The sequence below is a fragment of the Alterluteimonas muca genome, from assembly GCF_021191595.1.
GTDB lineage: Bacteria > Pseudomonadota > Gammaproteobacteria > Xanthomonadales > Xanthomonadaceae > Luteimonas > Luteimonas muca.
Genome location: NZ_JAIWPS010000012.1, coordinates 1 through 114,201, shown reverse-complemented (window position 1 = coordinate 114,201; position 114,201 = coordinate 1). Strand labels below are relative to the sequence as shown.

The 114,201-nt window shown below is 70.0% G+C and carries 96 protein-coding genes, 1 tRNA gene and 3 pseudogenes (1 of these 100 only partly in view); 52 read left to right on the top strand and 48 right to left on the bottom strand.

Going from position 1 to position 114,201, the window contains the following annotated elements; translation table 11 throughout:
- The 5 genes from recG to LDO11_RS13520 all read left to right on the top strand — a co-directional run.
- Positions 1-1,603 carry the 3' portion of an ATP-dependent DNA helicase RecG gene (gene recG / locus LDO11_RS13540; protein ID WP_232142002.1) on the top strand. Its footprint begins 488 nt before the window's first position, so only the last 1,603 of its 2,091 coding nucleotides appear in the window; its start codon lies off the left edge, out of view; the stop codon is at positions 1,601-1,603.
- A gap of 35 nt (positions 1,604-1,638) precedes the next feature.
- Complete coding sequence (locus LDO11_RS13535) at positions 1,639-2,574, top strand: nucleoside hydrolase (RefSeq protein WP_232142001.1); 936 nt, start codon at positions 1,639-1,641, stop codon at positions 2,572-2,574.
- 74 nt (positions 2,575-2,648) lie between these two features.
- Positions 2,649-2,897 carry a type B 50S ribosomal protein L31 gene (locus tag LDO11_RS13530; RefSeq protein WP_129135204.1) on the top strand — a complete coding sequence of 83 codons (249 nt, stop codon included), beginning with the start codon at positions 2,649-2,651 and terminating at the stop codon, positions 2,895-2,897.
- A 258-nt stretch (positions 2,898-3,155) separates the two neighbouring features.
- Complete coding sequence (locus LDO11_RS13525) at positions 3,156-4,445, top strand: citrate synthase (RefSeq protein ID WP_129135205.1); 1,290 nt, start codon at positions 3,156-3,158, stop codon at positions 4,443-4,445.
- Between the two features lie 7 nt (positions 4,446-4,452).
- Positions 4,453-5,064: a hypothetical protein gene (locus LDO11_RS13520; protein ID WP_232142000.1), complete on the top strand. Its 612-nt coding sequence runs from the start codon at positions 4,453-4,455 to the stop codon at positions 5,062-5,064.
- Here LDO11_RS13520 and LDO11_RS13515 read toward each other — a convergent pair.
- Together LDO11_RS13515 and LDO11_RS13510 are read right to left on the bottom strand one after the other, a co-directional pair.
- On the bottom strand, positions 5,037-5,693 hold the full coding sequence (locus LDO11_RS13515; RefSeq protein WP_232141999.1) for a hypothetical protein: 657 nt from the start codon (positions 5,691-5,693) through the stop codon (positions 5,037-5,039). The two genes, LDO11_RS13520 and LDO11_RS13515, sit on opposite strands and share 28 nt — an antisense overlap.
- 69 nt (positions 5,694-5,762) lie before the next feature.
- Complete coding sequence (locus LDO11_RS13510) at positions 5,763-8,267, bottom strand: penicillin-binding protein 1A (protein ID WP_343226132.1); 2,505 nt, start codon at positions 8,265-8,267, stop codon at positions 5,763-5,765.
- 252 nt (positions 8,268-8,519) lie between these two features.
- Here LDO11_RS13510 and LDO11_RS13505 point away from each other — a divergent pair, with 252 nt between their 5' ends.
- The 13 genes from LDO11_RS13505 (at position 8,520) to tkt (ending at position 24,126) form a co-directional block, all read left to right on the top strand.
- The gene (locus tag LDO11_RS13505) at positions 8,520-9,578 is read left to right on the top strand and encodes a type IV pilus assembly protein PilM (protein WP_232141998.1); all 1,059 of its coding nucleotides are present in this window, start codon (positions 8,520-8,522) and stop codon (positions 9,576-9,578) included.
- Positions 9,578-10,219, top strand: coding sequence for a PilN domain-containing protein (locus tag LDO11_RS13500; RefSeq protein WP_129135210.1), 642 nt, complete (start codon positions 9,578-9,580; stop codon positions 10,217-10,219). The genes LDO11_RS13505 and LDO11_RS13500 overlap by 1 nt, the downstream gene beginning before the upstream one ends.
- 14 nt (positions 10,220-10,233) lie before the next feature.
- Positions 10,234-10,884 (top strand): type IV pilus inner membrane component PilO, encoded by a 651-nt coding sequence (locus LDO11_RS13495; protein WP_232142023.1) that lies wholly within the window; start codon positions 10,234-10,236, stop codon positions 10,882-10,884.
- Positions 10,885-10,937: 53 nt separating this feature from the next.
- The gene (locus LDO11_RS13490) at positions 10,938-11,426 is read left to right on the top strand and encodes a pilus assembly protein PilP (protein WP_129137187.1); all 489 of its coding nucleotides are present in this window, start codon (positions 10,938-10,940) and stop codon (positions 11,424-11,426) included.
- A gap of 13 nt (positions 11,427-11,439) precedes the next feature.
- Positions 11,440-13,371: a type IV pilus secretin PilQ gene (locus LDO11_RS13485; protein ID WP_435574653.1), complete on the top strand. Its 1,932-nt coding sequence runs from the start codon at positions 11,440-11,442 to the stop codon at positions 13,369-13,371.
- A gap of 123 nt (positions 13,372-13,494) precedes the next feature.
- Complete coding sequence (locus LDO11_RS13480) at positions 13,495-14,490, top strand: AAA family ATPase (protein WP_232141996.1); 996 nt, start codon at positions 13,495-13,497, stop codon at positions 14,488-14,490.
- A 95-nt stretch (positions 14,491-14,585) separates the two neighbouring features.
- A complete protein-coding gene (locus LDO11_RS13475) occupies positions 14,586-15,497 on the top strand; it encodes a DUF58 domain-containing protein (protein ID WP_232142021.1) in 912 nt (303 codons plus the stop codon).
- The gene (locus tag LDO11_RS13470; protein WP_232141995.1) at positions 15,497-15,943 is read left to right on the top strand and encodes a DUF4381 family protein; all 447 of its coding nucleotides are present in this window, start codon (positions 15,497-15,499) and stop codon (positions 15,941-15,943) included. Before LDO11_RS13475 ends, LDO11_RS13470 begins: the two co-directional genes overlap by 1 nt.
- A complete protein-coding gene (locus LDO11_RS13465) occupies positions 15,940-16,956 on the top strand; it encodes a vWA domain-containing protein (RefSeq protein ID WP_232141994.1) in 1,017 nt (338 codons plus the stop codon). The genes LDO11_RS13470 and LDO11_RS13465 overlap by 4 nt, the downstream gene beginning before the upstream one ends.
- Positions 16,953-18,677 carry a VWA domain-containing protein gene (locus LDO11_RS13460; protein ID WP_232141993.1) on the top strand — a complete coding sequence of 575 codons (1,725 nt, stop codon included), beginning with the start codon at positions 16,953-16,955 and terminating at the stop codon, positions 18,675-18,677. Before LDO11_RS13465 ends, LDO11_RS13460 begins: the two co-directional genes overlap by 4 nt.
- Positions 18,677-20,350: a BatD family protein gene (locus tag LDO11_RS13455; protein ID WP_232141992.1), complete on the top strand. Its 1,674-nt coding sequence runs from the start codon at positions 18,677-18,679 to the stop codon at positions 20,348-20,350. The genes LDO11_RS13460 and LDO11_RS13455 overlap by 1 nt, the downstream gene beginning before the upstream one ends.
- Positions 20,351-20,458: 108 nt before the next feature.
- Entirely contained in the window at positions 20,459-21,760 is a 1,302-nt protein-coding gene (locus LDO11_RS13450) for a dicarboxylate/amino acid:cation symporter (protein ID WP_232141991.1), read from the top strand.
- Positions 21,761-22,122: 362 nt separating this feature from the next.
- The gene (gene tkt, locus LDO11_RS13445; protein ID WP_232141990.1) at positions 22,123-24,126 is read left to right on the top strand and encodes a transketolase; all 2,004 of its coding nucleotides are present in this window, start codon (positions 22,123-22,125) and stop codon (positions 24,124-24,126) included.
- Between the two features lie 151 nt (positions 24,127-24,277).
- On the opposite strand, the gene LDO11_RS13440 is transcribed toward tkt, so the two are convergent.
- The 11 genes from LDO11_RS13440 to LDO11_RS13390 form a co-directional block, all read right to left on the bottom strand.
- Positions 24,278-24,949, bottom strand: coding sequence for a M23 family metallopeptidase (locus LDO11_RS13440; protein WP_232141989.1), 672 nt, complete (start codon positions 24,947-24,949; stop codon positions 24,278-24,280).
- A 6-nt stretch (positions 24,950-24,955) separates the two neighbouring features.
- Positions 24,956-25,948, bottom strand: a complete 993-nt coding sequence (locus LDO11_RS13435; RefSeq protein WP_435574652.1) for a L,D-transpeptidase family protein — start codon at positions 25,946-25,948, stop codon at positions 24,956-24,958.
- A 53-nt stretch (positions 25,949-26,001) separates the two neighbouring features.
- Positions 26,002-26,277: a PQ-loop domain-containing transporter gene (locus LDO11_RS13430; protein ID WP_232141987.1), complete on the bottom strand. Its 276-nt coding sequence runs from the start codon at positions 26,275-26,277 to the stop codon at positions 26,002-26,004.
- Positions 26,274-27,266: a cation efflux transmembrane domain-containing protein gene (locus tag LDO11_RS13425; protein WP_232141986.1), complete on the bottom strand. Its 993-nt coding sequence runs from the start codon at positions 27,264-27,266 to the stop codon at positions 26,274-26,276. The genes LDO11_RS13430 and LDO11_RS13425 overlap by 4 nt, the downstream gene beginning before the upstream one ends.
- The gene (locus tag LDO11_RS13420) at positions 27,263-27,739 is read right to left on the bottom strand and encodes a transglycosylase SLT domain-containing protein (RefSeq protein WP_129135224.1); all 477 of its coding nucleotides are present in this window, start codon (positions 27,737-27,739) and stop codon (positions 27,263-27,265) included. The genes LDO11_RS13425 and LDO11_RS13420 overlap by 4 nt, the downstream gene beginning before the upstream one ends.
- A 55-nt stretch (positions 27,740-27,794) precedes the next feature.
- Complete coding sequence (locus tag LDO11_RS13415; RefSeq protein ID WP_232141985.1) at positions 27,795-28,403, bottom strand: ATP-binding cassette domain-containing protein; 609 nt, start codon at positions 28,401-28,403, stop codon at positions 27,795-27,797.
- A gap of 4 nt (positions 28,404-28,407) precedes the next feature.
- The gene (modB, locus tag LDO11_RS13410; RefSeq protein ID WP_232141984.1) at positions 28,408-29,091 is read right to left on the bottom strand and encodes a molybdate ABC transporter permease subunit; all 684 of its coding nucleotides are present in this window, start codon (positions 29,089-29,091) and stop codon (positions 28,408-28,410) included.
- A gap of 7 nt (positions 29,092-29,098) precedes the next feature.
- The gene (gene modA, locus LDO11_RS13405) at positions 29,099-29,887 is read right to left on the bottom strand and encodes a molybdate ABC transporter substrate-binding protein (protein ID WP_232141983.1); all 789 of its coding nucleotides are present in this window, start codon (positions 29,885-29,887) and stop codon (positions 29,099-29,101) included.
- On the bottom strand, positions 29,884-30,438 hold the full coding sequence (locus tag LDO11_RS13400; RefSeq protein WP_232141982.1) for a hypothetical protein: 555 nt from the start codon (positions 30,436-30,438) through the stop codon (positions 29,884-29,886). Before LDO11_RS13400 ends, modA begins: the two co-directional genes overlap by 4 nt.
- An 83-nt stretch (positions 30,439-30,521) precedes the next feature.
- A complete protein-coding gene (locus LDO11_RS13395; protein ID WP_232141981.1) occupies positions 30,522-31,343 on the bottom strand; it encodes a S1/P1 nuclease in 822 nt (273 codons plus the stop codon).
- Between the two features lie 49 nt (positions 31,344-31,392).
- Entirely contained in the window at positions 31,393-32,013 is a 621-nt protein-coding gene (locus LDO11_RS13390) for an OmpW/AlkL family protein (protein ID WP_129135230.1), read from the bottom strand.
- 178 nt (positions 32,014-32,191) lie between these two features.
- Between LDO11_RS13390 and gap the strand changes: the two genes are divergently transcribed.
- The 7 genes from gap to LDO11_RS13355 all read left to right on the top strand — a co-directional run bounded on the left by gap (position 32,192) and on the right by LDO11_RS13355 (position 42,060).
- Complete coding sequence (gene gap / locus LDO11_RS13385; RefSeq protein WP_232141980.1) at positions 32,192-33,196, top strand: type I glyceraldehyde-3-phosphate dehydrogenase; 1,005 nt, start codon at positions 32,192-32,194, stop codon at positions 33,194-33,196.
- Positions 33,197-33,307: 111 nt separating this feature from the next.
- On the top strand, positions 33,308-35,998 hold the full coding sequence (locus LDO11_RS13380; RefSeq protein ID WP_232141979.1) for a DUF2339 domain-containing protein: 2,691 nt from the start codon (positions 33,308-33,310) through the stop codon (positions 35,996-35,998).
- Positions 35,995-37,347 (top strand): DUF3999 family protein, encoded by a 1,353-nt coding sequence (locus LDO11_RS13375; protein WP_232141978.1) that lies wholly within the window; start codon positions 35,995-35,997, stop codon positions 37,345-37,347. The genes LDO11_RS13380 and LDO11_RS13375 overlap by 4 nt, the downstream gene beginning before the upstream one ends.
- Positions 37,348-37,553: 206 nt before the next feature.
- Positions 37,554-38,726, top strand: coding sequence for a phosphoglycerate kinase (locus LDO11_RS13370; protein WP_232141977.1), 1,173 nt, complete (start codon positions 37,554-37,556; stop codon positions 38,724-38,726).
- A gap of 148 nt (positions 38,727-38,874) precedes the next feature.
- Positions 38,875-40,338 carry a pyruvate kinase gene (pyk, locus tag LDO11_RS13365; RefSeq protein ID WP_232141976.1) on the top strand — a complete coding sequence of 488 codons (1,464 nt, stop codon included), beginning with the start codon at positions 38,875-38,877 and terminating at the stop codon, positions 40,336-40,338.
- A 101-nt stretch (positions 40,339-40,439) separates the two neighbouring features.
- A complete protein-coding gene (locus LDO11_RS13360; protein ID WP_232141975.1) occupies positions 40,440-41,447 on the top strand; it encodes a class I fructose-bisphosphate aldolase in 1,008 nt (335 codons plus the stop codon).
- A gap of 142 nt (positions 41,448-41,589) precedes the next feature.
- Positions 41,590-42,060: a hypothetical protein gene (locus LDO11_RS13355; RefSeq protein WP_129135237.1), complete on the top strand. Its 471-nt coding sequence runs from the start codon at positions 41,590-41,592 to the stop codon at positions 42,058-42,060.
- Positions 42,061-42,070: 10 nt separating this feature from the next.
- On the opposite strand, the gene cysK is transcribed toward LDO11_RS13355, so the two are convergent.
- Positions 42,071-43,027, bottom strand: a complete 957-nt coding sequence (cysK, locus tag LDO11_RS13350) for a cysteine synthase A (RefSeq protein WP_232141974.1) — start codon at positions 43,025-43,027, stop codon at positions 42,071-42,073.
- Between the two features lie 194 nt (positions 43,028-43,221).
- Here cysK and LDO11_RS13345 point away from each other — a divergent pair, with 194 nt between their 5' ends.
- The 5 genes from LDO11_RS13345 (at position 43,222) to LDO11_RS13325 (ending at position 50,571) form a co-directional block, all read left to right on the top strand.
- Positions 43,222-44,367, top strand: coding sequence for an efflux RND transporter periplasmic adaptor subunit (locus LDO11_RS13345; RefSeq protein ID WP_255683485.1), 1,146 nt, complete (start codon positions 43,222-43,224; stop codon positions 44,365-44,367).
- A gap of 32 nt (positions 44,368-44,399) precedes the next feature.
- Positions 44,400-47,537, top strand: coding sequence for an efflux RND transporter permease subunit (locus LDO11_RS13340; RefSeq protein WP_232141972.1), 3,138 nt, complete (start codon positions 44,400-44,402; stop codon positions 47,535-47,537).
- Positions 47,530-48,066: a GNAT family N-acetyltransferase gene (locus LDO11_RS13335; protein ID WP_232141971.1), complete on the top strand. Its 537-nt coding sequence runs from the start codon at positions 47,530-47,532 to the stop codon at positions 48,064-48,066. Before LDO11_RS13340 ends, LDO11_RS13335 begins: the two co-directional genes overlap by 8 nt.
- Before the next feature lie 94 nt (positions 48,067-48,160).
- Complete coding sequence (locus LDO11_RS13330) at positions 48,161-49,597, top strand: alanine/glycine:cation symporter family protein (protein WP_232141970.1); 1,437 nt, start codon at positions 48,161-48,163, stop codon at positions 49,595-49,597.
- 2 nt (positions 49,598-49,599) lie between these two features.
- A complete protein-coding gene (locus LDO11_RS13325) occupies positions 49,600-50,571 on the top strand; it encodes a TrmH family RNA methyltransferase (RefSeq protein ID WP_435574651.1) in 972 nt (323 codons plus the stop codon).
- 51 nt (positions 50,572-50,622) lie between these two features.
- On the opposite strand, the gene LDO11_RS13320 is transcribed toward LDO11_RS13325, so the two are convergent.
- The 4 genes from LDO11_RS13320 to LDO11_RS13305 all read right to left on the bottom strand — a co-directional run bounded on the left by LDO11_RS13320 (position 50,623) and on the right by LDO11_RS13305 (position 53,667).
- Positions 50,623-52,020 (bottom strand): M20/M25/M40 family metallo-hydrolase, encoded by a 1,398-nt coding sequence (locus LDO11_RS13320; protein WP_232141968.1) that lies wholly within the window; start codon positions 52,018-52,020, stop codon positions 50,623-50,625.
- Between the two features lie 170 nt (positions 52,021-52,190).
- Positions 52,191-52,622, bottom strand: a complete 432-nt coding sequence (gene mscL, locus LDO11_RS13315) for a large-conductance mechanosensitive channel protein MscL (protein ID WP_129135245.1) — start codon at positions 52,620-52,622, stop codon at positions 52,191-52,193.
- A gap of 30 nt (positions 52,623-52,652) precedes the next feature.
- Positions 52,653-53,372 (bottom strand): fumarylacetoacetate hydrolase family protein, encoded by a 720-nt coding sequence (locus LDO11_RS13310; RefSeq protein ID WP_232141967.1) that lies wholly within the window; start codon positions 53,370-53,372, stop codon positions 52,653-52,655.
- Positions 53,373-53,382: 10 nt separating this feature from the next.
- The gene (locus LDO11_RS13305; protein ID WP_232141966.1) at positions 53,383-53,667 is read right to left on the bottom strand and encodes a hypothetical protein; all 285 of its coding nucleotides are present in this window, start codon (positions 53,665-53,667) and stop codon (positions 53,383-53,385) included.
- Between the two features lie 92 nt (positions 53,668-53,759).
- On the opposite strand from LDO11_RS13305, the gene LDO11_RS13300 reads away from it, so the two are divergent.
- Positions 53,760-54,083 (top strand): Rieske (2Fe-2S) protein, encoded by a 324-nt coding sequence (locus LDO11_RS13300; RefSeq protein ID WP_232141965.1) that lies wholly within the window; start codon positions 53,760-53,762, stop codon positions 54,081-54,083.
- 15 nt (positions 54,084-54,098) lie between these two features.
- Here the strand turns inward: LDO11_RS13300 and LDO11_RS13295 are convergent, their stop codons facing one another.
- The 4 genes from LDO11_RS13295 to thiS form a co-directional block, all read right to left on the bottom strand.
- Positions 54,099-55,937, bottom strand: coding sequence for an SLC13 family permease (locus LDO11_RS13295; RefSeq protein WP_232141964.1), 1,839 nt, complete (start codon positions 55,935-55,937; stop codon positions 54,099-54,101).
- Between the two features lie 20 nt (positions 55,938-55,957).
- Complete coding sequence (gene trmB, locus LDO11_RS13290) at positions 55,958-56,722, bottom strand: tRNA (guanosine(46)-N7)-methyltransferase TrmB (RefSeq protein ID WP_232141963.1); 765 nt, start codon at positions 56,720-56,722, stop codon at positions 55,958-55,960.
- Entirely contained in the window at positions 56,722-57,519 is a 798-nt protein-coding gene (locus LDO11_RS13285; protein ID WP_232141962.1) for a thiazole synthase, read from the bottom strand. Before LDO11_RS13285 ends, trmB begins: the two co-directional genes overlap by 1 nt.
- Positions 57,520-57,607: 88 nt before the next feature.
- On the bottom strand, positions 57,608-57,808 hold the full coding sequence (gene thiS, locus LDO11_RS13280) for a sulfur carrier protein ThiS (protein ID WP_232141961.1): 201 nt from the start codon (positions 57,806-57,808) through the stop codon (positions 57,608-57,610).
- Positions 57,809-57,946: 138 nt separating this feature from the next.
- On the opposite strand from thiS, the gene LDO11_RS13275 reads away from it, so the two are divergent.
- Entirely contained in the window at positions 57,947-59,764 is a 1,818-nt protein-coding gene (locus tag LDO11_RS13275) for an autotransporter domain-containing protein (RefSeq protein WP_232141960.1), read from the top strand.
- Between the two features lie 254 nt (positions 59,765-60,018).
- Here LDO11_RS13275 and LDO11_RS13270 read toward each other — a convergent pair.
- Positions 60,019-60,092 (bottom strand) — tRNA-Gly (locus LDO11_RS13270).
- Positions 60,093-60,263: 171 nt separating this feature from the next.
- Here LDO11_RS13270 and LDO11_RS13265 point away from each other — a divergent pair.
- Entirely contained in the window at positions 60,264-61,628 is a 1,365-nt protein-coding gene (locus LDO11_RS13265; protein WP_232141959.1) for an NTP/NDP exchange transporter, read from the top strand.
- A gap of 11 nt (positions 61,629-61,639) precedes the next feature.
- On the opposite strand, the gene LDO11_RS13260 is transcribed toward LDO11_RS13265, so the two are convergent.
- Positions 61,640-62,035, bottom strand: coding sequence for a hypothetical protein (locus tag LDO11_RS13260; protein WP_232141958.1), 396 nt, complete (start codon positions 62,033-62,035; stop codon positions 61,640-61,642).
- A 121-nt stretch (positions 62,036-62,156) separates the two neighbouring features.
- Entirely contained in the window at positions 62,157-64,637 is a 2,481-nt protein-coding gene (locus tag LDO11_RS13255) for an acyl-CoA dehydrogenase (protein ID WP_232141957.1), read from the bottom strand.
- A gap of 154 nt (positions 64,638-64,791) precedes the next feature.
- Between LDO11_RS13255 and LDO11_RS13250 the strand changes: the two genes are divergently transcribed.
- The gene (locus tag LDO11_RS13250; protein WP_129135256.1) at positions 64,792-65,403 is read left to right on the top strand and encodes a TetR/AcrR family transcriptional regulator; all 612 of its coding nucleotides are present in this window, start codon (positions 64,792-64,794) and stop codon (positions 65,401-65,403) included.
- A 130-nt stretch (positions 65,404-65,533) separates the two neighbouring features.
- Positions 65,534-67,333, top strand: a complete 1,800-nt coding sequence (locus LDO11_RS13245; RefSeq protein ID WP_232141956.1) for a phosphoenolpyruvate carboxykinase (GTP) — start codon at positions 65,534-65,536, stop codon at positions 67,331-67,333.
- Between the two features lie 43 nt (positions 67,334-67,376).
- Here LDO11_RS13245 and LDO11_RS13240 read toward each other — a convergent pair whose 3' ends face one another.
- The 4 genes from LDO11_RS13240 to hslO form a co-directional block, all read right to left on the bottom strand.
- Positions 67,377-68,963, bottom strand: coding sequence for a tetratricopeptide repeat-containing sulfotransferase family protein (locus tag LDO11_RS13240; RefSeq protein ID WP_232141955.1), 1,587 nt, complete (start codon positions 68,961-68,963; stop codon positions 67,377-67,379).
- 179 nt (positions 68,964-69,142) lie between these two features.
- Positions 69,143-72,187 carry a TonB-dependent receptor plug domain-containing protein gene (locus LDO11_RS13235; RefSeq protein WP_232141954.1) on the bottom strand — a complete coding sequence of 1,015 codons (3,045 nt, stop codon included), beginning with the start codon at positions 72,185-72,187 and terminating at the stop codon, positions 69,143-69,145.
- Between the two features lie 448 nt (positions 72,188-72,635).
- Complete coding sequence (locus LDO11_RS13230; RefSeq protein WP_232142020.1) at positions 72,636-73,523, bottom strand: XOO1806 family protein; 888 nt, start codon at positions 73,521-73,523, stop codon at positions 72,636-72,638.
- Between the two features lie 95 nt (positions 73,524-73,618).
- Complete coding sequence (gene hslO, locus LDO11_RS13225) at positions 73,619-74,524, bottom strand: Hsp33 family molecular chaperone HslO (protein ID WP_232141953.1); 906 nt, start codon at positions 74,522-74,524, stop codon at positions 73,619-73,621.
- A gap of 90 nt (positions 74,525-74,614) precedes the next feature.
- On the opposite strand from hslO, the gene mtgA reads away from it, so the two are divergent.
- The 3 genes from mtgA (at position 74,615) to LDO11_RS13210 (ending at position 76,895) form a co-directional block, all read left to right on the top strand.
- Positions 74,615-75,358 carry a monofunctional biosynthetic peptidoglycan transglycosylase gene (gene mtgA / locus LDO11_RS13220; protein ID WP_232141952.1) on the top strand — a complete coding sequence of 248 codons (744 nt, stop codon included), beginning with the start codon at positions 74,615-74,617 and terminating at the stop codon, positions 75,356-75,358.
- A gap of 120 nt (positions 75,359-75,478) precedes the next feature.
- A complete protein-coding gene (locus tag LDO11_RS13215; protein ID WP_232141951.1) occupies positions 75,479-76,504 on the top strand; it encodes a glycosyltransferase family 2 protein in 1,026 nt (341 codons plus the stop codon).
- Positions 76,464-76,895, top strand: a complete 432-nt coding sequence (locus LDO11_RS13210) for a CBS domain-containing protein (RefSeq protein ID WP_232141950.1) — start codon at positions 76,464-76,466, stop codon at positions 76,893-76,895. The genes LDO11_RS13215 and LDO11_RS13210 overlap by 41 nt, the downstream gene beginning before the upstream one ends.
- A gap of 108 nt (positions 76,896-77,003) precedes the next feature.
- Here LDO11_RS13210 and LDO11_RS13205 read toward each other — a convergent pair whose 3' ends face one another.
- The 4 genes from LDO11_RS13205 to LDO11_RS13190 all read right to left on the bottom strand — a co-directional run bounded on the left by LDO11_RS13205 (position 77,004) and on the right by LDO11_RS13190 (position 81,843).
- A complete protein-coding gene (locus LDO11_RS13205; RefSeq protein WP_232141949.1) occupies positions 77,004-78,956 on the bottom strand; it encodes an AsmA family protein in 1,953 nt (650 codons plus the stop codon).
- A gap of 83 nt (positions 78,957-79,039) precedes the next feature.
- Entirely contained in the window at positions 79,040-79,432 is a 393-nt protein-coding gene (locus LDO11_RS13200) for a hypothetical protein (protein WP_232141948.1), read from the bottom strand.
- Between the two features lie 45 nt (positions 79,433-79,477).
- Positions 79,478-80,116 (bottom strand): PAQR family membrane homeostasis protein TrhA, encoded by a 639-nt coding sequence (trhA, locus tag LDO11_RS13195; RefSeq protein WP_232142019.1) that lies wholly within the window; start codon positions 80,114-80,116, stop codon positions 79,478-79,480.
- Positions 80,117-80,238: 122 nt separating this feature from the next.
- A complete protein-coding gene (locus tag LDO11_RS13190; RefSeq protein ID WP_232141947.1) occupies positions 80,239-81,843 on the bottom strand; it encodes a peptide chain release factor 3 in 1,605 nt (534 codons plus the stop codon).
- A 143-nt stretch (positions 81,844-81,986) separates the two neighbouring features.
- On the opposite strand from LDO11_RS13190, the gene LDO11_RS13185 reads away from it, so the two are divergent.
- Positions 81,987-83,453, top strand: a complete 1,467-nt coding sequence (locus tag LDO11_RS13185; protein ID WP_232141946.1) for a glycosyltransferase family protein — start codon at positions 81,987-81,989, stop codon at positions 83,451-83,453.
- Here the strand turns inward: LDO11_RS13185 and LDO11_RS13180 are convergent.
- From LDO11_RS13180 to LDO11_RS13170, 3 genes are all read right to left on the bottom strand, one after another.
- Entirely contained in the window at positions 83,389-84,276 is an 888-nt protein-coding gene (locus tag LDO11_RS13180) for a peptidoglycan DD-metalloendopeptidase family protein (RefSeq protein WP_232141945.1), read from the bottom strand. The genes LDO11_RS13185 and LDO11_RS13180 overlap by 65 nt on opposite strands.
- A gap of 7 nt (positions 84,277-84,283) precedes the next feature.
- A complete protein-coding gene (locus LDO11_RS13175) occupies positions 84,284-85,387 on the bottom strand; it encodes an NHL repeat-containing protein (protein ID WP_232141944.1) in 1,104 nt (367 codons plus the stop codon).
- Positions 85,388-85,479: 92 nt separating this feature from the next.
- On the bottom strand, positions 85,480-86,862 hold the full coding sequence (locus LDO11_RS13170) for an L-serine ammonia-lyase (RefSeq protein ID WP_232141943.1): 1,383 nt from the start codon (positions 86,860-86,862) through the stop codon (positions 85,480-85,482).
- Between the two features lie 55 nt (positions 86,863-86,917).
- Here LDO11_RS13170 and LDO11_RS13165 point away from each other — a divergent pair, with 55 nt between their 5' ends.
- Positions 86,918-87,169 (top strand): glutaredoxin family protein, encoded by a 252-nt coding sequence (locus LDO11_RS13165; RefSeq protein ID WP_232141942.1) that lies wholly within the window; start codon positions 86,918-86,920, stop codon positions 87,167-87,169.
- Positions 87,170-87,188: 19 nt separating this feature from the next.
- Here LDO11_RS13165 and LDO11_RS13160 read toward each other — a convergent pair whose 3' ends face one another.
- On the bottom strand, positions 87,189-87,830 hold the full coding sequence (locus LDO11_RS13160) for a YceI family protein (protein WP_343226131.1): 642 nt from the start codon (positions 87,828-87,830) through the stop codon (positions 87,189-87,191).
- Between the two features lie 147 nt (positions 87,831-87,977).
- Here LDO11_RS13160 and LDO11_RS13155 point away from each other — a divergent pair, with 147 nt between their 5' ends.
- The 6 genes from LDO11_RS13155 to pdeM are packed head-to-tail and all read left to right on the top strand — an operon-like array spanning position 87,978 to position 101,176.
- Positions 87,978-91,493, top strand: coding sequence for a hybrid sensor histidine kinase/response regulator (locus tag LDO11_RS13155; RefSeq protein WP_232141941.1), 3,516 nt, complete (start codon positions 87,978-87,980; stop codon positions 91,491-91,493).
- On the top strand, positions 91,490-95,062 hold the full coding sequence (locus LDO11_RS13150) for a sensor histidine kinase (protein ID WP_232141940.1): 3,573 nt from the start codon (positions 91,490-91,492) through the stop codon (positions 95,060-95,062). The genes LDO11_RS13155 and LDO11_RS13150 overlap by 4 nt, the downstream gene beginning before the upstream one ends.
- Before the next feature lie 57 nt (positions 95,063-95,119).
- Entirely contained in the window at positions 95,120-96,121 is a 1,002-nt protein-coding gene (locus tag LDO11_RS13145; protein WP_232141939.1) for a ligase-associated DNA damage response exonuclease, read from the top strand.
- A 36-nt stretch (positions 96,122-96,157) separates the two neighbouring features.
- Positions 96,158-97,846 carry an ATP-dependent DNA ligase gene (locus tag LDO11_RS13140; RefSeq protein ID WP_232141938.1) on the top strand — a complete coding sequence of 563 codons (1,689 nt, stop codon included), beginning with the start codon at positions 96,158-96,160 and terminating at the stop codon, positions 97,844-97,846.
- Between the two features lie 11 nt (positions 97,847-97,857).
- Complete coding sequence (locus tag LDO11_RS13135; protein WP_435574655.1) at positions 97,858-100,521, top strand: ligase-associated DNA damage response DEXH box helicase; 2,664 nt, start codon at positions 97,858-97,860, stop codon at positions 100,519-100,521.
- A complete protein-coding gene (gene pdeM, locus LDO11_RS13130) occupies positions 100,511-101,176 on the top strand; it encodes a ligase-associated DNA damage response endonuclease PdeM (RefSeq protein WP_232141937.1) in 666 nt (221 codons plus the stop codon). The genes LDO11_RS13135 and pdeM overlap by 11 nt, the downstream gene beginning before the upstream one ends.
- 44 nt (positions 101,177-101,220) lie before the next feature.
- On the opposite strand, the gene LDO11_RS13125 is transcribed toward pdeM, so the two are convergent.
- From LDO11_RS13125 to LDO11_RS13095, 7 genes and pseudogenes are all read right to left on the bottom strand, one after another.
- Positions 101,221-101,978, bottom strand: a protein-coding gene (locus LDO11_RS13125; RefSeq protein ID WP_096144997.1) for an IS5 family transposase whose coding sequence is annotated in 2 segments (ribosomal slippage) — positions 101,221-101,663 and positions 101,663-101,978 — 759 coding nt in all. Because the reading frame shifts where the segments join, the coding sequence is not laid out codon by codon here.
- 23 nt (positions 101,979-102,001) lie between these two features.
- The gene (locus LDO11_RS13120; RefSeq protein WP_232141936.1) at positions 102,002-102,856 is read right to left on the bottom strand and encodes a DMT family transporter; all 855 of its coding nucleotides are present in this window, start codon (positions 102,854-102,856) and stop codon (positions 102,002-102,004) included.
- An 18-nt stretch (positions 102,857-102,874) separates the two neighbouring features.
- Positions 102,875-103,936, bottom strand: coding sequence for a uroporphyrinogen decarboxylase (gene hemE, locus LDO11_RS13115; protein ID WP_435574654.1), 1,062 nt, complete (start codon positions 103,934-103,936; stop codon positions 102,875-102,877).
- Positions 103,937-103,991: 55 nt separating this feature from the next.
- Positions 103,992-104,252: a WGR domain-containing protein gene (locus LDO11_RS13110; protein WP_100323599.1), complete on the bottom strand. Its 261-nt coding sequence runs from the start codon at positions 104,250-104,252 to the stop codon at positions 103,992-103,994.
- A gap of 74 nt (positions 104,253-104,326) precedes the next feature.
- Complete coding sequence (gene aroB / locus LDO11_RS13105; protein WP_232142018.1) at positions 104,327-105,421, bottom strand: 3-dehydroquinate synthase; 1,095 nt, start codon at positions 105,419-105,421, stop codon at positions 104,327-104,329.
- A gap of 54 nt (positions 105,422-105,475) precedes the next feature.
- Positions 105,476-106,000, bottom strand: a pseudogene (locus LDO11_RS13100) (shikimate kinase); the annotation flags it as partial.
- A 60-nt stretch (positions 106,001-106,060) separates the two neighbouring features.
- Positions 106,061-106,891 carry a kinase gene (locus LDO11_RS13095; RefSeq protein WP_232141934.1) on the bottom strand — a complete coding sequence of 277 codons (831 nt, stop codon included), beginning with the start codon at positions 106,889-106,891 and terminating at the stop codon, positions 106,061-106,063.
- Positions 106,892-106,914: 23 nt separating this feature from the next.
- On the opposite strand from LDO11_RS13095, the gene pdxH reads away from it, so the two are divergent.
- The 3 genes from pdxH to LDO11_RS13080 all read left to right on the top strand — a co-directional run bounded on the left by pdxH (position 106,915) and on the right by LDO11_RS13080 (position 108,788).
- Entirely contained in the window at positions 106,915-107,511 is a 597-nt protein-coding gene (gene pdxH / locus LDO11_RS13090; RefSeq protein WP_232142017.1) for a pyridoxamine 5'-phosphate oxidase, read from the top strand.
- Positions 107,508-108,329: a cobalamin-binding protein gene (locus LDO11_RS13085; protein WP_232141933.1), complete on the top strand. Its 822-nt coding sequence runs from the start codon at positions 107,508-107,510 to the stop codon at positions 108,327-108,329. The genes pdxH and LDO11_RS13085 overlap by 4 nt, the downstream gene beginning before the upstream one ends.
- Before the next feature lie 63 nt (positions 108,330-108,392).
- Positions 108,393-108,788 (top strand): DoxX family protein, encoded by a 396-nt coding sequence (locus tag LDO11_RS13080; protein ID WP_232141932.1) that lies wholly within the window; start codon positions 108,393-108,395, stop codon positions 108,786-108,788.
- A 19-nt stretch (positions 108,789-108,807) separates the two neighbouring features.
- Here the strand turns inward: LDO11_RS13080 and LDO11_RS13075 are convergent, their stop codons facing one another.
- Genes LDO11_RS13075 through LDO11_RS13065 form a run of 3 tightly spaced genes read right to left on the bottom strand, consistent with a single transcriptional unit; the run spans position 108,808 to position 110,865 of the window.
- Positions 108,808-109,281, bottom strand: coding sequence for a DUF4426 domain-containing protein (locus tag LDO11_RS13075; protein WP_232141931.1), 474 nt, complete (start codon positions 109,279-109,281; stop codon positions 108,808-108,810).
- 7 nt (positions 109,282-109,288) lie between these two features.
- Positions 109,289-110,137 carry a pyrroline-5-carboxylate reductase gene (proC, locus tag LDO11_RS13070; protein WP_232141930.1) on the bottom strand — a complete coding sequence of 283 codons (849 nt, stop codon included), beginning with the start codon at positions 110,135-110,137 and terminating at the stop codon, positions 109,289-109,291.
- Positions 110,138-110,154: 17 nt separating this feature from the next.
- On the bottom strand, positions 110,155-110,865 hold the full coding sequence (locus LDO11_RS13065; protein ID WP_232141929.1) for a YggS family pyridoxal phosphate-dependent enzyme: 711 nt from the start codon (positions 110,863-110,865) through the stop codon (positions 110,155-110,157).
- 166 nt (positions 110,866-111,031) lie between these two features.
- Between LDO11_RS13065 and LDO11_RS13060 the strand changes: the two genes are divergently transcribed.
- Together LDO11_RS13060 and LDO11_RS13055 are read left to right on the top strand one after the other, a co-directional pair.
- Positions 111,032-112,069, top strand: a complete 1,038-nt coding sequence (locus LDO11_RS13060) for a type IV pilus twitching motility protein PilT (RefSeq protein WP_136411899.1) — start codon at positions 111,032-111,034, stop codon at positions 112,067-112,069.
- 87 nt (positions 112,070-112,156) lie between these two features.
- A complete protein-coding gene (locus LDO11_RS13055) occupies positions 112,157-113,287 on the top strand; it encodes a PilT/PilU family type 4a pilus ATPase (RefSeq protein WP_129135286.1) in 1,131 nt (376 codons plus the stop codon).
- Between the two features lie 9 nt (positions 113,288-113,296).
- On the opposite strand, the pseudogene LDO11_RS13050 reads toward LDO11_RS13055, so the two are convergent.
- Positions 113,297-113,962 (bottom strand): annotated as a pseudogene (locus LDO11_RS13050) (DUF72 domain-containing protein); the annotation flags it as partial.
- A gap of 82 nt (positions 113,963-114,044) precedes the next feature.
- Between LDO11_RS13050 and LDO11_RS15875 the strand changes: the two are divergent.
- Positions 114,045-114,201, top strand: a pseudogene (locus LDO11_RS15875) (ISL3 family transposase); the annotation flags it as partial.

Sequence of the window (114,201 nt, the reverse complement as noted above, 5' to 3'; positions counted from 1 at the left end):
GCCGGCGGTGCTGCGCAAACTGATCCGCCAGGCGCTGGAGCGCCTGCCGCCTGACGCGGTGCTCGAACTGCTGCCGGCCACCCTGCGCGGCAGCGTGCCGGGCCTGCGCGATGCATTGCTGACCGTGCACCGGCCGCCGCGCGATACCGACCTCGCCGCACTGTCGGCCGGCACCCATCCGGCGCAGCAACGCCTGGCGATCGAGGAACTGCTGGCCCACCATCTCAGCCTGCGACGCCAGCGCATCGCGCTGCAGCGCCATGGCGCGCCGGTATGCGATGGCCGCGGCGAGCTCGTCGAACGCCTGCTTGCAACACTGCCATTCGCGCTGACCGGTGCGCAGGAACGCGTGTTCGCTCGGATCCGCGAAGACCTGCGCCGTCCGCGGCCGATGTTGCGGCTGGTGCAGGGTGACGTCGGTTCCGGCAAGACGGTCGTCGCGGCCCTTGCCGCGCTGCAGGCCATCGAGGCCGGCACCCAGGCCGCGCTGGCCGCACCCACCGAACTGCTGGCCGAACAGCACTACGTCAGCCTGCGTGGCTGGCTGCAGCCGCTCGGCATCGAAGTGGCATGGCTGGCCGGCAAGGTGACCGGACGGGCACGGTCGCGCGCGCTGGAGGCAATCGCCGATGGCCGCGCCCAGCTCGTCGTCGGCACCCATGCGCTGATGCAGGAAGGCGTGAGCTTCCATCGCCTCGGCCTTGCGATCGTCGACGAACAGCACCGCTTCGGCGTGCACCAGCGTCTTGCACTGCGCGACAAGGGCGGCGATGGCGGACTGGTGCCGCACCAGCTGGTGATGACCGCCACGCCGATCCCGCGCACGCTGGCGATGTCGGCCTACGCGGACCTCGACGTGTCGGCGATCGACGAGCTGCCGCCCGGCCGCACGCCGGTGCAGACCGTGGTGCTGAGCGGTGAGCGCCGACCGGAACTGGTGCAACGCATCCGTGCCGCCTGTTCCGAAGGGCGGCAGGCGTACTGGGTGTGCACGTTGATCGACGACAGTGACGAGGTGGTGGCGCAGGCCGCGCAGAGCACGTTCGAGGCCCTGCGCGATGCGCTGCCGGGAATCGAGGTCGGGCTGGTGCACGGGCGGATGAAGCCTGCGGAGAAGCAGGCGGTCATGCGCGCCTTCAAGGAAGGTGCGCTCGGCCTGCTGGTGGCGACCACGGTGATCGAGGTCGGCGTGGACGTGCCCAACGCATCGCTGATGATCGTCGAGAACGCCGAGCGGCTGGGCCTGGCGCAGCTCCACCAGCTGCGCGGGCGGGTGGGGCGCGGCGCCGCCGCGTCGACCTGCGTGCTGCTGTACCAGCCGCCATTGTCGATGCTGGCGCGGCAACGGCTGGCGACCATGCGCGAGACCAGCGACGGCTTCGTGATTGCCGAGCGTGACCTGGAGCTGCGTGGGCCGGGCGAGCTGCTCGGCACCCGCCAGACCGGCATCGCGGGGTTCCGGGTCGCCGACCTCGTGCGCGATGCGGCGCTGCTGCCGCAGGTGCATGCCATCGCCGAGCATCTGCAGGCGGCCGCGCCCACGCTTGCCGACCGCCTGGTCGAACGCTGGATCGGTGGTGCCTCGCGCTATGCGTCGGCATGACGTGCAGTGCATCCGCTTGCGGTGATAATCCGCCGATGGACGACCGTACCCCCCTGCTGATCGATACCGATCCCGGCGTCGACGACGCCCTGGCCCTGCTGATGGCCTTCAACGCCCCCGACCATCATGTGGTCGGGCTCACCGTGACCGCCGGCAACGTCGGCCTGCAGCACACGACAGCCAATGCGCTGAAGCTGGTCGAGGTGTGCGGCCTCGACGTGCCGGTGTTCGCCGGCGCCGACGCCCCACTGCTGCACCCCGCACGCGATGCCGGCTATGTGCACGGCCGCGACGGCTTCGGCGACACCGCCTACGCACCGGCGACCCGCCAGCCCGAAGGCGAACACGCCGCGCTCGCGATCCTGCGCCTGTCGCATGCCTACGCCGGACGCCTGCTGCTGGTCGCGCTGGGCCCGCTGACCAATATCGCGCTGGCCCTCAAGCTGGACCCGACGCTGCCGCAGCGGGTCGGGCGCTTCGTGGTGATGGGAGGCGCGGTCAGTGCGCACGGCAACATCACCCCGGCGGCCGAATTCAATATCGCCTTCGATCCGGAAGCGGCGCACCTGGTATTCGCCGCATTCCCGCGCTTCGAGCTGGTGGACTGGGAAGCCACCGTGGCACACGGCTTTCCGCACGCCGAGGCCGAGCAGTGGCTGGCCTGCGGGTCGGCACGGGCAACGTTCTACGAAGGCATTTCCCGGCAGACCCGGCTGTGGTCGGAGGATAGCCGCGGTGACCTTTGGCACGCGGCCGACGCGCTGGCGATGGCCTGCGCGCTGCGCCCTGACCACGTGCTCGAGTGGGCGGAGCGGCCGGTGGCCGTCGAGCTTGCCGGGCGGCTCACGCGTGGCGTCACCGTGGTGGACTGGCAGCGCCAGGAGGGCGGGGTCGACAACGCCCGCATCATGCTGCGCTACGACCCACCCGCGTTCCAGGCGATGATGCGCGACGCGCTGGCCGTCGGCTGAAGACCGCGGAAGGATTGCACGCGCCCGCGAGGGCGCATACAATGGGCGGCTTCCAGCTATTCCGGTGTGCCGCCATGAAGGCCGACATCCATCCCGATTACCGCGACGTCGTGTTCCAGGACGTGACGTCCGATTTCCGCATTCTGACCCGTTCCACCATGGCCGCCACCTCCAAGGAGACGGTCAAGTGGGAAGACGGCAACGAGTATCCGCTGATCAAGGTCGAGGTCTCCTCGGCCTCGCACCCGTTCTACACGGGTCAGAACAAGATCATGGATACCAGCGGCCGCGTCGACAAGTTCCGCAAGCGCTACGCCAAGTAACGCGGCGGCCCGCCACGGCGGGCGACAGCGCAGGAGCCTTCGCGCTCCCGCAACGCTGATCCAGGTTTTCCCGACGGCTGCCCTCGAGGCGGCCGTTGGCGTTTGTGCGCATGTGACCATGCGACCAATGTCCGGCCCGTCCCTACGTACGGGTATGCGATAATCGCCAGCCCCGTGGCCTCGCCGCGGTTCCCCTGCATCACGTGCCGCGACGCCGCGCCCTGCCGCGTCTGGCCACGACCCTGAAAGGAGTGCGCTGTGTCGGAATTTGACCAGGTCACGCTGAGCGCCGGCGACAAGTCGGTGACCCTGCCGGTGCTCACCGGCACCCTCGGCAATCCCTGCATCGATATCTCGAAGCTGCCCAAGGAAACCGGCTGCTTCACCTACGACTCGGGCTTCACCGCGACCGCCTCGTGCAAGTCCGCGATCACCTACATCGACGGCGACAACGGCGTGCTCCTGTATCGCGGTTACCCGATCGAGCAGCTCGCCGAGAAGTCGAGCTTCCTCGAAGTCGCGTACCTGCTGATGAACGGAGAGCTGCCGACGGCCGACGAGTTCTCGCGCTTCGAGCACGAGGTCACGCATCACACGATGATGCACGAGTCGCTGAAGAACTTCTTCCACGGCTTCCGCCACGACGCGCACCCGATGGCGATGCTGTCGAGCTCGGTGGCGGCGATGTCGGCTTTCTATCACGACACCCTCGACCTCAACGATCCCGAGCAGCGCCGCCTGGCCGCCATCCGCCTGCTGGCGAAGATGCCGACGCTGGCCGCCGCTGCGTATCGCTACTCGATCGGCTGGCCGGTGCGCTACCCGCGCAACAACCTCGATTACGTCAGCCGCTTCCTGCACATGATGTTCGAGGTGCCGAGCGAGCCGCTGGAACTGAACCCGGTCGTCGCCAAGGCGCTGGACCTGTTGCTGATCCTGCATGCCGACCACGAGCAGAATGCCTCGACCTCGACGGTGCGCCTGGTCGGCTCGACCGGCGCGAACCCGTACGCATCGGTTGCCGCGGGCATCACCGCGCTGTGGGGCCCCGCGCATGGCGGCGCCAACGAGGCGGTGCTGAAGATGCTCGAGGAGATCGGTTCTCCCGACAACGTCGACAGTGCGATCGCAAAGGCCAAGGACAGGAACTCGGGCTTCCGCCTGATGGGCTTCGGCCACCGCGTCTACAAGAACTTCGATCCGCGCGCGAAGATCATCCGCGAGATGACGCACAAGGTTCTGGAAGAACTCGACATCGACGATCCGTTGCTGGAGATCGCGATGAAGCTCGAGGAGGCGGCGCTGAAGGACGAGTACTTCGTGCAGCGCAAGCTGTATCCGAACGTCGACTTCTACAGCGGCATCATCTACAAGGCGCTGAAGATCCCGACCGAGATGTTCACCGTCATGTTCGCCATCGGCCGCACCGCCGGCTGGGTGGCGCACTGGCTGGAGCAGCAGGTGGATCCGGAAGCGAAGATCGGCCGTCCGCGGCAGATCTATACCGGTTCCGACGTCCGCGACTATGTGGCGGCGGACCAGCGCTGACCGGGTGATGTCCGGCGCCCGCGCCGGTGCGACGAAGCCGCGGCAGGTCCGCGGCTTCGTGCTTTTCAAATGGGCGATCTATTCGCTGCTGGCGGCCAATGTGGCGCTGTATGCGGCATCGGGCACGTCGACGGAGACGGTCGACACCGCCGCCTGGGTGCTGTTGCTGCTGCTGTTCGAATGGGAGACCGGCGACTGGCGGTTGCCGTTCTGGTCGCGTCCGCTGGTGCGGCTGCTGCGTGCCCTGGCCGGGCTGGCGGTGGTGTGGGCCTGCATCGACTACGGCCTCGATGGCGAGCGACTGGACTTCGCCAACGCCTGCACCTGGCTTGCCGTCGTGCTGGCGCTGGAACTGGAGCTGCGTATCCCCACGGGGCGGGCGTATCTCCACCGCATGCGGCGCGCGCTGGCATGGTGTCTGTACGTGGCGCTTGCCGCTTTCGCACTCGCCTGGTGGTTCCAGGCCGCCGCCGGCGTGGATGAGGCCTGGCTCGACGCATGGGACGCCAGTCTGTGGCTTGCCGCGTTCGTGGCCATCGAACTCAATGTGTTCGGGCTGGCCGGCCCGACTGTGGTGGGTGCCGCGGCCTTTCAACGCGGTGGCGCGGAGCCGTCGTAGCCGGCGATCTCGTCCTCGGCCAGCAGCTGCACGAGCTGGGCCAGCGATGCGCGCCGCATCGGCCGCTCGTCGACGCCCGACAACGGCGCCTGGCGCAACGCCAGCGGCGACAGCACCGTCAGGTCGAAGCCCACGCCGTCGACGCTGAAGATCCACAGCGGCACCACTTCGCTGCGCTCGCGGTCCATGCGCATGCGCCGGGTGCGCCCCTCCGCGGGGATGCCGTGCTCGTCGAGATAGCGGGTGACCGCGTCCGGATCGTCGGCGAACAGCTGCAGCTGCACCGGCGAGTTCTGGTCCGCGGTGCCCTCCAGCACCGGCCCCACCAGTCGCGGCTGGAACGGCGCGAAGAATTCCAGCGCCTTCAATGCCGCTTCGCGCCTTTCGCGCAACGCCGAGGCCTGGTCGTCGGCCTGGAACAGGCGCTGGTATTCGCGCAGCGCAGCCTCGATCTCGTGGTTGCGGGGCAGGGCGGCCTCGTCATCGATGCCCAGCCGCTGCGCGGCCTTGAGCTTCGCCTGGTGGTAGTCGCGGATGCCGCTCTCGGCCATCAGCCGCGCCGCCTCATGGGCGAGACGATGGCGCCACTCGCGGGTGCGGGTCTCGGCACGCTGCCGTGCGCGGTGCATGGGCGACTCCCGGGTCCGGGGCGGCCCACTCTAAGGGATGGGCGGGTGAAGAGCCCAGCATTGCCGGGCTCAGAAGATGTCGAAGGCCTCTTCGCCCGGCATGGTGTCCTCGTAGGAGTCGTAGACATCGGCGGCCATGCGTTCGAGGTCCTCGTTCTTGATGTACTCCAGCAGGCCACCGGTACCCCCCGGGATCAGCCGGCCGCTGGCGCTGACCGCCACCTGGGTCATGCCGGCGGGCGGCAGGTTGGGGGCGATCGACTGGCCCTCGAGTGCCACGCGCATGTAGTCGATCCAGATCGGCAGCGCGGACCTCCCGCCGTACTCGCGGTATCCCAGCGAACGGTTGTCGTCGCGGCCGACCCACACCGTGGTCACCAGGTCCCCGCCGAAGCCGGCGAACCATGCGTCGCGGTGTTCGTTCGTGGAGCCCGTCTTGCCGCCGATATCCTCGCGTTCGAGCACCTTCGCCGCGGTTCCGGTGCCGCGCGTGACCACGTCGCGCATCATCGAGACCAGCTGGTAGGCGACGCGTTCGTCGATCGCGCGTGGGGCGACCGGGGCATTCGGGTCGCGCGGTTGCGCGGGTGCGGCGACCGGTGTGTCGGCATCCGCGTCGTTGCCGGCCGTGGCCGGGGCCTGGCCGGGCCCCAGATTGAAGCCGTCGACGACGTAGGTGGTCGCACTGGTGTCCGGGCGGCCGTCGGCACCGCATCCGCGGCAGGCCAGCGCTGGCGCTTCCTTGAAGACCACGTTGCCGTCGCGATCGCGGACCTCGTCGATGAACCACGGGGTGACGCGCGAGCCGCCATTGGCGAATGCCGCGTAGCCGCGGGTGATCTCCATGATCGTCAGCGACGGCGTGCCCAGCGAGATCGACAGGTTGGGCGGCAGTTCGGACTCGTCAAAACCGAAATGGCTGATGTAGCGGCGTGCATAGTCGACGCCGATGGTGTCGAGCAGGCGCACCGACACCAGGTTGCGCGAACGCACCAGCGCCTCGCGCAGGCGCATCGGGCCGGCGAACTTGCCGTCGTCGTTCTGCGGGCGCCATTCCTGGCCACGGCGCATGCGGAACACCACCGGCGCATCGGGCACCACCGAGGCGGGGTTGAAGCCACGTTCGAATGCCGCCGCATAGATGAAGGGCTTGAAGCTGGAGCCGGGCTGGCGCCGCGCCTGGGTGGCGCGGTTGAACTTCTGGCCCGCGAAGCTGAAACCACCGACCAGCGCACGCAGCGCGCCGCTCTCGTATTCCATCGACACCAGCGCGGCCTGCGCGCGCGGGATCTGCGCCAGCTGCCAGCTGATGGCCGGCGGCGGCGCGTCCTCGCCTTCGCGCGCGGGCTTGGACGCGGTCTCGATGCGGCGGACACGGATCATGTCCCCGCGCGAGACCAGCGCCGACGGCGCGCGATTGGTCCAGCGGCTGGATGCGGCGTCGAGGGTCAGCGTGCTGCCATCGGCCAGCACCGCATCCACGGTACCGCCACTACTGCGCAATACCACTGCCGGCAGCAACCCGGCCTGTGCCGGAACGCCGCGCAGGCGGCCAGCCGCGGCCGCTGCATCCTCGTCGTCGGCCAGCTCGAACTGCTGTTCCGGCTTCGAGAACCCGTGCCGGCGGTCGTAGGCCAGCAGCCCATCGCGCAGCGAACGGTCGGCGGCCAGCTGCGCTTCCGGATCGATGGTGGTGGTGACGTGGTAGCCGCGCGTCAGCACGTCGCCGCCGTAGCGGGCGATCATTTCCTGACGCACCATTTCGGCCACGTAGGGCGCGTAGACCTCGACCGGCCGCTCGTGCGGGCGCGCATGCATCTCCGCCGCCTGCGCCAGGCGCTCGTCGGTTTCGGCGATGAAACCCAGTTCGCGCATGCGCTGCAGCACGTAGTCACGGCGGATGCGCGCGCGCTCCGGATTGGTGACCGGGTTGCCGCTGGACGGGAACTTCGGGATCGAGGCCAGCGTTGCCACCTCGTCCAGCGTCAGCGCATCCAGGGTCTTGCCGTAGTAGAACTCGGCCGCGGCGGCGATGCCGTAGGCGCGGTTGCCGAAGAAGCTCTTGTTGAGATACAGCTGGAAGATCTCGTCCTTGCTGAGCTCGCGCTCCATCTTCATCGCCAGGAGCATCTCGGCGAGCTTGCGCGTGTAGCTGTATTCCGAGCTCAGGAAGAACTGCCGTGCGACCTGCTGGGTGATGGTGGAACCACCCGGCACGCGCTGGTCGTCGGTGGTGGCCAGCAGCCAGATCGCACGCCCGACGCCGCGGTAGTCCACGCCGTGGTGCTCGTAGAAGCGGTTGTCCTCGATCGCGATGAAGGCCTGCTTGATGCGCTCGGGCACGTCCTCGATGCGCACAGGATACCGGCGGGTCTCGCCGAACAGCGCCATCAGGCTGCCATCGCTGGCATACACGTACAGCGGTTCCTGCATCTCCACGTCGCGCAGGTTCTGCACATCCGGCAGCCGCGCGGAGACGACGAAGTACAGCGTGGCTACGGCAAGGACGCCGAGGACGATGGCTGCCGAGGTGGCAATCAGCGTCCAGCGCAGCAGGCGGCGGAATCGGGACATCGACGGGTTCCTGCGAAGAGCGTAGCCTTGAGTCAGGGCGCGGAGTATAGAGGTTGGCCGGGGGCGCCCGCCGGACATGCGGGATGGTTCGCTTCATGGGGTCCGGCAGGGGAGCCGGGTCGGGAGCATGCCGGAAGCGCGCACTGCGGCACGGTCCCGCGGTTCGCGTGTTGCCAAGGGGTGAAAAGTCCGTTATTTAATGCGCCGGGGCACGTAGCGCAGCCAAGCGCCCGTGGCATAAGGGGAAATCCTGTGGGGCTCATCACAAAAAATCAGTCGCCACTCGTGGGCGTCGATATCAGTTCGACTGCGGTCAAGCTGCTGCAGCTGTCGCGCTCGGGAGAGCGCTACCGGGTCGAGCACTATGCGGTCGAGCCATTGCCGCCCAACGCGGTGGTGGAGAAGAACATCGTCGAGGTCGAGGCGGTGGGCGATGCCATCCGCCGCGCGATGTCGCGCTCGGGTTCGAAGGCGAAGCATGCCGCGGCGGCCGTGGCCGGTTCGGCGGTGATCACCAAGACGATCCCGATGCCCGCCGAGCTCGACGAGGACGAGATGGAATCGGCCGTCGAGCTGGAGGCCATCAACTACATCCCGTACCCCATCGATGAAGTGAACCTCGACTTCGAGGTGCTCGGGCCGGTGCCCGGCAATCCCGAGATGGTCAACGTGCTGCTCGCGGCCTCGCGTTCGGAGAACGTGGAGATGCGTGCCTCGGCGCTGGAGCTGGGCGGCCTCACCGCCAAGGTGATGGACGTCGAGGCATTCGCGATCGAGAACGCCTACGCGCTGCTGGCGGGCGGCCTCAACGCCGCGCACGACGGCATCGTCGCGCTGGTCGATGTCGGCGCGACGATGACCACCCTCAACATCCTGCGCGGCGGGCGCAGCCTCTACACCCGCGAGCAGGTCTTCGGTGGTAAGCAGCTCACCGACGAGGTGATGCGCCGTTATGGCCTCAGCTACGAGGAAGCGGGCCTGGCCAAGCGCCAGGGCGGCCTGCCCGAGAGCTACGAGATCGAGGTGCTGGAACCCTTCAAGGAAGCGCTGGTGCAGCAGATCAGCCGCCTGCTGCAGTTCTTCTACGCCGGCAGCGAATTCAACCGCGTCGACCACGTGGTGCTGGCCGGTGGCTGCGCGTCGATCGCAGGGGTGCCGGAGATGGTCGAGGAGCAGCTGGGCGTGCAGACCGTTGTCGCCAACCCGCTGGCGCAGATGACGCTGGGTCCGCGCGTGCAGGCGCATGCGCTGGCCCAGGACGCCCCCGCGCTGATGATCGCCTGTGGCCTGGCCCTGAGGAGCTTCGACTGATGGCGCGGATCAACCTGCTGCCCTGGCGCGCCGAACGCCGCAAGCAGCGTCAGAAGGAGTTCGGCGTCATGCTCGGCCTGGCCGCACTGGCCGGTGTCGTGCTGTGGTTCCTGGTGAACATGTATTACAACGCGCAGATCGAAGGTCAGCAGGCGCGCAACGCCTACCTCGACCAGCAGATCGCGCAGGTCGAGCAGAAGATCACCGAGATCGACGAACTCGACCGCCAGAAGGCTCGCCTGCTGGCACGCAAGGAAGTCATCGAGAAGCTGCAGGCCAGCCGCTCGCAGATGGTGCACCTGTTCGACTCGCTGGTGCGCACGATCCCGGACGGCGTGATGCTGACCTCGCTCAAGCAGGAGGGCGAGCGCCTGACCCTGGAAGGCCGCTCGCAGTCCAACGCACGCGTCAGTACCTACATGCGCAACCTCGAAAGCTCGGGCTGGATGACCCGTCCGGAGCTGTCGATCATCGAGGCGCGTCCCGCAGAGGGTGGCGTGTCGAATACCGGCCTGCCGTATGCCTTCACCCTGGTGGTGACGCTGGCCAACCCCAGTGCGCGTGACGACGACGCCGATGGCATCGATACCGAAGCCGCCCCGGCCGATGCCGCCGCCCCGACCGCAGGAGCCGCCCCGTGAGCCAGAAGCGCAAGATGTCGCTCAAGGAACTGGACTTCAACAACACCGGGTCCTGGCCGCGCGAGTACAAGATCGGGTTCTGCATCCTGATGGGCCTGCTGATCTTCGGACTGCTGTGGTGGCTGGTGATCCGCGACAAGCGCACCGAGCTGCAGGCACTGGAAGGCCAGGAGGTCACCAAGCGCGAGGAGTTCGCCCTCAAGCAGGGCCGTGCCGCCAACCTCGAGCCGCTGAAGCTGCAGCTCGCGCAGATGGAGCAGCAGTTGCAGCAGATGCTGCGCCAGCTGCCCAGCCGCACCGAAATGCCCGACCTCATCGTCGACATCTCGCAGACCGCGCTGGCCACCGGCATCCAGAACGACCTGTTCCAGCCGGGTCCGGAGTCGCCGCAGGAGTTCTACGCGGAGAAGCCGATCGCGCTGCGCATGCAGGGCAGCTACCACCAGTTCGGTGCCTTCGTCAGCGGCGTGGCCTCGCTGCCGCGCGTGGTGATCATGACCATGCACGACATCTCGCTGAGGCCGCGCGATGGCACTGCCATCCGCCCGGGCGGGCAGCTGGAGCTGGCGGGCACGGTCAAGACATATCGCTACCTCGACGAGGAAGAAACCGCGGAGCAGGAATCCAACGCCGCTGCGGCAGCGAACGCAGGGGGGAGCCGCTGATGCAGAAGTCGTTGACTACCGCCGGACGCGCATTCGCGATCGCCGCCGTTGCCATGTCGCTGGCCGCGTGCGGCCGCGACATCACCAGCTCGCCCGGCGATGCGCCCAATCTCGAGGAATGGGTCGCCGACGTGCAGGCGCGCCCGGCGCCGCCGCTGGATCCGTTGCCGGTGATGCAGCAGTTCGAGACCTTCGAATACGCCGCGCAGGGCCTGCGCGATCCCTTCAGCGATGCCTTCACCTCGGACAGCGGGGGCAGCGGGCCGCGGCCGGATTCCAATCGCCGCAAGCAGCCGCTCGAGGAATTCCCGCTCGACAGCATCGACATGGTCGGCACGATCGGTCGCGGCAGCGGGCTGGTGGCACTGTTGATGGCACCGGACAAGGTGACCCACCGGGTCCGCGCAGGGGACTACGTGGGCCAGAACGATGGCCGCGTGACTTCGGTTGCCGAAGATCGCGTGGAACTGGTGGAACTTGTGCCGGATGGCGCGGGCGGCTGGCTGGAGCGGCCGGCTTCGATTGCGCTCAATGACAATTGAAAGGGGATTCAAGATGATCGTGAGTAAAGCGCAAGCTCCGCGTCCGGCGCGCAGCATCCCGTTCGGCGTGGTGACCGGCCTGGTGGCCGGCCTGCTTGCCGCCACCGCGGGCGTCCACGCCGCACAGCCGGTGTCGTACGCGGTTCCGCTGCTGGCCCAGTCCGGGCTCCCGGCCGCGGCCGACCCGGCCCGCCAGCTGCCCGGTGCGGTCGGCGTCTCCAAGATCGACTTCAAGCGCGGAGAAGGCGGCTCCGGCAAGCTGATCCTGAGCTTCGACGGAGAGGGCGCCGCGCCGGACATGCGCGCGCAGGGCAACAGCATCGTCGTCGACGTCGGCAACAGCACGCTGCCGCCGGCGCTGCAGCGTCCGCTCAACGTCTCCGACTTCGCCACCCCGGTGCAGCGCATCGACGCGGTGCAGAGCGGCACCGGCACCCGCATCGTGCTCAGTGCACAGGGTGACTTCGAGCCGATGGCCTACCAGACCGGCCGCGACTTCATCGTCGAGCTGGTGCCGCGCGCGGCCGCGCCGCAGCGTGCGGTCGGCGGCACCACGCTGGCCACCGGCGCGCAGTCGGCGACCACCAGTGTCCTCGCCGAGGACGCGCCGCGCGCCTACAGCGGGCAGGCGGTGACGTTCAACTTCCAGGACATCCCGGTCCGCACCGTGCTGCAGATGATCGCCGAGGAATCGGGTCTGAACATCGTGGCGTCGGACAGCGTGCAGGGCAACGTGACCCTGCGCCTGATCCAGGTGCCGTGGGACCAGGCGCTCGACATCGTCCTGCAGGCCCGCCAGCTCGACAAGCGCCGCAACGGCAACGTCGTGTGGGTGGCGCCGCAGTCGGAAATCGCCGCGTTCGAACAGGCCCGCGAGGACGCGCGCCTGGCGATCGAGGATCGCGCCGAGATGGTCACCGAGTACATCCCGATCAGCTACGGCATTGCCGAGGACATCGCCAAGCTGCTGACCGAGGAGAGCAAGACCGGGTCTGGCGGTGGATCGGCCGGTGGTGGTGGGCAGAACAGCCGTGGCTTCCTGTCCGCGCGTGGCAGCCTGAGCTTCGACCGTCGTACCAACACGTTGCTGGCGATCGATATTCCGGCGCGCGTCGAGGAGATCAAGCGCCTCGTTGCGGCGCTGGACAAGCCGGTCGACCAGGTGGTGATCGAGGCGCGCATCGTGATCGCCAATGAATCGTTCGCCCGTGACCTCGGTGCCCGCTTCGGCGTCTATGGCGCCAAGGATCGGGTCGTCACGTCCGGGTCGATCGACAGCAATCAGGGATTCCTGCGCGATCTCGCCGATCCGGATCGCGAAGGTCCGCCGAGGTTCGAGAATCCGCTCAACTTCGCTGGGCCTGCCACCGCAGCCGGCGCTGGCTCGCTGGCTCTGACCATTCTCGGCAACTACGTCAACTGGGATCTGGAGATTTCGGCGCTGCAGGAGGAAGGTCGCGGTGAAGTGATCTCCAACCCGCGCATCGTCACCAGCAACCAGCGCGAGGCGGTGATCAGCCAGGGCCAGGAAATCGGCTACCTGACGGTGACCGGCGGGCAGAGCAACAACGTGCCGACCGTCGAGTTCAAGGACGTGCTGCTGGAGCTGCGGGTCACCCCGACCATCACCAACGATGGCCGCGTGTTCCTGGCGATGGACATCAAGAAGGATGAGCTCAGCGGCTTTGTCCGCACCGGTGTGGGCGACGTGCCCACGCTCAACAAGCGCAACGTCACCACCGCGGTACTCATCGATGATGGCCAGACCGTCGCCATCGGCGGTGTGTATGAGTTCCGCGACCGTAGCGACCTGGCGAAGATTCCGTTCCTGGGTGACTTGCCGATCATCGGCAACCTGTTCAAGAACCGCAGCCGTTCCAAGGAGAAGGCGGAGCTGCTGATCTTCGTGACGCCGAAGGTACTGCGCGTCGCACAGCGCACCTGATCTGCGCACCATGCAGTACACGACGGGGCCTTCGGGCCCCGTTGTCGTTCAGGGCCGGCTTGAATCCTGCCCGGCGTCCTGGGGCACACTGGGCGCCCGCCGCATGCGCTGCCGACACGCCCCATGGATTCACAGGCTGTTTCCGACATCCCCCGACTCCACGATGCCTTCCGCGCGCTGCGTGACGACCTGTCGGCGGAGATCGTCGGCCAGTCGGCGCTGATCGAACGGCTGCTGATCGCACTGCTGGCCGATGGCCATCTGCTGGTCGAAGGCGCGCCGGGTCTGGCCAAGACCAGCGCCATCCGGGCACTGGCCGCGCGTCTGGAGGCCGACTTCGCCCGCGTGCAGTTCACTCCCGACCTGCTGCCTGCCGATCTCACCGGTACCGAGGTCTGGCGCGCGCAGGACGGCCGCTTCGAGTTCCAGCCCGGGCCGATCTTCCACCCCCTGCTGCTGGCCGACGAGATCAACCGCGCGCCTGCCAAGGTGCAGTCCGCATTGCTGGAGGCAATGGGCGAACGCCAGGTCACCGTCGGGCGCGAGACCTATCCGCTGCCGGCGCTATTCCTGGTGATGGCCACGCAGAATCCGATCGAGCAGGAGGGCACCTTCGCCCTGCCCGAGGCGCAGCTGGACCGCTTCCTGATGTATGTGCGCATCGGCTATCCCGATGTCGACAGCGAAACCGAGATCCTGCGGCTGGCCCGGGAGCGTGCACGGCAGACCCTGCGCGAGCCCGCCGCCGCGCCCGCGCGGATGCCGATCGGCGATGTGTTCGATGCACGCGCGGCGGTGCTCGACCTGCATCTGGCGCCGCAGCTGGAACGCTATCTGGTCGAGCTGGTGCTGGCTTCACGTGACGCGAGCCGCTACGACAGCACGCTCGCGCGCCGCATCGCCTGGGGGGCGAGCCCGCGCGGCTCGATCGCACTGGAGCGCTGTGCCCGCGCGCGCGCCTGGCTTGCCGGCCGCGACTATGTCACCCCGGAGGATGTGCGCGCGGTCGCGCCGGACGTGCTGCGCCACCGGGTGCTGCCCAGTTACGAGGCGACGGCCGAAGGCTGGGACGGCGATCGCCTGGTCGCCGAGCTGATCGAGCGGGTGCCGCTGCCGTGATCGCCCCGTTGTCGCGCAACGCGCGGGTCGACGCGGACCGGGTGTGGCACTGGTCCGGCCTGTTGACGTAAGTCGTGACGGAAGACCTGTCCCCGATGGAGCGGCCTGCGCGCGAGACCGACGCGGATGGCGTCGTGCCGACGCTTGCGGAACTCGTCGCGCTGCGCGCCGCCGCGCAGGGACGCCGGCCGCGCCGCGTCCGCCATGTGTCCGCGGGGCAGTCGCCTTCACCATTGCGGGGGCGCGGAATGGAATACGCGGAATCGCGCGAGTACACCGCCGGCGACGATGCCCGGCATATCGACTGGCGGCTGACCGCGCGTACCGGCCGTGCCCACACCAAGCTGTTCCAGGCCGAACGCGAACGGCTGTCGCTGGTGGTGGCCGATACCGCGCCGGCGCTGTACTTCGGCACCCGCACGCGATTCAAGTCGGTGCAGGCGGCGCGTGCGGGCGCGGTCGCGGCATGGCGCGCGGTCGGCGAGGGTGATCGGGTCGCCGCATTGCGCGGCAGCCTGCGCGAGCCGCCGGTGCCCCCGGCCGGTGGGGCACGTGGCGCGCTGCGCGTGCTGGATGCGCTGGTGCGCTGGTATGCGCGGCTACCCGACGAGGATGCCGGACTGACGGTTGCACTCGACCATGCAGCACGGGTGTTGCGTCCCGGCGCGCGCCTGCTGGTACTGGCCGATGCCGGCAGCCTGCAGGACATCCCGCGTTCGCGCTGGACCGGCCTGGCGCTGCACGCCGATGTCACCGTGGTGCTGCTGACCGATCCGCTGGAAACCACGCCGCCGCATGACCGCCTTGCGTTCGAGACCCGGGGGCGGCGGATCGAGCTCGACCTGGCCGCCGTCGCGCAGCGGCAGCGCTGGCATGCGCGGTTCGTGGCGCCACTCGAGGCGATGCTTGCCGAGCTGCCCGGCCGCGGCGTGCGGGTGCGCACGCTCGCCAGCGACATGGCCAGCGATGCATGGCTGCAACCGCAGCCCACAGGAGCGGACAGCTGATGGCCACCGGGCTGGTCCTGCGCGACATCCACCAGCCACCCGCCCCGGGCTGGTGGCCACTGGCGCCGGGCTGGTGGCTGCTGGCGGCCGTGCTGCTCGCGCTCGCGGTCGCGGTGCTGTGGTGGCGCCGGCGCGCGCGTATGCGCCGCCGGCAGGTGCAGGCCCTGTTCGATGACACGGTCGCCGCAGCGCCGACCGCCGCCGCGCAGGTGGCGGCGATCTCCGAACTGCTGCGCCGGGCCGCCCGCCAGCGGGAACCGCACGCCGCCGCGCTGGCCGAAGCCGAATGGATCGGCTTCCTGCAACAGGCGACGACGGAGCTGGGGCCGGAATCGCTCGGGCTGTTGCGCGATGGTGGCTACCGTCGCGAGGTCAACGCCGATGCGGTGGCACGGCTGCGCGGCGAGGCACGCGCGGTATTCATGGCCTGGAGCCTGCGGCGGTGAGCTGGCTGCAGGATCTCGCCTGGCCCTGGCTGCTGCTGGCGCTGCCACTGCCTTGGTTGCTGCGGAGGCTGTTGCCCCCGGTCGCCACCGGCGCTGCGTTGCGGGTGCCGTGGGCGGACCGGCTCGATACGGGCGGCGGCGCGGCGGCGATGCGCCGTGGCGGGCGTGGCGGCCTGCGGTTGTGGCTTGCCGCCGTGGCCTGGGCCTGCCTGTGCGTGGCCGCGGCGCGTCCGCAGGCGCTCGGTGAAGCGGTGCAGCCACCGCAGGCCGGGCGCGACCTGATGCTGGCGGTGGACCTGTCCGGCAGCATGGCCGAGGAGGACATGCTGCTCGGCAACCGGGTGGTCGACCGGCTCACCGCGGCCAAGGCGGTGATCGCCGACTTCCTCGACCGCCGCGGTGGCGACCGCGTCGGCCTGCTGGTGTTCGGGCGTCGCGCCTATGCGGTGGCCCCGCTCACCCTGGACCGCGACAGCGTGCGCGAGCAGTTGATGACCAGCGTGGTCGGTCTTGCCGGCAGAGAGACCGCCATCGGTGATGCGATCGGTCTCGCCGTCAAGCGCCTGCGCGGCCAGCCGGAAGGGCAACGGGTGCTGATCCTGCTGACCGACGGCGTCAACACCGCCGGCCTGCTGGAGCCGCTCAAAGCCGCCGAGCTGGCCCGCGATGCCGGGGTGCGCGTGCATACGATCGCCTTCGGTGGCGCTGGCGGCGCGATGCAGTCGCCGTTCGGGTTCCGCCTGCCCGGTCCGGTCGAGGAGATCGACGAGGACACCCTGCAGCGCATCGCCGACATGACCGGTGGGCGCATGTTCCGGGGCCGCGACACCGGGGAACTCGCCGGCATCTACGCCGAGATCGATCGCCTCGAGCCGGTGGAGCGCCCGGCGGAGGCGGTGCGGCCGCGCATCGAGCGCTACCACGTGCCACTGGCGTGGGCACTGGGCCTGGCGTTGCTGGCGTGGATGCCGTGGCCGCGTCGCCGGCGTGGCCCGATGGAGGCAGCCGGATGAGCCTGGTGTTCCTGCGCCCCGAGTGGCTGTGGGGCCTGCTCGGTCTGCCGCTGCTGGTGCTCTGGTGGCGGCGCCGACGCCAGCGCGACGACGCATGGCGCAATGTCGTGGATCCACACCTGCTGCCACACCTGCTGGGTGCGCGATCACGCCGCGGCGGCTCCGGGCTCGTGGCGCTGCTGATCGGCTGGACGCTCGCGGTGGCGGCACTCGCGGGCCCGAGCTGGCGCAGCGGCGACCAGCCACTGGTGCAGCCGGCGGTGCCGCTGGTCATTGCCCTCGATCTGTCCGGCGCCGCGCTTGCCAATGATCTGCCGCCCAGCCGGCTGGCGCAGGCGCGGTCGAAGATCGCCACCCTGTTGCGCGAGCGCGCCGGCGGCGAGGTCGGGCTGGTGGTGTGGGCGGACGACGCGTTCACCGTCGCCCCGCTCACCAGCGATGCCGCGAACGTGGCGCTGTATCTCGACGCGCTGGCGCCGGGCGTGATGCCGGTCGACGGCCACCGCCCCGATCGTGCGATCCGGCACGCCGCGCGCCTGCTGGAACAGGCCGGCTTCCGCCAGGGCGACATCCTGTTGCTGACCGGCGAAGGCTCCGGGCCCGCCGAACGCGCGGCTGCCGCGGTGGCAGCCGACGGTTACCGCCTGTCGGTGCTCGGCCTCGGCACGGCTGCCGGCAGTGCCTACCGCAAGGCGGATGGAGGCTTCGGGCGCGCGCGGCTGGATGCTCCGGCAGTGCGCGCGATCGCCGGCGCCGGCGGTGGCGCCTACGCGGCATTGCAGGCCGACAGCGGCGACCTGCGCGCGCTCGGCGTGCTCGAGCCGCGCAGTGCGTCGGGCGATGTCCGGGATGCCACCACGATGCTGCGCCTGGACGACGGCTACTGGCTGCTGCTTCCGCTGATGCTGCTGGCGGCGTTCGCCTTCCGGCGCAACGCGCTGGCACTGGTGCTGGCGGTCGCGTGTCTGCCGGCATGGATGTCCGCTCCCGCGCATGCGCAGGCCCCGGCGCAGGATCCGCCTGTGCTGGACGGGAGTCTCTGGCGGCGTGCGGACCAGGTCGCGCATGCACGCATGCAGGCCGGTGCCGATGCCTATCGCGCCGGCGACTACGCAGCCGCCATCGCCGCCTGGCGCGGGCTGCCCGGCGCGGATGCCGCCTACAACCTCGGCAATGCGCTGGCCCGTGCCGGCCGCTACGAACAGGCGGTGGCCGCCTACGACGAGGCCCTGCGGCGCGAGCCGGGCATGGACGACGCCCGTGCCAACCGCGAGGCGGTGCTGCAGGCGATGCAGCAGCAGCCGCCACCGTCCGGCCCGCAGCCGGATCCGGACGGCGAATCGGGGGAGCAGGGTAAGCCGCAGCCGGGCAACGAATCGCCGCCGGACCGCCAGGACGAGGGCCAGGCTGGCGACGACCCCGGCGACGCACCCGCGTCCGATGCGCCGCCGGCCGAGGCCCCCGCGGCACCCGATGCACAGGCGCAGGAAGCTGCCGACGAAGCGCAGCGCCGGCGGATGGAGGAGGCGCTGCGCCAGGCCGACAACGCCAACGGGCAGGACGATCCGGCAGAGCCTGCGATCTCCGAAACCCGCGAGGAGCGCGAGCAGCGCGAGGCCAATGAAGCCTGGTTGCGCCGGGTGCCCGACGACCCGGGTGGGCTGCTGCGCGAGAAGTTCCGCCTCGAACACCTGCGACGCCAGCAAGGCGGAGGACCCTGATGACGATCCATCCAATGCGTGCAGGCTTCCTGCCACTGCTCTGCCTGCTCGCCCTGCTCGCGGGCTGGCCGGCGACAGCCGCGCAGGCCCAGGCACGTGCCTGGCTGGATCGCGACCGCATCGCGCTCGACGAGACCGCGACCCTCAACGTGGAGACCACCCAGGCTGGCGCGGGTGCGCCGGACTGGTCGGCCTTGGAGGCCGATTTCCGGCTCAGCGGGCACACCAGCAGCCGCCAGGTGGAGATCGTCAACGGGCGCAGCCAGGCGCGGGTGCTGTTCGCGGTGGCGCTGTCGCCGCGGCGCACCGGCACGCTCACGGTTCCACCGCTGCAGGTCGGCAATGCAAGCACGGATGCGCTCGCACTGACCGTGACCGCGGCCGATGCCACGCCGGCGCGCGCAGGCGACCCCGCCTTCATCGAATCCGAGCTCGATGCCGACCGTGCGTACGTGCAGCAGGCGATCGGTTACGTCCTGCGGCTGTACTACGCAACGCCGCTGATTTCCGGCGAGCTCGAGCAGCCGTCACCGGAAGGCGCCGCGTTGCAGCGCATCGGCAATGACGTGCAGTACAACCGCGACATCGGCGGCCGGCGCTACACGGTGGTCGAACGCCGTTTCCTGCTGGTGCCCGAGCGCAGCGGCACGCTTGCCATCCCCGGCGCGCGTTTCACCGGCCGCGGCACCGGCAACTTCTTCGATGACCTGTTCCGCGACGGTTCGCGGCTGCTGCGTGCCGATGGCGCGCCACGTTTCCTCGAGGTGCGCCCGGTGCCCGACGGCGCGCCGCAGCCGTGGCTGCCGTTGCGCGGGCTGCAACTCAAATACCTGTCCACGCCGCAGCAGGCACGTGCCGGCGAGGCGGTGGAGATCGTGGTCGAGGCGCGCGCCGATGGTGCCAGCGGCAGCCAGCTGCCGGCGCTGGAACTTGCCGTCGATGGCGGCGCGCAGGTGTTCCCGGAGCCGCCAGAGGTGGAGGAAAGCTTCGACCAGGGCCGCCCGGTGGTACGGGTGACGCGACAGTTCGCGATCGTGCCGGCAGGCCCCGGCACGCTCACTGTGCGCGGGCCGCGGCAATCGTGGTGGGACGTGGCCGCCGATGAGCCGCGGATCGCCGAGCTGCCCGACCTCGGCATCGATGTGGTCGCCGGGCCGGGTGGCAGCGGGCCGGTCGCCGCCGACAACGGAGTACGGCCCGCAGCGCCCGGCATCCGCCTGCCGGGCGTGCAGGATCCGATCGGCGCCTGGCCGCTGGCGACGGTGGTGTTCGCGTTGCTGTGGCTGGTGACACTGGGCTGGGCCCTGCAACGCCGCGGCCGCGTCGTGGACGCACCCGAAAGCGACGCCACGTCAACGCGCGACAGCACCGATCCACGGCTGGCCCAGCGCGCCCTGCGCGATGCGCTGCAGACCGGCGACCTGCACGCCATCGCCGACGCGCTGTGTGCGCTGGCACAGCCCCCGGCGGACGGTCTCGATGCGCTCGCCGCGCGCCTGGCTGATCCCGCGCAACGCGACGCGATAGACCGGTTGCAGCGTGCGCGCTGGGCGGGCGGCGATGCGGTCTCGGCGCGTGCGGCGGTACGCGACGCGTTCCGCGACGGACCGCGCTGGCATGAACCGGTGGGCGGTGGGCCTCCGGCCGTGCTGCCGCCGTTGTATCCACGCTGACGCGCCCCGCGTGCCGCGGTCAGGGACGCCCGCATACGCTTTGTTAAGCTTGCCGGCCTTCTCGATGAGCCTTGCCGCATGACGCCAGCCACTCCGGATGTCCGCCGTATGCCGTTGCACACCCGGATGCTGATCGGCTTCATCGTAGGCGCAAGCCTGGGCCTCGCCGCCAACGTGCTGGTCGGAGAGGCCGCATGGCTGGCTGGCGTGATCACCTACGTCACCGATCCGATCGGCCAGCTGTTTCTGCGCCTGCTGTTCATGCTGGTCGTACCGCTGGTGTTCTCGGCGCTGATCCTGGGCGTGGTGGAGATCGGCGATCCGCGCTCGCTCGGGCGCCTTGGTGCGAAGACGCTGGCATGGGTGTTTGGCAGCACCTCGATCGCGGTCGTGATCGGCATGGTGGTAACGCACCTGCTGCAGCCGGGCGCGGGCATCCCCGACGAGCTGCGTGACCAGGTGATGGCCGACGTCAGTGCATCCGGCACGGCGATACCGAGTGGCGGCATGCCCATCGGGTTCGTCGAGATGCTGCTCAACATGGTGCCCCGCAACCCGATCGCCGCAGCCGCCAGTACCGACCTGATCGGCGTGATGTTCTTCTCGCTGGTGTTCGGCGTGGCCGCAGCCGTGCTCAACACCACGGGCACGCGCAGTTTCGTGGGCGCAGTGCAGGGCGTCTACGACATCAGCCTGAAGCTGATCGACTGGGTGATCCGTCTGGCGCCCTACGCCGTGGCCGCACTGCTGTTCACGCTGACCGCGCGCATGGGCCTGGGGCTGATGGTGCAGCTGGGCTGGTTCGTGTTGACCGCGGTGCTGGCGATGGCGCTGCACTTCTTCGGCACCTATTCGGTGGCGATCGCGGCCATCGCCCGGCGCTCGCCGCTGGAGGTGTTCCGCAAGTCGCAGCCGGCGCTGCTGACCGCGTTCTCGACCTCGTCGAGCGCGGCCACGTTGCCGACATCGTTGAAGGTGGCCGAGGAGAACCTCGGCGTGCCACGGCGGGTGGCGCGATTCGTGTGCACCCTGGGTTCGACCGTGAACATGAACGGCACCGCGCTCTACGAGGGCGTGACCGTGCTGTTCCTGGCGCAGCTGTTCGGGGTGGAACTCACCCTGGTGCAGCAGGTCATGATCCTGGTGATGTGCATCATGGGTGGCATCGGCGCCGCCAGCGTGCCGGGCGGGTCGCTGCCGGTGATCGCGACGATCCTGGTGATGTTCGGGATCCCGCCGGAAGGCATCGGCATCATCCTCGGCGTCGACCGTTTCCTCGACATGTGCCGCACCACCGTCAATATCGGCGGCGACATGGTCGGCTCGGTGGTGGTTGCGCGCAGCGAGCCCGATGACGTGGACCCCGACTCCGCCCTGAGTCCTGACGCGTTGGCGCTCGAGAACGGCTGAGGGTCGATCGAGTCGGCTGCGGTAACGTCAGACCCTCTGGCTGCCTGGGGTTCGGCGCGGACTTGGACGAAGCGCATCGAGCTCATGCCGCACAGGTGAATATGTCCGTGTTCGTCCGGAGCGGTACGCAGGGGCGCCTGCCGGGTATTCCGCCGGGTCGGCGCCCGATCCCGCCCTGGTCGCCGGAACACCCGGCAGGCGCCTGAGCGCAGCACCACGAGCCGAGGGGGAAAGCACTCTTGCGAGTCCGGATGACTGCGGCGTCCGGCGTGTCGCGATTGAACAGACGCTCACGGGCCACGGAGGCACGTCGTGGGCCGCCGTGGGACAATAGCGGGCTCCCGCCGCCGCCCGCCGATGACATGACCCAGCCGACCCGTCGCGATCTCGCCAACGCCATCCGTTTCCTTGCCGCCGACGCCGTCGAGGCCGCCAAGTCCGGCCATCCGGGCATGCCGATGGGCATGGCGGACATCGCCGAGGTGCTGTGGAACGACTACCTCAGCCACAACCCGAACAACCCGAAGTGGTTCAACCGCGACCGCTTCGTGCTCTCCAACGGCCACGGCTCGATGCTGCAGTACGCGTTGCTGCACCTGTCCGGTTACGACCTGCCGATCGAGGAGCTGAAGAACTTCCGCCAGCTCGGCCACCGCACGCCGGGCCACCCGGAAAACTTCGTCACCCCGGGTGTCGAGACCACCACCGGCCCGCTCGGCCAGGGTTTCGCCAACGCGGTCGGCTTCGCGCTGGCCGAAAAGCTGCTGGCGCAGCGCTTCAACCGCCCCGAGTTCGCGATCGTCGACCACCGCACCTGGGTCTTCCTGGGCGACGGCTGCCTGATGGAAGGCATCTCGCACGAGGCCGCTTCCCTGGCCGGCACGCTGAAGCTGGGCAAGCTGGTGGCGTTCTGGGATGACAACGGCATCTCCATCGACGGCGAGGTCCAGGGCTGGTTCACCGACGACACCCCGATGCGTTTCGAGGCCTACGGCTGGCGCGTGATCCGCGACGTCGACGGCCATGATGCCGACGCCATCAAGGCCGCGATCGAGGACGCGCTGTCGCAGGACGAGCGCCCGACGCTGCTGTGCTGCCGCACCACGATCGGCTTCGGCTCGCCGGCCAAGGCGGGCAAGGAGTCCTCCCACGGTGCGCCGCTCGGTGGCGACGAACTCACCGCCACCCGCAAGGCGCTGGGCTGGGAGCACGGCCCGTTCGAGCTGCCGGCGGCGATCCAGGACGGCTGGCGCGCGGGCAATGCCGGCCTGGTGCGCGAGGAACAGTGGAACCGCCTGTTCGACGCCTACGCGCAGAAGTACCCCGACATCGCCGACGAGTTGACCCGCCGTTCGCATGGCGAACTGCCGGAAGGCTTCGGCGCGGCCGCGGATGCGTATATCCGCAAGCTGCAGGCCGAAGGCCCGGTAGTGGCATCGCGCAAGGCCTCGCAGATGGCGATCGAAGCGTTCGCGCCGCACCTGCCGGAACTGGTCGGCGGTTCCGCGGATCTCGCAAGTTCCAACCTGACGATGTGGAGCGGCAGCAGGGACGTCGGCAGCGACGACCCCTCCGCCAACTACATCTATTACGGCGTGCGCGAGTTCGCGATGACCGCGATCTCGAACGGCCTGGCGCTGCATGGCGGCTTCATCCCGTACGACGCCACCTTCCTGGTGTTCTCCGACTACGCCCGCAACGCGGTGCGGATGAGCGCGCTGATGGAAGCGCACGCCATCCATGTCTACACCCATGACTCGATCGGCCTCGGCGAGGACGGCCCGACCCACCAGCCGGTCGAGCACCTGGCCAGCCTGCGGCTGATCCCCAACAACGACGTGTGGCGCCCGTGCGACGCGGTGGAGTCGGCGGTGGCGTGGCGCGCGGCGATCGAACGCCGCGACGGCCCGTCCTGTCTGGTCTTCAGCCGCCAGAACCTGCCGCACCAGGCACGCGACGAGACGCAGCTTGCCAACATCGCACGTGGCGGCTACGTGCTCGCGGAGGCCGGTAATGGCGCGCCGGAGATCATCCTGATCGCCACCGGCTCGGAAGTCGGCCTGGCGGTGGAAGCGCGCACGATGCTGGAAGCCGAGGGCATCGCCACGCGCGTGGTGTCGATGCCGTCGACCGATGTGTTCGACCGCCAGGATGCGGAGTACCGCGAAGCGGTGCTGCCGATGGCGCTGCGTCGCCGCGTCGCGGTGGAAGCGGGCGTGACCGATGCATGGCGCAAGTACGTCGGCCTCGACGGCGCTGTCATCGGCCTCGATCGCTTCGGTGCGTCGGCACCGGCGGGGGTGCTGTTCAAGCACTTCGGTTTCACCGCGCAGGCGGTGGCCGACGCGGCGCGCGCGTTGCGCTGAGCAATACCCTCCCTCTCCCGCGTGCGGGAGGGGGAGCCCGGCAGGGCGGGTGAGGGCGTTCTCCGGGGCGCAGCAGCTCCTGGTCGCTGTCGCGCACCAGCGGATCCTGCAACAGCAGGGGCCGCATCCGTCGTGCATGGGGCCCAGCCCCTCAACGCGGCACTGTGCCCTCGCGCAGGTGCGGGTACGGGTTGATCGCCTCGCCTTCCCACCAGCGCCGTTCCGGCCCGAGCCGGAAGATCGCGAAATGCAGGTGCGGGGCGTCGTCGCTGGCATTGCCGGTGCTGCCGACCGTTCCCAGCACGTCGCCGCGGCGCAACTGCTGGCCTTCGGCGAGCCCCGGTGCGTAGGCCTGCAGGTGGGCGTAGTAGTAGGCGAACTGTCCGGACGGATCGAACTGGTACACGGTGAGCCCGCCGCGCTCGCTGTCGAACAGCTTCTCGACGTGGCCTTCGGTTACTGCCAGCACCGGCGTCCCGGCGGGGGCCATGATGTCGATCGCGTCATGCGGGCGGCCCTCGCTGCGCGCATCGGTGAAGGTATCGGCCAACTGCCCGCGGTCGATGCCCTGCACCGGCACCAGCAGGGCATCGCCGGGCACCGGCTGCAAGCCCGCTGCGGGTGCGGTACCGGGCCCGGGTGCGGCCGGCTGCCTGCCGGGGTCGGGCGGATAGGGCGCGGGTTCCGGCATGGCTCGCGGCGGGACAGGCGCCGTCGTGTCCATCGTGGCTGCCGCCGGGGTCACCCGGATCGGCCGTGACCACCACGCCCAGGCGGCGAGCGCCACCGCCAGCAGCATGGCGAGAAGAGCGGTGATCCGCATGACGGCCTACTTCCGCATTTCCACCGGGGTGCCGGCCTCGACCGCGTCCACCAGCGCCAGAACGTCCCAGTTGGTCAGGCGCACGCAGCCGTTGGAGGCGGTTTTGCCGACGCGCGCCGGCTCCGGGGTGCCGTGGATGCCGTAGTGCGGCTTCGACAGGTCGATCCACACCGGGCCGACGGGGTTGTTCGGGCCCGCGGCGACGGTCGCCTTGCTGTGCTCCGGGTCGGCGGCCCAGAACAGCTCCGGGTTGTAGTGGAAGGTCGGGTCCATGGCCACGGTCTCGACCGTCCATTCGCCGATCGGCAGAGGATCCTTCTCGCTGCCGGAAGTAACCGGGAACTGCGCCATCACCCGGTCGTTGCCGTCGAGCACCACCAGCGTGGCGTCGGATTCGCTCACCACGATGCGCGCGGCCTTTGCCAGCGGCGGCAGGTCACGCACGTTGGGCACGCGCAGGGTCGCGCCCACGCGCGGATCGACATCGGGATTGAGCGACTGCAGCAGTTCCGGGCTGGAGTGGAAGCGCTCGCCAAGAGCCTCCCAGGCCGATGCATAACCGAGGCGGTCGAGTTTCGACTTCTCCATCATGTCGTCGGGCACCTCGACGTACGGCGCCGCGAGGTCCTCGGCGGTCAGTGTGTGGTCGATCAGCGCCGGCGACGCATCGGCCGCCAGCGCGTCCCAGGTGGCGTCGTCGAGTTCACCGCTGACCTCGAGACCGCGCGCGGCCTGGAAACCGCGCAGTGCGCGTGCCTGGTTGGAACCGGCGACGCCATCGATCTCGCCCGGGGAGAATCGTGCCCGCGCCAGCAGCACCTGTGCATGCAACGGCCGGCTCACCTCTTCCTGCGCAGCAGCCGGTTGCGTGTCTGCTCGCGCCGATCCGGCAGCGGCGGGCGCCGGGGTCGGCGGGTCCGTGGCGAGCGCGGGAAGCGAGCAGGCGAGCGAGAGGAGCAATACGGGCAACAGGCGCATAAGCGGGTTCCATCGGGACATTGGCGCAACCATGGCGGCGCCGGCGCCAGCCACGCGTGAAGACAACGCCCCTGTTATTGCGTGGCGTTCTGTCGCCGACGCTTGATCACCGTCAGCACCTGGCCGACCACGGCGGTGCCGAGGATCAGGACGTTGGTCACCACGAACACCGGGTTGGAGACCAGTGCGCTGTAGATGATGAAGAGCACCGAGGCGGCGATCTGGCCGACGAACAGCCACACCGAGACCGACTCGACGCTGTCGGCGATCCACTGCTTGCGGATCTGCCGGATGAGGGTGGCCATCAGCACGGCGGTCGCGGCCCAGCCGATCCAGTCCGCGCCGCTCATGCCGTCGTGTCCATGTGTTGCCCGTCCTCGTCGATGGTCACGTCCACGGTATCGATCCGCCAGTGGGTGTCGCGTACACGCCGCTCGGCCTCCAGTCGCTGGGTGGACGTCAGCCCGCCGGAGCCGGTGCGCACCCACACCACGCCGCTCAGGCGCAGGCCCTCCTCGTGCAGGCGCACGCGCACGCCGCGGACCCAGGCAAGCCCGGCAACCGCATCGTGCACCCGGTCAACGAGGTCGTCGGTATCGTTGCGGTCGACCTGCTGCGGGCGCGCGTCGTGGTGGTCGCGGATCGCGTTGCGCAGGTTGCGCACGCCGTCGCGCAGCACTTCGACCGCGATGAAGATCGCCGCCGCCGCATCCGTCCACCACAGCCCGAATCCGATCCCCGCCACGCCGACGATGCCGGCCAGCGCGGTCATCCAGTCGGCCTTGTTCATGTCGGCGTCGGTGTGCAGCGGCTTGAGCTGCAGCTCGTGCGCGAGCTCCAGCTTCATCCGCCCCAGGACCACCGGCGGGATCGCCGACAGCGCCAGCACGCCCATCATCAGCCAGCCTTTCCAGATGATGGTGCCGGCGATCTCGACATTGCCGATCACCGGGTGCGCACGCGTGGCCAGCGTATGCACGCCATCGAACACCAGCAGCAGGCCGACGGCGGTCAGCGCCACCGCCGAAGCCAGGAACGCGACATCGAACGCGCGCTCGCGCCCGTTGAGGTATTCGGTGTCCGCCGCACGGCGCCGGAAGCGCGCCGCGACCAGGAAGCCGATCGGCGGCAACAGGCTCAGCAGGTCCTCGGCCAGCGCGGTCTTCATCGCCTGCGAGCCGCCCATCGCCAGCACCATCAGCACGCTGGTGGCGCCCAGCAACACGATCGACCACCAGCTCAGCCGCGCGGCCTGCGCAAGCAGCCGTTGCTGGGCATCGGGCAGTGGATGCGCATCGCGCGGGCGCGACGGGCCCGCAGGCGGGTCGGTGCGGGTCATCGCGATGCTCCGTTCGCCAGTGCGGGCGCATCGGCATGCAGCTGGCGGTCCAACACCAGCTGCCAGGCATTCTCGCCGGGCGGCAGCGCGAAGCGACGTTCGACGAGACCGTCGGCGGTGGCGATCTTCACCGGCAACGACCACGAGGCATCCTTCCACGGCGAATCGCGGCGGTGGCCGCCAGCGACCAGGTGCAGGCGGAAATCGAGCAGTTCAAGCATCAGCGCGTCATGGCCGTCGACCACCCACTCCACCTCCATGCCGCGGCCGTGGGCGAAGCGGCGGATCCAGTCGACCTCGATGCCCGCAGGCTCGCGGCCCGAGAGGTCGACGAATGGCGGGTCGTGGCTCAGGCCCACCCGCAACCCATGCTCATGGGCGCGCGCCAGGCTGTCTTCGGGATCGCGGGGATAGTCGCTGCAGGCACACAGCACGAGGAAGACGCACAGGCAGGCGAACCGGGTCATCGACATGGCCGGCGTTATCCGCTGGCCGGTGTGCACGGCTGGCGAAGGCCCGGGGCGTGCGCTACCCGAGGTGATGCACCGCGCCGGCCAGGCGGCGCACATCGTCGAGCGTGTGGCTGACGTAGAGCATCGGCAGGCCGGTCTCGTCGCGCACCCGCTGCAGCCACGGGATCAGTTCCGCGCGGCGGTCCTGGTCGAGCGCCGACAACGGCTCGTCGAACAGCAGCAGCGCCGGCTGCGACAGCAGTGCGCGGCCGATCGCGACCCGCTGTGCTTCGCCGCCCGACAGGTTGGCGGTGCGGCGCCCGAGCAGCGCGCCGATGCCCAGCAGTTCCACCACCGCATCGAACCCGAAGCGTTCCCCGGCGCGGCGCGCGTAACGCAGGTTGGCGCGCACGTCGAGATGTGGAAACAGTCGCGCCTCCTGGAACACATAGCCGACCCGGCGGCGATGCGTCGGCAGGTCCACGCCCGCTGCGTGGTCAAAGAGCACGCGGCCGTCGATCTCGATGCGTCCGGAGCGCGGCCGCAGCAGCCCGGCGATGGCATTGAGAACGGACGTCTTGCCGGCGCCTGACGGCCCGGTCAGCGCGACGACGCGCGAGATCTCGCCGATACGCACATGCCGGCGGAATCCGCCGCGGACGAGTTCGATGTCGATACGCAGCATGCGCTCAGTCCGCCGGGTTGCCGCGCTGGCGGCGCACCAGCCAGTCCGACAGCAGCAGCGCGCCGAACGAAAGCGCCAGCGATACTGCCGCCAGGCGCCAGATCGCCGCTTCGCCACCCGGCACCTGCATCAGCCCGTACACCGCGGACGCGATGGTGAGCGTTTCGCCCGGGATCGCCGAGACGAAGGTGATGGTGGCCCCGAACTCGCCCAGTGCCTTGGCGAAACCGAGCACCGCGCCGGCGACCACGCCGGGCCAGGCCAGCGGCAGCGTGATGGTGCGGAACACCCGCCACGGCGATGCACCGAGCGTGGCCGCGGCCTGTTCCAGCCGCCGGTCCACCTGTTCGATCGACAACCGGATCGCCCGCACCATCAGCGGGAAGCCCATGATCGCGCTGGCAAGCGCGGCACCGGTCCAGCGGAACGCGAACTCGATGCCGGCGGCGCCCAGCACACGTCCGATCGTGCCCTGGCTGCCGAGCGCCACCAGCAGCAGGTAGCCGACCACCACCGGCGGCAGCACCAGCGGCAGATGGATCAGCGCGTCCAGCACCGCCTTGCCCGGGAAGCGCCGCCGCGCCAGCAGCCAGCCGGCGGCCACCGCCAGCGGCAGGCTGGCCACGGCGGCCATCAGTGCCACGCGCAGGCTCAGCGCGACGATCTCCCATTCCGCAGGCGTCAGCATCCGGGGCTCATGGCGCGGTGAATCCGCGGGCGCGGAAGATCGCCTGTGCCGGTGGCGTCCGCAGCCAGTCGACGAACGCCGCGGCCTGCGGATGGTCGCTGTGTTCGACGCGTGCAACCGGGTAGACGATGGGTGGATGGCTGCCGGCGGGGAAGGTCGCCACCACCCGCACCGCAGGCTCGGCCAGCGCATCGCTGGCGTACACCACGCCCAGCGATGCCTCGCCACGCGCCACCAGCAGCAGCGCCGCGCGCACGTTGTCGGTCTCGGCCACGTGCGCGGCGATGTCGTCCCACGATCGCAGCGACTGCAGCGCGGCTTTCGCATAGCGGCCGGCGGGCACGCTGTCGGTCGCCGCCAGCGCGAGCCGGCCGCCCCGCAGTCGCGCGAGGAGGTCAGTGCCGGGCGAGAGGGCGACGGCAGAGCCATCGCCACCGGCGGGCGCGACCAGCACCAGCGTGTTGCCCGCCAGCACCTGGCGGGTACCTGCATCGATGCGTCCGCGCTGCTGCAGCCAGTCCATCCATGCGAGGTCCGCCGACACGAACACATCCGCCGGTGCGCCGTGATCGATCTCCCGCGCAAGCGCCGGGCTCGCCGCGTACGACACCTGCACGGCCTGTCCGCCGTGTGCATGGAAGTCCGCGGCGGCGGTATCCATCGCCTCCTTGAGGCTGGCGGCCGCGAACACGATCAGCGGCCGGCTGCTGTCACCGTCGCGCTGGCGCGGGCTGCAGCCGGTGAACAGGGCGAGTGCGGCGAGCACGATGACCAGGCGCCGGGTGGACCGGCTCATGGCGCGACCACGACGGTGAGCGTGTGCAGCCCCGGCAACGTGCGCGCATCGTCAAGCCGGCCGTCGACCAGCAGCAACGGTTTGCCGCCCGGAACGTCGGCGCCTCCGGCGCAGGCGTGGACCACGTCGACCGTCCGCCCGCCGGCTGCGGGGTCGAGCTCCGCCAGCGCGAACAGAACGCGGCGCCCGTCGCGCGCCTGCGCCAGCACATAGCGCGCCAGGTGCGGGCCGTGCGGCGCGTCCGCGGGTGCGGCGCCAGTGGCGCGCAGCAGGTCGGACAACGCCGCGCCCTCGCAGCGCCGGCTCCGTCCGGTGATCGACAGGATGATCGGGCTGCGTGCAAGGCGTGACAGGGTGCCTGCATCCAGCGGCACCGCAACCGGCGACGGCACCGCGGGCGGGTGCGGCACGGAGGCGCGCAGGCGTGGGTCGTGGGTCGGGCCGGCGGGCGTCGAAGTGCGCGCGTCCACGGCGGCGATCGACGGATGTCCGGCGCAGCCTGCCAGCAACGGGATCAGCAGCAACGGACGGAGGCGGGCGGTGCAGGGCATCGGACGCTCGACGTGCGGATGCGCCGCAGTCTACGCGCTCACCCCAGCGGTACAGGCCTCCGCGCGCTGCGCGCCGGCGCCGGTCAGTCGTCGTCGCGCAGCGCCAGCGCGTGGTTCAGCAGCGCGGCCAGGCGGCTGCCGGCCAGTGCGATCTGCTGTTCGGCCACCGGCCGCCAGGTGGCGATATAGCGGCCGTCGATCTTCGGCCGCGGCGGGTAGACACCATCGGCGGTGGCAATGCGGCAGGCGCCTTCCGCCCAGCCGGCCGGGTCGCCGGCGTCCGCTGCCACCACGCCCTTGCCGGTGAGCCGCGCGCGCTGCGCCGCTTCGCTTTCCTGCATGTCGCGGAACAGGCCGCTGTCCCACAGCGAATGCAGGTTGCTGCCGCGGCCGTCGCGGGTGCCGTCGGGCTGGTTGATCTGGGTGTTGTTGCCGCCGCGGTCGTGCGCGTAGCCCGCGTGCATCGGCTGGTGCACGTCGCCGACGAAGTGGACCACGAACTTCAGCGCCTGGCGGCGCGCATCGACGGGCTGTCGGGTGTCGGCGAGGATCGCCGCCTGCGCGCGGATCGCCTCGACCACGCAACCGCCGGAGCGGCAGTGGCGGTCGGCGTCGTAGTTGCAGTCCTGCTCGGCGATGTTGACGTAATGCCAGCTCGCGGAGCGGCGGCCGAGGTCGGGATCGTTGGCGCGCAGTTCGTCGGCCCAGGTGGCCACCCCGCCAAGCGTGGGTTCGGCCTCGCCCCGCAGCAGCGCGTCCACCTGTGCGCGGACCTGCGGCTGCAGCTGTGCTTCGGCGATATCGGCCACCAGCCGATGGCCGCGCGGGCCCCAGGCGTAGGCGGGGGCGGAGGCCAGCACGAGGCCGGCGGCGAAGGTGGCGATGGCGAGAGCAGTCCGGGTCATGCCGGCAATTCTACCGGCATGACCCGCTGCACCCCTTGATCGGATCGGCTCAGAACCGGTGCACGTAGGCGGCGCCGTAGACCCAGGGGTCGATATTGGCGGTGCCGAGCCCGGCGCCATCCAGGCGCACGCTGCTGTCGATGTCGATCCAGCGCGCATCGATGCGGATCGCACCGCCGTTGCCGAGGCGGAAGTCCACGCCGGCATGCGCGGCCAGGCCCCAGGAATCGCCAAGCTCGAGGTCGGCGCCGGCCAGCGCGCCGCGGGTGTCCTCGCTGAAGAAGGTGGTGTAGTTCACGCCCAGGCCCAGCAACGGCGACACCGCGCCGCCATGGTTGAAGTGGTACTGCAGGCTCACCGTGGGCGGCAGGTGCTTCGTGGTGGCCACGGTGCCGAGGCCGTCGATGGCGATGTCGTGCTGGAACGGCAGTGCGGCCAGGACCTCGATGCCGAGGCCGTCGCGCACGAAATACTCGAGCGCGATGGTCGGGCGCACGTTCGAATCCACCGACACCGGCAGGGTGCCGGCGGCGAGGGTGCCGTTGTCGGACTTCGGGTCGACGTTGTGCGCGCCGATGGCGACGGTCCAGTCGCCGGCGGTCTGGGCGGCGGCCGGCAGCGCGACGGTGGCGAGTGCGAGGGCAAGCAGGGAAAAGCGCGTGAATCGCATGTGGGGGTCCGTTTCTTGTGGTGGTCAGGTACGGGCCCAGTGTCGGCATCCCGGGCACGGCACGCCTTGATCGCGATCAAGGCGGCAGCACGGACCGCCCGGCGCCCGGCTGGTAGAATGGCCGGCCACGCTTTCCACCCATCCAGGCCGCAGCGTGCGGCGTGAGGAGTCTTCGGTAATGGCGATCAAGGTTGGCATCAACGGCTTCGGCCGCATCGGCCGCAACGTGCTGCGCTCGGCAGTGGAGAACTTCGACGGCGACATCGAGATCGTCGCGATCAACGACCTGCTGGAGCCGGACTACCTGGCCTACATGCTGCAGTACGACTCCGTGCACGGCCGCTTCAAGGGCGAACTGTCGGTCGATGGCAACACCCTGATCGTCAACGGGAAAAAGATCCGCCTCACCCAGGAGCGCGACCCCGCCAACCTGAAGTGGGACGAGGTCGGCGCCGACGTCGTGATCGAATCCACCGGCCTGTTCCTGACCAAGGAGACCTGCCAGAAGCACCTCGATGCGGGCGCGAAGAAGGTCATCCAGTCGGCCCCGTCCAAGGACGACACGCCGATGTTCGTCTACGGCGTCAACCACGACCGCTATGCCGGCGAGGCGATCATCTCCAACGCCTCGTGCACCACCAACTGCCTGGCGCCGCTGGCCAAGGTCGTGCACGACAAGTGGGGCATCAAGCGTGGCCTGATGACCACCGTGCACGCCGCCACCGCGACCCAGAAGACCGTCGATGGCCCCAGCAGCAAGGACTGGCGCGGCGGCCGCGGCATCCTCGAGAACATCATTCCCTCGTCCACCGGCGCGGCCAAGGCCGTGGGCGTGGTGATCCCCGAACTCAACAGGAAGCTCACCGGCATGTCGTTCCGCGTGCCGACCTCGGACGTGTCGGTGGTCGACCTCACCGTCGAGCTCGAGAACCCGGCCAGCTACGACGAGATCAAGGCCGAGATGAAGGCGCAGAGCGAAGGCGCGTTGAAGGGCATCCTCGGCTACACCGAGGACAAGGTGGTGGCTACCGACTTCCGCGGCGAGACCTGCACCTCGGTGTTCGACGCCGACGCCGGCATCGCGCTCGACCCGACCTTCGTCAAGCTGGTGGCCTGGTACGACAACGAGTGGGGCTATTCGAACAAGTGCCTGGAAATGGTGCGCGTGGTCGCGGCGAAGTAATCGCCGGCCCAAGCGTTGCCCGGAGCCCCGCCACTGGCGGGGCTTCTTGTTTGCGCGGACGGTTGGGTAAGGTGTGCGCTGCGCCGGCCGGCGCGAACGGATGCGCGAACGATGGAATTGCTGGTGCTGCTGGGTCTGGCGTTGCTGGCGGTGCCGGTGCTGCTGGTGGTGGCGCTCGTGAAGCTCTCGGGCCTGCGCCAGCGGGTGGTCGAGCTGGAGATCGCGGTCGACGCGTTGCGACGCGGCCCGGTGGCAACGTCGGCGCGCGCGGACTCCGCGTCGGCGGATGCGATGTCCCGCGTGGTCAGCCCGCCGCTGCGCGATGACGGCGCGCCGCGGCCCGCGTCCGTCGGGCCTGGCGTCGAAGCAGCGCCGGCGTCGGCATCGCAGCCGTATGCAGCGGTGGAACGCGGAACCGCCGGGCCGGTGCATCCCGCGCCCGCCGGTGAACTGCCGCCGCCGCGGACTCCGCCACCGCCCGCGCCCGCACCGCCAGGCATGGTCGAGCGTGCCGCGGCGGCCGTGCGGCGCTGGTTCACCACCGGCAATGTGCCGGTCAAGGTCGGCATGCTGGTGCTGCTTGCAGGCGTGGGCGCGCTCCTGAAGTACGCCAGCGACCAGGGCTGGCTGGCGGTGCCGGTAAGCCTGCGGCTGGCGGGCGTCGCCGCGGCGGCCGTGGCCGGGCTGGTGTTCGGCTGGCGGCGTCGCGCGAGCCATCGCAGCTTCGCGCTCAGCGTGCAGGGCGGGATGATCGGCATCCTGCTGCTGGTGGTGTTCGCGGCGTACCGGCAGTTCGATCTGTTGCCGCCGTCGCTGGCCTTTGCCGCGAGCGTGGTGCTGGTCGCGGCCACCGGTGTGCTTGCTGTGGCGCAGAACGCACGCGCACTGGCGGTGTTCGCCATCCTCGCCGGCTTCCTGGCACCGATCTGGCTGTCGACCGGCGGCGGCAACCACGTGGCGCTGTTCGCGTACTACGCGGTGCTCAATGCCGCGATCCTGGCAATCGCCCGGTTCCGTGCCTGGCGCGAACTCAACCTGCTCGGCTTCGCCTTCACCTTCGGCATCGCCACGCTGTGGGGCGTGCTGTCGTACGCACCTGCGCACTACGCCTCGGCGCAATCGTTCCTCGCGCTGTTCTTCGCGTTCTACCTGCTGATCCCGCTGCTGTACGCACGCCGTCGCGCACCCGCGCGGCGCGACATCGTCGATGGCGCACTGGTGTTCGGCACGCCGCTGGTGGCGTTTTCGCTGCAGGCGGGACTGTTGCACGACCGCACGATGGCGCTGGCCCTGTGCGCGCTCGGTCTCGGCGCGCTGTACGCGATGCTTGCACGCGCGCTGCTGCAGCGGCCGGGACATGCGGTGCTGGTGCAGTCCTACGCGCTGCTGGCGGTCGGCTTCGCCACCCTGGCGGTTCCGCTGGCGCTGTCCGCGCAGGCCACCGCCTGCGTGTTCGCGCTGGAAGGCGCGGTCTTGGTGTGGCTGGGGTTACGCCAGCAGCGGCGCTGGCCGCAGGTGTCCGGTGTGGGCCTGCAGCTCGCCGCGGCGGTGGCGTACATGCTGGCGGGACCGTTGCCGTTCGGCGCGGTGGTCATGCCCTTCGCCCACGGCCGGTTCGCCGGCGGGATGCTGATCGCGGTGGCGGGACTGGCCACCGCGTGGTCCTTCCGGCAAGCCGGGTCGAGGTCGCTGGCCGGCATTGCCTACGGCTGGGGGGTGGCGTGGTGGCTGGGCATCTGGGCCGCGGAGCTGCTGCGGGTGGCACCTGCGGCAATGGAGCCGGACCTGCTGCTGGTACTGGCCATCGGCAGCGGCTGGCTTGCGGCCGAACTCCATCGTCGCCGGCCGGAGCGCATGCTCGCCGCCACGTTCTTCACCGCGTTGCTGGCGGCGGTGCCGCTTGCGCTGTGGCAGTCGTCGGTGCATGCGCAGCCGTTCGCCGGCCATGGGGCATGGGCGTGGGCGGTGTTCGTGATCTGCGGGTTGCGTGGGCTGGCCTGCCTGCGCAGCGGCGATGCGTCGATCGCACGGGCGGCGCAGTTCGCATGGTGGCTGTTGTGGCCACTGCTGCTGTCGCTGCTGGGCAGCTGGCTGGCCGGGCGTTTCGGGCTGGGGGCGGGCTGGTGGTCGCTGGCGGTGGTGGCGCCATGGCTGCTGGTCACTGCGCTGGCGCTGTGGCGGTGGACATGGCTCGCCCGTCCGCTGGGCGATGCGTTCGCGCCTGCGCGCGGGGCGTTGCTGTGCACCTTCCAGGTCCTGCTGCTGCTGTGGTGGCTGCCGGCGCTGCGCAGTGCCGGCGATGCCTCGCCGCTGCCGTGGCTGGCGGTGCTCAATCCGCTGGACCTCGCCCAGTTCGCGATGCTGGCGCTGCTTGCGCGCTGGCTGTGGTCGGAAGATGCACCTGATGCATGGACGCGCCATCGCCTGCCGTTGCTGGCCGCGGCGGGCTTCCTGCTGCTGACCGCGATCACCCTGCGCGGCGCCCATCACTGGGGCGGGGTGGCGTGGGATGCGGGGCTGCCGTCGAGTGGCCTCGCACAGGCCGCGCTCACCGTGGTCTGGAGCGTGCTCGGCGTGCTGGGCTGGGTGCTGGGCTCGCGGCGTGGCCATCGGGCGCTGTGGCTGGCCGGTGCACTGCTGATGGCGGTGGTGCTGGCCAAGCTGGTGCTGGTCGACCGCGGGCACCTGGGCAACCTGTGGGGTATCGCCTCGTTCATCGCCTACGGGCTGCTGTGCACGGTGGTCGGCTTCTTCGCGCCGGCGCCGCCGCGCGCCGTCCACGCCACGGAGCAACCCGCATGATCCGCTGCATCACCCGCTGTGCCGCCGCCTTCGCGGTGCTGGTCCCCCTGGCCACCGCCGGCGCGCAGCCGCTGGATGCCGATTACGGTTGGCAGTGGCCACTGTCGCTGTCGAGCGGCGATGCCGGCGCCTACCGCGTGGAGCTGACGCCCGGTATCTATGCCGCCGCGTGGTCGCCAACGCTCGCCGATGTGGTGGTGGTCAACGGCGACGGCCATGCGGTGCCGGCGACACTGGTGCCGGCGGCCGTCGACGATCGCCCGCTGCTGCACGAACTGCCGTGGTTCCCGCTGCCTGCAGACCGCGCGCAGCGCGACATCGCCGCGATCAGCGAGATCGCCAGCGACGGCCGCCTGCGGCGCGTCCAACTGCGCGTCACGCCGGATGCCGCCACCGCGTGGCTGCTCGATGCCAGCCAGTCCGACGGCCCGCTGCACGCGCTGCGGCTGTCGTGGGCGGACGACCAGGTCCCGTTCGAACAGGTCTTCCGCGTGGATGCATCGGATGACCTGCGCCAGTGGACCGCCGTGCAGCCCGAGGGACGGGTGTTCGACCTGCGCCGCGATGATGCCCGCCTGGTGCAGGGACGGATCGCCTTCGTCGCGCCCATGCGGTCACGCTATCTGCGGCTGGTCCCGCTGCGCGCAACCATGCCCGCGCTGCAGCTCACCGGCGTGCAGGCGGAGACGCGCCCGCCGCTGGCGGCGGCGTCCTGGCAGTGGCGCCGGCTGGAACCCGTGCAGGTGCGGCGCGATGGCCGCGACGGCTACGAGTACCGCCTCGACGGCCGCTACCCGGTGACCCGCGCGGACCTCGCCACGGCGGGACACGCGGGCAGCCGCTGGACCCTGTCGGTACGCGATCACGACGATGCACCGTGGCGCGTGGCGGCCGCGGACTGGGTCGCGTTCCGGCTCGGCGGGGATCCGGCCACGCGCTCGTCGCCCCGCGAGCTGCCGACGGTGATGCGCGACCGCATCTGGCGGCTGGAGCCGCAGGCCCCGGTGGCCGCGCCGCCCGCGCTGCTGCTGGGCTACCGCCCGGAGGCGCTGGTGTTCGTGGCGGAAGGCTCCGCGCCGTTCGCCGTGTATGCGGGCAGCGCACGCGCGGCGCGCGCCGCGGCCCCGGTCGGGCAGGTGCTGGAGGTCCTGCGCAGGCGCCACGGCGCGGGATGGCAGCCGGCGACGGCGGTGCCTGGCGCGCGCGTCGACCTGGCCGGCGAGGCTGCGCTCCGGCCCGTGCGCGACTGGACCACCTGGGTGCTGTGGGCGGTGCTGCTGGCGGGCGTGGCGGTGGTCGCCGGCTTCGCGGTCAGCCTGTTGCGTCGCCGGCCGGCCCCTTCGCAATAGCGCAGCCGCCGGCAAGGCGGGCGCCGGGCATCGCCGTGCCGGCAATGCGGACGGGCGCGACCACCTTCACGCGAGGCCGGCGGGGCGATCCCGCTCCGGTTTGCCCCCCTGTGCGCACAGGCCGACAATAGCGCGCTGCCGACGCCGGTCCGGCCCGTCCACGGTCGCCACGTCGGCGCTTCCTTCCTGAGCGAGTCTTGCGTCCCATGTCCATCCTGCGAATGACCGACCTCGACCTGACCGGCAAGCGTGTGCTGGTGAGGCAGGACCTCAACGTCCCGATCGAGGACGGCCGCATCACGTCCGACCAGCGCATCGTCGCATCGCTGCCCACCCTCAAGCACGCGCTGGACCAGGGCGCGGCGGTGATGGTGATGTCCCATCTCGGCCGCCCGACCGAGGGCAGCTGGAGCGAGGCCGACTCGCTGGCGCCGGTGGCCGCGCACCTGGGCAGGCTGATCAGGCGCGAGGTGCGGCTGGTGCGCGACTGGGTCGACGGCGTCGACGTGCAGCCCGGCGAGCTGGTGATGCTGGAGAACTGCCGCATGAACGTCGGCGAGAAGGCCGACGACGAAGCGCTGGCACGCAAGTACGCCGCGCTGTGCGACGTGTATGTCATGGATGCCTTCGGCACCGCGCACCGCGCGCAGGCTTCCACCCATGGCGCGATCCGCTTCGCGCCGGTGGCCGCGGGCGGCCCGCTGCTGATGGCCGAACTCGACGCACTCGGCCGTGCGCTCGGCGACCCCGCGCGACCGCTGCTGGCCATCGTCGGCGGCAGCAAGGTGTCGACCAAGCTGGAGCTGCTGACCAACCTCGTCGGTGAAGTGGACCAGCTGATCGTCGGTGGCGGCATCGCCAACACCTTCATCGCTGCGCAGGGCTATGCCGTCGGCAAGTCGCTGCACGAGCCCGACCTGCTCGACACCGCGCGCCGGATCCTCGCCGAGGCCAAGGCCAAGGGCGCCGAGATCCCGATCCCGCTGGACGTGGTGGTGGCGCGCGAGTTCAGCGCCAGCGCCGAGGCGGTGGTGAAGCCGGTGGATGCAGTGGCCGCCGACGAGATGATCCTCGACATCGGCCCGAAGACCGCCAGGCACTACGCGCAGCTGCTGGGCGAGTCCGGCACGGTGGTGTGGAACGGCCCGGTCGGCGTGTTCGAGTTCGATGCCTTCGCCCGCGGCACCGAGGCGGTGGCGCGTGCAATCGCGCGCTGCCATGCGTTCTCGATCGCCGGCGGCGGCGACACCATCGCCGCCATCGACAAGTTCGGCATCGCCGGCGACATCGGCTACATCTCCACCGGCGGCGGCGCGTTCCTCGAGTTCCTCGAAGGCAAGACCCTGCCGGCGGTGGCCGCGCTGCGCAGCCGCGGCTGACCGCATCGGGGCCCGCCCGCGTGCGCGTGGGCCGGGCTCCGACGGCCCGGTGCGGCGTGCCGCGCCGGATCGGGCAGGGCACCGCACTACCGCGTGAACGCGCTATGTTTGCGTTCACATTCCAAGCCCAGCCTCATTGCGAGCTTCCATGGACCACCGCCGCCGCACCCGCATCCTTGTCACCCTTGGCCCCGCCACCGACCCGCCCGGCGTCCTCGATGCCATCCTGCGTGCCGGCGTCGATGTGGTCCGGCTGAACTTCTCGCATGGCGATCCCGCCTCGCAGAAGGCGCGCGCGCAGGCGGTGCGCGAGGCGGCGGCACGGGTCGGCACGGAGGTCGGCATCCTCGCCGACCTGCCGGGGCCCAAGATCCGCATCGAGCGCTTCGAACAGGGCCGCGTGCAGCTGCGCGCCGGCGAGCGCTTCGACCTGGTGGCCAGCGACGACGCCGGCCCCGGCACCGTGCACGAGGTCGGCGTGAGCTATCTCGGCCTGCCCGATGACCTCAATGCCGGCGACGTGCTGCTGCTCGACGACGGCCTGATGCAGCTGCGGGTGGAGTCGATCGAAGGCCCTCGCATCGTGACCACCGTGCTCAACGATGGCGCACTGTCCGACCGCAAGGGGCTCAACCGCCTCGGCGGTGGGCTGTCGCTGGGCGCACTCACCGACCACGACCGCGCGCTGATCAGCGTGGCCGCCGAGCTCGACGTCGACTTCATCGCGGTGTCGTTCTGCCGCAACGCCGCCGACATGGAAGAGGCGCGCGCGCTGGCGCGTGCCGCCGGCAGCGATGCCGCGCTGGTGTCGAAGATCGAGCGCGCGGAGGCGATCGAGAACCTCGGCGAGATCATCGATGCCAGCGACGTGGTGATGGTCGCGCGCGGCGACCTCGGCGTGGAGATCGGCGATGCCGAGCTGCCGGGCCTGCAGAAGAAGATCATCCGCGAGTCGCTGGCCCGCGACCGCGTGGTGATCACCGCCACGCAGATGCTGCAGTCGATGGTGGAGTCGCCGATCCCCACCCGCGCCGAAGTGCTGGACGTGGCCAACGCGGTCATCGACGGCACCGACGCGGTGATGCTGTCGGCCGAGACCGCGGCCGGAAACTTCCCGGTGCGCGCGGTCGAGGCGATGGCGCGCATCTGCCTCGGTGCCGAGCGCCAGTTCAACCACGACACCAATTTCGAGCAGGCGCAGCGCAACCTCGAGCGTGCCGACCAGGCGATCGCGATGGCGGCCATGTTCCTGACCGAGCACATCGGCGTGCGCGCGATCGTGGCGATGACCGAATCCGGCGGCACTGCGCGCTTCCTGTCGCGGTTCCGTTCCAACGCACCGGTGTACGCGTTCTCGCGCCACCCGGGTGCGCGCCGGCGCATGCGGCTGATGCGCGACGTGTTCGCGTTCGACTACGACAGCCGAGGCCAGACCCCGCGCGAAGCCGCGCGCGGCAGCATCCAGCAGCTGGTCGAGGCCGGCATGCTCGAGTGCCGTGACCGGGTGGTGTTCACCAGCGGCGAGCACATGGAAACCCACGGCGCCACCAATACCCTGCGCCTGCTGCGGGTGGGCGAGCAGGGCCGCGCCGAAGGTCTGGGCGAGCTGTAGGGCATCTGTGCCGCGGCGCGCCTGCGCGGCCGCAGCCACCCGGGGGCGCGAGGGGCGCGGGCTATACTCCGCGGCCCTGACGCCCTGCCGGAAACGCCCCCATGAGCATCGAACAGCTTGCCGAAACCGCCCAGGCGATGGTCGCCCCCGGCAAGGGCATCATCGCCATCGACGAGTCCAACGGCACGATCGGCAAGCGCTTCGAGGCCGTGGGCATCGCCAACAGCGAGGACAACCGCCGCGCCTACCGCGAGATGCTGTTGACCACGCCGAAGCTCGGCGAGCACATCAGCGGCGCGATCCTGTTCGACGAGACCCTGCGCCAGTCCACCCGCGACGGCGTGCCGTTCGCCCGGGTGATGCGCAACGCCGGGATCATCCCGGGCATCAAGGTCGACAGGGGCACCCAGCCGCTGGCCGGCTTCCCGGGTGAAGTGGTCACCGAGGGCCTGGACGGGCTGCGCGAGCGCCTGCGCGAGTACTACCGGCTCGGTGCGCGCTTCGCCAAGTGGCGCGCGGTGATCCATATCGGCGAGGACATGCCGTCGGGCACCTGCATCGAGGTCAACACCCATGCGCTGGCGCGTTATGCCGCGCTGTGCCAGGAAAACGGCCTGGTGCCGATGGTCGAGCCCGAAGTGCTGATGGACGGCGACCATGACATCGAGACCTGCTACGAGGTCTCCGAGGTGGTGCTGCGTTCGCTGTTCGATGCGCTCTACAACCAGGGCGTGATGCTCGAGGGCACCATCCTCAAGGCCTCGATGGTGCTGCCCGGCAAGGGCTGCGACGAGCAGGTCGCCGTGGACGAGGTGGCCTCGTCGACGCTGATGTGCCTGAAGTCGGCGGTGCCGGCGATCATGCCGGGCATCGTGTTCCTGTCCGGCGGGCAGTCCGACGAGGACGCCACCGCGCATCTGGACGCCATGAACCGGATGGGTCCGAACCCGTGGCCGCTGTCGTTCTCCTACGGCCGTGCGATGCAGCAGGCGGCGCTGAAGCTGTGGGCGCAGGACCCGGCCAGCAATGTCGCGCGGGCGCAGCAGACGGTATACGCGCGGGCCCGCGACAATGGCCTCGCCGCACTGGGCGAGTGGACGCCTGCGTAAGGCGGGCGGGCGGCGCCGCGCGGGTGGCCCGGGTGGTTCGACGCCTCGCCTGAGGCGCGCGCGACCGCCTCGGCCCCGCATGGCGACCCTGCCATCATCGCGGGCGCGCTAGCCTCCCGGGAATTGAACCGGGAGGCTGCAGATGTCCGCGACCACCACTTCTTCTTCGAGACTGCACGTGCCACTGGCGGTGCAGGATGCGTTGCGCCGTGGCCGCCCGGCCGAGGCCGCGCAGCGGCTGCGCGAAGCCAACCCCGGGCTCGACCTGCGCCAGGCGCGGACCGCGCTTGCCGAGGTGGCGCGACGCCCACCCGGCGTGATGGACAGCGGCAGCGATCCGGTCGGCCAGGACACGCTGCCGTCGGAGGTGGCTGCCAAGCTCGCGACCGGCAACACCGAGGACGCCGCCCGGCGCCTGCGCGAGACCCAGCCCGGGCTCAGCGAGGACGAGGCGCGCGAGGCGGTGGAACGGCACGCCTCGCCGCTGTTGCGCAAGCAGGCCCGTACCGAGACCGTGGTGCGCGGCGACAGCGGACGCATGGGCTGGGCGGGATGGCTGCTGGTGCTGCTGGCCGCGGCCGGTGCGCTGATGGTCTGGCAGGGCCTCGGCTGACCCTCGTTGCCTACGGCAGACCCGCGAGCCAGTCGTCGTCCGAACCTTCGCTGACGCCCTCGAACAGGGGCGTGGAGAAGTAGCGCTCACCGGTATCGGGCAGCATCGCCAGCACCACCGCACCGTCGTCCGCGCCGCGGGCCACCTCGAGTGCCGCTGCCATGGTCGCGCCGGCCGAGATGCCGACGAAGATGCCTTCTTCCGCCGCCAGCCGGCGGGCGATCTCGATGGCGTCGACATCGGTCACCGACAGCACCCGGTGCGCGGCGTCGCGGTCGAGCACCTCCGGCACGAAGTCCGGCGTCCAGCCCTGGATCCGGTGCGGCGCCCAGTCCTTGCCCTGCAGCATCGCCGCACCGGCCGGTTCGCAGGCGACCACCTCCACCTCGGGCCGCGCCAGCCGCAGCATCCCGCCGACGCCGGTCAGGGTGCCGCCGGTGCCCCAGCCGGTCACGAAATGGTCAAGCCGGCGGCCGGCGAAATCGCGCAGGATCTCGGCGGCGGTGGTGTTGCGGTGGTAGCCGGGGTTGGCCGGATTGGTGAACTGGCTGGCGAGGAACCAGCCGTGCTGTTCGGCGAGCTCGCGGGCCTTGCGCACCATGCCGGTGCCGCGTTCGGCGGCCGGGGTCAGGATCACCCGCGCACCGTACGCGCGCATCAGCTTGCGGCGCTCGACGGAGAAGGTCTCGACCATCGTGGCCACGAACCTGTAGCCACGCGCGGCGCAGACCATCGCCAGCGCCACGCCGGTATTGCCTGAGGTCGCCTCCACCACGGTATCGCCGGGCTTGAGCAGGCCGCGCGCTTCCGCATCGAGGATGATCGCCAGTGCGAGCCGGTCCTTGACCGAGCCGCCGGGGTTGAAGCTTTCGGCCTTGGCGTAGAGTTCGACGTTGGCCGGCCCGATGCGGTGAAGGCGGACCACCGGGGTCCGGCCGATGGTGTCGAGGATGGAATCGTGGATCATGCGCATGCTCCGGTAGGGGTGGGAGGCGCGGGGCCGCATGCGTCCGGACGTCAGCCGGGAGAGGATCGCGCGTAACGCGTGAAGGCCACAACGGTTGACGTGGAACACTCCGTCGTCGTCTGTGCCTGACGGCACAGGGAGCTCACGGCGCCGCCCCATAGAATGGTCGGGTTTTTCCCCGTCGGTCCCCCTCGATGCAGCTTTCGCGTTTACCGTCCCTGGCCACCCGCGCCGTGGCTCCCGTCCTGTTTCTCGTGGCACTGGCCGCATGCGGCAGTGGCGATCCGGCCCCGCAGGGCGGCCCGCAGGCCGCAGTCGTCACCACCGCCGGGATCGCGCTTCGCGACTGGAACGACACCATCCCGGCGCTGGGCACCGTGCAGTCGCGCGAGTCCATCACCGTCACCGCCAAGGTGAGCGAGGTGGTGGACCGGGTGCACTTCGAAAGCGGCCAGGAAGTGGAGCGGGATACCGTGCTGGTCACGCTCAGCGGCAACCAGCAGCAGGCGGCGCTGGCCGCCGCCGAAGCCGCGGCCGCGGAAGCCGACCGCCTGTTCGAGCGCCAGCGCCAGCTGGCCGAGCAGCAGCTGATCTCCACCGCCTCGCTGGATACGCAGTCGGCGCTGCGTGCGACCGCACGTGCGCGCGTGGACGAGATCCGCGCCAACCTCGGCGACCGCCTGATCCGGGCGCCGTTTGCCGGCGTGGTCGGCATCCGCCGTGTCAGCCCGGGTGCGCTGGTGCAGCCGGGCACCGAAATCGTCACCCTCGACGACATCTCCAGCGTCTATGTGGACTTCACCGTCCCCGAAGCGCAGCTGGCCAACCTCGCCGTGGGCCAGGTCCTGCTGGGCACCAGCGTCGCCTACCCGGACCGTACCTTCCAGGGCCGCGTGGACACCATCGACGCGCGCATCGACCCCGCCACCCGCGCGGTCACCGTGCGTGGCGACTTCCCGAACCCCGATCGCGTGCTCAAGCCCGGGATGCTGATGCAGGTCGACCTGCAGCGGCCATCGCGCCAGGCGCTGGTGGTGCCGGAGATCGCGGTGGTCCAGGTCGGCCGCGAGACATTCGTGTACCGGGTGCTTGCCGATTCGACCGTCGAGCAGGCGCCGATCCGCGTCGGTTCGCGCGTGGCGGGGCTCGCCGAAGTGGTGGACGGCCTGTCGCCGGGCGACCGCATCGTCGTCGATGGCACCGGCAAGCTGCGCCCCGGGATGCGCATCGAGGAGGCCACGCGCGCCGCAGCGCCGCAGCCCGGCGCGGACGACGACGGCCGCGCGATCGTGCCTGAAACCACGGTCGCGCCGGCGCCCGACGCCGTGCCCGCGGGCTGAGCCCGCCTCCCCAAGCACCACTACGGGTTCCCATGCGTCTATCCGATCTTTCCATCAAGCGCCCGGTGTTCGCGGTCGTGATGAGCCTGCTGCTCATCGTGCTCGGCATCATGTCCTTCACCCGCCTGACCCTGCGGGAGATGCCCAATATCGATCCACCGATCGTGTCGGTCTCGGTGACCTATCCCGGCGCATCGGCGGCGGTGGTGGAAACCCGCGTCACCCAGATCATCGAGGACGCGCTGGCCGGCATCGAGGGCATCAAGACGCTGGAATCGCGCAGCCGCAACGGCAGCTCCAGCATCACCATGGAGTTCAACCTCAACCGCGACATCGAGGCCGCCGCCAATGACGTGCGCGACGCCGTCAGCCGGGTGATGGACCGCATGCCGCTGGAGGCGGACCCGCCGGAGGTGGAGAAGGCCGAGTCCGACGGCGACGTGATCGTCTGGCTCAACATGCGTTCCGACACCATGGACACGCTGGAGCTGACCGACTACGCCGACCGCTACGTGGTCGACCGCCTGTCGTCGCTGGATGGCGTGGCGCGCGTGGTACTGGGTGGCAACCAGCGCTATTCCATGCGCATCTGGCTCGACCGCGATGCGATGGCCGCGCGCGGCATCACCGCCGCCGACATCGAAAGCGCGCTGCGCAGCGAGAACGTGGAACTGCCGGCCGGCAGCATCGAATCCGAATCGCGTGACTTCACCCTGCGCGTGGAACGCGGCTACCGCGAGCCCGAGCAGTTCGCCCAGGTGCCGCTGCGCAAGGGCGACGACGGCCATGTGGTGCGGCTGGGCGACGTGGCCCAGGTGGAGCTGGGCCCGCGCGAACGCCGTGCCTACCTGCGCAGCAATTTCGTGCCCAACGTGGGCGTGGGCATCGTACGCACCTCCACCGCCAACGCGCTCGACGTGGTGCGCCTGGCGCGTGCCGAGGCCGAGCGCATCCAGGAGACGCTGCCGCCGGGCACCGACATCTTCGTGGCCTACGACGGCACCGTCTTCATCGAGGAGTCGATCAAGCGCGTGTACTGGACGCTGGGCGAGGCGATGGTGCTGGTGGTGCTGGTGATCTGGCTGTTCCTGGGCAGCATCCGCTCGGCGCTGATCCCCGCGGTCACCGTGCCGGTGTGCCTGGTGGCGGCGTTCATCGGCCTCTACGCGTTCGGGTTCTCGATCAACCTGCTGACCCTGCTCGCCCTGGTGCTGTGTATCGGCCTGGTGGTCGACGACGCCATCGTGGTGCTGGAGAACGTGCAACGTCGAGCCGACCTCGGCGAACCTCCACTGGTCGCGGCCAGCCGCGGCACCAGCCAGGTCGCCTTCGCGGTGATCGCCACCACCGCGGTGCTGGTGGCGGTGTTCCTGCCGGTCGGTTTCATGGAAGGCAACAGCGGCCGCCTGCTGCGCGAACTCGCGGTCGCGCTGGCGGGTGCGGTGGCGCTGTCGGCGTTCGTCGCGCTGACGCTGACGCCGATGATGTGTTCGAAGCTGATCCGCCCGCATGGCGCGAAGCAGAGCCGCTTCAACCAGTGGATCAATCGCCAGCTCGAGCGCACCAGCGCCGCGTACGGGCGCCAGCTCGGGCGCCTGGTCGCGCTGCCGGGCAAGCGCATCCTCGCGCTGATGGTCGCGGTGATGCTGGTGTGCCTGGGGCTGATCGTGCTGCTGATGGCGCGGGTGCCCAGCGAGCTGGCGCCGGCCGAGGATCGCGGGCGCTTCTTCGTGATGGTCGACGGGCCGGAAGGCGCGGGCTTCGACTACACCGTGGAGCAGCTGCAGCAGGTCGAGCGGATGATGGCCGGCTTCATCGGCGACGACAAACCGATCCAGCGCGTCAACTCGCGCGCGCCACGCGGCTGGGGTGGCGGCACCGAGATGCATACCGCGCAGATCGTGGTGTTCATGCAGGACTGGTCCGACCGCGACGTCAATGCCGAGGACGTGATCGCCGAACTGCGTCCGGAGTTCAATTCGCTGCCTGGCGTGCAGGTACGCGCCAACGTGCCGGGCGGCCTGATCAGCACCCGCGGCCAGCGCTATCAGCTGGTGCTGGGCGGGCCGAACTACGAGGAGCTCGCGCAGTGGCGTGACCGCATGCTGGCGCGCATCGAGGAGAACCCCGGCATCGTCGACGTCGACAGCGACTACAAGGAAACCCGCCCGCAGATGCGCGTCGAGATCGACCGCGTGCGCGCGGCGGACCTCGGTGTCGGCGTCACCGAGATCGGCCGCACGCTGGAAACGATGATGGGCGCGCGCCAGGTGACGACCTTCGTCTCCGACGGCGAGGAATACGACGTGATGCTGCAGGCCAGCCGCGGCAACCGCATGCAGCCGTCCGATCTCGAGAACACCTACGTGCGTGCGCGTGATGGCGAGCTGGTGCCGCTGTCGAACCTGGTGACCTTCAGCGAGATCGCCGAGCCGGGCTCGTTCAACCGCTTCAACCGCATGCGCGCGATCACCCTGTCGGGCGGGCTCGCGCCGGGCTACACCATGGGCGAGGCGCTGGACTGGAGCTACCAGGTGGCCGCCGAGGAACTGCCGCACTACGCGCAGATCAACTGGAAGGGCGAGTCGCGCGAATACCAGGAAGCCGGTGGCGCGGTGGTGCTGACCTTCACGCTGGCGCTGCTGGTGGTTTACCTCGTGCTGGCGGCGCAGTTCGAGAGCTTCCTGCATCCGATCGTGATCATGCTGACGGTGCCGCTGGCGGTGCTCGGCGCGCTGCTCGGCCTGTGGGTGACCGGCGGCACGCTGAACCTCTTCAGCCAGATCGGCATCATCATCCTGGTCGGCCTGGCGGCGAAAAACGGCATCCTCATCGTCGAGTTCGCCAACCAGCTACGCGACGAGGGCCGCGATGTGGCAAAGGCCATCGTGGAGTCGGCGTCGATCCGACTGCGCCCGATCCTGATGACCGCCGCGGCCACGGTGATGGGTGCGATCCCGCTGGTGGTGGCCGGCGGGCCCGGTTCGGCAAGCCGCGGCACCATCGGCGTGGTGATCATCTCCGGTGTCGCCTTCGCGACGCTGCTTACGCTGTTCGTGGTGCCGGCGTTCTACACCCTGCTCGCTCCGTTCACCCGTTCGCCGGAAGCGCTGGCCCAGGAGCTGGAGCGGCTGGAGCAGGAGACGCCGACGGTGGGCGGCCATGCCTGAGGCCTGGCTGCCGCCGGATGTCGGGCACGGCATCGCGCTGCGGCCGTGGCGCAGCGATGATCTCGATGCGCTGGTCGCGCATGCCAACGACGAACAGGTCTCGCGCGGCACCAGCGACCGCTTTCCGTATCCCTACACCCGCGAGGACGGCATCGCCTTCCTGGCGGGCCGCGTGGTCGACCTGTCGGCGCCGGTCTTCGCGGTCACGCTCGAGGGCCGCGCGGTGGGCGGCATCGGCGTGCGTATGTTCACCGGCGAGCGCGGCATCGGTGCCGAATTCGGCTACTGGCTCGGCCGCCGCCACTGGGGCCGCGGGGTCATGACGAACGTGGTGGCGGCATTCGCGCCATGGGCGGTCCACACGCTGGAGCTGCAGCGGCTGCAGGCCACCGTGCTCGACTTCAACCATGCGTCGGCGCGGGTGCTGGAGAAGAACGGCTTCAGCGAGGAGGGCGTGCTGCGCCGCGCGGTGATGAAGCGCGGCACCGTGCACGATCTACGGATGTTCGCGCGATTGTGCGTGGATTGATTTCCACGTAAGGCGGGTTCCACACCGCTGCGCACATGGTGGAGAATCGACCGCTGCCCCGCCGCCATGGCGGGCGCCGAATGGGGAGTACCGCGTGGAACAGATCGTCAACACACTCAACGGGCTGATCTGGAGCCCGCCGCTGATCGTGCTGTGCCTGGGCGCCGGCCTGTACTTCTCGCTGCGTACGCGTTTCATGCAGATACGGCATGTCGGGGAGATGGTGCGGCTGATGCTGAGCGGAACCAAGTCCGAGGCGGGCGTGTCCTCGTTCCAGGCGCTGGCGATGTCACTGTCGGGTCGCGTCGGCATCGGCAATATCGCGGGGGTTGCCACCGCGATCGCCTTCGGTGGGCCCGGGGCGGTGTTCTGGATGTGGATGATGGCCTTCCTCGGAGCGTCGACGTCGTACGTCGAATCGACGCTGGCCCAGATCTACAAGGAAAAGGACGAGGAAGGGCGATACCGCGGTGGTCCGGCGTATTACATCGAAAAAGCCATGGGGCAGCGGTGGTACGCATGGTTGTTCGCGGTCGTCACCGTGATCGCGGCCGGGTTCCTGATGCCGGGCGTGCAGGCCAACGGGATCGCCTCGGCCGCCTTCAACGCGTGGAGTGTTCCACCGACCGCCACGGCGGCGATCGTCGTGATCGGCCTGGGCTTCATCATCTTCGGTGGCGTCAAGCGCATCGCGCGTTTCGCGGAACTGGTGGTGCCCTTCATGGCGCTGGCCTACATGCTGATGGCGCTGGTGATCATGCTGCTCAACCTCGAAGCGGTGCCGGTGATGTTCCGGCTGATCTTCGAGAGCGCCTTCGGGATGCACGCCGGATTCGGCGCGATGCTCGGCCTGGCGGTGGAGTGGGGTGTGCGCCGTGGCATCTACTCCAACGAAGCGGGCCAGGGTACCGGCCCGCACCATGCCGCCGCGGCGGAGGTCTCGCATCCCAGCAAGCAGGGCCTGGTGCAGGCGTTCTCGGTGTACGTCGACACCCTGGTGGTCTGCAGCGCCACCGCCTTCATGATCCTGTCGACCGGGATGTACAACGTCGTCGGCCGTGCCGGGAGCATGCTGTATGAAGCGTTGCCCGGCGTGGAGGTGGGCCCCGGTTTCGCGCAGAACGCCGTCGAATCGGTGATGCCGGGCTGGGGCGCGGGCTTCGTGGCGCTCGCGCTGTTCTTCTTCGCGTTCACCACGATCATCGCCTACTACTACATGGCGGAAACCAACATCACCTACATCAACCGCAAGGTGCGGCGCCCGTGGATGGTGTTCGTGTTGCGCATCGCGCTCCTGGCCGCCGTCACCTTCGGCTGCGTGCGCACCGCGGAGATGGCCTGGACGCTGGGCGACATCGGGGTCGGCACGATGGCGTGGCTCAACATCATCGCGATCCTGATCCTGCAGCGTCCGGCGCTGGTGGCATTGCGTGATTACGAGGCACAGAAGAAGGCGGGCCTGGACCCGCAGTTCGATCCTTTGAAGCTCGGGATCCGCAATGCGGATTTCTGGGTCGACAGGAAGCCTTGAGCATGGCCGGTTCCGGTCCTGACGATCCCGGCCCCTGGGGCCGCGGCCCTCGCCGCCAGGGCGATGCGCCGACTCATCCACCGGCGCGCGGCGAGCGCACCCCGGCCCGCGACCAACGCTCGCCATGGGGCGGAGCACGCACGCAGGAACGCGGTGAGCGACCCGCGCCGCGCCGCGAGGGCCCGCCACCGGCCGCGGCCGCCGTGGACGAGCCTGCCGCCCCAGCGGCACCGCGTGGTGGCCGCGGCGGCGAGCTGCGTCTGCACGGCTTCAATGCCGTGCAGGCGGTGTTCGCACGTCGCCCGGATGCGATCCGCAAGGTCTATCTCAACCAGTCGCGGATCCCGCACCTGCAGCCCTTGCTGAAATGGTGCGTGGCCCATCGTGTCGGCTACCGCGTGGTGACCGACGAGGAGCTCGGCAAGCTTGCCGCCAGTGCGCACCACGAGGGCGTGGTGGCGGACGTGCTGCGTGCGCAGCCGCTGCCGCTGGCCGGGTGGCTGCCCACGCTGCCGCCGGGGCCGCAGTGCCTGTTGTGGCTGGACGGCGTGGGCAATCCGCACAACTTCGGCGCGATCCTGCGCTCGGCCGCGCACTTCGGTGCGGCCGCGGTGCTGCTTCCGGAGACCAGTACGCTGACGCTGTCGGGCGCCGCGGCGCGCGTGGCCGAAGGCGGCGCGGAAGCATTGCCGCTGGTGCGGTTGGGGCCGGTGGGCGAATCGATGGAACAGCTGCGCGCTGCGGGCTTCAGGCTGGCCGCGACCGTGGTGCGCGACGGCAGTCCGCTGTTCGCCACACCGGCACCGCAGCGGCTGGTCTATGTGCTGGGTGCCGAAGGCGAGGGCATGGATGCGGGCCTCGCCGGCGCCTGCGACCTGCGCGTCTCGATCCCCGGCACCGGCGCGGTGGAAAGCCTCAACGTGGCCGCTGCCACCGCGGTGCTGCTGGCGCACTGGGCGGCGCGGCCCGCCTGATCCGCGCTGCAGGCGCGGCGTGGACGCCGCGCCTGCAATTGGCGCTCCGCGTTACTCGCTGGCCGCCGGCACCCGGAAACCCGCAGCCGCTTCGGCCGCCAGGTACGCGAACACCACATAGGCGGCGACGTTGTGCTTCAGGTCGGCGGCGTCGACCTTGTCGAGGGTGTCGTCGGCGTTGTGGTGCAGGTCGAAGTAGCCGCTGCCGTCCTGCCCCAGCCACGCCCAGGGCATGCCGGCCTGCGCCAGCGGGATGATGTCGGGCCCCGGGCCGCCCTGCTGCGGCTGGAACTCGATGCCCAGCGGCGCCAGCGCACCGGCGATCTGCCGCGACAATGCATGGGTGGCGTCCCTGGCGCTGGTGTTGAACGCATAGATGCGCCCGGAGCCGAAGTCGCTTTCCGCGCCGATCACGTGCTGCGCCATCGCACCCGCGTGGCGCTGCGCGTACTGGCGGGCGCCGATCAGCCCCTGCTCCTCGTTGGCGAACGCGATCACCCGGATGCTGCGTCGCGGCCGCTGCGGCAGCTGGGCGATGAGATGCGCGGCCGCCGCGGTGATGCCCACGCCGGACGCATCGTCCACGGCGCCGGTGCCGTGGTCCCATGAATCGAGGTGGCTGGCGATCACCACGATCTCGTCGGGCGCCTCGCGGCCGGTGAGCTCGGCGATCACATTGTGCGAGGTGTATTCGCCGTTCCAGCCGCAATCGAGTTCCATGCGCACGCGCACCGGGCCACGCTCGAGCAGGCGCACCAGCTGTTCGGCATCGGGCAGCGAGGTCGCCGCCGCGGGGATCGGGGTCACGCCTTCGGCGAAGCGGGTGATGCCGGTATTGGCAACGCGGTTGCGGCTGGTGCTCAGCGAACGCATCAGGAAGCCCGCCGCACCTTTCGACGCAGCCACCGACGGACCGCGGCTGCGCACCGGGCCGGCTGCGTCATAGCCGGAGCCATCGCGCGTACGCTCCATCACGAAGTCGACGAACACGATCTTCCCCGCCACCGCGTCGGCGGGCGCGGCTTCCAGCTCGGCGAAGGTCGCGTAGCGCACGATCTCGGCTTCCACCGTGCCGCCGGGGCTGCCGCCCAGCGCGGTCACCACCAGTGGCTGCGCATGCGCACCCACCACTGCGGCGCGCTCGCTGCGGCGCTCCCACTTCGGGAACGTCACCGGCTCGGTCCACACCCGGTCGAACCCCAGCGACTCGAACTTCGCCACCGCCCACGCCACCGCGCGTGCATCGGCCTCGCTGCCCGGCAGGCGCGGACCGACCTCGGTGGTCAGCGATTCGATGATGCGGTAGCCGGTATCGTCGGCCAGTGCGCGCTCGCGCAGTTGCGCGGCGGTGTCGAGCGCATGCGACGGCAGCGGGTCCTGCGCCTGCGCGGTGAACGCGGATGCGAACGGCGCGGATCCAAGGGCGAACAGCAGGGCGGCAACGCGCATCGCACACTCCAATCGGCAGAACGGAAAGGTCGCGAGCTTAGCAGCCGGCGGCCGTGTCGCTCGAACGCAGGTTGCCTTCGCACGTGTCGCCACGGCCAGCGTGGGTCGCGTGTGTCAGCGGCCGGTCATGCGCCGGAACGCTGCACTCGTGGGTCCGGACCCGGTTCGCTTCAGCCGACGCTGCCCGGCGGCTGCTTCAGCGCATCGCGGATCTCGCGCAGCAGCAGCACGTCCTCGGCCGGTGGCGGCGCCTCCGCCGGCGCCTCGGCCTGTTTGCGCTTGAGGCGGTTGATGGCCTTGACCAGCAGGAAGATCGCGAAGGCGACGATGACGAACTGCACCATCGTGTTGAGGAAGATGCCGATCCCGATCGTCACCGCCGGCACGGTCTCGCCTGCGGCATCCACCGTCTCGCGACGCAACATGATTTCCCAGTCGGCGAAATCGACACCGCCGATCAGCAGCCCCAGCGGCGGCATGATCACGTTGTCGACCAGGGCGGTGACGATCTTGCCGAACGATGCACCGATGACCACGCCCACGGCCAGGTCGATGACGTTGCCCCGTACGGCGAATTCCTTGAACTCGGCGAGTACGCCCATCGCACACCTCTTCGTGAAAAGACGGCGCGACTATACTTGCGCAGGCGTGATCCGGCACTCCATGCCCGCGACATCGCCGAGCGTGGCCACGCAGTGGTCGCCTGGCGACAGCGCGGCCACCCCGGCCGGCGTGCCCATGAACACCAGGTCGCCGGCGCGCAGGCGATACAGCTGCGAAAGTTCGTGGAGGATCTCGTCGACGCTCCAGATGAGCTGCGACAGCGGCGCGCGCTGGCGCACCTCGCCATTGACCGTGAGCGACAGTTCGAGCGCCGCCAGTGCCTCGCCACCGACTGCAGCCACTGGCACCAGTTCGCCGATCGGCGCCGAATGATCGAAGCCCTTGGCAATATCCCACGGCAGGCCTTTCGACTTCGCCTCTGCCTGCAGGTCACGGCGCGTCAGGTCGAGACCGACGCCATAGCCGAACACCAGTCCCGGGGCGTCTTCGAGGGCGAGAACGCCGTGCGGGGCATCGCGGCCGATGGCCACCACCAGCTCGACCTCGTGGTGCAGGTCCGAGGTCGCGCACGGGTAGGGCACTTCGGTGCCGGTCACCACCGCATCGGCCGGCTTCATGAAGAACACCGGGCGGCCACGTGCTTCGCGTGATGCCGGCACCGCGGCGCCCATCTCGCGCGCATGGTCGGCGAAGTTACGACCGACGCAGTAGATGCGGCGCACCGGGAAACGCCCACCGCCACGCACGTTGACGCGCGGCGCCGCCGGCGCCTGGATCACGTCGTCCATGTGAAGTCCCTCAGCGCAGCAGCGGCTTGTCGACGATGCGGAACTCGGCATCGAGCACGTCGGCCGGCGCCACCGGGCGGGCGCGCTGGCGCAATGCGCGCGACACCAGGCCCACAGCCAGCATGCCGGCGCCGATCACCACGCCGAACACCAGCAGTACCGCCAACAGGGCAAGGCCCACGAGGCCGATGCCGATGCGCAGCAACGGGTGCCGCGGTTTGCGGGGCGCGAACAGCGCGTCGAACATCGACGAATGCATGCGCAGGCGGAGGGTATGCAGGGTGCTGGAGAACATCGGTCGTGTGACAATGTGAAGACTGTGTGTTGGACAGTATCCGACGCCACAGGTTCCTGGAAGTAAGCAGTTCGTTAAAACGGAGTTCGCACATGTCGTTGATCGCCCTGTCCGCCATCCCCGATGCGGGCTTCGCCGATGTCGAGGCAGTCGTCGACGGCGTGGCGGAATCGCTGATCGTGCATCGCGATGGCGACGACGTGCGCGCCTGGCTCAACATCTGCCCGCATGCAGGGCGGCGGCTGGACTGGGCGCCCGGCCAGTTCCTGAAGTCGAAGGATGGCCTGCTGATCTGCGCGGCCCACGGCGCGAGCTTCGAAACGGCTGCCGGCATGTGCGTGGCCGGACCGTGCCGTGGCCAGAGCCTGCGGGCGGTGCCGGTGGAGGTGCGCGACGGCGAGGTCGTCCTGGCCTGAGCCGTCGGGCGGCGGTCAGAAGAACAGGTTGACCATCAGCACGATGACCATCGAATAGGCCATCGACAGCGGCAGGCCCGCGCGCCACAGGTCGCCGGCGGTGTAGCCCGCCGGGCCGGTCATCATCGAGATGACCGGGTTGGACTGGGTCATGAAGTTGTTGGAGGCCGACAGCGCCACGATCAGCGCGAACGCAGTCGGGTCGGCGCCCGCCGCGAGCGCCAGGTTGATCGCCAGCGGCACCACGACAATCGTCGCGCCGACATGGCTGATCACCAGCGAGAACGCGGTGGTCAGCAGCGCGACCGCGATCTCCAGCACCCAAACCGGCAGCCCGGTCGGCAACTGGTCGATGGTGTTTCCGGCCACCCAGGCCGCGGCGCCGCTGGAGTCCATCGCCCAGCCCAGCGGGATCAGGCAGGCCATCAGGAACACGGTCTTCCAGTTGATCGCGCTGTAAGCCTCGTCCATCTTCAGCACGCCGCAGACCAGCATGCCGGCCACGCCGGTCATCAGCGCGATCGAGGTGGGGATGCGCGACGACAGCGCGATCAGCATCGTCACCGCGAAGATCGCCATCGCGATCTTGAACTTGTGCGGGCGCTGCTCCCCCTTGGGGTAGTCGGTGACGACCACGAAGTCGCGGCCCTTGGCGTTGTCGGCCAGTGCATGCCAGAAGCTGTGCAGCACCAGCATGTCGCCGGCGCGCAGGGTCAGGTTGCGCACGTCGTCGGTGATGACCTCCTTGTCGCGGTTGACCGCCAGCAGGCGCAGGCCGAGCTGGCGGCGCAGCTGCAGTTCGTTGGCGGTCTTGCCGATGTAGCTCGACGTGGGCGGCACCACCGCTTCGGAGATGCCGGCGCGCGCCGGGTTGAACAGGTCACCGAAGTTGCGCAGCCGGGCGCTCATGCGCAGGAACTGGTTCTGGGCGAAATCGGCCACGTGCTGGCGCGGGCCCATCACCCCGATCACGCTGCCCACCCAGATGCGGCTGTCGGCGGCGGGGGCGAGCCTGGCTTCGCCATCGGCCTTGAGGGCCAGCATCACCGGCGCGTTGTGCAGTGCCTCGGCCTCGCCGAAGGTCATGCCCACCAGCGGGCTGTCGGCGGTGACGGTCAGTTCGAACACGTCGCCTTCGATGCCGTAGGTCCGGGCGAAGTAGCTCTGCGTGCGGCCCGGCGTCACGCTGGTGTCGGGCCCTTCGCGCAGCAGCTTCTCGCCGAAGAAGTGGAAGTAGCCCAGCCCCAGCGCAAGCAGTGCCAGGCCGATCGGCAGCGGCGCGAACATGTTCAGCGGCACCAGCGTCGCCACGCCCGACGGCAGGTTGGCATTGGCGGCCACCAGCAGGTCGTTGAGCAGGATCAGCGGCGAGTTGCCGACCATCGTCAGCGAGCCGCCCATCACGATCGCCGCGCCCACCGGCATCAGCATCCGCGACAGCGGCAGGCCGGTGCGCGACGACAGCCGCGACAGCACCGGCAGGTACAGCGCCATCACCGACGGGTTCTGCATGAACGACGAATTGACGCCGGCAACCGCCGAGGTCAGCAGCAGCAGCCGGCGCTCGACGCCATGCGCACGCCGCAGCAGCCACCCGGCGAGGCGGTTGAGCGCACCGGTGCGCTCCAGCCCCATGCCCAGGATCATCGTGGCGATGATGCTGATCACCGCGTTCGACGAGAAGCCGTTGAACACGTCCTCCGGCGCGACCTGCCCGGTCAGCCCGAGCAGCACCAGGATCACCAGCGCGACGAGGTCGGCACGTACCCGCTGGAACACGAACAGGACCATCGTCAGGCTCACCAGGCCGAGGACGATCTTCATGTCGGTGGTGAGCGAGAGTGCGGTGTCCATGCCCGGGTGGAGTCAGAACCTCAGCAACGGTCGTAGAGCAGGTCCCAGACCCCGTGCCCGAGTCGTTGGCCACGGGTCTCGAAATGCGTCTGCGGGCGCCAGTCGGGACGCGGTACGTGCCCGCGCGTGCCGGCGCGGTTGCGCAGTCCGGCGGTGGCATCGAGCACGTCCCACATCTGCTCGGCATAGTCCTGCCAATCGGTCGCAAGGTGCAAGCGACCATCCGGCGCAAGCTTGCGCACCAGCAGCGCGGCGAATTGCGGCTGCACCAGGCGGCGCTTGTTGTGGCGCTTCTTGTGCCAGGGATCGGGGAAGTAGATGCGGACTTCGTCGAGCGATGCGTCGGCGATCTCGTGCTCCAGCACTTCCACCGCGTCGTGGTGGTAGAGGCGCACGTGGTCGCTGCCGTCGTCACCGAGTGCGTTGAGCAGCCGGCCGACGCCGGGGGCATGCACTTCGATGCCGATGTAGTCGCGGGTCGGGTCCTGGCGTGCCGCGAAGCGCAATGCCTCGCCGTTGCCGAAGCCGATCTCCAGCACGCGACGCGCACTGCGGCCAAACACCGCGTCGAAGTCCCGCGGCTGGCCGCCACGGTCGGCAGGTGCGTAGTCGAGGCCGAAGCGCGGCCACAATGCATCGAACGCACGCTGCTGTGCCTCGGTGAAGCGGCCCTGGCGCAGCACGAAGCTGCGTACCGCGCGGTGGCCCGGCGTCAGCGTGAAGGGCTTTTTCGCCAGCCGCTCGTTGCCGGCGTCACCGGCACCGTTGCCGTCCTGCTGGTCCATCAACCGATCAGTCCATCGACCGGCGACGAGGCACTGGCATAACGCTTGCGCGGGATGCGCCCGGCGAGGAACGCGTCGCGGCCCGCCTGCACGGCAAGCCTCATCGCCCGCGCCATGCGTACCGGATCCTTTGCGCCGGCAATCGCGGTGTTCATCAGCACGCCGTCACAGCCGAGCTCCATCGCAATCGCCGCGTCCGAGGCGGTACCGACGCCGGCGTCGACGATGATCGGCACCTTCGCGTTCTCGACGATCTCGAGCAGGTTGTAGCGGTTCTGGATGCCGAGCCCGGAGCCGATCGGTGCGGCGAGTGGCATTACCGCCACGCAGCCGATCTCCTCGAGGCGCTTGGCGAGGATCGGGTCGTCACTGGTGTAGACCATGACCTCGAAGCCGTCGGCGACCAGCTGTTCGGCGGCCCTGAGCGTCTGCACCACGTCGGGAAACAGGGTCCTGCGGTCGCCCAGCACCTCGAGCTTGGTGAGGTTGTGGCCGTCGAGCAGCTCGCGCGCCAGCCTGCAGGTGCGCACGGCTTCCTCGGCGCTGTAGCAGCCGGCGGTGTTGGGCAGCAGGGTGTAGCGGTCCGGCGGCAGCACGTCGAGCAGGTTCGGCTCGTCCGGGTTCTGCCCGATATTCGTGCGGCGGATCGCCACGGTCACGATCTCGGCCCCGGCGGCCTCGGTGGCGGCGCGGGTCTGGTCGAGGTCGGCGAACTTGCCGGTGCCGGTGAGCAGGCGCGAGCGGTAGGCCTTGCCGGCGATGACAAGCCTGTCTTCGGAGGGGAGGAGTGAGGTCATCGCGGGATTATCGCGCAGATGGATGTGATCGGCCTGAAGCCTTTCCATCCCGCGTCAGCAGTGCCGACATGTCGGCCGCGCCGGGAACTCAGCCTCCGCCCAGCGCGTGCACGATCTCGACGCGGTCGCCATCTGCAAGCGTGTGTCCGTTGTGGCGCCCGCGCGGCACGATCTCGCCGTTCACCTCCACGGCGACCCGACGCCCGGCAAGGCCGCGCGCCACCAGCAGCTCGGCAATGCTCTGCGCCGCGTCGAGGTCCAGGCGCTCACCATTGAGGATGATATGCATGCCGGCATTGTCGCCCTTTCGCCGCGGCCCTGCATCCGCATGACGCAGTGCGGCTTGTGTCGTGCCGGGCCCGCATGGAACATGCGCCACCGTCCGCCGGCGTACGCTGCCGGCGACCCCACCTGTTCCGGAGGATGCATGCGTCCGCTTGCCCGTACCGTTCTTGCCGCCGCGCTGGCCGCGGCCGCCCTGCCTGCCGTGGCCCAGCAGGGCCAGTTCTCGCGCACCGTGTTCTTCGGCGACAGCCTCAGCGATGCCGGTTATTACCGGCCGGTACTGATCCAGTCGATCGGCCCCTCCGGCGGCCTGGTCGGGCAGTCGACCACCAACCCGGGCTTCGTCTGGGCGCAGCACCTGGCCGAGCATTACGGCACCAATGGCGCGGCCAACGGCAATGGCCAGACCGGTGACAACTACGCGGTGAGCGGTGCGCGCGTGGCGGTGGATACGGTCGGCGCTCTGGGCCCGACGCCGTCCACGGCCACCCAGGTGCAGCGCCACCTCGCCGGTGGGCGTGCCGATCCCGATGCGCTCTACACCCTGTGGACCGGCGCCAACGATGTGTTCGCGATTGCCGCAGGTGCTCCCGCGGAAGCCACACTGGGCGGCGCGGTCACCGCGCAGGTCGGCCTGGTCGGCACGCTGCAGGCCGCCGGGGCGCGCTACATCATGGTGCCGACGCTGCCCGACATGGGGCAGACCCCGGCCGCGCGGGCGCAGGGCGCGGTGGCACAGGGCCAGCTGACCGCGCTCGCCACCGCCTACAACGGCGCGCTCTACAGCGGCATCAACAGTGCCGGCCTGCGGGTGATCCCGCTCAACACCTTCGGCTTCCTGCAGGAAGTGATCGCGAACCCCGGTGAATTCGGCTTCCGCAACGTGACCGCGCCGGCCTGTACGGTCGCGCAGTCGATCACCTGCAACCCGGGCACGCTGGTGGCCGCGGACGCGGCCAGTGCCTATCTGTTCGCCGATGGCGTCCACCCGACCACCGGTGGGCACCGCGCGCTGGCGGACTTCGCCATCTCGGTGCTGGAAGCGCCGGCGCAGATCGCGGTGCTGCCGCAGTCGGCCGCGGTGGTCGGGCGTGCGCGCGCCGAGCGCGTGGCCTGGCACGTCGACGGCACGCCGGGCGCCGAGGGCAGCGGGGTGTGGTTCGACCTGCGCGGCGACTACCAGCGCTATGGCGACGGCGACCACTACGACGGCTTCGCACCGGCGCTCACGGTCGGCTTCGACTGGACCCGCGGCAACACCGTGTTCGGCGTGTTCGGCGGCTACGGCGTGACGAAGCAGGACTGGGGCCTGCGCCGCGGCGACTTCCGCCACCGCGACGCCACCATCGGCGGCTTCGCCGGCTGGTACGGCGACAACGGCGCCTGGGTCAACGGCCAGCTGAGCTGGTCGAGCATCGACATCGATACCCATCGTCGCGTGCAGCTGGGCCAGGCCGTGCGCTGGCACGAAGGCTCCGCCGACGGCGAGAACCTCACCGCCGCCGTGCATGCGGGCTGGAACTTCGCCGCCGGCAACCTGCGCCATGGCCCGGTGGTCGGACTGGTGTCGCAGCGGATCGATGTGGACGGCTTCGACGAAAGTGACCCCTCGCGTTCCACCGCGCTGGGCTATCCCGACCAGAGCTTCGACTCGATGGTCGGCAGCGTCGGCTGGCAGGTCGCCTTCACCGAAGGCATGTTGCGTCCGTACGCCCGCGCCACCTGGGACCGCGAGTTTGAGGACGCGCCGGAAGAGGCGTTCGCGCGCGTGCTGTCGCTGCCGGCCACCAGCGAATTCGCGGTGCCGGGCCTGCGCTACGACGACAGCTATGCCACCGTCACCCTGGGCGCGCGCGCCGGCCTGTACGGCATGGAGGCGAACTTCGGCCTCAGCACCACGCTGTCGCACGCCGACAGCGGCAACTCGACGGTGTTCGTGAGCCTCAACCGCGCGTTCTGACCTGGAGTCGCGTTGCCCTCACCCCAACCCCTCTCCCGCACGCGGGAGAGGGGCTCGAGAAGTGCACAGCCGTCGCTCCTCTGGCGCGCGCAGGAGAGAGTCTCCAGAGGTGCACAGCCGTCGTTCCTCTTCGCGCACGTGAGAGGGTTCCCGCAGTGCACCGCCGTCGCTGTCCCTCTCCCGTGTGCGGGAGAGGGTGCCCCGGAGGGGCGGGTGAGGGCGGAAGGCGGAGAAGATCTCGACGCCGGGGAAAGTGGAGCGGGTGATGGGAATCGAACCCACGCTATCAGCTTGGGAAGCTGAAGTTCTACCATTGAACTACACCCGCGTGCGCTGAAGTCTAGGCGCGGGCGCCGCCGCTGGCAATCCGTTCGCGCGCGGTCCACAGGCTTCCGCGGAGACCGATCCGCACGGCCTGCCGCCCCGCACCCGGGCAGTGATTGCCCTCCCGGGCGCCAGCGCCGATCATTCCGCCGACGTTTTCCCTGCGCAGCCGGCGATGCCTCGTTCCGTTCCGACATCGCGTTCCGCGCGTTTCCGCAATGCCCTGGCCGCCTCCCCGGCGCTGTGGTGGGCGTTGCTCTACTTCTTCTGCCTGCTGTGCGGCTATTACGTGCTGCGCCCGGTGCGTGATGCGATGGGCGCATCGGCCGACGCGTCCGCGGTGTTTCCGCAATGGCTGCTGGCGGCCGGCGAGCGTGCCGGCTTCGCGCTGGGCGACTACACCCTGCAACTGCTGTTCACCGGCACCTTCGTGGCGATGCTGCTGCTGCAGCCCGTGTACGGCGCGTTGGTGGCACGGTTTCCGCGCCGCGTGTTCCTGCCGGTGGTCTATCTTGGTTTTATCGCCTGCCTGGGCGGGTTCTGGTGGGCGTTCCATGCCGGCATTCCGGGGCGCGGCGCGGTGTTCTTCGTCTTCATCGCGGTGTTCAACCTGTTCGCGGTGACGGTGTTCTGGAGTTTCATGGCCGACGTGTTCGACAACGAACACGCCAAGCAGGTGTACGGCTACATCGGCGCCGGCGGCACCATCGGCGCGCTGTCCGGCCCCGCGATCACCCGGCTGCTGGTGGAGCAGGTGGGCGTGGCCAACCTGCTGCTGGTGTCGATGGCGCTGCTGTCGGTCTGCCTGCTGTGCATCGTGCAGCTGCGGCCGTGGGCGGTCGCCCGCGAGCGCGCGCACCGCGAGGCCAGCGGCGAACGCGCGATCGGCGGCTCGATCTGGGCCGGCCTGCGGCTGGTGGCGCAGGATCCGCTGCTGCGCGCCCTGGCGCTGCTGATGTTCTTCGGCGTCGGCGTCGGCACGCTGCTCTACAACGAGCAGGCGGCGATCGTGCGCGAGTTCTATCCCAGCGCCGAAGCCGCCACCCGTTATTACTCGACGCTGGACTGGGCTGTGAACGGGTTGACCATCGTGATCCAGCTGCTGCTGACGCGCTGGCTGCTGCGCCGCTACGGCGTGGCGCCGCTGCTGTTGCTGCCGGCACTGGCGATCCTGGCCGGTTTCGCCCTGCTGTCGGCCTCGCCGCTGCCGCTGCTGGTCGCGGTGGTGCAGGTGACCACGCGCGCCAGCGAGTTCTCGCTGGCCAAGCCGGCGCGCGAGACGCTGTACACCCGCATGGACCGCGAGGCCCGCTACAAGGCCAAATCGGTGATCGACACGGCGGTCTATCGCACCGGTGATTTCAGCTTCGTGTGGCTGCACAAGTTCCTTGCCGGCTTCGGTTCCAGCGTGGTGTTCGCAACCGGCGTGGTGGTCGCCGCCGGCATGGCGTTCGGCGCGTGGCGGGTGGTGCGCGAGCAACGTGGCCTGCCGGAGAACTCGCCGGGCGATGCCGCCATCGCGCAGCCGGCGCGGCCCTGATCGACGTCGGCTCAGGCCGCCGGCGTCACCAGCCACAGCGGCAGCGCGAACAGCACCGCACCGAGCACGAACACCGCCGTCAGCACGTGCACGGCCGGGTGTCGCAGGCCGCGCAGGAACACGAACTGCTCGATCGTGCGGCCGACCCAGAACAGCACCATCACCACCAGCAACGCGCGGCCCAGCGGGGTGGTGGCCAGCGCCTCCGGGTAGAGCAGGCACAGGGCGGCGACCGCGAAGAACACGAACGTCAGTCGCAGGTTGAGGATCTGCACGATCGCGCGGTTGGGGCGGTCCAGCGTCGCCAGCGCACGTTTCCAGTCGAACAGCCGCCAGAAGCACAGATGGAATACGCCGAGGGCCGCGCTGTGCAGCGCGCAGAGAAACAGCAGGAAGTGTGTGCTCACGTCATCGGCATCACAGGAGTCCGCATGCGATCGCGTCACGCACTGGATCGGCCATCGGACCCTGAAAAGACAACGCCCGGCATGGAGCCGGACGTTGTGCGGTCAAGACGCAGGTCAGCCCTCAGGCCACCGCGCGGGCAGGCTGCGAGCCCGGCTCGTCGCGATCGTAGTGGGTGGCCGCGCGCAATTCGTGTACGTCGAAGTCGTCCACGGTGATCGCATCGAGCGTGATCGCGCGCAGTTCCGCCAGCAGGTTGCGCTCGTCGGCGGTCAGCACGCCTTCGCGCAACGCCTCGTCGAGTTGCGCATCGTAGTCCAGCGCCTGGATGCCCTTGCCCTTTAGCGCCTTGAGGAACTTGCGCTCCACCGGCTCGGCCGCCACGGCCTTGGCCAGGTAGCTGGCGATGCGGCCACCGGGGTTGTTCTCGCACGGGGTCAGGAACACGCCCTGGGCAAGACGCTCGCGGGCTTCGTTGACATTCATCAGCAGCGAGGCCACGCGATGGCCCAGGCGATCGCCAGGCGCTTCCGCACGACGGCCGAGCGGGAAGATCAGCGCCCACATCAGCCAGCCGATCGGCCGGATCGGGAAGTTGCGCAGCGCCGCCGACAGTGCGGTTTCGATCTGATGCACGCTGTCATGGAACGCCCACGCCAGCAGCGGCTTGTCGCCTTCCGGCGCGCCGTCGTCGTGGTAGCGCTTGAGGATGGCGCTGGTCATGTAGATGTGGCTGAGCACATCGCCCAGGCGACCCGACAGCGATTCCTTGAACTTCAGCTTGCCGCCCAGCGTGAGCATCGACACGTCCGCCATCAGTGCCAGGTTGGCCGAATAGCGGTCGAGCTTGCGGAAGTAGCGGCGGGTGTAGTCGTCACCCGGGACCGCGCCGAACTTCGCCCCGGTGATGCCGAACCACAGCGAGCGCACCGCGTTGGAGATGCCGTAGCGGATATGCCCGAACAGGTTGCGGTCGAAATCCTCGAGCCCCTGGCGGTGGTCGGGGTTCTGCGCCGCCTGCATTTCCTTCATCACCCACGGATGGCAGAGGATCGCACCCTGGCCGAAGATCAGCAGGCTGCGGGTCATGATGTTGGCGCCTTCCACGGTCACCCCGATCGGCGCGGCCTGCCAGGAACGGCCGGCGAAGTTGCGCGGACCGAGGATGATGCCCTTGCCGCCCAGCACGTCCATGACGTCGCTGATGACCTCGCGGCCCATCGAGGTGCAGTGGTACTTGGCGATCGCCGACGGCACCGAAGGCACGTCGCCACGGTCGACCGCCGCGGCGGTCGCCTGCGACAGCGCGCTGATCGCGTAGGCCTTGCCGCCGATGCGTGCCAGCGCTTCCTCCACGCCCTCGAAGCGGCCGATCGACAGGCCGAACTGCTTGCGGATGCGCGCATAGGCGCCGGTCACCACCGCACCGGCCTTGGCACCGCCGCTGGCGGTGGAGGGCAGGGTGATCGAGCGGCCGATCGCCAGACACTCGTTGAGCATGTTCCAGCCCTTGCCGGCCATGTCGGCGCCGCCGACCAGCTGGCTGAGCGGGATGAAGACGTCGGTTCCGCGGATCGGCCCGTTCTGGAACGGCGAGTTCAACGGGAAGTGTCGGCGGCCGATCTCGACGCCGGGCGTCTCGCGCGGCAGCAGCGCCAAGGTGATGCCGATGTCCTCGACGTCGCCCAGCAGCGCGTCGGGGTCGTACATGCGAAACGCCAGACCGATCAGCGTCGCCACCGGCGCCAGCGTGATGTAGCGCTTGTCGAAGGTCAGGCGCACGCCCAGCACCTGCGCACCATTCCACTCGCCCTTGCAGACGATGCCGTAGTCGGGGATCGAGGTCGCATCCGAGCCCGCGAACGGGCCGGTCAATCCGAAGCAGGGCACTTCGCGGCCATCGGCCAGGCGCGGCAGGTACTGTTCCTTCTGCTCCGGGGTGCCGTAATGCACCAGCAGCTCACCCGGACCCAGCGAGTTCGGCACGCCGACGGTGGAGCTCACCACGCTGGAGATCGACGACAGCTTCTGGATCACCTTGTGGTGCGCCAGTGCGCTGAAGCCGAGACCGCCGTATTCCTTCGGAATGATCATGCCGAAGAAGCGGTTCTTCTTGATGTAGTCCCACAACTCCGGCTGCAGGTCGGCGTGGATGTGGGTGATCTCCCAGTCGTTCACCATCCGGCACAGTTCCTCGACCGGGCCATCCAGGAATGCCTGCTCTTCCGCGGTGAGCTGCGGCTTCGGGTAATCCAGCAGCATCTGCCAGTCGGGATCACCGGTGAACAGCTCACCCTCGAAGCCGACCGAGCCGGTTTCCAGCGCGATGCGCTCGGTCTGCGACAGTGGCGGCAGCACCTTGCGGAAGAACGACAGCAGCGGCGTGGTGACCAGCGCCTTGCGCAGCGGCGCGATCAGCAGCGGAATGGCGATCAGGCCGAGCAGCACGAACGCGACGATGGTGGCGGTCGCACTGGCGCCCAGCAGCCAGCAGGCGATCAGCGCGGTGGCGGCCATCGCCACCCACACCGGCAGGCGCATGCGGTGGTAGGCCGCGAACATGCCCGTCAGCAGCAGGGCGAGAAACGGAACGACGACGCTCATGGAAGGCTCCGGGGCAGGCTTGAAGGAAGGGGGTCGGAAGTCCCGACATCACCATACGCTTTAGTATGGTGCTGCGGCGTGCGAAGTCAATCCCGCCCCGCATCGCCCGCAACGATACGCATGCGGCTGCATCCGTACGGTAAACTCCCCGCCCATGAAAACTCCGAACGCGGCGAAGTCCGCCGATACGCCGCGCACCGCGGAGCGCCCCGGACGCCTGAGCGCCGATGACTGGGCACAGGCCGCCCTCGACCTGATCGCCGAGCAGGGCGTGGCCGCGGTGGCGGTCGAATCGCTTGCGCGGCGCCTGGGCGTCACCAAGGGCAGCTTCTACTGGCATTTCCCGTCGCGCGATGCGCTGCTGCAGGCCGCGCTCGAGCGCTGGGAAAGCGTCGAGCAGGAAGCGGTGTTCGGCGAGCTGGAAAAGATCTCCGACCCGCGCGACCGCCTGCGCGCGCTGATCGAGATGGTCGCCCACGAGATCAAGCTGCACGTCGTCTACAGCGCGTTGCTGCAGGCGCTCGACCATCCGATCGTGAAGCCGGTGATCGGCCGCGTGTCGGAGCGCCGGCTCGAGCACCTAGCACGTTCCTATCGCGAGGTCGGCTTCGGAGTCGACGATGCGCGTCATCGCGCACGCCTCGCCTACACGGCATATGTCGGGTTCCTGCAGCTGTCGATCCAGCTGCCGCAGTCTCGGCTCGACCACGAGCAGTTCGATGCCTACATCGCACACGTGATGGCGACGCTGATTCCGCCACGCTGAAAACCGCGGGAAAACCCGCCTGTTTCGGCGGGTTTCCGTTTCATGACGCAGGTGCAGCAGATCCACCGCGCCATGTCCCCTAAAATGTCCTGCTGGACTGACATGGCGCGTGGCGCCAGGAGCACGCATTTTGAACGCCGCCCGACCCCTTCCCCCTTCCAACACCGAATCCGGGACGTCGCTTGCGGCGCTGCGGGCCTGGGTCGACGATGTCGCCCGCCTGACCCGGCCGGACCGCATCCACTGGTGTGACGGCAGCGATGCGGAGAACCGTGCCCTGCTCGCGTCCATGGAAGCCGATGGCACGCTGATCGCGCTGAACCCGGACACGCATCCCAACTGCTGGCTGCACCGCTCCGATCCTGACGACGTCGCCCGCGTCGAGCACCTGACCTTCGTGTGCACGCGCGAGCGCGACGATGCCGGTCCGAACAACCACTGGATGGACCCGGCCGAAGCGAACACGAAGATCGACGCGCTGTTCGATGGCTGCATGCAGGGGCGCACGATGTACGTGATCCCGTACTGCATGGGCCCGATCGACTCGCCGCTGGCGCGTTGCGGCGTGGAGATCACCGACTCGCCGTACGTGGTGGCCAACATGCGCATCATGACCCGCATGGGCGCGGACGCGCTGCGCCGCATCGAGCGTGAAGGCAGCGGCGCCGGCGAGGGCGCGAATACCTTCGTGCGCGGCCTGCACTCGCTGGGCGAGCTTGACCCGAACCGCCGTTTCATCATGCATTTCCCCGAGGAGCTGGTGATCAAGTCGTACGGCTCCGGCTACGGCGGCAACGCGCTGCTGGGCAAGAAGTGCCATGCGCTGCGGCTGGCCTCGTGGCAGGCGCGCCAGGAAGGCTGGCTGGCCGAGCACATGTTGATCGTCGGCATCGAGAACCCGCAGGGCGAGACGCACTACGTCGCGGCCGCGTTCCCGAGTGCCTGCGGCAAGACCAACCTGGCCATGCTGATCCCGCCGGAGTCCTACCGCGAGCAGGGCTGGAAGGTGTGGACGGTCGGCGACGACATCTGCTGGATGCACCCCGGCGAGGACGGCCGGCTGTGGGCGATCAACCCGGAGGCCGGGTTCTTCGGCGTCGCTCCGGGCACCTCCGAAAAGTCCAACCCCAACGCGCTGCACACCATCGGGCGCGACACCATCTTCACCAACGTCGCCACCACCGACGACGGCCAGCCCTGGTGGGAAGGCCTGGACAAGCGCGTGCCGGCGAAGGACTGGCAGGGGCGCGACTTCGATCCCGCCCGCGGCCCCGCCGCCCACCCGAACTCGCGCTTCACCGTGAGCGCCAAGCAGTGCCCGACCTTCTCGGCGCATGCCGAGGATCCGCAGGGCGTGCCGATCAGCGCGATCGTGTTCGGAGGCCGCCGCTCGAACCTGGTGCCGCTGGTGTTCGAGGCGCGCGACTGGGCGCACGGCGTGCTCGTCGGCGCGGCGATGGGGTCGGAAACCACCGCGGCCGCCACCGGCGCCGTGGGCGTGATGCGCCGCGATCCGATGGCGATGAAGCCCTTCTGCGGCTACGGCTTCGCCGACTATTTCGCGCACTGGCTGTCCTTCGACCGTCCCGGGGCGAAGCTGCCGAAGGTCTTCCACGTCAACTGGTTCCGCAAGGATGCCGATGGCCGCTTCATGTGGCCCGGCTTCGGCGACAACCTGCGCGTGCTGGAGTGGATCATCGGGCGCGTCAGCGGGGAGGCCGCGGCAACGGAGTCGCGCATCGGCCACCTGCCGACGTTCGAGGCGATCCGCCGCGATGGCCTCGACATCGAGGACGGCACCATGCGCGAACTGCTGCGCGTGGACGAGCCTGGCTGGCAGGCGGAGGCCGTCGAAGTGGCCGCCTACCTCGACGAGCTCGGCGTTCCCGCGGAGTCGCCGCTGCGCGCCAGCCTCGGCGCCATGGCCTGAGGCACCGGCTCCCGGCGACCGCGAGGGCCGCCGGGAGCCTCCATCAGTCGCAGTCGATGCCGGCCTCTTCGAGCATCGACCTGAGCGGGGCGAGCTGCGCCTCGTAGCGCTTCCAGCGCGCCAGTGCGCTGGTGTACATGCCGGACCTGACCTGCACCGCGCTGGCCGTGGTGACCGGCGCGGCATTCTTCTCGAACGCCAGGCAGGCGTCGTCCCATTCCAGCCCGCAGTGCGCGATGAGCGCGCGGCTGCTGGCTTCCTGCGCCGTCACCAGGGTCTCGTAGCGCACTTCGTGGATACGGCCGGGGAACACGGCCTTCCAGTGCGCCATCAGCCGGTCGAACAGGATGTAGTAGTGGCCGATGTCGAGCAGGTCGTACGAATAGTCGAAGTAGGGCGATTCCGGTGCGAACAGCTGGCGGAAGTTGCTCAGGCAGGTGTCCAGCGGATGCCTGCGCACGCACACCAGCGGCGCCTGCGGCAGCGCGCAGGCGATGTAGCCGAGGTAGAGGAAGTTGTGCGGCAGCTTGTCGGTGAAGTACGGCCGTGAGCCAGTGAACGCGCGGGTGCTGGCGACGTAGTCGTCGCCAAGGCGTCTCCAATCGACCCCCGTCACGCTGGCGCGGCGGATGTGCCCCGGATTGAACATCTCGAAGCCGGGGCCGCCCATCGCACGCTTCCACGCGGACGGGAAGTTGTGGAGTTCCCCGGCCGATTGCACCAGGGGGTGGCTGGAGACGATCCGGTCGACCAGCGTCGTGCCCGTGCGTGGCATGCCGACGATGAACACCGGGTCGGTGGCTTCGCTGCCCTCCGTGCCGCGCTCGGGCCAGGGTGCGGGGAAGCCGGACGCCAGCGCGTTGAACAGCTCGGCCTGCCGTGCACGGGAATACCCGAGCAGCGTCCGCGGGGCGCCCTTGCCCGCGACCATGCGATCGAAGGCCGCGTCGTGCTCGCCGATGTCCTCGAGTTCCTTGGCCAGCGCCATGTTGAGGAAGGTGGTGGCGGTGACCCTGCCGGCGGCACCGTCGGCAAGCGTCACCAGACGTTCGATGTGATTGGACTCGCGGGTCTGCCGACGAAGCTGGGACAGCGAGTGATGCGCACGCCAATGGCTCGGATCGCGCGCGATGCAGGCTTCCAGTTCGCGCTCCGCGCCGTCGATGTCGCCGAGGAACGTCAGCGCGGTGCCCAGGTTGAAGCGAAGGCCCGCATCGCCGGGGGCCAGGTGGACTGCGTGGCGGAAGGCGGTGACGGCGCGTGCATAGGCATGGCACTGCACGAGGATCACGCCCAGCGTGTCAAAGCCCCGAGCGTCCCCGGCGGCCAGGAGGCGCTCGGCGGCGCTGGCGGCGTCGAGTGCTGCGTCGTAGCGCTGCGACGCGGCGAAGGCGCGCGCAAGATACAGGTGGAGATCGGGACGTGCAGGCGCGTGCGTGATCGCGCGCGCAAACGCCTCCTGCGCCTCGATGGCAAGTCCCAGTTCGAGTTGGGCGACGCCGCTGATGAAATGGACTTCGGGATCTTCCGATCCCTGCGCGACGAGGCGGGCGGCCTGCGTATGCGCCTGCTCCCATTGCTGCTGCTGGAGGGCGGCGATCGCCCCCTGCTTGAGGACGGTTGGGTCCATGGAAGAGTGGGTCCTGTGGATGTATCGGCGTGACACGCGGTGTGCGTGCCGGCGGCGGCGCGCGCGCTGGACATTATGCGGCATGCGTCCCTTAGTACCCGGCCCTCGCGTTGCCACAAAAAACTACAGCCCCTTTCGGGGCTGTAGCGTGCAACGTGTTACCGGTGAAGTCCCGTGGATCAGAACTTCTGGGTGTAGCGCATGTAGATGAAGCGACCGATGTCATGGCCACCGTAGAACGCGAAGCCCGAGCTCGGCCGGCTGTAGTAGATCGGCGGATCCTTGTCGAGCACGTTGTTCGCGCCGACAGCGATACGCGCGTTCCACGGCGCATTCCAGCTGAACTGCAGGTCGTTGAACGTGACCGAACCGACTTCCGTGTGCGGGACGACCGCGCCCAGGGTGTCCGGAGCCTGGTAGTCCGGCAGCGAGCAGCGGTCGAGGCCGTCGGCACCGAGGCCGGCGCACTCTTCCTTGCTGCCCGAGTTGTAACGCATGCCCCAGGTCACGCCGAAGTCGTTGTAGTTCCAGCTCAGGTTGAGGTTGGAACGCACGCGGAAGGTGCCGCCGAAGCCGTTCGCCTGGCTCGGGACCTCGTCCGGATCGTTCGTCGACTTGGTCTCGTACATGCTGACGTAGGTCGTGGCCCAGCGCGCGCTGAAGCGGCCGTAGTCCGTGGTCAGGGCGTAGTTGACGTCGAGGTCGTAACCTTCGGTTTCGGCATAGCCCGAGTTGCGCACGCCGTACTGCAGGTTGTCGACGATGTAGCCCAGGGCTGCGCTGCGCGAGAACAGGGCGCAACGGGCCTCGATCAGGGCGACGTAGCAGTCTTCCATGATCTCGTTCGGGGTATCCGACACGATGGTGTTGTCGATGCGGATGTTCCACCAGTCAAGACCGACCGACAGACCCTCGACGGCGCTGGGGCTGTACACGAAACCAACGGTCTTCGACTCCGAGAACTCCGGCTGCGTCAGCGGGTTGGCGCCCGAGGTGAACGGGACCGGGGTCTGCTGGCCAGCAGCGGTCGTGGGCACGAAGCCCTGCTGCAGCTGGCGGTAGCCGACCGGGACGTCCTGCAGGCAGCGCGCCGAACCGGCCACCACGCCATACACGGTGTCGCAGGGATCGCGGAAACCGGTGGTGAAGGTGTCGGAGGTGCCGCCGTACAGGTCGCCGATGGTCGGGGCGCGGAAGCCCTCGGCCCAGGTCGCGCGGACCAGCAGGTCGTCCATCGGACGCCACTTCAGGCCGAACTTGTTGTTCGTGGTGTCGCCGAAGGTGTCGAAGTCCGAATAACGGCTGGCGATGCTGAGCGACAGCTCCTTCGCGCCCGCCACGTCGGCCAGCAGCGGGATGTTGAGCTCGGCATAGACTTCGTCCAGCGAGTACGAACCATAGGTCGGACCCGAGGCGAGGTTGGTGGAGTCACCCGACTGCGCGATGGCGTCCGGGGTGAAGCCGCCCTCTTCCTTGCGGTGCTCGACACCCACCGCGAAGCCGAGGTCACCGGCCGGCAGGGTGGCGATCGAACCCGCCAGGTTGGCGAAGTAGTTGTTGGTCTCGGTGCGGCCCAGCGCGTGTTCCTGCTTGTACAGGTACGCCTGCACAGCCGGATCCTCGAGCGAGTTCGCCACCGCACCGGTACCGAAGCCCGCGAAGGGGTTCCACGGCACGCAGCCGGCGATCACGGCACCCGGGGTGCCGCAGACGATCTGGCCCTGGTCGTTCACGAACGACGGACCCACCGCGCGGCGGATGTTCGGGATGTAGAGGTTGCCGTTGTTGATGATCTGCAGGTCGTTCTCGTTGAACATGTACCCGACGTCCCAGTCGAAGTAACGCTCACCGATGTCGAACGAGCCCTGCAGGGCGGCGGTCCAGCGCCAGGTGGTCTGGGTGGTGTCGGTGGTGCGCGGGACTTCCCAGCCACGACGACGCCAGTCGACGTTGTTGGTCTGCGAGAGCGGCAGGCCCGTGTCCGGATCAAGAATGCCGGCAACCGCAGGATCGAACAGGTCGGCGTTGCCGTTGGGATTGAAATAGCTGCCATTGCTGACAAACACACGCTGGCCCGTCACGGGATCGGTGCGGTACACCGCCCCGGCCATCGGCGCGCTCACAGCGGCCGCCTGCGACTGGGTCGGGTAGCCGGCAATTTGGCGATTCGACTCGCGCTTGGTGTAGCTGAGGTCGCTGACGAAGCGCACGTTGTCGGTCACGTCGTAGTTGACGTTGGCGAACAGCGAGCGACGCTCGATCGGGGTCAGGACGTGCATCTGGTCGGATGCGCGGCTGGTGTCTTCGGGGTTCAGCTGCGGATGGAAGTCACCGGCACCGATCGCGTCGCTGCCACGGTTGGGGGCGTTCCACGCGGCCGCCGCACGGCGCGGCATGCCGCGGGCGTCGAGCAGCAGCTCGCCGGCAGCGTTACGCAGGAAGCGATTGGCATTGCGGTTGTAGTTGCCCCACTGGCCAACGACGGTCTGGCTGTACTGCGGGTAGCCGGGGTAGCTGTCGCGCGAGAACCAGCGGTCGCGCGCCCAGACGCCGTCCTCGTTGTGGTACTCGGCACCGATGGTGACCGAGCCGCGGTCGCCGGCCATGCCGACCACGAAGTCGTAGCTCTGCTTCTGGCCGTCGCCCTGGCCGTACTGGCCGAAGTAGGCGTTGACTTCCGCGCCTTCGAAGTTGGTGCGGGTGATGATGTTGATGACGCCGGCCATGGCGTCGGAACCGTAGATCGACGAGGCGCCGTCCTTCAGGACGTCGATGCGCTCGACCATCGAGGCCGGGATCGTCGACACGTCCTGGAAGCCGTCCGGGCTGATGCCCAGGCGCTTGCCGTTGACCAGGACCAGGGTGCGCTGGGCGCCCAGGTTGCGCAGGTCGATGTACTGGCCACCGGCTTCCGCGTTGGCGGTCAGCGGCGAGGTGCGGCTGAACGTCGGCGAGCCCGCGGACGGGATGTTCTGCAGGATGTCGGCAACGCTGTTGAAGCCGCCGGCCTGGATCTCGTCGCGGCTGATCATCGTGACCGGCTGGGCGGTCTCGATGTCGACCTGGCGAATGCGCGAGCCGGTGACCTCGATGCGATCGAGGGTCGTGGCCTGCTGTTCCGAGCTGTCCTGCGCGAACGCGACGCCGGTACCGGCGAGGACGGTCGCACCGGACACGAGCGCGAAGGAAATCGCGTCGCGGAGCTTGGTGGTCTTAAGGGTCATCTCTTCTCTCTCCAAGTGAGTCTTGGGTAATTCCCATGGGAACCCGCCAGTGGTGTCAACCGAGACGCCAAATCCGGCAAGGCCGGGCCCGATACTAGACCCCCTTGGAGAGAAATTAAAGTGTCGTTAACAAATGGGGTGGATTGCGTAACCTCGCCGTGATAGGCGTGTCGAGGAGGGTGCCGCGGGCAGAAACCGCCCAGGCCCGGAACCCGTCCACGGAAGAGGCAACCCGGCCGCAGCCCTTGGCTCCGATTGGACAGCAGAGCGCATCATCCGATCCCGAGCCGTCAGGTCCCCCGCACAGCGACGGCATTACGGCGTAGCCGTCAGCTCTGGACGTGCGTGGGTGCGGAACGGACGAATACGATGGCCTGCCGACGCGGCAGGTGATCATGGGTCTGCGAAAGTGGGCAAAACGACCCGCGGGACGCGATCCCGGCGAGCGTCAGAGATCCTGCTCGTAGCGGACGTAGGGCACGGTGCCCTCGTCCTCGCCGTTCTCGCCGCGCAGGGCGAACGGATTGCGGCCGCGGGTGACGATGTTGTCGGCACCGACCGTGAGCTGGCCGCTCCATGGCGTGCGCCAGGTCAGGCCGACACCGAGGCCCTCCCAGCGGGGTTGGCCGGGGCTGTCGATCACCTGGCCGATGATGCTGGCACCGAAGCGGCCGTAGCCACCGCCCACGGTCAGCGACTTGCTGTCCCAGCGGTCGGCGAGGTCAAGCGGCGCCTGCGCATAGGGAATCAGGCGCGCCTTGGCGACGGTGCCGGCGATCGACACATATCCCTGGTCGCTGATGTTCTTCTGCGCGAAGACCGTGAGGTCGTTGGAATCGAAGTCGCTGCTGCCGGCACCGGCGCGGCCGGACGTCAGCCAGGCAGGCAGGTGACCGCGGGTCTCGCCGACGCTTACACCGATCCGGCTGCCACCACGGCTGAGCGCCGCACTGGCAACGCCGCGACGGGCGTCATCGGCGTCGCCGTCGAGATCGAGCGACGCCAGCGCACAGTTGTTGGCCAGCGTGCCCAATGCATGCGTCATCGCACCGCGGTAGTCGCAGAGCAGGCCCAGCGAATCGCCGGTATCGAGACCGAAGGCGGCGTCGAGGCGATTACCGCCGAAGCGCCAGCGTGCACCGGCCTGTGCACCACCTTCTTCGGTGGGCTCGAGCACCAGCAGGGCTTCAAGGCGGCCGCTGGTGTTGTTCCAGATCGGCAGGACGGCCTGCTGTTCCGAGGCGGCCTTGCGGCTCTGCGCGTGCACATCCGCTGCCACGCCAAGGGCGAGCAGGGCGGAAAGTGCAAGCGGAGCGAGGCGCAGCAGCATGATCAGATCGACTCTGGCAAGAGCCGGTAGTTCCCGGTATCGGGATCCGACTGTATTTCGTTTATGTTTATTTAACAATCCCCGGCGCCGCAGCCGGCCGCCTATTGCAGGCGGTCGGGTGCCGCCATTGGAACCGGCGCATCGGTGAACAGCGCGTCAACCTCGGCGGGATCGAACATATAGCTCTGGCCGCAGAACTCGCAGCGCACTTCGGCGTGGCCATGTTGCGCGGTTGCGGCCATCGCCTCTTCATGGCCGAGCGACATCAGCACGCCCTCCACGCGCTCGCGCGAGCAGGAACAGCCGAATGCCAGCGCCCGGCCCCCAAGCGGCTGGGCCTCCTCTTCGGCAAACAGGCGGCGCAACAACTGCTCGCTGGTCCATGCCTGCAGTTCGTCCTCGCGCAGGGTGTCGAACAGCGCATTGGCGCGGTTCCAGCCGTCATCGTCGCCACTGTCGCCGGGCAGTTTCTGCAACATGAGTCCGGCACAGCTGTGGTCGGTCGTGGTCAGCAGCAGGCGGGTGGGCAACTGCTCGGATTGCCGGAAATAGGTCTCGAATGCTTCGGCGAGGCCCGCAGCGGCCATCCCGACCAGTCCCTGGTAACGGGTGGGGTCGCGCCCGGGACCGGGGTTCTCGATGGTGATCGCCATGACCGCATCGTCGCCGGCCAGCCGGCGCAGATCGGGGCCGGCGGCCTGTGCCGCGGCCGGGTCGAAGTGGGCAAGGCCGCGCAGGGTGCCCTGCGCCGTGCACTCGGCGAACAGCGCGCGCATCGGGCCCTCCCCACGCAGCTGGACCGACAGCCTGCCGTCCACCTTCGCATGCGCGGTGAACAGTGCGCAGGCCGCAACCGCTTCGCCCAGCGTGCCGCCCACCGCGGCGGGGTAGGCCTCGCTGGCGGCGATCCGCTGCCAGGTCTCATGGAGATGCACGCGCACGCCGCGCACACCGGCATGGGGAAGCAGGAAACGGTCGAGGCGATCGGTGTCGGCGGGCAGGGTCATGGAAGGTCCGTAGGGCGCGATGTGCCGGATAATGCCGCGGTCGACATCACGGCGGCAGCAGACCCCCGATCTGGGGGCAACGGGAGCGGCATGCAAGCACGGCGGAACAGGGTCAGCGGGACACACGATCGCCCCCGGAAGCGACGCAGCCTCTGGCGCTGGTTGTGGAAGCTGCCACTGCTGCTGCTCGTGCTGAGCGTGCTGCAGGTGCTCGTGCTGCGGGTGGTCGATCCGCCGTTCTCCGCGTACATGGCCGCGCGCCAGATTGCCGTCTGGACCGGCAACGGGCCGGAGCGCATCGCTTACGAGTGGCGCGACTGGGATGCGATCGCACCGGCGCTGCCACTGGCGGTGATCGCATCCGAAGACCAGAACTTCGCCCGCCACCGCGGCTTCGACTTCGATGCCATCGAGAAGGCGCGCGCGCACAACGCGCGCGGCGGGCGCACGCGCGGCGCCAGCACGATCAGCCAGCAGGTCGCGCGCAACCTGTTCCTGTGGAGCGGCCGCAGCTGGGTGCGCAAGGGGCTGGAAGCCTGGTACACGGTGCTGATCGAACTGCTGTGGCCCAAGCAGCGCATCCTGGAGATGTACGTCAACATCGCCGAGTTCGGTGATGGCGTCTATGGCGCCCAGGCGGCGGCGCAGCGGTTCTATCGCCGCGACGCATCGGCGCTGGACTGGTCGCAGAGTGCACGGCTGGCGGCGGTGCTGCCGAGCCCGCGCCGCTACAGCGTGACGCGTCCCGGGCCGTACGTGCAGCGGCGCACGCAGGCGATCCAGCGGCAGATGCGACAGATCGGTGGCGAGGCGCATCTGCGGCAGCTGCAGTAGTGGCGTCCGATCGCAGCGGCGTTCAGCCGCGGGCGCTGACATATATATGCGGCGGTGAACGTCGGCACGCTCCAGCGGCCGGGCGCGCAACGGCCGGTGCCAGCCGCTAGCATGCGCGGCATGAGCCATGACCGCCTGACCATCGTCGTTGCCGCCTTCAACGAAGCCGACGCGCTGCCCGTGCTGCACGGGCGGATCCTCGACGTCCTCGACGCCCTGCGCGTCGATGGGATCGATGGCAGCGTGCTGTACGTCGATGACGGCAGCCGCGACCGCACCTGGCCGGTGCTGCAGGAACTCGCCACCGCCGATGCACGCGTCGCGCTGGTGCGGCTGTCGCGCAACTTCGGCAAGGAAGCCGCGTTGACCGCCGGCCTGGACCTGGTCGAGGAGGGCGCCGCGGTGATCCTCGATGCCGATGGCCAGGATCCGCCGGAACTCATTCCCGGGTTCGTCGCGCTGTGGCGCGAGGGCTATGACGATGTCTACGGCACCCGCACCGAGCGCGAAGGCGAGACCTGGCTCAAGCGTGCATCGGCACACCTTTTCTACCGGGTGATGCTGCGGCTGTCGAAGACTCCGATCCCGGTCGATACCGGCGACTTCCGCCTGTTGTCGCCACGGGCGCTGGCGGCATTGCGGCAGCTGCGCGAGCGCCACCGTTTCATGAAGGGCCTGTTTGGCTGGGTGGGTTTCAACCGCATCGCGGTGCCGTACCAGCGCGATGCGCGGCTGGCCGGGCACAGCAAGTTCAACTTCTGGCGGCTGTGGAACTTCGCGCTGGAAGGGGTGACCAGCTTCTCCACGGCGCCGCTGCGGCTGGCCACCTATATCGGGCTGGGCACGGCGCTGCTGGCCTTCCTGTACGCGCTGTGGATCATCATCAAGGCGCTGATCTGGCGTGATCCGGTGGCCGGCTGGCCGACGATGATGGCGGTGATCCTGTTCCTCGGCGGCATGCAGCTGATCGCGCTCGGCCTGATCGGCGAATACCTTGGCCGGCTGTACGAGGAGTCCAAGCAGCGACCCCTCTATCTCGTGGACACCTGGCTTCCGGCACGCGGGGTATGCTGCCCGTCCGTGTCGACGATGGAGGTGGAACGCCATGCGTACCGTGCGGCAGGTGCTGGAATCGAAGAACCCTGAGGTGCAGGCGGTCGGTCCGGACGCACCGGTGATCGAGGCGCTGCGGCTGATGGCCGAACACGGGATCGGGTCCGTGCTGGTGCTCGATGGAGAGAATCGCCTGGTCGGGATCGTTTCCGAACGCGATTACGCCCGCAAGGTGGTGCTGACCGGTCGCACGTCGCAGCAGACACGGGTGCGCGACATCATGGTCGACACCGTGACCACCATCGGCCCCGACGACACCGTTGCGCACTGCATGCAGCTGATGACCGACGGCCGCTTCCGCCATCTGCCGGTACTGGAGGACGGGCGGATCGTCGGCATCGTATCGATCGGCGACCTGGTCAAGGCGGTCATCGAGGACCAGCAGGTGGAGCTGGACCAGTTGCAGCGCTACATCGCGTCGTAGGGCGCTATGGCGTGCGCGGCATCGCGTCGTAGGCGACATGGCGTGGGCGGCGCGACGCGCCGCGGATCCCGCCTTGGCGGGGCCAACGGATGATCCCGGTCCTGCGGATCAGCGCGCGTACTCGCCACCGCAGTCGCTGTCCTCGCCGGGGCCGAGTTCCAGCGTGGCCAGCAGCGCGGCCGGCGGCGCGATCGAGCCCAGTGCCAGGGCGATCGCGCCACGCAGGCCGAGCCGCGCGAGGTCGGGGCGGAAGCTCGGCTCGGAGAAGGTGCCGCCGATCACCAGTGGCGAGCGCAGGCTGAGCAGGCTGCGGTCCTTCGGACGCGGGCGTAGCAGCAGGTCGAGTTCCTCGCCATCGAGGTCGATGGTGCCCTCGCCGACGATCAGCGTATCGGTGGTGTCGAAGGCGAGCGCATTGGCGGACATCACGCCATCCGCCACCGCGAAATCCGCAAATGCGCAGCGGATCGGGATCTTGCGGTCGTTCGTGAAGAGAAATCCCAGTGCCTCGGCGATGTCGATGCCGGCCAGTTCCACCAGCAGGGCGCTGACCTCGCCCCTGCCCATGCCCACCGCCAGTTCGCCATCCGAACTGCCGAGCATCGCCGCGATCGAATTGCCGGTGCCGGCCAGCCTGGCATGGCCACCGATGCGGCCCACCGCATCGCCGGCGAGCGCGGAATCCGGGAACAGGCTGCCGAGGTTGAGGCCGCGCACATCGGCATCGAGCGTGGTGCGGATTGGTGCCTCGCGGGCGTCCATGCGCACGGTCGAGCGGATGTCGCCATCGGCAACGCCGAGGTTCAGCGGATCGAGCCGCAGGAGGCCGTTCTCGAGGATGAGGTGCGCGTCCATGTCGTCGAGCGGCAGGTCGGCCTGGATGCGCTGCGCGCGCAGGCGCACGTCGGCATCCATGGCGTTGAGCTTGTCGAGCTCGTAGGGCGTATCGGGAATCAGCCGCCCGTCGTCGGCGGCTTCCGCTTCCTGTTCGGGGCTCGGGGTCTCGCTGGCGCCGGACTCCGGTGCGGCACCAAGAAAGCCGGCGAGATCGTCGAGGTCGAGCAGCTTCGACACGAGGTCGGCCTTGAAGAAGTTGCGCTCGCCCCCGGTCTCCACCGTGACGGAGCCGCCCAGGTCGCTGTCGCCGACCTTGCCGCTGAAGTCGCGGTAGTGCCAGCTGGTGCCTTCGCGCCGCAACTGGCCATCGACGGAATAGGGAGGCGTCGGCGGCATCGCCAGCCCGAGCAGCGGATACAGGTGTTCGAGGTTCTGGCCCGCCAGCGCCATCTGGAAGCCGAAGTTCTCGAACTGGAATGCATCCACCAGCGAGCCGCGCGCATGGGCGCGGGTGCCCCCGGCGCGTGCATGCAGGTCGAAACGGTAGGGGTTGTCGGTGTCCTGCAGGTCCAGTGGCGACTGCGCGGTGCCCTCGAGCTCGAACTCGGCGGCACGCCAGCGTCCTTCGCCGCTGATGGCGACCGGCGGCGCGGCGTCGCCTTCGCCCGGGGCCTGGCTGGCCACGCGCACGTCGACTTCGGTTTCGCCTTCCGGATCCAGGAACAGCAGGTTGCCGTCGTCGATCCACAACCGCTGCAGCTGGATCGGATTGCCGCCATCGCCGTCGCCCGCGAACGCATTCCAGTTGCCCTCGCGGTCGGGGCCGATCTCCAGGCGCACCTGCGGACGCTGCAGGCGGATCTCGGGGATCCGCACCTGGCCACGCAGCAGTGGCAGGATCTCGATGGACAACTGCAGCCGGTCGGCAGCGGCCATGCGCGCATCTTCCGACCAGTCCGCGTTGCCGAGCTCGAGCGCGTCGGCGCGGATGGTGGTCACCCGGCCCAGGTCGACGTCGAGATCGCCGCCGATCGTGAAGCTGCGTCCGGTGCGCGCTTCGACTGCACGCTCCACCGGCCCCTCGAGCCAGTTCCAGTCCCACAGCAGCAACAGCACCAGCAACCCGAGCGCGGCGACCGCGAGCGCGCTGCGCCATGGGTGGTCGGCAATGGTGTCGAACCGGCGACGGGAGCGGGCGGAGGGCGGAACGGGCGCCTCGGACATTGGGGAATCGCCTTGCGGGTCCCCGCCACCTTCGGCGCGCCGGTATCAAACCATGGTGAATGCGTTGTTCCGCCGTTCAGCGCTCAGCCGGTGGCGCTGTCCGCGCCGACCGTATCGGAGGCGGCCTGTTCCTCGCAGCGCAACGTGCGCCCGTTGTCCTGCGACAGTTCGACGTAGTCGGCGCCGACGATGAAGCGCAGGCCGACATCCGACCAGGTGGGGGGCTGGCTCTTGTCCATCGCGCCCAGCTGCACCACGCGGCCATCGCTCATCGCGATGCGGGCGAATCGGCGGTTCTCGATCAGGTCGACGCGGTTGCCGCCATCGCAGAGATACGTCGCATCCACCGGGCCGATCGGCGGTTTCGCGCCGTCCGGCTCGAAGGCCTCGCTCACGGGCGTGGCGGGGGTCGGTGCCGGATCCTGGCCGCATGCGGCAAGCAGCAGGCAGGTGGTGAGGGTGGCAGCGGTTCGCATGGCGGGACTCCGTTGGACGATGCGGCCAGGGTACGTGCGCGCCGGTCAGCGCGGCGTCGCCACCTGCGCCATGACCGCGATGTAGTGGCACACGCTGCCGGCGATGCAGAACAGGTGCCAGATCGCGTGCGAATAGGGAATGGACTCGCGATGGTAGAAGATCGTGCCCAGGGTGTAGAACAGCCCGCCGGCGATCAGCCAGCCGAACGTCCAGCCGTCGAGCGCCGCCAGCACCGGCTTGATCGCCACGATCACCAGCCAGCCCATCGCGACGTAGATCAGCGTCGACAGGCGCTTGAAGCGCCCGGTGTAGAAGAGCTTGAACACCACACCGGCCAACGCCAGCGTCCAGATCGCGGCAAACAGGGTCCAGCCCAGCGGCCCGCGCAGGCCGATCAGGGTGAATGGCGTATACGTGCCGGCGATCAGCAGGTAGATCGCGCAGTGGTCGAACACCTTCAGCCGGCCCTTGAGCACCGGGTGGTGGAAGGCGTGGTACAGCGTGGACGCCAAGTACAGCATCAGCAGACTGACGCCGAAGACGATCGCGGCACCGAGCTGCCAGGCGTCGCCGTACAGCGCGGCCAGGGTGATCAGCACCGCGCCGGCGGCAAGTGCGGCGGCGGCGCCAAGCCCATGGGTCAGCGCGCTGGCGAGTTCCTCGCGCTTCTGTCGCAGGCTCATGGTGGTAGTGCTCACTGCGGCCCCGGGGGAAAGGTCCGGCGCATTAGACCATACGCGTGCGTGCTGTCAGTGGGCAGCGCGAACGGGTAGCAATCGCGCGAACGCGATTGCGGCGGGCCCGCTCAGGTGGTCCCGGCGGTATGCGCGTGCTCGCGGGTGGCGGCGAAGCGCACGTCCGGCCAGCGCTCCTGGGCAAGCTGCAGGTTGACCCGGGTCGGGGCGAGGTAGACGAGTTCGCCGGCGGCATCGATGCCGAGGTTGGGCGCGTTCTTCTCGCGGAATTCCTCGAACTTCTTCGGGTTGTCGCAATGCACCCAGCGCGTGGTCACCACCCCGACCGGCTCGAAGATCGCATCGACGCCGTACTCGTCCTTGAGCCGGTACGCGGCCACGTCGAACTGCAGCACGCCGACCGCGCCCAGGATCAGGTCGTTGGACATCAGCGGGCGGAAGAACTGCGTCGCGCCTTCCTCCGACAGCTGCGCCAGGCCCTTCTGCAACTGCTTGAGCTTGAGCGGATCGCGCAGCCGTGCGCGGCGGAACAGTTCCGGCGCGAAGTTGGGGATGCCGGTGAATGCCAGCGTCTCGCCCTCGGTGAACGTGTCACCGATCGAGATCGTGCCGTGGTTGTGGATGCCGATCACGTCGCCGGGATACGCCTCGGCGGCGATCTCGCGGTCGGACGCCATGAAGGTGAGTGCGTTGGCAAGCTTCACTTCCTTGCCCGTGCGCGGGTGGAAGGCCTTCATGCCCGCCTCGAAGCGCCCGGAACACACGCGCATGAACGCCACCCGGTCACGGTGCTGCGGGTCCATGTTGGCCTGGATCTTGAACACGAACCCGGTGAGCTTCGGTTCCTGCGGGGCGACGTCGCGGGTGGTGGTCGAGCGGGTCTGCGGCGACGGCGCATGCTCGACGAAGAAGTCCAGCAGCGGTTGCACGCCGAAGTTGTTGACGCCGGACCCGAAGAACACCGGGGTCTGGCGGCCGGCGAGGTATTCCGCCTTGTCGAACGGATGGCTGGCGCCCTGCACCAGTTCGAGTTCCTCGCGCAGGTCGGCGAGCATCTTCGCGCCGATCTTCTCCTCCAGGCCCGGTGCATCGAGCGACGGGAAGATGGTCGAATCCTGGCGGGTGAAATTGCGGCCGGGCTCGTACAGGTGGACCTCGCCGGTCAGCAGATGCACCACGCCCTTCAGCCGCTGGCCCATGCCGATCGGCCAGGTCACCGGCGCGCACTGGATGCCGAGCACGGTTTCCACTTCGTCCAGCAGCTCGATCGGGTCCTTGCCCTCGCGGTCGAGCTTGTTGATGAAGGTCATGATCGGGGTGTCGCGCAGGCGGCACACCTCCATCAGCTTGATGGTGCGCTCCTCCACGCCCTTGGCCACGTCGATCACCATCAGCGCCGAGTCCACCGCGGTGAGCACGCGGTAGGTGTCCTCGCCGAAGTCGGCGTGGCCAGGGGTGTCGAGCAGGTTGACGATCTTGCCTTCGTACGGGAACTGCATCACCGACGAGGTCACCGAGATGCCGCGCTCCTTCTCCAGCGCCATCCAGTCGGAGGTGGCATGGCGGGTGGTCTTGCGCGACTTGACCGAGCCGGCCATCTGGATCGCACCGCCGAACAGCAGCAGCTTCTCGGTGAGCGTGGTCTTGCCGGCGTCGGGATGCGAGATGATCGCGAACGTGCGGCGGCGGGCGGATTCTGCGGAAACGTCAGGCATGCGGGAATGCACGCGCTGCGTGCGGCAGGGTCAGGGGGCTGGCGATTATACGCGGCGCCGGGCCACCTATAATCCGGGGCCCGCGCGGCGCGCGTCATGCAGTCAGGGCGATGGATCAGCCGCAACCTCGGGCGCACCTGCAGTTGTCGAAAACCGGAGGCCCGCCGTTCAACGGTTCGGTGGGATACGTCAACGACCGCGTCGCGCCGCTGTTGCGCGCCCGTGGCTGGCGGGTGCAGGCGTTCGTGCCGCCCCGCCCGCGGCTGCGCGCCGCGCAGGAATCCATGGTGCCGATGGGCCTGGCGCGTGCGCTGGCCGACCAGGCGTCGGGGCCCACGCCGCTGCTCGCCGTGCACGACGGCGCCGGGGTTTCCCTCCGCGGACCGTCCAGGCAATGGGCGTCGCACCATCTGGTGCTCTACCACGGGCTCGCATACGGCACCGGTGCATGGATCGGCAACGAGGCCATCGATGTCCATTGCGCGAATTCCCCCTATCTCGCACGTAGCTTGCGCGCGTTGTTCGCGACCCCGGACTGGCAGGGACGTCGGGTGCTCGACCCCGCCGGGTTCACGCGGGTGGTCGATGCCCCGATGCCGGTACCGTGCGTGTCCACGCCGGCGGGCGAACCGGGCTTCCCCATGGGCGCGGACGTGCCGTTGGCGGTGCGTCGCGCCGTGGATGCCGGTGTTGTCGTCGGGCATGCGCTGCAGCCGGGCAAGCAGGACCTGATGGCCACGGTCGGCATCCTGTACGCCCTCAACGACATCGCACGCAGGCGCGGTGGCACGCGGGTGATGCTGGCGATCTCCGAACAGTCGCTGCCGCCCGCGCACCAGGCCTCGATCGACGCGCTGCTGGCCGGGTCGGGGCTGCGCTGCGCCGACCTGTTCCTGCCGGTGCCGCACCTGCACCAGCGCGCGGTGTTCGAACTGTTCGGCATTGCCCGGTTCGGGTTGGCCTACAACCTGTTCCCGGAGCCGTTCGGCTTCTACGTGCTGGAGTCGGTGCACGCCGGTTGCCCGGTCTACACCAATGGCGTCGGCAACAACCGCTTCCTGCTGCCCGACGGGCACGGCATCACGGTGATCGAGGATGCCGGAATGGCGGCCGATGCCAGCGGCCAGGTGTCGCCCGCGGCCTTTGTGCCGGTGGCCGAAGCCATCCTGGAGGGGCTTCGGGAGCCGGCCGCGGTCGGCGAAGCGTGCATGCGCGGGCGGGCATTCATCGACGCCCACTGGTCACCGGAGGCGTTCGAGGGAGGCTTCATGACCGCCGTGGAACGCGCGCTGCAACCGCCGCCACCGCCGGTGGACTTCGAAGCCCTGGAGGTGCAGATCGGGCCGCTGGTGCGCGGCATCGACCCGGCCTCCGGTGTGGTCCGGGGCGACTATGCCAACCGCATCCTCGACCACCGCGAGCTGGCGCTGGTGCAGGAGCTGGCCGGACGCCCGGCAGCGGCGCTCGATGCCGCCGACATGCAGCGGCTGGAAACCGAACACCGCCTGTTCGAGGAGGGCGTACTCGCCCTCGGCCTGCCGGAAGCTACGGCTGGAAGCGCAGGATCCCCTGCGGGCCGAACATCCGGAACGGGATCGATTCCAGGCTGAGCCCACGGTTGACCTGCACCACGAAATGCAGGTGCGGACCGCTGGACAGCCCGGTGTTGCCCGATCGACCGATAGGGGTGCCGCGGCGGACACGCTGTCCCGGGCGCACCAGCACGCCGCCCGCGTCGAGGTGGGCGTACAGCGCCATGCTGCCGTCATCGTGCAGCACCCGCACGAAGTTGGCGCGCGTCACGGCTTGGTGGTCGCCGGGCGCGGCGTCCTCGAAACCGGCCTCGGCATGCATGACGGTGCCGTCGCGCGCGGCCAGCACCACGGTGCCGACCGGGGCGGCGAAGTCCACCGCGTGGCGGTTCTGCGCATCGGAATGGCTGTAGCGGCCCCCCCAGCCCTGTTCGACACGCAGCGCTCGCGTGTCCAGCGGATAGGCGTACTCGACGTCGCGCGGGCGTGCACCCGGATGCCCGGGCACCGCGGTGAGCGACAGCTGCGCGGCGGCACCGTAGCCGGCGATCCGCGTCAGCAGGACTTCGGTGCGCGCCGGCACCGTCGCGCGCGCGGGCAGCGCCGGCACTGCCTGCGGCGCGGAGCCGGCTGCACGCAGCAGCACCTCGATCGGCCCATCGAGCGGGTTCTGCACCCAGGCCAGCGATTCGCCGTCGGCCTGTTCCATGCGCAGGCGCGCAATGGCCGCGGGCGCGCTGTCGGCAGTGCGTCGCGGGCTGCGGGCATCCGGTGCCGGCCGGTCGGCGTAGTGCGGCGTGCCGTCGGCATCGGTCCAGCGCCACACCTCGCCGGCGCAGGCGTCGGTCGCCGCTGCGAGCAGCACGGCCGCGGCAAGCAGCGCGAGGGCGGGGGAAGACATCGTCGACCTACTGCGCGCAGGCGGGATCGAGGTCGAGCGCGCGGATCACTTCGCCGAGGTCGAACGCCGCCAGTGCGCGGTCATCGTGCACCGCGTACAGCACGCCGGCGTGGAAGCGCGGGGTGGCCGCGGCGTGCAGGGCGATGCCGTCGGTGTTCGCCGTGACCTCGCCACGGAAGCTGCCGCGCGGCGCCAGCGTGGTGCGGTCGAACAGGTGGAAGCCGGTGTGCGGCATGGTCTGGTCCACCGCCAGCCAGTAGCCGGCGTCGAGGCCGCAATCCCACAGCGCCACGCCCTCGGCCTCGCCGGAAAAGGTGCCGCCGGGCAGGCTGCGGCCGGTGTAGTCCCCATCGAAGCCGTACTCGTGCAGTGTCGAGCCCTGGCGGGTGTCCTCGTCGGCGATCAGCAGCCGCTGCTGCGCCGGATCGCCGGCGATCGACTCCACCATGTGCAGCACGCCGTCCCCATGGGTGGCGCCGAATGCGCCGAGATGCGTCGTGCGCACGCCGTCGGCGTCGGCCTCGATGCGGTAGCGGCGCACGCGCTGGTCGAGTTCTTCCGCGGGTGGAACCGTGCGGTGGTCCGCGCCATGCATGAAGCTGTCGGTGACGAAGCCCTCCAGCACGTTGGGCTCGATTTCATGCACCCAGATGCCGTAGGGGCTGCGCAATTCGTCCTCGCCGAAGCTTGCGAGATGGGTGAACCCGGGCAGCTGCAGGACCTGCACGCGCGGAGCGTCGCGTTCGGTCACCAGCACCAGGTCACCGAAAACCGCGATGCCATTCGGGCGCTCGAACTGGCCGGGCCCGCGTCCGCGGCCGCCGGATTCGCCAGCGTGCGCTCCGGTGTCGCCGTCGAAGATCACCAGCCGGTGCGAGGACTTGCCGGTGGCGATGACCTTCGTGGCGCCATCCGCATCCACCCAGGTGGCCAGGGAGTCGAGTTCGTCCGCGGGGCGCGGCGTCGCCACGAACGCTTCGCGGACCACCACCGCTGCCGACGGCGCCACCTGGGGCCGCCCGGCGGATCCCCGCGCGTCGTGTTGCAGGCTTGCGCAGCCGGCGATGCAAAGCGGCAGGACGACGAGGAATGCGACGCGGGACGGAATCATCCGCGGATTATGGCGGAGACGCCCATGCGGGCGATGTCCCGCATGCGGCGGTGGGCGTTCGCCACGAAGCGCCCCACCGCCGGACTCGACGCTCAGCACTCGATGACGTTGACCGCGAGGCCGCCGCGCGAGGTTTCCTTGTACTTGTCGTGCATGTCGCGGCCGGTGTCGCGCATGGTCCTGATGACCTTGTCCAGGCTGACCTTGTGCTTGCCATCGCCGCGCTTGGCCATGCGCACGGCGTTGATCGCCTTGACCGCGCCCATCGCGTTGCGCTCGATGCACGGGATCTGCACCAGCCCGCCGATCGGGTCGCAGGTCAGCCCGAGGTTGTGTTCCATGCCGATCTCGGCGGCGTTCTCGATCTGGCTGGAGCTTGCGCCCAGCGCCGCCGCGAGTCCGGCCGCGGCCATCGAGCAGGCCACGCCGACCTCGCCCTGGCAGCCGACTTCGGCGCCGGAGATCGACGCGTTCTCCTTGTAGAGGATGCCGATCGCCGCGGCGGTGAGCAGGAAATCGAACACGCCTTGTTCATTGGAATTCGGACAGAAGCGGTCGTAGTAATGCAGCACGGCGGGGATGATGCCGGCCGCGCCATTGGTCGGTGCGGTCACCACGCGGCCGCCGGCGGCGTTTTCCTCGTTGACCGCCAGCGCGTAGAGATTCACCCAGTCCAGCGTGGTCAGCGGATCGCGCATCGCCGCTTCCGGCTGGCTCGACAGCTCGCGGTACAGCGCCGGTGCGCGACGCGACACGTGCAGGCCACCGGGCAGCACGCCGTCCTGGCGGATGCCGCGCGCAACGCAGTCCTGCATCGCCTGCCACAGGCTGCGCAGGCCGTCCTCGATCTCCGCCTGGCTGCGCCAGCACAGCTCGTTCTCCATCATCAGCCGCGCGATCGACAGCCCGGTCTCGCGGCTGCGTGCAAGCAGTTCGTCGCCGCTGGAGAACGGGTGCGGGACCGCGGTCTCGTCGGCAACGATGCGGTCCTCCGCGGCCTCGTCCTGGTTGACCACGAAGCCGCCGCCGACCGAGTAGTAGTCGCGGGTGGCGATCAGCTGGTCGGCGCCATCGAAGGCCGAGAAGCGCATGCCATTGGTATGGAACGGCAGCTTCTGGCGCTTGTTCATCACCAGGTCGCGCTTCTCGTCGAACTCGATCGCGTGCAGGCCCTGCAGGAGGATGCGCCGCTCGCCGCGGATGCGCTCGAGCGCCGCCGGGATGACGTCAGGGTCGATGCGGTCGGGCCAGTGGCCCTCCAGGCCCATCAGCACGGCCTTGTCGGTGCCATGCCCGCGGCCGGTGAGCGCCAGCGAGCCGAACACCTCGGCGCGCACCCGCGCCACCTGGTCCAGGCGCCCCGGCTCCACCAGCCACTTCTCGACGAAGCGTGCGGCGGCGCGCATCGGCCCCACGGTATGGGAGGAACTCGGCCCGATGCCGATCTTGTAGAGGTCGAACGTGCTGACGGCCATGGGCGCTATTCTACGCGGCCCTTGTTGAACCCCGCCGTCCGGGCCGCGCAACGCCATGTCCCAGCCAACGCCTGCGCTGCAGCTGTTCCAGCGCGACCACTGCCCGTTGTGCGACCAGGCGCTGGACGTGCTGGCGCAGGCCCGTGTCCCGGACTTCGAGAGCGTGTGGATCGACGACGACGAGGCGCTGGAGGCCCGTTACGGCATCCGCGTGCCGGTGCTGCGATCAGCCGATGGCCGTGAACTCGACTGGCCGTTCGACGTGGCGGCCGTGGTGGCGTTCATCGGATCCCCGTCGGGGCCCTGATCCCGCGATAAGCAGCCGGTCAACCGGCAGGCGCGGGCGAATCCAACGGGCCTTCCGGCGCGGTCTCGTCGCTGAAGCGCGCCGTGCGCGAGGCGAAGGCTTCCGCCTCGATACGCAGCTCGACGGTGTCGCCGATCATCGATGGCCACGCGTCGATGCCGAAGTCGGCACGGCTGAGGGTGGCAGTGGCCGAAAACCCGGCGGTGCGCCGGAACGGCGGCATCGGGTGGCGCTTGAGCGCGTTCATGCGCACCTGTAGCGCCAGTGGCCGGGTCACGCCGCGCAGGGTCAGCTGCCCGTGCACGATGGCCTCGTCCCCGGCGACCGGCTCCACGCGGGTGGAGATGAAGTGCGCTTCGGGGGTACGGGTGGCATCCAGCAGGTTCGCCGCAGCCACCGCCCGGTTCCAGGCCGTATCGCCGAAATCGAGCCGCTGCAGTGGCACCCGCGCTTCCAGGCGCGCCTGGCGCCAGTCGGTGGGATCGAACGCAAGCACGCCGGTGCTGCCCGAGGCCGTGCCGATGGCCTTCGAATAGCCGGCGTGGTCGACCGCCACCATCACCCGGGTGTGCACCGGATCGAGCGCGAAGCGCTCGGCGGCCGCGGCCATCGGCGAGAGCAGGGCCAGCAGGAAAACGAGCGGAGCCAGGCGCAGGGGCATCGCGGCAGTCTACGGCGGGCGGCCACGCCGTATGTGCAGGCGCCGCGACCAATAGCTTGATCGCCGTCACATCGCGCCTTGCACGGGCAGACGGGCATTGCGACGATGGCTGTCCGCCGGGGAGGCGGAGCAGGGGAAACATCCGATATGCGCACGGCGCTGGCGCTGTTGACGGTGCTGTTGTGGCTGGGCACCTGTGTCCTGGCCGCCGCCGCGCTGCCGGAAACGCCGCGTTTCCGCCCGGTCGGCGCGCAGGAAGGGTTGCCGTCCAGCGACATCATGGGCATCGCCCGCGACCGCGCGGGTTTCGTCTGGATCGCCACCGGCGACGGCCTGGCGCGCTACGACGGCATGCAGATGAAGGTATGGCGGCATGATCCCGGCCGCGCCGGGTCGCTGGGCGACAACTTCATCCAGGCCGTACACGTCGATGCCCGCGACCGGGTCTGGGTCGCCACCGAGAAGGGCGGCCTTGCACGCTATGTCCGTGATGGCGACCGCTTCGAACCGCTCGACGACGGCGGCCTGATCAGCGATCCCAACATCCTGTCGCTGACCGATCGTGATGGCGAACTGTGGTTCGGGGCGATGGACGGTGCGCTCTACCGCTGGTCGGACAGCGCCGGGCTGACGCGCTTCGCACCCGACGACGATGCGCCCGATGGCCTGACCTCGCAGCCGATCCTGGACCTGGACGTCGATCCGCAGGGCCGGGTGTGGGCGGCGACCTTCGGCGGGGTCGTCGTGGCCGATGGCGATGGCGTGCGGCGCATCGCGCTTCCGGGCGCGGTGCCCTATCCGCGCGTGTACACCGCGCGCTGGATGGGCGAGGCGCTATGGGTGGGCACCGCGGAGGGCACCTTCGTGATGGACGCCGATGGCAACTGGAGCCGACCGGCATGGAGTTCGATGTTCGAGGCGCCCAACGCCGCGGTGAGCTTCGCCCGCGATGACGACGGCGCACTGTGGATCGGCTCGCAACGGCGGCTGTGGCGGGTGCCCGCGAATGGCATGCCACGGCCGGTGGAGACCGGTGCGCCGGTGCAGGACCGCGGGATCATGCAGATCCTGCGCCAGGACGATGGCGCGTTGTGGGTGCCGTTGCCCGGCATCGGCCTGGGCTACCTGCGCTCCGACTGGCGCCAGGTGGCGCAGTTCGATACCCGCGACGGCCTGCTGCCCACGCTGTACACGGCGCTGGCGCCGGCGCACGACGGTGGCATCTGGCTGGGCAGTGCTGCCGGTGTGCAGTGGCTGTCGGCGGCCGGCGAGGTGGAGGCGTTCGAGGAGCCACTCGACAGCCAGCTGCGCATGCACCGGGTGGCGGCACTGGCCGAGACCGCCAATGGCGTGCTGTGGATCGGCGTGCGCCCCGGGCTGCTGCGGGTGGGCGCCCAGGGGTCCGTCGATTTCTGGGGCCCCGACAGCCCGCAGGATGCCGCGACCGGGCGCATCACCGACCAGGTCCAGATTGCGCCGGATGGCACGTTGTGGACCGCGGCGCGTCAGGGCGGCCTGCAGCAGCGGGATGCCGACTCCGGGCGGGTGCTGCGCGAAATCCCGGCCGACGACCGTGGTGACCACGAGGCCATGGGGTTCGATGCCGAGGGCCGGCTGTGGACCGCGGGCGATTACGGCCTTGCGGTGTTCGACCCGGAGAGCGGCCGCCTCGAGCCGCGGATCGCCACCGGCGGGCGCACGGTCGTCGCGTTCGCGTTCGACGGTGCAGACACCCTGTGGCTGCAGAGCATCGAGGGCCTCGACCGCTACCGCCGCATCGACGGTCGCTGGACCTTCGACGACCGCGTCGATGCGGGTCGCGGCATGCCGCCCCTGTCGGCGTCCGCGCTGCGCATCGACGCACGCGGGCGGGTATGGGTATCGACCACGCGCGGCCTGTACCGCTGGGATCCCGCGGCGGGGCGCATGCGCCATCTGGGTGTCGGCCTGGGCTTCCGCAACCAGGAGTTCGTCTACCGCGCGCTGGCGCTGACCACCGATGGCGTGCTCGCCGGCGCCACCGGCGATGCCGGCGTGGTGCTGATCGACACCAGTGCCGACGCCGATCCGCCCGTGGTGCCGGCGCTGGAACTCGACAGCTTCGCGGTACGCGAGGATGGCGAATGGCGCGAGCGGCCCGGGCATGGTGCCGCGGTGCTGGCACCGGGACGCAGCGAACTGCGCATCAGCGCGCGACTGCTGGCGTTCGACGACCCCCAGAACAACCGCTACTGGTCGAAGTTGGAGGGGGTCGACCGCGACTGGCAGGAGCAGGGTGCATCCGGCGACCGCGTGCTGGTAGGGCTCGCGCCCGGCCGCTACACGCTGCATCTGCGCGCGGCCGATGCGCACGGCTCGGTGGCCGAACGCAGCGTCGAAGTGCTGGTGCAGCCGCCCTGGTGGCGCACCCCCGTGGCACTGGTGGCGTGGGTGCTGCTGGCGCTGGCGCTGGTGGCGGCGCTGGCTGCCGGCTACCGCGCGCGCCTGCGCCGGCGCCACGCATGGCAGCTGGCCGAGCGCGAGCGCGCACTGGCCGAGCAGGCCTCGGTGGCCAAGAGCCGCTTCCTGGCAACGCTCGGCCACGAGGTGCGTACGCCGATGACCGGCGTGCTGGGCATGAGCGAGCTGCTGCTCGATTCCCCGCTGCAGCCGCAGCAGCGCCGTTACGCGCAATCGATCCGCCACGCCGGCGAGCACCTGATGCGCCTGCTCAACGACGCGCTGGATCTTGCCCGCATCGAGGCAGGTCGCCTGGAGCTGGACCCGCGGCCGTTCGACCCGCGCGCGCTGCTGCAGGATGTCGCCGGATTGATGGCGCCGCTGGCGGGGCAGCGTGGCCTCGGGTTCGTGGAGGAAGTCGACCCGGCGCTGCCGCGCTGGCTGGTGGGCGACGCGATGCGGGTGCGGCAGATCCTGCTCAACCTGCTCGGCAACGCCATCAAGTTCACCGAGCGCGGCCATGTCGGGCTCGCGGTGGCGTACACGGATGGCGACGTGCGCTTCGAGATCCGCGACACCGGCCCCGGCCTCAATGATGCGCAGCGCGACCGCCTGTTCCGCCGCTTCGAGCAGGCCGACGGCGCGCGCACGGCCGCGCGCTACGGCGGCAGCGGGCTGGGCCTGGCGATCTGCCAGGAGCTGGCGGCGGAAATGCGCGGGCGCATCACCGTCGACAGCACGCCCGGCGAGGGCACGTGCTTCCGCGTGTGGCTGCCGCTGCCGGCTGCGACCGCCGGACCCGAGGAGGTCGCGGTGCCTGCCGAGGCGTCCGCGGCGCCGGCCGGGCTCGACGTGCTGCTGGTGGAGGACGACCCCACCGTGGCGGAGGTGATTGCCGGCCTGCTGCGCGCGCAGGGGCATGCGGTGGTGCATGCCGGGCACGGGCTGGCGGCGCTGGTCGCGTTGCGCGCGCAGCCGATGGACGTGGCGCTCGTTGATCTCGACCTGCCCGGCATCGATGGCATCGCGGTGGCCGGGCAGTTGCGCGCGCAGTCGCCGGGCATCGCGCTGGTGGCCATCACCGCGCGCGCCGATGCCGACGCCGAGCCCGCGGCACGCGCCGCCGGCGTCGACGGCTTCCTCCGCAAGCCGCTGACAGGCAGGATGCTCGCCGATGCGCTGCGCGATGCCTGCGCGCGCCGCCAGGAGGATCCGCTCGAATGAGCCTGTTGTGCGCCCCGGCGCGCTGGTTGCGCCGGTCGGCCGCGGTGCTGGTCCTGGCGCTGCTGTCGGGCGTGGCTGCCTACGCCAGCCCGCATCCGGAGAACCTGCGCCTGCGCCAGGTCGGTGTGGCCGAAGGCCTGCCGTCGAACCGCGCCAATGCGCTGCTGCAGGATCCGTCCGGCTATCTGTGGATCGGCACCGGCGACGGCCTGGCGCGCTACGACGGCACCGCGATGCAGGTGCTGCGGATGGAGGACGGGCTGCCGACGAACTTCATCTGGTCGCTGGCCTGGCGCGCCGACGGCACGCTGTGGATCGGCACCCGCCACAACGGCCTGGCGGTATACGACCCGGTGGGTGGCGACATGCGTCGTATCGACCGCAGCACGCTGCCGGGCCTGGGCGGCAACGACATCTGGGCCCTGGATACCCACGAACCCGACGCGGTGTGGATCGGCACCGCCGACGCCGGCCTGCACCGGCTGCACGACGACGGCCGCATCGAACGCTGGATGCCCGAGCCCGGCAACCCGCGCAGCCTCCCGCACGCCGGCGTGGTGTGCCTGGAACGCGACCCGCAGGGCCGGCTCTGGGTGGCGACGCTGGGTGGGCTGGCGCGCTGGACCGGCGACGGCTTCGAGCGCGTCGACGGCGTTCTTCCCACCAGCATCCGCTTCGACCGCGACGGCGTGCTGTGGGTGGGTGCCGCCGAGGGCGCGCACGTGCTCGATCCCGACGGCGCGCTGCGCCCGGCGCCGGTCGCGGCGCCCGACCCGCGGCTGCGCCCGATCCAACTGCTGGTGCAGGACCAGCGCGGCGCGCACTGGGTGGATGTCGCCGCCGGGCTGGGCCATGTCGACCACGGTGAATCCCACGAGGTGCCGCTGTACAGCCCGCTGGCGCAGGACCGGGTGCGGCCGCAGTGGACGATGGGCATCGAGGACCGCGAGGGCGGCATCTGGCTGGCCAGCCACACCCATGGGCTGTGGTACCACCCGGCCGGTTGGAGCCTGTTCTCCGCGCGCACCCTGCGGCCCGGGCAGCCGGGTGGGATCCACAACTCGCACGTGCGCGGCATCGCGGCATCCTCCGACGGCTCGATCTGGCTGGTCGGCAGCGGCGGTGCGCTGGAGTCGCTGGACCTGCGCAGCGGCCGCCTGCGCAAGCACCTGCACGACGTGGCGGACGGCCGCCTGCTCGACTGCGTGCACGAGGACCGCCATGGCCAGGTGTGGATCGGCTCACGCCGCGGATTGGCGCGCTATACGCCGGCCACCGGCGCGTTGCAGCGCTGGGCCGATGCCGACGGGCTGGCCGGCGAGTCGGGCGCGGTGGTGCGCTTCGCCGAGAGCGCGCAGGGGCTGTGGATGCTGTTCGACAACGGCGTGATCCAGCTGCGAGACCGCGACGGCCACACCCTGGACATCCACCAGCCCGGTGGCGGCGGGCTGGAGTCGGGAGAGAACGTCTACGACCTGGCGATCGGCCCCGACGGCGCGCCGTGGCTGGCCACCGCGCGCGCGCTGCGGCATCTGCGGGACGGCCAGTGGCGGCAGGTCGACGGCGCCCCGGTCGGCGGCTGGACCGCGCTGCGCTGGGATGCCCGGGCCGGCCAGGTGCTGGCCGCGGGTGCGGGCACTGTCGCGGTATTCGACTGGCGCGATGGCCGCCTTCATCCGCAGGCGCGCGTCGGCGCCGCCGAAGGGTTGCCGCAGGTGGCCTTCAGCGGCGTGGTGCGCGACGCCGGGGGCGTGCTGTGGTTGTCGAGTTCGCGCGGGCTGTGGCGGGTGGATCCGGTCACCGCGGCAGTGCGCGCCTACGGCATCGCCGATGGCCTGCCCAGCCAGGACTTTCCCACGCCGCTGTTCGCCGACCCGCACAGCGGCCGGGTGTTCGCCGGTTCGCCGGACGGGCTGGTGGACTTCGATCCGCTGCAGGTGGTGCCGGCCACCGACGAGCCGCGCGTGCTGGTCGAGGAGATCGGCCTGCGCGGCCAGGCGCCGATCCAGCGGATGTCGAACGCACCGTTCGTGATCGGCCACGGCGACCGCGAACTGCAGGTGCGGGTGCGGCTGATGTCGTTCCGCAACCCGGGCGCGCACCGTTATGCATTCCATCTCGATGGCGAGGACGCAGGCTGGGTGGAAACCGCCACCGGCGAGCGTGCGTTCTCGCAGCTGGCGCCGGGCCAGTACACGCTGTGGGTGCGCGCGCGCAACGAGGAAGGCGTGTGGTCGACGCCGCAGGCGCTGCGCTTCGAGGTCACGCCGCCGTGGTGGCGCACCCTGGCCGCGCAGCTGCTGTTCGCCGCGGTTGCGCTCGCCGCGGTGTGGTGGATCGCCTGGAGCTATCGCCGTCGCCTGCGTCGCCGCCATGCCTGGCAGCTTGCCGAACACAAGCGCGAGGTGGCCGAGCAGGCGTCGCTGGCCAAGACCCATTTCCTGGCCACCCTCGGCCACGAGGTGCGCACGCCGATGACCGGGGTGCTCGGCATGAGCGAGCTGCTGCTGGGCACGCCGCTCGACGAGCGCCAGCAGCGTTACGCGGAATCCATCCGCGATGCCGGCGAACATCTGCTGCGGCTGGTCAACGATGCGCTCGACCTCGCGCGCATCGAGGCCGGCAAGCTCAAGCTCGACACCCGCCCGTTCGACCTGCGCGCGCTGCTCGACGAGACGCTCTCGCTGATGGCTCCGGTGGCGCACCAGCGCGGGCTGGAGTTCCGCGAGCGCATCGCCGTCGAGCTGCCCGCCTGGGTGTCGGGCGACGTGGTGCGCGTGCGCCAGATCCTGCTCAACCTGCTGGCCAACGCGATCAAGTTCACCGAGCACGGCCATGTGGAACTGAGCGCGGAACCGGCCGGCGAGGGCCAGGTGCGCTTCGTCGTCGGCGACAGTGGCCCCGGGCTCAACCGCGAGCAGCGCGAGCGCCTGTTCCGGCGCTTCGAGCAGGCCGAGGGCGCGCGCACGTCCGCGCGCTATGGCGGCAGCGGCCTCGGGCTTGCGATCTGCCAGGAGCTGGCCGCGGAGATGGGCGGGCGCATCGATGTCGACAGCGCGCCCGGCCAGGGCACCCGCTTCGCGGTGGAACTGCCGCTGCCGGAAGTGCGCCCGCCGTCGGCGGAGGCGTCCGTGGACCCGGCGCCACGCCCGCCCGGCACGTTGTTCCTGCTGCTGGTTGAAGACGACCCGACGGTCGCCGAAGTCATCAGCGGTCTGCTGCAGGCGCAGGGCCACCGGGTGATGCACGTGGCGCACGGGCTGGCGGCGCTGGTGTCGCTGGCCACGGCCGAGGTCGATGCCGCGCTGCTCGACCTCGACCTGCCCGGCATCGACGGGCTGGCGCTGGCGCGGCAGATGCGCGCGCAGGGCTTCGGGCGGCCGCTGATCGCGATCACCGCGCGTGCCGACGCGGACGCCGAACCGCTGGCGATGCAGGCGAGCTTCGACGGCTTCCTGCGCAAGCCGCTGACCGGCGGCATCCTTGCGGATGCGCTGGCGAGGTGGGCGCCACCGCCGGCCGCGGTCGACGACGCGCACGGCCAGCCCCCGGCCGACGGCGGGGACTGACGCCGCGCGCGGGCGGGCTTGGCACCGCGTGCACGCCGGACATGCCCGAATGCGCCCATGAGCGCATTCAGCGGCGACCTGGTCGTCCTCACGCCGGAAGGCCTGTACTGCCCGCCGGGTGATTTCCATATCGATCCCTGGCGGCCGGTGCCGCGCGCGGTGATCACCCACGGCCATGGCGACCATGCGCGGGCCGGCATGGGCGAATACCACTGCAGCACCGGCTCGCTGCCGATCCTGCGCTGGCGCTTGGGCGAGCAGTGCTACCACGTGCATGCGCATGGCGAGCCGTTCGTGATCGGCGACGCGCGGGTGTCGCTGCATCCCGCCGGTCACGTGCTGGGTTCGGTGCAGGTGCGCATCGAGGCCGGGGGCGAGGTCTGGGTGGCCTCGGGCGACTACAAGCGCCAGCCCGACCCCACCTGCGCCCCGTTCGAGGTCGTGCCCTGCGACGTCTTCATCACCGAGGCGACCTTCGGCCTGCCGGTGTACCGCTGGCCGCACACCCCCGACGTGGCCGCCGATATCGTCGACTGGCGCAGGCGCTGCGAGGCGCGTGGCGAGGCGGCGGTGCTGTTCTGCTACGCGCTGGGCAAGGCGCAGCGCGTGCTGGCCGAGATCGCTGCGCATGAGGACCGCCCGGTGCTGCTGCACGGGGCGATCGCCACCGGCGTGCAGGTGTATCGCGATGCCGGCGTCGCGCTGCCGGACACCCGCGCCGTGGCCGAGGAGGAGAAGGGGCGTGACTTCGCCGGCGAACTGGTGCTGGCCCCGCCGTCGGCCGCCGGCTCCAGCTGGATGCGCCGGTTCCGTCGCGCGCAGACCGGCTTCGCGTCGGGTTGGATGCGCATCCGCGGCAACCGTCGCCGGCGCAACGTCGACCGCGGCTTTGTGGTGTCCGACCATGCGGACTGGCCGGACCTCGTGCGCACCGTGCGCGAGACCGGCGCGCGGCGGGTGATCGCGACCCATGGCGATACCCACGCCATCGTGCGCGCGCTGTGCGAGGAGGGCATCGAGGCCGAGGGCTTCCGCACCGGGTACGGCAATGAGGACTGAGCGCCGCTGCACCGTGCAGGCACGGAGGGCCGGCACATGAAACGCTTCGCCGCGCTCTACACCGAGCTCGACCGCAGCACCGCGACGCTCGACAAGCGCGCGGCGCTGGTGGCGTACTTCCGCGAGGCACCGCCGCGCGACGCCGCGTGGGCGCTGCACCTGTTGAGCGGCGGCAAGGTCGCCGGGCCGAAGCGGCGCATCGCCGGGACCCGCGAGCTGCGCGAATGGATCGTCGCCGAATCAGGATTGCCGGACTGGCTGGTCGACGCCAGCTACGACCAGGTCGGCGATCTCGCCGAGACCCTGGCGCTGCTGATGGACGAGCCGGCCGAACCCGGCGAGGACATCGGCCTGGCCGACTGGGTCGAACACCGCCTGCTGGCGGTCGCCAACCGCGAGCCGGAGGCGCGTCGCGCGGTGGTCACCGGCGCATGGCGTTCGCTGTGCTTCGACGAGCGCCTGGCCTTCAACAAGCTGCTCACCGGCGCGCTGCGCGTCGGCGTGTCGCAGCGGCTGGTGCAGCAAGCGCTTGCCGAGATGAGCGGCATCGACATCGCGCTGATCGCCCAGCGCATGCTCGGCAGCTGGGCGCCGACGCCGGCCTTCATGCGCGACCTGCTGTCGCCCGATGCACTGCCGGCCGACCGCCAGCAGCCGTACCCGTTCTTCCTGGCGTCGCCGCTGGAAAGCACGCTGCGTGCCGCGCCCGGCGACGAGGCCGGCATGGCGGAGGAGCCGGCACCGGAGGCGCTGTCGCTGGCCGGTGATCCGGATGCGGTCGCCCGCGCGCTGGGTCCGATCGACGACTGGTTGCTGGAATGGAAGTGGGACGGCATCCGCCTGCAGCTGATCCATCGCGACGACGACGCCGCGCTGTGGTCGCGCGGCGAGGAGCGCCTGGATGGCCGCTTCCCGGAAATCGAAGCCGCGGCGGCAACGCTGCCGCGCCACTGCGTGATCGATGGCGAGCTGCTGGCCTGGGGCGATGCCGACGTGCCGATGCCGTTCACCGCGTTGCAGAAGCGCATCCAGCGGCTGAAGCCTGGTGCGAAGACGCTGGCCGATGCCCCGGTGCGGGTGCGCGCCTACGACCTGCTCGAGCTCGAGGGCGAGGACCTGCGCGCGCGCCCGCTGCGCGAACGCCGCGCATTGCTGGAAGCGCTGCTGGACTCGCACGGCGACCCGCGCATCACCGTGTCGCCGCGGGTCGAGGTACGCGACTGGGACGAGGCCGCGGCATTGCGCGAAGGCGCGCGCGAACGCGGCGTCGAGGGGCTGATGCTCAAGCGGCTGGATTCGCCATACCAGGCCGGGCGGCGTCGCGGCGACTGGTGGAAATGGAAGATCGATCCGCTGACGGTGGATGCGGTGCTGCTGTACGCGCAGTCGGGCCACGGCCGCCGCAGCACGCTGTACACCGACTACACCTTCGGGCTGTGGGATGGCGAGGTGCTGGTGCCCGTGGCCAAGGCGTATTCCGGGCTCGACGACCGCGAAATCCTGCAGCTCGACCGCTGGATCCGCGCCAATACGCTGGAACGCTTCGGCCCGGTGCGTTCGGTGACCGCCCACCATGTCTTCGAGCTGGGCTTCGAAGCGGTCAACCGCAGCAGCCGCCACAAGTCCGGGATCGCGGTGCGCTTCCCGCGCATCCTGCGCTGGCGACACGACAAGCCGGTCGCCGAGGCCGACCGCCTCGAGACCCTGAAGGCGCTGGCGCGGTGAGCCGCGCACGCGTGGCCGGGCGCCGCGAGGCGCAGGCACGGCTGTCGGCATGGTTCACCGCACAGGGCTGGAAGCCGGCAGCGTTCCAGCGCGAGGTCTGGCGGCGTTACCTCGCCGGCGAGTCCGGCCTGTTGCACACGCCCACCGGCAGCGGCAAGACCCTGGCCGCGTTCGGCGGGCCGTTGCTGGAAGCGCTGGCGGCCTTGCCTTCGTCCGCTTCCGTCGAGGCCGGCGCGGATGGTGATGGCGCCGATGCCGCGCGCCCTGCCGGAACGGGTGCCGGGAATGCGCGCGCCGCTGCCGCGTCGGCGGGTGGCGATGGTCGCGGCCAGGGCCGCCCCCGGAGGGCGCTTGCCGCCCGCGTCCCGGTCGCGGGCGGCGCCAAGCGCACCTCGGGGCCGGGTCGCACCCGTGCACCTGCAGCCGCAAAGCGCACGCCGCATCTGCAGGTGCTGTGGATCACGCCGCTGCGCGCGCTCGCCGCCGATACCCTGCGCGCGCTGCGGGTGGCGACGGAGGCCGTCGGCCTCGACTGGCAACTCGGCCTGCGCACCGGCGATGCCTCCGCGCGCGACCGCCGGCTTGCACGTGCCGGCAAGCTCGACCTGCTGGTGATCACCCCGGAGTCGTTGTCGCTGCTGCTGAGCTATCCGGACACCGCGCCACAGCTGGCACGCCTACGCTGCGTGATCGTCGACGAATGGCACGAACTGCTGGGCAACAAGCGCGGCGTGCTGCTGCAGCTGGCGCTGGCGCGGCTGCGGGCTCTGAACCCCGCGCTGCGCACTTGGGGGCTGTCGGCCACGCTCGGCAACCTGCCGGAGGCGCGCGACGTGCTGCTGCCGCATGCGCCCGGGGCCGCGCTGGTGTCCGGTGCGCGCCCGCGTGGCTTCGAGCTCGAGACGTTGATGCCGGCCGCCGACGAACGTTTTGCCTGGGCCGGACACCTCGGCCTCGCGCAGCTGCCTCGGGTGCTGGACGCCCTGATGGCCGAGCGCACCAGCCTGCTGTTCGCCAACACCCGCTCGCAGGCGGAGCTCTGGCATCGCGCGCTGGCATCGGTCTGGCCGGAGGCGCCGGAAACGCTGGCCCTGCACCACGGCTCGCTGGACCCGGCGCTGCGTGCCGCGGCCGAGCAGGGGCTGCGTGACGGCAGCATCCGCTGCGTGGTGGCGACTTCCAGCCTCGATCTTGGCGTCGATTTCCCCGCGGTCGACCAGGTGCTGCAGATCGGCAGCCCGAAGGGCATCGCGCGGCTGCTGCAGCGCGCCGGCCGTGCGCGGCATCGGCCGGGCGAGAGCGGGCGCGTGGTCTGCGTGCCCACCCACGCGCTGGAGCTGGTGGAGTACGCCGCGGCACGCGAGGCGGTTGCACGCGGCGCGATCGAGGCGCGGCCACCGCCGCGACTGAGCCTGGACGTGCTCGCCCAGCACTGCGTCACCCTGGCGCTCGGTGGCGGTTTCGATGCCGATGCGTTGTATGACGAAGTGCGCACCACGCATGCCTTCGCCGCGCTCAGCCCGTCGATGTGGCAGGCGGTGCTCGAATTCATCGTGCAGGGCGGGCGCGCGCTGTCGAACTACCCGGATTTCCAGCGCGTGGTGCGCGGCGATGATGGCCTGTACCGCGTCGAGGACCGGCGCATCGCGCTGCGCCACCGGCTGTCGATCGGCACCATCGCCAGCGACGGCGCGGTGGTGGTGCGCTTCCTGCGCGGCGGCGCGCTGGGTTCCGTCGAGGAGAGCTTCGTCGGCCGCCTGCGCCGTGGCGACCGCTTCCACTTCGCCGGCCGCCTGCTGGAACTGGTCAGGCTCGAGGACATGACCGCCTACGTGCGCAACGCACCGGGTGCGGGCGACGGCACGGTGCCGCGCTGGCTCGGCGGCAAGATGCCGTTGTCGAGCGAACTCGGCCGCGAGGTGGAGCGCGCATTCGCCGGCGAGGTCGAGGCACCCGAGCTGGACGCGATCGCCGGCCTGCTGCAGCTGCAGGCGCGGCTGTCCGCTTTGCCCGGCCCCGACCGTTTGCTGGTGGAGTGGATACGCGCGCGTGGCGGTCGCTATCTCTTCGTGTATCCGTTCGCCGGGCGGCAGGTGCACGAAGGGCTCGCGGCGCTGCTGGCATTGCGATGGGGCAGGATGGCACCGGACAGTTTCGCCTTCTCGGTCAACGACTACGGCTTCGTGCTGTCGGCCGCGCGTGCCGAGGGCGTGGACGAGGCGCAGCTGCGCACGCTGCTCGACCCGGTGGCACTGGAGGACGACCTGCGCGAGAGCCTCAACCTCGGCGAACTCGCGCGTCGGCAGTTCCGCGAGATCGCACGCGTCGCCGGGCTGCTGCCGCCGTCATTGCCGGGTCGCGCGCCACGTTCGATGCGCCAGCTGCAGGCTTCGAGCGGCCTGCTGTTCGATGTGCTGCAGCGCTTCGACCCCGACCACATGCTGCTGGACCAGGCCGAGCGCGAGGTGTTCTCCGCGCAACTGGAAGTGCGGCGCCTGCGCGAGACCCTGGACGACTGCGCACGACGCGACATCGTGCTGCGCACGCCGCGCTCGTTCACCCCGCTCTCTTTTCCGCTGTGGGCCGAAGCCGTGCGTGGTCGCCTGAGCACCGAGGACTGGCGCACCCGCGTGCAGCGCGCCGCCACGCAGCTGGAGCGCCGCCATGGCGGATGAGCGCGAGGTCCTCGTCGCCGGCGAGCCGGTGCAGCTGCATGCCGAGCGCGCGCTGTACTGGCCGCGCACCCGCACCCTGGTGATCGCCGACCTGCACCTGGGCAAGGCCGACCACTTCCGCCGTGCGGGCATCGCCTTGCCGGTCGGTGGCACCTCGCACGACCTCGAGCGCCTCGACGCGCTGCTGGAACTGACCGGCGCCGAGCGCCTGCTGGTGCTGGGCGACCTGCTGCACGGCGAGATCCCTGAAGCCCCGTGGCTGGCGCGCTGGTACGCGTTCCGCAACCGCTGGTCGACGCTGCGGATCGACGTGGTCGCCGGCAACCATGACCGCGTGCTGCGGCGGCATCCGGAACGCGCCGCCTCGATGGGCCTGGAACTGCATGCTCCGTACGTGCACGAGCCGCCGTTCCTGTTCGTGCATGCCGCGGAAGATGCGCCTGCCGGTGGCGAGGGCTACGTGTTGGCCGGGCACCTGCACCCGGTGCTGCGCCTGCCGGGATTGCCACGGCTGCCGGTGTTCCGCTTCGCCGAGGTCGGCATCCTGCCGGCATTCACCACGTTCGCCGGCGGCATGCCATTCGATCCGGCACGCGATGAGCGCGTGTTCGTGTGCGCGCCCGGTGCACTGGTGGAGATGCCGGTGATGGCCTGAGCGCGGATGGCGCCGACGCGGCCGTCGCCTAGGGCCTGTTAACACTATCGCAACGATTCGACGATCAGTGCGAAGTGGATGAAGGCCGCGAACATGACGTCGAGCTTGTCGAAGCGGCTGAAGATGCGGCGGAACCCTTTCAGACGGCGGAACAGGCGCTCGATTTCGTTGCGGCGCTTGTAGATCTCGGTGTTGTACGCCCATGGCTGGGCCCGCAGCGGATGCGGGGGCACGACCGGATCCAGGCCCAGATCCAGCGCGAGCTGCCGGGTTTCATTGCCCTCGTAGGCGCGATCCATGACCAGATGGCAGCGCGCGGGCAGGGGTGGCAGGGCATGCAGCAGGGCGCGACCGGCTGGGGCATCGCCCGCCTGGCCCGGCGAAAGCGAGAAGGCTAACGCGCAGCGGGAATCCGCGGCAGCCATATGAATTTTGGTGGTCCAGCCTCCGCGGGAGCGGCCGATGGCCTGCGGGCCGTTTTTTTTCGTGCGCCGGTGCCGTCCGGGTGGACCTTGACGATCGTACTGTCCAGGCTGACCGCCTCCAGCCGCACCCGGACCAGCTGTTCGGCCTGCATGCGCTCGAAGACCCGATCCAGGACCCCGGCCTTGGCCCACCGGTTCATCCGCGTGTAGATCGTGTGCCAGTTGCCGAACCGCTTGGGCAGGGCCCGCCACTTGCAGCCATTTTCGGCCACGAACAGGATCGCGTTGAGCACTTGAAGGTTGTCCAGCGACACATTGCCCCGCTGCCGCGGCAGGCAATCCTCGATACGCGCGAATTGCGCAGGCGTAAGTTCCATGCGCAGTATGTTAGCACGTAGTGTTAACAGGCCCTAGGGCCGACGTGGCCGCAGCTCACCATCGCGATGCCACCGAGGATCATCGCCGAGGCCAGCAGCAGGCGTGCATCCAGCGATTCGCCCAGCAACAGGATGCCCGCGAGCGCCGCCGTCGGCGGTACCCCGAGTTGCACGCCGGCCGCACGCGCCGCGCCCAGTGATGGCAGCACCGCGTACCACAGCGCGTAACCGAGCCCGGAGGTGACCGCGCCCGACAGCACCGCCAGTGCCACGCCGGCCGCGTCGGCGTGCAGGCGGTCGGCGGACACCAGCAGCAGCGCCAGCCCAAGCGGCAGCGCACGCAGGAAGTTGCCCGCGGTATCGGCCAGCGGATCGCGGCTGCCGCGGCCGCGCAGCGAATAACAGCCCCAGGCGACGCCGGCGGTGAGCATCAGCGCCGCACCCGACGGCGAGGGCGCGGACAGGCCGGGCAGCAGCATCGCCACCAGGCCGGCGATCGCCAGCCCGAAGCCGGTCCACTGGGCGAGCGAAAGTCGCTCGCCGGCCCATAGCGCGGCAGCGACCATCGTCACCTGCACCGCGGCGAACAGCAGCAGGGTGCCGGTGGACACCGGCACGTACATGAAGGCGTAGGAGAACGCCGCGGCATACGCGAACAGCGCCAGTGCCGGGCCCCAGTTGCCGCCGGCCCGCGCTGCGGCGCTGGCGCGCCTGCGCACCAGCAACCACAGCACCAGTGCGCCGGACCCCAGCCGGATCGCGGTGAAGCCGGCCGGGTCGATATGCGCGTCCTGCAGCGCCCAGCGGCACAGCAGCGAATTGCCGGCGAAGGCCGCCAGCACCGCCGTGGTCAGCACCACCAGGCGCAGCGGCGTCATCGGTGTGGCTGCCGCGCCTCAGCGTGCGCTGTGCGCGTGCACCGCCTCGACCAGCACGGCGACGTGTTCGGGATCCATGTCCGGCGACATGCCGTGGCCGAGGTTGAACACGTGGCCGTCGCGCGAGCCGCCGTTGCCGTCGCGGTAGGCGTCCAACACGGTGGCCACCTCGCGGCGGATCGCCTCCGGGCTGCCATAGAGCACGCACGGATCGAGGTTGCCCTGCAGCGCGACCCGGCCGCCGGTGCGGCGTGCGGCTTCGTCCAGGCCGACCATCCAGTCCACGCCGACGCCATCGGTCCCGGTGGCGGCCAGCTCTTCCAGGTACGCGGCGGTGCCCTTGCCGAACAGGATCAGCGGGGTGCGGTCGGCACCCTCGCCACGCTCGAGTTCACGCGCGATGCGCTCGAGATAGGGCAACGAGAACTCGCGGTACATTGCCGGGCTCAGCACGCCGCCCCAGGTGTCGAACACCTGCAGCGCCTGCGCACCGGCGGCACGCTGTGCGGCGAGGTAGGCGATCACCGCGTCGGTATTCACCGACAGCAGCGCATGCAGCGCCTGCGGATCGTTGAGTGCCATCGCCTTGATGCGGGCGAAGTTCTTGCTGCCGCCGCCTTCGACCATGTAGCAGGCCAGCGTCCACGGGCTGCCCGAAAAGCCGATCAGCGGCACGCTGCCATCGAGCTCGCGGCGGATCACCCGCACCGCGTCCATCACGTAGCGAAGCTCGGTTTCCATGTCCGGCACGCCGAGCGCGGCGATCGCCGCGGCATCGCGCACCGGCTTGCGGAACTTCGGCCCCTCGCCGTCGACGAAATACAGCTCCAGGCCCATCGCGTCGGGGATGGTGAGGATGTCGGAGAACAGGATCGCCGCATCCAGCGGGAAGCGCCGCAGCGGCTGCAGGGTGACCTCGCAGGCCAGGTCGGGGTTCTTGGCCATCGCCAGGAAGCTGCCGGCCCGGGCGCGGGTGGCGCGGTACTCCGGCAGGTAGCGGCCGGCCTGGCGCATCAGCCAGACGGGGGTGTGGTCGACGGGCTCGCGCCGGAGGGCGCGCAGGAAACGGTCGTTCTTCAGCGGTGCGGACAAGACGTGATCCTTGCAAGGCGCGGCGGCGCGAGGCCGCGGGGGCTCAGCGCGGTGGTGGCGCGGTCGCGCCCTGGGCATAGACCAGCCGGAAGCCGCGCTTGAGCTGGGCGTCGCGGGCCTGCTCGAGCGCGCCCACCGCACTGGTCTGGTCGAGGAACTGTTCGCGGCGCACCTGGCTGCGGCCGCCGATCTGGCCGGATTCGCGCACCAGCGTCCAGCCGCCCAGCAGGTCGGGCTGGAGCATCAGCTGGACGAAGCGCGGGGCTTCACGTCCTTCGGCGGGTTGTTGCAGCAGCAGGCGCATAGGGCCATTGTACGGGGCGGCGGGCACGGAAGGCCGGCGCGGCGCGCCGCGCGGGGAGGGAACGCGCGGGTGGTTCAGCCGGCGCGCAGCACCGCCAGCACCGCGCTCTCCGGCACGTCGGACAGCACCTCGGCGCGGCCGGCACCGCGCCAGACGATGAAACGCAGTCCGCCGGCCTGCGCCTTCTTGTCCAGGCGCATGTGCGCCAGCAGCTGTTCCGGGTCGAGCCCGTCCGGCAGCGCAACCGGCAGGCCGAAGTGCTGCAGCAACGTGCGCAGGCGGTCGCCGTCGGTCGCAGGGGCCAGGCCCAGCGCTTCCGACAGCCGCGCCGCCAGCACCATGCCCACCGCCACCGCCTCGCCGTGGTTGAGCCCGCCATAGCCCTGCGCGGTCTCGATGGCATGCGCAAAGGTGTGGCCGAAGTTCAGCAGCGCGCGCTCGCCGTGCTCGAACGGATCGCGAGCCACGATCGTCGCCTTGTGCGCGCAGCTGCGCGCGATGGCGTCGGCCAGCGCCTGCTGGTCCATCGCCAGCAGCACCTCGGCGTGCTGTTCCAGCCAGTCCAGGAACGCGGCATCGCCAAGCGCGCCGTACTTGACCACCTCGGCCAGCCCGGCGCGCAGCTCGCGTGGCGGCAGCGTGGCCAGCACCGAGGTATCGGCGATGACCGCGCGCGGCGGATGGAAGGCGCCGACCAGGTTCTTGCCCCGTGGCAGGTCCACCGCGGTCTTGCCGCCGACCGAGGAGTCGACCATCGCCAGCAGCGAGGTGGGCAGCTGCACGCAGTCGATGCCACGCATCCAGCAGGCCGCGGCGAAGCCGGCGAGGTCACCGACCACGCCGCCGCCCAGCGCATACACGCAGGCATCGCGACGCGCCCCCAGCGTCGCCAGTGCATCGATGGCGCCGGCGAAGCCGTCGAGCGTCTTGGAGGCCTCGCCCGCCGGCAGCACGAACTCGCCGATCGCGATGCCGGGGCGCGCCCGCCGCAACGCCTCCGCCACCTGCGCGGCATAGCGCGGCGCGACCTGGCTGTCGCTGACCAGCAGCGCCTGGCTGCCGCGCAGCGGGCCGGCCAGCAGGGTGCCGTCGTCGAGCAGCCCGGGACCGATATGGATGCGATAGGGCGCGGTACCGCCGACGTCGACGGTGCGGGCTGGAGAGGGCATGCGGACAGCTTCCGGAGAGGGTGGGGCGACGGCCGGCAATGGCGCGGATGCGGTGCGCTGCCAGCGCTGGCCGAGCAGGCGTCCCAGCCGCGCGACCGCGACCGGTGGCGCGCAGCCGCCGGTGTCGAAGCGCAGGTCGGCGACCTCCCGATACAGCGGCTCGCGCGCGGACGCCAGCGTGCGCAGTACCTGTTCGCGGTCGCCATTGGCGAGCAGCGGGCGGGTGCGGTCGCGGGCCAGCCGCCGGAGCTGCTCCGCGGGTTCCACGTGCAGATACACGACGAAGGCGCGGCCGGCCATCGCGCGGCGGTTGTCGGGATCGAGCACCGCGCCACCTCCGCTGGCGAGCAGGAGTCCTTCGCCTGCCAGCAGGTCCGCCAGCACCTCGCGCTCGCGCAGGCGGAAACCCGCCTCGCCCTCGCACTCGAAGATGGTGGGAATCGTCGCGCCGGTGCGCTGTTCGACTTCGCGGTCGAGGTCCACGAACGCCAGCCCGAAGCGGCCGGCGAGGCGGCGGCCGATCGAGGACTTGCCGGCACCCATCGGGCCGACCAGGACGAGGTTGGGAGCGGGGTTCATGAGCACGCCATGGTAGGGCCTGCCCCCGGCCACGGCATCCGCCTGCAATCTTCAATGGAATCAGGCGGTGATCCGCGGCGAGCGCCGCGCGTCCAGCCGCACCAGCAGGTCCGCGCGTGGGGGCAGGGTGCGCAGTGCCTGGCGGCTGACGCGCTCGTAATGCTGGACGAAGCGGTCGCACTGCGCGCGGTCCATGCCGGGGTCGGCGGCGTTGCGCGCCTGGGCGGCGCACTCCTGTTCCCAGCGCCAGTCCGGCACCACCTCGAACCCCGGGGCCGCGAGCAGCAGCAGGCGGTCGATGCGCGACCACAGCGGCGGGTAGTCGCGTGCAAGCGCGTCGTTGCAATGGCGGCGCCAGACGCCATCGCGATCCTCGTCGCGTTCCAGCGCGTTGACCGGTCGCAGCAGGGCCGGCGCCGGTTCGGCGGGCGTGCCGAGGAACCAGCCCTCGAACACGACCAGATCGGCGCCTGCGACACGCGCCCACCCGTGCGCCGGCAGGCGGCGGTCGGCGAGCTTGTCGAAGCGCGGAATCGCCACGTCGTCGCCCTCGCGCAGGGCATCCAGCGTATGCAGGGCCAGCGGCAGGTCATGGGTGCCGGGCGGGCCGCGCGTCCGCAACAGGGGATGCACCTCGCGTGCGAGCGCCTCGCGCTGCGGGCGGTCGAGGTAGAAATCGTCGATCGACACCACCGCGATCCGCATGCCCGTGGCGCGCCCGGCCGCCGCAAGCTGCGCGGCCAGCGTGGACTTGCCGCTGCCCTGCAGGCCGCTGATGCCGTAGATCCGCACGCCAGCGCGGCGTGCATCGGCCAGCACGGCGTCCACCAGCGTCGCACCGAAGCCGCCGGGGGCGGGGTCTGCGTCGGCCGGATGCGTGCCCTGCGTCATCGGGCCACAATAGCCCGATGGACATCGACCCTCTCCACGCAGAAGCGCTGGCCACCTTCGACGTGCTGTTCGCCGAAGCCGCCCGCGCCGGCGAACCCGATCCCACCGCGATGGTGGTGGCCACGGCCGGCATCGACGCGCGCCCGTCGGCGCGCATGGTGCTGCTGAAGGCGCACGACGCCCGCGGATTCGTGTTCTACACCCACCTCGATGGGCGCAAGGGCCGCGAGCTGCAGGAAAACCCGCGTGCCGCGCTGCTGTTCCACTGGCCGCGCGTGCGCCAGGGCGTGCAGGTGCGCATCGAGGGCGAGGTGGCTCTGGTCGACGACGCCGAAGCGGATGCCTATTTCGCCAGCCGCCCGCGTGGCAGCCAAGTCGGTGCCTGGGCATCGCTGCAGTCCGAACCGCTGGCGTCTCCGGAGGAGTTCGCGCAGCGGCTGGCCGATACCGAAGCCGAGTTCGATGGCCGCGAGGTGCCGCGCCCGCCGCGCTGGGGCGGGCTGCGCGTGCGCCCGGAACGCATCGAGTTCTGGTACGGCGCGCAGTTCCGGCTGCACGAACGCTGGCTGTATTCCTGCGACCCCACCGACGCGTGGTCGAAGCGGATGCTGTTTCCTTGAAGGGCCAACCCGCCGGCCCGCAGCGCATCGTCTGCCTGACCGAGGAACCGACCGAGACGCTGTATGCGCTCGGCGCGCAGGACCGCATCGTCGGTATCAGCGGCTTCACCGTGCGCCCGCCGCAGGCGCGCCGCGAGAAGCCGAAGGTCAGCGCGTTCACCAGTGCCAAGGTGGAGGCGATCCTCGCGCTGAAGCCGGACCTCGCGATCGGCTTTTCCGACATCCAGGCCGATATCGCCGCCGAACTGGTGCGCCGCGGGGTGGAGGTGTGGATCGCCAACCATCGCAGCGTGGACGGCATCCTCGACTACATCCAGCGCCTGGGCGCGCTGGTCGGCCTGCCGGTGCAGGCGCGTGACTATGCCGACACCCTGCGCCGCGGCCTGGACACCATCGAGCGCCAGGCGGCAACGCTGGAACGGCGCCCGAAGGTCTACTTCGAGGAATGGGACGAGCCGATCATCACCGGCATCCGCTGGGTCGCCGAGCTGATCGGCATTGCCGGTGGCGATGACGTGTTCCCGGAACTCTCGGTCGAGCCGCTGGCAAAGGCACGCATCCTCGCGAATGGCGATCCGGTGATCGCACGGGCACCGGACATCATCCTGGGCTCGTGGTGCGGCAAGAAGTTCCGGCCCGAACGCGTGGCCGCACGACCGGGCTGGGAGGCGATCCCGGCGGTGCGCGATGGCGAGCTGCACGAGATCAAGTCGCCACTGATCCTGCAGCCCGGGCCGGCCGCGCTGACCGACGGGATCGGCGAAATCGCGGCGATCATCGCGCGCTGGTCGCAGCGACAGGCGCGCTCCGCCGGCTGACACGGGCTATCGCGCCCGTGCGCGGCTTGCGATGATGCGCGCCCTTCGAAAACGGAGCGCGCGATGAACCAGGCAACCATGCAGGACCTCGGCCGGCTGCTGCTGCGGCTTGCGGTCGGCGTGCTGGTGCTGCTGCACGGACTGGCCAAGCTGCGCACGGGGGTGCGCGGTATCGAGCGGATGGTGGAAGCGCACGGGCTGCCGGGCGAACTCGCCTGGCTGGTGCTGGTCGGCGAGATCGTGGCGCCCTTGATGCTCATCATCGGCCTGCACGCGCGCATCGGCGGCGTGCTGGTCGCGATCAACATGCTGGTGGCGATCTTCCTGGTGCACATGGGCGACCTCGGCCGAGTGAACTCGACCGGCGGCTGGGCGATCGAGCTGCAGCTGATGTTCCTCGCCGGCGCGCTGGCAGTGGCCCTGCTCGGCCCGGGACGATTCTCGGCGAACCAGCGCTAGGTCGCCTGTTCGCGCCGAGCTACCGGTAGACCTCGCGACTGAACTGCAGCCGCGTGACCTCGCCCTCGGCGGTGTGGGCTTCGACCAGGAAGCGCAACGTGTCGGGCGGCGTGACGCGAACGACGCCGATATGGTCGGTGAGTTCGCCTACAGCCACTTCGCGCAGCAGCACGTCGTGGCGCACGCCGCGCAGGTCGACCGCGCTGGCGCTCACCCGCGCCGGCACCGCGCGTTCGTCGGCGTCGTCGCCGCGACGCACGCCGACCATCAGCAGCAGGTTGCGGGGCCCGCGTTCGATCCGGTATTCGCGTGCGGCCGCTTCGCTCAGGGCCGAGGTGGGCACCACGCTGGCGCGCACGCTGAGGTCGCCGTTGCGGGCGACGGCCGGCGGCTCGGGCGCGCCCTGACCCGCGGGCGGGGTCGGCGCTGCTCCGCAGGCGGCGAGCGCGACCACGCAGGCCAGCACGCCGGCCATGCCGGATATCCGGGACATCGCGATCTCAGTCATTGGCGGCCGACAGTTCCTGCCCGCGCCGACGCGCCGCATCCACGGCATCCGCGACCAGGGTGCGCAGATCGCCGGCCTCGAAGGTCTCGAGTGCGGCCTGGGTGGTGCCATTGGGCGAGGTCACCCGGCGCCGCAGTTCGCCTGGCGCCTCCCCGGATTCGGCCAGCATGCGCGACGCCCCCAGCAGGGTCTGCTGGACCAGCAGGCGGGCGCTCGCGGCGGGCAGGCCCTGGGCGATCGCGGCCGCCTCCATCGCTTCGGCGAACAGGAACACATAGGCCGGGCCACTGCCCGAGACCGCCGTCACCGCGTCCATCAGCGCTTCGTCGTCGATCCATTCGGTGCGGCCGGTGGCGGCCAGCAGCGTCTCGGCCTGCGCGCGGCCCGCGGCATCGACGCGGTCATTGGCGTACAGGCCGGTCATCCCGGCGCCCAGCAGCGACGGGGTGTTGGGCATCGCCCGCACCACCGCCGCCGTGCCGCCCAGCCAGCGTTCGATCTGCGCAGTTGTGATGCCGGCTGCAACCGAGACCACCAGCGGTGTGCAGCCGCGCGCGGCGTCCCCCAGGCCCTCGCAGACACCGCGCAGCACCTGCGGCTTCACCGCCATCACCCAGACGTCGGCGTCCGCCACCGCCGCGGTCGCCTCGGCGAACGTGCTCACGCCGAAATCGGTCTCCAGGCCGGCACGGGTGGCCTCGCCCGGATCCGCCACGCGGATCGACCCCGCAGCGACGCCGCCGGCCACCAGGCCACCGATCAGGCTGCGGGCCATGTTGCCGCCGCCGATAAAGGCGACCGTGTGCCCGTCGCGCAGGGTGGGTTCGGGTGTGTTGGCCATGGGTCTCCTCGGGTTCTTCAGTCTTTCGGCGGGCGCGGGCCGAACAGGGCGGTGCCCACGCGCACCAGGGTCGCGCCTTCGGCGATCGCCTGCTCGAGGTCGTCGCTCATGCCCATCGACAGGGTATCGATGCGGGGGTGGTCCGCCGCCAGCGCGTCGAACAGCGCCCGCATGCGCGAGAACGCGGGGCGGCGCTGCTCAGGGTCGGAGTGCGGGGTGGGGATGGCCATCAGGCCGCGCAACCGCAGCGCGGGTTCGCCGGCGATGGCCTCCGCCAGCGCAGGAATGTTGTCGGGGCGGCAGCCGTGCTTGCCGGCTTCGCCGTCGACATTGACCTGCACCAGCACGTCGAGCGGCCGGGCCGGATCGCGCCACTGCGCGAGCGCGGCGACCAGCTTCGGGCGGTCCACGGTCTGCACCCAGTCGAACAGTTCCGCGGCGTGGCGCGCCTTGTTGGACTGCAGGTGGCCGATCAGATGCCATTCGATGCCCGTATCGCCAAGTGCCTCGATCTTGCCCGCGGCTTCCTGGACGTAGTTTTCGCCGAAGCCCGGGCGGTCCTCACCCAGGGCGCGTCGCAGCGCGGCCAGCGCTGCCACTTCGGCAGCGTCGCGGGTCTTGCTGACGGCCAGCAGCCGCGGCGGTGGCCGGCCGGCGGCGCGCGCGGCGTTGATGATCCTGTCTGCGACGCAGCGCAGGCGGTGTTCGTGATGGGGGTCTGGGGTCATCGCGGGGGCGTGCGGTGGGCGCGGGAAGCGTGCGCGCATCCGCTGGATTTACGGTGCGGTCCGGGCGCTATACTGCGCCGCAGGGGTGGGCGGATGCCAGTCGCAAGGCGCATCAGGCCCGATTTCGGCCGCGAGGTCGTGCGGCAAGGGGCAAGCAGGGGACACCATGGATATCGCCGAACTGTTGGCGTTTTCGGTCAAGAACAAGGCATCGGACCTGCATCTGTCGGCAGGCCTGCCGCCGATGATCCGCGTCGACGGCGACGTGCGCCGGATCAACATCCCCGCACTCGACCACAAGCAGGTGCACGCGCTGGTCTACGACATCATGTCGGACAAGCAGCGCCGCGATTACGAGGAATTCCTCGAGGTCGACTTCTCGTTCGAGATCCCGGGCCTGGCGCGCTTCCGTGTCAACGCGTTCAACCAGAACCGTGGCGCCGGCGCGGTGTTCCGTACCGTTCCCTCCGAAGTGCTGACGCTGGAAGACCTCGGCTGCCCGCCGGTGTTCCGCCAGCTGATCGACCAGCCGCAGGGCCTGATCCTGGTGACCGGGCCGACCGGTTCCGGCAAGTCCACCACGCTCGCGGCGATGGTCGACCACATCAACAAGAACGAATACGGGCACATCCTCACCATCGAGGATCCGATCGAGTTCGTGCATACCTCGCAGAAGTGCCTGATCAACCAGCGCGAGGTGCACCGCGACACCCACGGCTTCAACGAGGCACTGCGCTCGGCGCTGCGCGAGGACCCGGACTACATCCTGGTCGGCGAAATGCGAGACATGGAGACCATCCGCCTCGCGCTGACCGCCGCGGAGACCGGCCACCTGGTGTTCGCGACCCTGCACACCTCGTCGGCGGCCAAGACCATCGACCGCATCATCGACGTGTTCCCCGCCGGCGAGAAGCCGATGGTGCGCTCGATGCTGTCGGAGTCGCTGCGCGCGGTGATCAGCCAGGCGCTGCTGAAGAAGGTCGGCGGCGGCCGCACCGCAGCCTGGGAAATCATGGTCGGCATCCCGGCGATCCGGAACCTGATCCGCGAGGACAAGGTCGCGCAGATGTACTCGGCGATCCAGACCGGCCAGCAGCACGGCATGATGACGCTCGACCAGCACCTGCAGGACCTGGTCAAGCGCGGACTGATCACCCGCGCGCAGGCCAGGGACTACGCCAAGGACAAGCGCACGTTCGAGTGACGCCGGACCGGCGGATCCGCTCGATGGATCCGCACACAGCCACGGTGCGCGGCGGCGTGACGCACGCGACGCCCGCAGGAGCCACACATGAGCAGCATCGACTTCACCTCGTTCCTCAAGCTGATGGCCCACCAGAAGGCCTCGGACCTGTTCATCACCGCCGGCATGCCGCCGTCGATCAAGGTGCACGGCAAGATCTCGCCGGTAACCCAGAACCCGCTGACGCCGCAGCAGGCGCGCGACCTGGTGCTCAACGTGATGACGCCCGCGCAGCGCGAGGAATTCGAGAAGACCCACGAGTGCAACTTCGCCATCGGCGTGTCCGGCGTGGGCCGCTTCCGCGTGTCGTGCTTCTACCAGCGCAACCAGGTGGGCATGGTGCTGCGCCGGATCGAGACCAAGATCCCGACCGTCGAGGAGCTCAACCTGCCGCCGATCATCAAGACGCTGGCGATGACCAAGCGCGGCATCATCATCTTCGTCGGTGCCACCGGCACGGGTAAGTCCACGTCGCTGGCGGCGATGATCGGCTACCGCAACCACAACTCGACCGGCCACATCATCACCATCGAGGATCCGATTGAGTTCGTGCACAAGCACGAGGGCTGCATCATCACCCAGCGCGAGGTCGGTATTGACACCGACAGCTGGGAGAACGCGCTGAAGAACACCCTGCGCCAGGCGCCGGACGTGATCATGATCGGCGAGGTGCGCACCCGCGAGGGCATGGACCACGCCATCGCCTTCGCCGAGACCGGGCATCTCGTGCTGTGCACGCTGCATGCGAACAACGCCAACCAGGCGATGGACCGCATCATCAACTTCTTCCCCGAGGACCGTCGCAGCCAGCTGCTGATGGACCTCTCGCTCAACCTCAAGGGCGTGGTCGCGCAACAGCTGATCCCGACGCCCGATGGCAAGGGCCGCCGCGTGGCGATGGAAGTCCTGCTCGGCACGCCGCTGGTGCAGGATTACATCCGCGACGGCGAAGTGCACAAGCTGAAGGATGTCATGAAGGAATCCACCAACCTCGGCATGAAGACCTTCGACCAGAGCCTGTTCGAGCTCTACCAGGCCGGCGAGATCTCCTACGAGGACGCGTTGCGCTATGCCGACTCCGCCAACGAGGTGCGCCTGCGCATCAAGCTCGCCCAGGGCGGTGACGCCCGCACGCTGAGCCAGGGCCTGGACGGGGTGGAGATCGCCGAGCTCCGCTGATCGCGGAGTTCATGCCAGGGGCGGATGCCGCGAAGCGAGTGGCGGGCCTTGCGGTGCCACCACCGCGGATGGCCCCGTGCGCAACGCCACGCGTCGTGCGAGTTCCTGCGCGTCGTAGGGCGCGTGGGTCTTGATGTCGTTGTCGAAATAGCAGTAGACGTCGCGCGGGACCCGGTTCGGCGCCGGCCCGCCGGCACGGCGTGCGCCACGCGGTTCCGTGCCGCGCGTCCATGCGGCGATGCGTCGCGCCCAGTCGTCGAGCGCGTCATCGCTGTAGCCGCTGGCGTACAGCTCCTCGTCGCCGTGCAGGCGCAGGTAGACGAAATCCGCGGTCAGGTCCTCCAGCAGCGGCCAGCGCCCTGCGGTGTCGGCAACCACCAGTGCAACCCCGTATTCGCGCAGCAGGTCGACGAAGCCCGGGTTGTTGAAGCTTGCATGCCGCACTTCCAGTGCATGGCGTAGCGGCCGTTGCGCATCGGTGGTGAGCGCGCAGCGCCCCTGCATGCGCGAGGTCTCGCGCTGGCGGGCCAGTGCGACCGCCTGGTCGGTATCGCGCGGCAGCACCGCGAGGAAGCCGCGCAGGCGCTCTTCGTCGTACAGGAAATTCGGCGGCAGCTGCCACAGGATCGGACCGAGCTTCGGCCCCAGCCGCAACAGGCCTGACGAAAGGAAGTTGGGTTCTTCGCGGATCAGCGGGGAGCCTTCAAGGACCGCCCTTACCCTTGAGGCCTGATTTTCAGGGCTCAGGGGTGAGGTCATGCTGGACCGCAAGACGATTGAGAAGCTTGGGGCTGGGAAGGCTACCGGGTGGAGCGGATCGCGTGGCCTGAGGGTGACAGTCGAATCGTCACGATCTACCTCAAGCCGTCATCACGGACGATGTATTGCGTGCATTGCGGCAGCCGATGCCGGCA

Bases quoted from the DNA above. Each gene is read 5' to 3' on its own strand.
- mtgA (WP_232141952.1), top strand. From the start codon at position 74,615: ATGCAAGCACGGCGGAACAGGGTCAGCGGGACACACGATCGCCCCCGG.
- LDO11_RS13370 (WP_232141977.1), top strand. From the start codon at position 37,554: ATGTCCATCCTGCGAATGACCGACCTCGACCTGACCGGCAAGCGTGTG.
- LDO11_RS13485 (WP_435574653.1), top strand. From the start codon at position 11,440: ATGATCGTGAGTAAAGCGCAAGCTCCGCGTCCGGCGCGCAGCATCCCG.
- LDO11_RS13075 (WP_232141931.1), bottom strand. From the start codon at position 109,281: ATGTCCCGGATATCCGGCATGGCCGGCGTGCTGGCCTGCGTGGTCGCG.
- LDO11_RS13165 (WP_232141942.1), top strand. From the start codon at position 86,918: ATGTCCCAGCCAACGCCTGCGCTGCAGCTGTTCCAGCGCGACCACTGC.
- LDO11_RS13530 (WP_129135204.1), top strand. From the start codon at position 2,649: ATGAAGGCCGACATCCATCCCGATTACCGCGACGTCGTGTTCCAGGAC.
- LDO11_RS13210 (WP_232141950.1), top strand. From the start codon at position 76,464: ATGCGTACCGTGCGGCAGGTGCTGGAATCGAAGAACCCTGAGGTGCAG.
- LDO11_RS13345 (WP_255683485.1), top strand. From the start codon at position 43,222: ATGCAGCTTTCGCGTTTACCGTCCCTGGCCACCCGCGCCGTGGCTCCC.
- LDO11_RS13235 (WP_232141954.1), bottom strand. From the start codon at position 72,187: ATGACCCTTAAGACCACCAAGCTCCGCGACGCGATTTCCTTCGCGCTC.
- proC (WP_232141930.1), bottom strand. From the start codon at position 110,137: ATGGCCAACACACCCGAACCCACCCTGCGCGACGGGCACACGGTCGCC.
- trhA (WP_232142019.1), bottom strand. From the start codon at position 80,116: ATGAGCCTGCGACAGAAGCGCGAGGAACTCGCCAGCGCGCTGACCCAT.
- modA (WP_232141983.1), bottom strand. From the start codon at position 29,887: ATGAGCCGGTCCACCCGGCGCCTGGTCATCGTGCTCGCCGCACTCGCC.
- LDO11_RS13395 (WP_232141981.1), bottom strand. From the start codon at position 31,343: ATGACCCGGACTGCTCTCGCCATCGCCACCTTCGCCGCCGGCCTCGTG.
- LDO11_RS13495 (WP_232142023.1), top strand. From the start codon at position 10,234: ATGTCGCTCAAGGAACTGGACTTCAACAACACCGGGTCCTGGCCGCGC.
- LDO11_RS13535 (WP_232142001.1), top strand. From the start codon at position 1,639: ATGGACGACCGTACCCCCCTGCTGATCGATACCGATCCCGGCGTCGAC.
- LDO11_RS13335 (WP_232141971.1), top strand. From the start codon at position 47,530: ATGCCTGAGGCCTGGCTGCCGCCGGATGTCGGGCACGGCATCGCGCTG.
- gap (WP_232141980.1), top strand. From the start codon at position 32,192: ATGGCGATCAAGGTTGGCATCAACGGCTTCGGCCGCATCGGCCGCAAC.
- LDO11_RS13190 (WP_232141947.1), bottom strand. From the start codon at position 81,843: ATGCCTGACGTTTCCGCAGAATCCGCCCGCCGCCGCACGTTCGCGATC.
- LDO11_RS13310 (WP_232141967.1), bottom strand. From the start codon at position 53,372: ATGGACGACGTGATCCAGGCGCCGGCGGCGCCGCGCGTCAACGTGCGT.
- LDO11_RS13430 (WP_232141987.1), bottom strand. From the start codon at position 26,277: ATGAGCGGCGCGGACTGGATCGGCTGGGCCGCGACCGCCGTGCTGATG.
- LDO11_RS13160 (WP_343226131.1), bottom strand. From the start codon at position 87,830: ATGCCCCTGCGCCTGGCTCCGCTCGTTTTCCTGCTGGCCCTGCTCTCG.
- LDO11_RS13460 (WP_232141993.1), top strand. From the start codon at position 16,953: ATGAGCCTGGTGTTCCTGCGCCCCGAGTGGCTGTGGGGCCTGCTCGGT.
- LDO11_RS13095 (WP_232141934.1), bottom strand. From the start codon at position 106,891: ATGACGCAGGGCACGCATCCGGCCGACGCAGACCCCGCCCCCGGCGGC.
- LDO11_RS13175 (WP_232141944.1), bottom strand. From the start codon at position 85,387: ATGATTCCGTCCCGCGTCGCATTCCTCGTCGTCCTGCCGCTTTGCATC.
- LDO11_RS13055 (WP_129135286.1), top strand. From the start codon at position 112,157: ATGAGCAGCATCGACTTCACCTCGTTCCTCAAGCTGATGGCCCACCAG.
- LDO11_RS13475 (WP_232142021.1), top strand. From the start codon at position 14,586: ATGGAGCGGCCTGCGCGCGAGACCGACGCGGATGGCGTCGTGCCGACG.
- LDO11_RS13170 (WP_232141943.1), bottom strand. From the start codon at position 86,862: ATGGCCGTCAGCACGTTCGACCTCTACAAGATCGGCATCGGGCCGAGT.
- LDO11_RS13380 (WP_232141979.1), top strand. From the start codon at position 33,308: ATGGAATTGCTGGTGCTGCTGGGTCTGGCGTTGCTGGCGGTGCCGGTG.
- LDO11_RS13515 (WP_232141999.1), bottom strand. From the start codon at position 5,693: ATGCACCGCGCACGGCAGCGTGCCGAGACCCGCACCCGCGAGTGGCGC.
- LDO11_RS13440 (WP_232141989.1), bottom strand. From the start codon at position 24,949: ATGCGGATCACCGCTCTTCTCGCCATGCTGCTGGCGGTGGCGCTCGCC.
- LDO11_RS13305 (WP_232141966.1), bottom strand. From the start codon at position 53,667: ATGTTCTCCAGCACCCTGCATACCCTCCGCCTGCGCATGCATTCGTCG.
- modB (WP_232141984.1), bottom strand. From the start codon at position 29,091: ATGCTGACGCCTGCGGAATGGGAGATCGTCGCGCTGAGCCTGCGCGTG.
- LDO11_RS13355 (WP_129135237.1), top strand. From the start codon at position 41,590: ATGTCCGCGACCACCACTTCTTCTTCGAGACTGCACGTGCCACTGGCG.
- LDO11_RS13285 (WP_232141962.1), bottom strand. From the start codon at position 57,519: ATGACCTCACTCCTCCCCTCCGAAGACAGGCTTGTCATCGCCGGCAAG.
- LDO11_RS13255 (WP_232141957.1), bottom strand. From the start codon at position 64,637: ATGAGCGTCGTCGTTCCGTTTCTCGCCCTGCTGCTGACGGGCATGTTC.
- LDO11_RS13145 (WP_232141939.1), top strand. From the start codon at position 95,120: ATGAGCGCATTCAGCGGCGACCTGGTCGTCCTCACGCCGGAAGGCCTG.
- LDO11_RS13250 (WP_129135256.1), top strand. From the start codon at position 64,792: ATGAAAACTCCGAACGCGGCGAAGTCCGCCGATACGCCGCGCACCGCG.
- LDO11_RS13480 (WP_232141996.1), top strand. From the start codon at position 13,495: ATGGATTCACAGGCTGTTTCCGACATCCCCCGACTCCACGATGCCTTC.
- LDO11_RS13215 (WP_232141951.1), top strand. From the start codon at position 75,479: ATGAGCCATGACCGCCTGACCATCGTCGTTGCCGCCTTCAACGAAGCC.
- mscL (WP_129135245.1), bottom strand. From the start codon at position 52,622: ATGGGCGTACTCGCCGAGTTCAAGGAATTCGCCGTACGGGGCAACGTC.
- LDO11_RS13110 (WP_100323599.1), bottom strand. From the start codon at position 104,252: ATGCGCCTGCTGCTGCAACAACCCGCCGAAGGACGTGAAGCCCCGCGC.
- pyk (WP_232141976.1), top strand. From the start codon at position 38,875: ATGGACCACCGCCGCCGCACCCGCATCCTTGTCACCCTTGGCCCCGCC.
- hslO (WP_232141953.1), bottom strand. From the start codon at position 74,524: ATGACCCTGCCCGCCGACACCGATCGCCTCGACCGTTTCCTGCTTCCC.
- LDO11_RS13150 (WP_232141940.1), top strand. From the start codon at position 91,490: ATGAGCCTGTTGTGCGCCCCGGCGCGCTGGTTGCGCCGGTCGGCCGCG.
- LDO11_RS13155 (WP_232141941.1), top strand. From the start codon at position 87,978: ATGCGCACGGCGCTGGCGCTGTTGACGGTGCTGTTGTGGCTGGGCACC.
- LDO11_RS13275 (WP_232141960.1), top strand. From the start codon at position 57,947: ATGCGTCCGCTTGCCCGTACCGTTCTTGCCGCCGCGCTGGCCGCGGCC.
- LDO11_RS13520 (WP_232142000.1), top strand. From the start codon at position 4,453: ATGTCCGGCGCCCGCGCCGGTGCGACGAAGCCGCGGCAGGTCCGCGGC.
- LDO11_RS13450 (WP_232141991.1), top strand. From the start codon at position 20,459: ATGCCGTTGCACACCCGGATGCTGATCGGCTTCATCGTAGGCGCAAGC.
- LDO11_RS13120 (WP_232141936.1), bottom strand. From the start codon at position 102,856: ATGACGCCGCTGCGCCTGGTGGTGCTGACCACGGCGGTGCTGGCGGCC.
- LDO11_RS13500 (WP_129135210.1), top strand. From the start codon at position 9,578: ATGGCGCGGATCAACCTGCTGCCCTGGCGCGCCGAACGCCGCAAGCAG.
- LDO11_RS13060 (WP_136411899.1), top strand. From the start codon at position 111,032: ATGGATATCGCCGAACTGTTGGCGTTTTCGGTCAAGAACAAGGCATCG.
- LDO11_RS13510 (WP_343226132.1), bottom strand. From the start codon at position 8,267: ATGTCCCGATTCCGCCGCCTGCTGCGCTGGACGCTGATTGCCACCTCG.
- LDO11_RS13065 (WP_232141929.1), bottom strand. From the start codon at position 110,865: ATGACCCCAGACCCCCATCACGAACACCGCCTGCGCTGCGTCGCAGAC.
- cysK (WP_232141974.1), bottom strand. From the start codon at position 43,027: ATGATCCACGATTCCATCCTCGACACCATCGGCCGGACCCCGGTGGTC.
- LDO11_RS13455 (WP_232141992.1), top strand. From the start codon at position 18,677: ATGACGATCCATCCAATGCGTGCAGGCTTCCTGCCACTGCTCTGCCTG.
- LDO11_RS13425 (WP_232141986.1), bottom strand. From the start codon at position 27,266: ATGACCCGCACCGACCCGCCTGCGGGCCCGTCGCGCCCGCGCGATGCG.
- LDO11_RS13265 (WP_232141959.1), top strand. From the start codon at position 60,264: ATGCCTCGTTCCGTTCCGACATCGCGTTCCGCGCGTTTCCGCAATGCC.
- LDO11_RS13390 (WP_129135230.1), bottom strand. From the start codon at position 32,013: ATGCGATTCACGCGCTTTTCCCTGCTTGCCCTCGCACTCGCCACCGTC.
- LDO11_RS13340 (WP_232141972.1), top strand. From the start codon at position 44,400: ATGCGTCTATCCGATCTTTCCATCAAGCGCCCGGTGTTCGCGGTCGTG.
- LDO11_RS13180 (WP_232141945.1), bottom strand. From the start codon at position 84,276: ATGTCTTCCCCCGCCCTCGCGCTGCTTGCCGCGGCCGTGCTGCTCGCA.
- tkt (WP_232141990.1), top strand. From the start codon at position 22,123: ATGACCCAGCCGACCCGTCGCGATCTCGCCAACGCCATCCGTTTCCTT.
- LDO11_RS13205 (WP_232141949.1), bottom strand. From the start codon at position 78,956: ATGTCCGAGGCGCCCGTTCCGCCCTCCGCCCGCTCCCGTCGCCGGTTC.
- thiS (WP_232141961.1), bottom strand. From the start codon at position 57,808: ATGCATATCATCCTCAATGGTGAGCGCCTGGACCTCGACGCGGCGCAG.
- LDO11_RS13415 (WP_232141985.1), bottom strand. From the start codon at position 28,403: ATGCTGCGTATCGACATCGAACTCGTCCGCGGCGGATTCCGCCGGCAT.
- trmB (WP_232141963.1), bottom strand. From the start codon at position 56,722: ATGGACCAGCAGGACGGCAACGGTGCCGGTGACGCCGGCAACGAGCGG.
- LDO11_RS13360 (WP_232141975.1), top strand. From the start codon at position 40,440: ATGAGCATCGAACAGCTTGCCGAAACCGCCCAGGCGATGGTCGCCCCC.
- LDO11_RS13420 (WP_129135224.1), bottom strand. From the start codon at position 27,739: ATGTCGATGACCCGGTTCGCCTGCCTGTGCGTCTTCCTCGTGCTGTGT.
- LDO11_RS13140 (WP_232141938.1), top strand. From the start codon at position 96,158: ATGAAACGCTTCGCCGCGCTCTACACCGAGCTCGACCGCAGCACCGCG.
- aroB (WP_232142018.1), bottom strand. From the start codon at position 105,421: ATGCCCTCTCCAGCCCGCACCGTCGACGTCGGCGGTACCGCGCCCTAT.
- LDO11_RS13240 (WP_232141955.1), bottom strand. From the start codon at position 68,963: ATGGACCCAACCGTCCTCAAGCAGGGGGCGATCGCCGCCCTCCAGCAG.
- LDO11_RS13300 (WP_232141965.1), top strand. From the start codon at position 53,760: ATGTCGTTGATCGCCCTGTCCGCCATCCCCGATGCGGGCTTCGCCGAT.
- LDO11_RS13490 (WP_129137187.1), top strand. From the start codon at position 10,938: ATGTCGCTGGCCGCGTGCGGCCGCGACATCACCAGCTCGCCCGGCGAT.
- LDO11_RS13325 (WP_435574651.1), top strand. From the start codon at position 49,600: ATGGCCGGTTCCGGTCCTGACGATCCCGGCCCCTGGGGCCGCGGCCCT.
- LDO11_RS13200 (WP_232141948.1), bottom strand. From the start codon at position 79,432: ATGCGAACCGCTGCCACCCTCACCACCTGCCTGCTGCTTGCCGCATGC.
- LDO11_RS13400 (WP_232141982.1), bottom strand. From the start codon at position 30,438: ATGCCCTGCACCGCCCGCCTCCGTCCGTTGCTGCTGATCCCGTTGCTG.
- LDO11_RS13295 (WP_232141964.1), bottom strand. From the start codon at position 55,937: ATGGACACCGCACTCTCGCTCACCACCGACATGAAGATCGTCCTCGGC.
- pdeM (WP_232141937.1), top strand. From the start codon at position 100,511: ATGGCGGATGAGCGCGAGGTCCTCGTCGCCGGCGAGCCGGTGCAGCTG.
- LDO11_RS13375 (WP_232141978.1), top strand. From the start codon at position 35,995: ATGATCCGCTGCATCACCCGCTGTGCCGCCGCCTTCGCGGTGCTGGTC.
- LDO11_RS13320 (WP_232141968.1), bottom strand. From the start codon at position 52,020: ATGCGCGTTGCCGCCCTGCTGTTCGCCCTTGGATCCGCGCCGTTCGCA.
- LDO11_RS13470 (WP_232141995.1), top strand. From the start codon at position 15,497: ATGGCCACCGGGCTGGTCCTGCGCGACATCCACCAGCCACCCGCCCCG.
- LDO11_RS13435 (WP_435574652.1), bottom strand. From the start codon at position 25,948: ATGTCCCGATGGAACCCGCTTATGCGCCTGTTGCCCGTATTGCTCCTC.
- LDO11_RS13080 (WP_232141932.1), top strand. From the start codon at position 108,393: ATGAACCAGGCAACCATGCAGGACCTCGGCCGGCTGCTGCTGCGGCTT.